This is a genomic window from Luteibacter sp. CQ10 (assembly GCF_040900725.1).
GTDB lineage: Bacteria > Pseudomonadota > Gammaproteobacteria > Xanthomonadales > Rhodanobacteraceae > Luteibacter.
On record NZ_JAEUYM010000001.1, the window covers coordinates 1,355,800 to 1,471,142 of the forward strand.

Genomic DNA, 115,343 nt, shown 5'->3' on the forward strand with positions numbered 1-115,343 from the left:
TGCTCCACCGCGTTCACGCCCACGCCGACCCGCACCGTGACGCCCATGCGTTCGAGCACGCGCCGGGCGGTCTCCGAGGTGCGCGGATCCACGGCGGGCAGCACGCGAGGCGCCATGTCCATCAGGGTGATATCGAGCTTCGAGGCCGAGTCCAGGCCCCCGTAACGGTGCATGTCGTTGAACGCGTGATGCAGCTCCGCGGCGAGTTCGACCCCGGTGGCCCCGGCGCCGACGATGCCGACGCGTATGCGTTTGGACGGATCGCCCGCGGTACGAAGGGCAAGGGCCAGGATGCGCCGGCGCAGCGCGATGGCCTGCGCCGGACTGTCCAGCATGTCGCAGTACTCGAGCACGCCCGGCGTGCCGAAGTCGTTCACCCGGCTGCCGAAGGCCAGCACGAGCGCGTCGTAACGCAACTCGCGTGGCGGGAGGATGGTCTCGTCGTCCTGGGCCAGGCGCACCGCGTCGAGATGAACGGTCTTGCGTTCGGCATCCACGCGCAGCAGGGCGCCAGGCACGAAGCGGTAGCCGTGCGAGTGCCCATGCGCGAGAAAGGGTACGGCTTCTTCGCCGTCGCCCAGCAAGCCTGCGGCAAGCTCGTGCAGGCGCGGCTTCCAGAAATGGCTGGCGTCGCGATCGACGAGCACGACGTCCAGGTCGTCCCGCTTGCCCAACCTCGTCGCCAGTTCGATGCCGGCCGCGCCGCCGCCCACGATGACTACGACAGGATTTGTGCTCATGGAAGGATGTCCTCGTGAGGAGCCATCGAGCCTACGGACGCCCATGTCGCCTGTTCGCGAAGGCGCGTTGCCGCAGCCCTCTGACGATTTCGCCCGTTCCGAAACGTGCTTGATAGCCTGGAAACGCCTTCCACGCATACCGGTCCACGAGGGGCTGACGAAGTCCCCGCCAAAGGAGTTTTCCATGCACAGTTTTCGATCCGCCCTCGCCATCGGCGTACTGGGCCTGCTTCCCGCCGTGTCCATCGCGCAGGACGCGTTCATGCCCTGGATCGTCCATGCGGGCGCGCACGAGGTGAGCCCGCAGTCGAATACGGGCCGGTTGGCCGGCATGCGTTCCAGCACGAGCAGCGACAGCCGGCCCACGATCAGCCTGGAATATCGTTTCACGCCTGCCTGGAGCGTGGAGCTGCTGGCGGCGCTGCCTTTCCGCCACGATGTCCGTCTCGACGGGAGCAGGGCCGTGTCCGTGAAGCAGCTTCCGCCGGTCGCGGGAGTGAACTACCGCTTCATGCCGGATCGGGTCGTGTCGCCGTTCGTCGGTGTCGGCATCAACCGCACCCATTTCTTCAGCGCCCATGGCGAGAATGCCCTGGCGGGCGCCCGCGTGGACGTGGGCGATACGTGGGGCCTCGCCTGGCACGCGGGTATCGATGTCGCCCTGAGCGAGCGCCTCCTGTTCACCGTGGACGCGCGGCGGCTCGACATCGACGCCAAGGTCAAGGTCGATGGCACGAGGGTGGGCACCGCCCATGTCGATCCCTGGGTCTATGGCTTCAGCTTCGGATACCGTTTCTAGCCGTCGTTGTGTTCGGCCACCCGGGGGATGGATACTTCGCCGCCTCTCCCATCCTCCGGGATATTCATGGATGCCTTGACTCGCGTCCTCGAGCTGATGCGCATGCAGGGCGTACTCGATCTGCGTTGCCAGGTCGGCGGCGCCTTCGATATCGATCACGATCCGCTGCCGTCGGGCGAGGCGCCGTTCCATCTGGTGCTATCCGGTGCCGGTCGCATCGAGTTGCCCGGATCGCCGCCGGTGGAGCTGCACGCGGGCGATCTCGTCGTCATGCCGCACGGCGCGAGCCACCGGGTGGTCGATGCGGGAGGCGCCACGTCCGGCAAAACGATGGCGCTGGATACCTCGGGCCTGATGCCGGTGAGACGCAACGGCGAGCACGTGTCGCTCGATATCCTGTGCGGTCGCTTTCTCTTCGCGCCGGAGGTATCCCGTTGGCTCTTCGAGCCGTTGCCACCCGCGCTTCAGGTCAACCTGTCCACGACGCATGGCCTGGATGCGCTGTCGGGGATCGTGGCGGTGTTTCGCGACGAAGTGGCGAGGCAGCCACCCGGCGCGATGGCCGTGGTAACGGCGCTGACCCAGGCGCTGTTCGTGTTCGCCCTGCGCGAACACCTGGAGGACGCACGGGCCCTGCCGTCGTTTCTCGCGCTCCTCGCCGATCCGCGCCTGTCCCGCGCCGTGACCGCCATGATGAAGGAACCCGAGCGCGAGTGGACGGTGTCGTCGCTGGCCGAACACGCGGCGATGTCGCGTGCCACGTTCGCCCGCCATTTCGAAGCCAGGGCGAACATGGCACCGCACGAGACGCTCACGTTGCTGCGCATGCACCTGGCGGGCGAACTCCTGCGCCGTACCAACCTCAGCGCCGGTGCCATCGCCGATCGCGTCGGCTACCGTTCCGAATCGGCGTTCGGCAAGGCATTCGTCCGCGCCATGGGGCAGACGCCCGCGCGTTATCGCAGGCGGTGACATCTCGTTGCATCTCGGCGTATCCATCCCTCGCTTCGCACCGGCGCAGGCCGGTGCCTACCGCGTGAGGTAAGGTTTGCCGCACGGCTGTTCGGCTCTAGAGCTTGTAATTCACCCCGAACATCACCGTTCGCCCGAACGTGTCGTATTCCAGCGGCCGGCCGATCTTCTCGTTGTTCGGCAACGACGAGATCTGCTCCGTCTTCACCGGCGAATTCGTGACGTTGTTCACCTGTAGAAGGATCGACAGCCCCGTCATCGGGCCATGCTCGAAGGCGTAGCCGAGCTGGAAGTCGGTCTGCTTGTCGGCCAGCACCTTGGTGTAGCCGAGCTGGTCGAACAGGGCCACCGCTTCGCCGGTGAACGACGAGCGATAACGCTCGGCCACGCGTACCGACCAGCCGTACTTCTCGTAGTAGAAGGCGAGGTTGGCCACCTTGCGCGACAGGCCGGGCAGGGTGGACGGACTGCCGGGAATGGTCGAGACGGCGCTCACCGGCAGGGTGCTGTTGGTCAGCGAGAAGTTGGCCTGCACGCCGAAGCCATCGAGGGCGCGGGTCAGCAGGCCGCCTTCGAAGGTGCCGGACAGCTCCAGGCCCTGCATGCGGCCGCCGGTGCCGTTCTTGGGCATGGTGAAGGAGCCGTAGGGGCTGGTGGGCACCAGCGTCGGGTTGTCGTTGACGTATTTGGAGAAGTCGTAGTCGAGCGTGGTTTCGTTATAGATGTAGTTCAGCAGGTTCTTGTTGAACACTGCCACCGCCACGTAGCTCGACGTGCCGAAGTATTTCTCCCACGACAGGTCGGTACCGACCGCGATATACGGCTTGAGCCGCGGATTGCCGCCGCTACCCGACCAGAGCACCTGCCCGGCGGCGGGACCGTCCTGTTGGAGCGACACGCCGGCCGAGGTCGCCACCTTTTCGTCGTCGATGCGGCCACGCGCCATCGTCTTGGCGAAGCCGAAGCGCAGGTACTGCTTGTCGCCGATGGTGGCGGCGAGGTTGAGGCTGGGCAGCACCTTGGTGTATTTCACGCCGTCGGAGATGCGGCCCACCAGCGCATCGCCGTTGGTCTGCAATGCCTCGGACGACTGGTCGGTGCGCACCACCTGCACGCCCATGTTGCCGCGCAGCGGGACGTCGCCCAGGGTCGTATCGATGTTGAACTTCACGTAGGCCACCGGCACCTTCTCGCGCACGGTGTAGTTGCGGCTCCAGTCCGACTGGCCGTTGCGCTGGGTGAGGTAGTACTGGCTGTACAGCGATTGCAGCACGTCGTAGTTCACGATCGGGCCGATGCCGCCGTAGCTGAGGTCGGTGATGCCGCGTGGTGAACCGATGGGCGCACCGAAGCCGGGCAGGTAGGTATCGTCCGTGGAGCCGTTGCCGTTGAGCCAGGCGAAGAACACGTCGGCCTGCTTGTTCTTCTTGCGGTCGGAGTAGTTCACGCCCAGGTTGAAGTCGCTGAAGATCCAGCCGACCGGATGGCTGACCTCGAAACGCACGGCCTTGATCGTGTCGCGCTGCTTGTCGAATTCCTCGCGGCCGTCATACCCGTAGTTATTGGGGTCGGTGAACTGGATGATCGATGTATCCGAGAAATCCGTGCCCGGGTAGAAGCGGGGGAATTCGTAATCGCGCCGGGTGAAGAAATCGGTCGACGAGGTCGCCTGGCCCGGAAGGCCGGCGAACAGATAGGCATCGTGCAGGCGCTTCTTCGCCATCGAGTACGACAGGTCGCCCGTGAGCGACCAACCGTTGCCGAAGTCGTACTGGTTGTTCCAGCCCGCCGAAAAAAGCTTGTCGTGTTCGCGCGTGTAATCGTTCTGCAGGACCGACTTCAGGCCGTCGATGTGGCCGCTGGTCGCGATGGGGAACGGCTGGCCAGGCGACACGCCCACGTTGGAGAACGAAATGCCGGGGTCGTACGAACTGCTCGACCATTGCGCGCCATTGAGATAGGTCTTCTGGTCGAACGTGGAATAGTAGAGGTCGAGTGTCGAGTGGTAATGATCGTCGGGAGCCCATTCCAGCACGGTCATCAGGCCGTTGCGAAGCTGGTTCTCGGACTTGGCCCTCAACTGCATGCCCTGTTGGGCAAGCGTATCGTCGGGCATGCCCGGCGTATGCGGTGCGCCCTGGATCTGGTCCGCGCCGTTCGGTCCGTTGTTCACGTTCCACCACCACGCCTGGTACTGCTTTTCCTGCACCGGCGAATCGAGCTGGGCGAAACCCACCGCCAGGCCCAGCGTATGGTCGAGGAACTGGTCGATGTACGAGAAACTGGCGCGGTGGCCCGCGTCGCCCACGCCGCTGCCATGGTTGAGGCTGCCGTTCGAGGTCGTTTCGCCACGAAGGTTGGCGGCGATGGCCGGCTTGGCCAGGTCCAGCGGGCGGATCGTGTGCAGGTCGACGGTGCCGGACAGGCCCTGGCCGATGAGGCTGGCATCCGGGGTCTTGTACACCGCGGCGCCGCTGATCAGCTCTGAAGGATATTGATCGAAGTCCACGCCACGGTTTTCGCCGATGGTCGCCTGCTCGCGGCCGTTGAGCGTGGTGCCGGCGAAGTCGGGCGCGAGGCCACGGATGGAGATCTGGTTGGCGCGGCCGTCCACGCGTTGCGTGGCCAGGCCCGACAAACGCGCCAGGCTTTCCGCGATGCTGCTGTCGGGGAGCTTGCCGATGTCCTCGGCCGAGATGGCCTCGATGATGTTGTCCGAGTTTTCCTTGGCTTTCAGCGAATTCTGGATGCTCGCCTGGATTCCGGTCACCACCACGGCGTCGAGGTTGCTCGCGCTGTCCGGATTGGCCGGCTTCTTTGGCGGGGCGGCTTCCGGCGGTGCTTCCTGCGCATGGATAGCGGTAGCGAGGAGCAGGGCCGCGAGGCTCGCGGCGAGCGGACGCAGGCATGGCACGCGCGCGGAAACCTTCCGCGTCGGATGGCATCGATTCATCAGGTATTCCCCGCAAGTCATTCAAAAGGCGATGCCCTCCGCATCGCGCGGTGAGGATGAGCGGAGTGGCGTCGTCGTGTCATCCTGCGTCGCAGCAGATTCATGCGAACCGTTGAGAGTGGCCGTCGCGATATGCACATATTCGGCATACCTCTGGACCCATGCTGCCGTGCAGCAACGAAAAATGATCGTGCCGGGTGCCGTTGACGGGTTAAAAATCGTGCGGTATACGTTGGTCGGCGCGGCGGCTTTGACGCCGTTTTCGCGCACGTCGTCGGGCATGCGGGGTATGTCCGACTCCATCAGCAGCCGCGATCACGGACAGCACATGAGCCGCCCGAAAGCACATAGCGATATCGCAGGCTGCGCCGGTGCGCGGTTTTCGCTCGTGCACGTGATGGCCGACGGCATGCCCATCCTCGCCCGCGCCAAACTGAGCGCGCTGCGCTCGCGCGGCAAGTGCGTCGCCGGCTATTCGCCGCCGCCTTCCTCCCTCTGAACCGACGATTCAACTGACCGGTACGCCTCCTGGGGCGCGTGCGTGTTCGTCCGGGCTTTGCCCGTACGGTAACCGACGTGTCGTCGTGGCGCCTGACCGGTGACATGACGCACGTGGCATTCGCCGCGGGCGCCTTCGACGACACTTTCGGGGTGGGAGCAAGACGTGGACAAGCGATACGTACTGACGAAGAGGGCGATGGTGGCGGCCGTGTGTGCCGCGCTCGGCATGGGCGGGCTGCATGCGCAGACGACGCCGCAGGACAGCGCGCCCGCGGCGGCGCCGGCCGGGAAGGATCAGAAGCCGACGGCCGACAAGGCCGTGCAGATGAAGGCGATGAGCGTGGTGGCCAATCGCTACGACGCGACGAACCTGCGCATGGATTCGACCAACACGGTCGACGTGCTCTCGGCGTCGGACCTGCAGCGCACGGCCGTCCACAACGTGGCCGAGGCGCTGGGCCTGATGTCGGGCGTCAACGTCACCACGACGGGTACCGGCTATTTCGGCGGCATCGATGGTGCCGCGCGCGGCGAGGGCATGTTCGCCTCGGTGCGAGGCCTGCCGTCGGAATACAACGTCAACCTCATCAACGGCGCCAACGTCGCGCAAGGCATGCCGTATAGCCGAAGCGTGCAACTGAGTCTGTTGCCGCCCTCCGGCTTGCAGACCATCGTGCTGAACAAGACGTCCACCGCTGAGATGGACGGCGACGCCATCGGCGGCACCATCGATTTCAGGACGCCCAGTGCGTTCGACTTCAAGAAGGACTTCAGCGGCAGCGTGACCGCCAGCGGCCGCGTGGAAAGCCGCGCCCGCGACTACGGCGACAGTGGCCTGGGCGGCGGTCTCGCCGCGGAGCTGCAGTCGAAGTTCGGCAGCGAGAAGCAGTTCGGCATCTACGCGAGCGGCTACTACGACTACCGCAATATCGCCAACAGCGAGGTCGGCGCCGCCGAAAGCGCGTCCAACGACGGTTCCTGGGCGTTCGCCCATGCCAACGCGGACGGTTCGAACGCGGCCGGCTACGATCCGGCGCGCAACCTGACCAGCCTCGGCGCCAATGCCGGCATCGCTTCCGGTTTCGAGCGTCGTTACGGCGGTAACGTGTCGCTGGACTGGAACGTCGACCCGACGTTGCATGCCTACGCGAAGATGACCTACGCGTATGCGCTCACCGAGCAGAACACCACGTACAACCAGCTCCTGCCCGCCGACGTGACCTACGTGCCGACGGCCACGCCGGGAGTGTACGCGCCCAACATCGGTCGCATCGCCAACCGCTTCTGGTTCGAGACCAATCCCGAACGGGCCGACCTCGCCACCATCCAGTTCGGCGCGGACAAGACCGCCGGCGGCTGGACGATTTCGCCCAACGTGTTCTGGAGCATCGGCCGCAACGATCGTCCCGAGCACGTGGAGATCGACGGGCGCGAAGACAAGTATTCGCAGGACAACTTCGCCTATAACCAGTCCTCCCTGCTGGGTTACGGCGGCAGCCACTTCCCGTACCCGCAGCTGACCCCGGACCTGGCCAATTCGGTAAATAACATCGCCGGGATGTGGGCAAACGATTACGGCGAAGTCACGCGCATCCGTTCGGGCCAGAAGCGCGGCGGTGCCAAGCTCGACCTGCGCTACGACTTCGAGGACGGCGCGTTGCAGTCGATCAAGTTCGGCGTGAAGTACAGCGACAGCTCGCGCCAGTTCACCAATCGCGACTGGTCCACCGCGGGCATCAACGACGGCGTGACCACACTGGGTGACCTGGGCATCTTCGACGGTGGCTATTCGTCGATCTTCCCGGGCAAATATCCCTGGTATACGCCGAAGGTAAGTCGCGCCGCCGTGGCGAACCTGATCCAGGACCACCTGCTCGATTCGGACCTGGATACCTGCGGCTCGCTGGACTTCAACAACCTCAATTGCAACACCATGCGCGGCACCGAGGCAGTGAGCGCCGCCTATGCCATGGCGACGGTCAACACGGGCGACGTCGAGATCATTCCCGGCGTGCGCTTCGAGCACACGTCCATCCGCAATACGTTCTGGACGACGCCGCACGACGCGGACGGCAACGAGCAGCCGGGCTATTTCGACAACAACCACACGGTGTACAACGAGCCGCTGGGAAGCCTGTTCGTCAACTGGCGTCCCACCTCCAACGCGGTCTACCGCTTCGCGGTGTGGCAGAGCTATACGCGTCCCGCCTTCGTGCAGCTGGGCGGCGGATCGCAGATCAACGTGTCCGACGGCGTCACCACCATCACCCGCGGCAATCCGGACCTGGACCCGATCAAGGCGACCAACGTCGACCTGGCCGCCGAGTGGACGACCAGCCATGGCGGGTTCTTCTCGTTCTCGGGCTTCTACAAGAAGCTCAAGGACTACATCTACGACAGCGGCGGCGGCCAGGCCAATCCCAACACGCAGGGCGCGGGTACCGTGCTGGTGAAGACGCCGACCAACGGCGGCGACGGTACGCTCCATGGCCTGGAAATGACGGCGCGGCAGAAGTTCGAGTTCCTGCCGCAACCGTTCGACGGACTGGGCGTCAGCGTCAATGCCACGCGGCAGAATTCGCGGGTGGATCTGGGCATCCCCGGCTTCTCCAACGAGAGGCTGCAGGCCGCACCGAGAACCATGGCCAACGCCGAGCTGTTCTACGAGAAGTACGGTTTCTCGGTCAACCTGAGCTATCACTACACCGGCTCGTATATTTCCACGTACGACTTCCTCAACCAGGGAGGACCGTGGGACGACCTGTGGATCCGTCCGATCCGCCGCGTCGACCTGCACGCCGGCTATGCGATGGCCAACGGCCTGCAGTTCGACCTGCAGATCTCCAACCTCACCAAGAACTACCAGTACTGGTCGCACATCGGTCGAAACAGCCTGGTCAATTCCGACATCGTCGATGCCGGCATGACCACGCTGTTCACCGTCAAGTACGCGTTCTGACGATGCGACGTCACGATCTGCACGGAGCATGCGCATGAAGGCCTCCGTGGACGCCCGCACGGCGCCTCCACGGGCCATCGGTCTATGGGGCGGACTCTCCGCCAACGTGCTCAACATGATCGGCATCGGGCCGTTCGTGACGATTCCGTTGGCGTTGTCCGCCCTGGCCGGTCCTTCGGTGTTCCTCGGCTGGATCGCGGGGGCGCTCCTATGCCTGTGCGACGGCATGGTGTGGGCGGAGCTGGGATCGACGATTCCGGAATCCGGAGGCCCCTACCACTACCTACGCGAGGCATACGGCCGCGAACGCTTCGGCCGACTCTTCGGTTTCCTGTACCTCTGGCAGACGTTGCTGACGGCCCCGTTGTCGATCGGTTCGGCGGCGGTCGGTTTCGCGCAGTACGCGGGGTATCTCCTGCCTTCGTTGGGGGAAACGGGAAGGGTGCTGGTGGCGGCGGGCCTGTGCCTGTTCAACACGGCGGTGCTTTACCGCAAGGTCGGCGACATCCAGAAGCTGTCGCTGGGCATCAGCCTCATCGTCGCCGTGGCGTGCGTCTGGATCGTCGGTAGCGGCATCGCCCACTTCGACCGCGCGACGGCCGCGCACTTCATGCAGGCGCGCAACGACGATGCCCACGGCTTCTGGCTCGGCCTGGGCGCGGTCGCGCTCATCGCCGTGTACGACTACGGCGGCTACAACAACGTATGCATGCTGGGCGGGGAGGTGAAGAATCCACGTCGCACCATCCCGATGGCCGTGCTGTTGTCGATCCCCCTGGTGGCGGTGCTGTACCTCGGCCTGAACCTGTCCATCCTCGGCGTGCTGCCCTGGGAGAAGGCGGCGTCGTCGAAGTTCGTGGTGGCCGACTTCATGCAGGCCATCCACGGCGGCACGGGCGGCACCCTGGCGGTGCTGCTGATCCTGCTGGCCAGCTGGGGTTCGGCGCTGGTGGTGCTGCTGGGGTATTCGCGCGTGCCGTACGCGGCCGCGGCGCAGGGACAGTTCTTCAAGCCGTTCGCGCGGTTGCACCCGCGCGACGGCTTTCCCACGGTGTCGCTGGTGTTCGTGGGCGTCACCTCGGCGCTGGCCTGTTTTCTTTCGCTGGAAAGCCTCATCGCCCTCCTGATGGTGGTGCAGATCCTGTTCCAGTACATCGCCCAGTGTTTCGCGGTGGTGATCCTGCGCCGCCGGCATCCCGGTGCGGATGTCTTCCGCATGCCGCTGTATCCCTTGCCCATCGTGGTCAGCGTCGTGGGTTGGCTCTACATCGTGGCGACGAGCGGTACGCGCTCGATCGCCGTGGGCGTCGGCGCGGTCGTCGTCGGCACCCTGGTTTTTCTTTGGCAGGCACGGAGTACCCGATCATGGCCATTCCCGAAAGCATGACGTCGTGGGACGTCGCGGTGGTGGGCGAGATCTATGCCGACCACGTCTTCACCGGCTTCGCGCGCTGGCCCGGTCCGGGTGAGGAAGTGCTTGCCGAGCACTACGTGCGTGAACTCGGCGGCGGTTGCGTGAACACCGCCTGCGGTCTTTCCCGGCTCGGGCGGCGCGTGCGCCTCGTGGGCCTCATCGGCGACGCGGATTTCGACTGGTTCGAAAGCCGCCTGGGCGACTTCGGCGTCGGCATGGGAGGCATCCGCCTCGGCGCCGAGGCCACGGGCATCACGGTCAGCGTGTCCACCCGCGACGACCGTTCGTTCTTCACCTGGCCCGGTGCCAACAAGGGGCTGGCCGACCTGCTCGACGACTCCGCCGTGCTCGCCGACCTGCTTGCCGCGAGGCACGTGCATTTCGCCATGCCCTTGCCGCGGCATATCGCCGCCGAACTGCTGCCGAAGCTTCGCAAGGCCGGTCGAACGACCTCGCTCGACGTGGGCTATTCGCCCGAGTGGTTGACCGACCCGCGCCATCTCGAGACCTGCCGCGAGATCGATTACCTGCTGCCCAACCGCAAGGAAGCCGCGCTGCTGTGCGGTGAGGACGACCCGGACGCATATGCCGCGTGGGCGTGGGCCGAAGGCCTTCCGCGCGCGGTGCTCAAGCTCGGTGCCGAGGGCGCGCTGGTGGTCGACGCCGACGGCGTCAGCCGCATCGCCGCGCCACGCGTCGACGCGCTGGACACTACCGGCGCAGGCGATGCCTTCGACGCCGGTCTCATCGATGCCTTGCTCGACGAGGCGCCGTTCGGTCGTTGCGTGGAGCGTGCCTGTGTGTGCGGCGCGCTATGCACGACCGCTGCCGGTGCCTTGCGGGCGCTACCCGATTCCCTTCAATTGAGGACACTGCGTGAACAGACGTATGGACCGTAAGATCGCCCTGGTCGGCGGAGGCGGCGTGCGTTCGCCGCTGGTGGTATTCGGCGTGAACGAGGCGATGCAGGACCTCGGCGCCGCGGAGATGGTGCTTTACGACCCCGACCCGGCACGCCTGCGCATCATGGTCGACCTCGGCAAGGCCATCGTGTCGCGCTTCGGCGGCGAGCTTCGCCTGCGCGGCGCCACTTCGCTGGAAGACACCATCGAGGGTGCCGACTTCGTGCTCAACAGCATCCGCATCGGCGGTATCGCGGGCCGCGCCGCGGATGAACGCGTGGCCATCGAGCACGGCTACCCGGGCCAGGAAACGACCGGGCCCGCCGGTATCGCGATGGGGCTGCGCACGATTCCGGTGGCGATCGAGCAGGCCCGCCTGGTGGAACGGCTGAGCCCCGACGCCTGGCTGGTGAATTTCACCAACCCCGCCGGACTCATCACCCAGGCCGTGAGCGACCACAGCAAGGCGCGCATCGTCGGCATCTGCGACACGCCGACGGAACTGTTCCACAACATCGCCCACGCCCTGGGCGAACCGGCGCACGAGGTGGAGTGCGACTACGTGGGCCTCAACCACCTGGGATGGGTGCGCAGCGTGCGCGTGCGGGGGGAAGAAGTCATCGACCGCCTGCTGGCCAGCGACGGGCTGCTGCGACAGCTCTATCTCGCGCCGCTGTTCGACTTCGACATGATCCGCACCTTGCGGCTCATTCCCACCGAGTATCTGTTCTTTTACTACGAGCGGTCGCGCGCGCTGGAAAACCAGCGTCGCCAGGGCGGAAGCCGCGGCGCCGAGATCCAGCGCCTCAACGACGACCTGCTCGCGGCGCTCACCTCGCGCCTGGATGCCGGCGACGGCAACGGCGCGGTGGACATCTACGCGGCCTACCTCAACCAGCGCTCCGGTTCGTACATGAAGCTGGAAGCCGAAGGCGGCTCGGCCTTCGACCAGGGCGTGAGCCTGCAGGGCGATCCGTTCCGCGTGGCCACGGGTTACCACCGCATCGCCATCGACGTGATGAGCGCACTCACCGGGGCAAAGCCCGCGCGCATCGTGGTGAACACGCGCAATCGCGGCGCCGTGCCCGACCTGCCGCACGACGATATCGTCGAGATTGCCTCGGATATCGGTCTCGACGGCATCGTGCCGCGCCCGGTCGATCCCTTGCCCGACGCGGTGAACGGCCTGGTACGCTCGGTGAAGGCCTACGAGCGCGCCGCCATCGCGTCGGTGCTCGACCGCCGGCGGCTGGGTGCCCGCAAGGCCATGCTCATCCATCCCGCCATCGGCGAGTGGACGCCTTCGGCGGCCTTGCTCGACGGCTTGCTGGGCCACGCCGACGACGACGGCGAGTGCCTTTGCCACGGGCCCTTGCGTCGCTGATCAGGCGTCGCGTCGATAGGCGCGCGACGAGGGAATGCCGATGCGCAGCTCGGTACCCTTGTCCGCGCCGGGATGGATATCCGCTTGGCCGCCGATGCGGCGGGCACGCTCGCGGATGCCGGTGAGGCCCCAATGGCGCGAGCCGTCGTTGCCCATCGTCGATCGGGGGTCGATGCCCTTGCCGTCGTCGCGGATCACCAGCGTGAACAGCCGTGAGGTGAATATCATCTCGATGGTCACGCTGCGTGCGTCGGCATGCCGTTGCACGTTGAGCAGGGCCTCGCGGCCGATGTAGTAGAGCTCGTCTTCCGCGAGCGGATCGAGCGCGCGGGGCGTGCCCCGCGTCTGCGTGACGATCTGCACCCCGAGGTTTTCCAGGTCGTCGCCGTAGCGTCGCAGGCGGTCGGCCAGCGTGCCGGCGTAGGGCATGTGTTCGCGCAGGTCCTGCACGCGATCGCGCCCTTCGACGATCAATCGCTCGGCGCGGTCGATGGCCTGTTCGAGGGAATGTTTCCCGCCGTCGGTGTCCGGCAGCCGGTCGACGATGGCCTGGAAGCGCAGGACGAGCCCTTGTGCCCCCTGCAGCAGGGTATCGTGCAATTCGCGCGCGATGCGCTCGCGCTCTTCGTAGCGTTCGCGAAGCCGGACGCGAAGCTGCCGGGTCAGCCCGCGCACGCGGAGGCGATGGGCCAGCCAGATCGCCAGTGCCACGATCATGCCGCACAGCAGCTTGAACCACGGACCTTCGAAGAACGTGGGCACCACGGTGAGCACGGCTTCGGCGGGCCGGCCCCAGCGGCGACCGTCGTAGGACGCCTCCACCGTCAGGTGGTATTCGCCGGGATGCATCTGCGTATAGCGCAACTCTCGCTGGCGATCGAGCGACGTCCAGATGGTCATGCCCGGGTCCATGCGATAGCGGAAACGCACGCCGCTGGGACGCCCCGGAGCGATCGCCGCGTAGCGCACGATGAAGTCGCGATGCGCGGGGTCGAGGCGTATGTCGTCGAGGGGGAAATTCTGGTTGACCGAGGATACCGATCGGATGACGGTGGCCGGCGGGGAAGGCATGGGCGGCAGACGGCCGGCGTCGAGACGAAGCAGGCTTTCGGCGCGAGCGAACCATAGCGTTCCGTCGCGGGTAGCGGCCAGGGTCGGCAAGGGCCGTACGGTCTGCACGCCGTCGGTGACGCCGTCATCGGCCGTGAGCAGATTCACGTCCACATGCCGGCTGCCGTCGCGGAGTGCGCGCTGGATGTCGGCATGGGCGAGCCATGCGATGCCCGATTCGGCGTTCACCCAGATCGTATCGTCCGAGCGAGTGCCTATACCCGTGGCGCCTTCCAGTACGCCGGCGGGAGAGGTCGTGATGCGCTCGACGCGGTCGCCGTCGATCACGGCAAACCCGTGTTCGCCCGAGGCATAGACGCATCCTTCGACGGAGTCGATCGCGGTGATGGCGCCGATCTCCAGGTTGGGTCCGGGGAGGACTCGGTGAAAGGTGTCGCCCTGTGCACGTATGAGGCTGCCGTCGGCATAGCCGAACCAGGCCATGCCATCGTGATCGACGTGGATCACCATCGGGCTCCCCGGCGGCAGTTCGTCGCCGGCGGAGATCCACGGGCCGCCGGCATCCGCGCGGTACAGTCCCTGGAAGGCCACGCTCAGCCAGAGGCGACCCGTGGCGTCCCTTCCCATGGCCTGTACGACGCCGGGTGCCCCGCTTTTCGCGGCGGGAAACGATGTTTCCTCGATCTTGCCGTCGTTCATGCGCCACAAGCGGCCATGCCCGCCCAACCAGGTGCCTCCCCGCGAATCGGTGTAGGCCATCGTGAGGCCCTCGTCGAATCCTGGCAGGGCCGAAGGCGTGCCGCTGAGGTTCCACAGGTGGTCGGGCGTCGGATTATGGTTGTCGGTACCCGTCCACATCCGCCCCTGGGCATCCTCGAACGGCGAGAAATAGAGCGGAAACGCGGGAAGGTTGATCCGAGTCAGTGCGCCCTCGCGCAGTAGATCGACGCCGCCCTTGGTGCCGAGCCATACGTTGCCTTCGCGATCCTCGAGCGCGGTCATGACCGCCTGCGACGACAGTTCGAGCGCGGGCAGGTCGTTGGCGTCCCTGAACGACTCCGATGGGCGGAAGGCCGATCCATGCAGGCTGAACGCGAGGTCGCGGCACAGGCCCGATTTGCACGCGACCGTCCACAGCGCGCCGGCGCGGTCGATGAAGCGTGTCGCGCTGTTGGCGCGGCGGGCGCGCGCAGGCGGATGCGGCCGTCCCCATTCGCCCGGGAGCGGCGCCGCGCCTTTTTCGTCCAGCATCCACAAACGGCCGGACGGGTCGTCCAGCAGGTACGACTCTTTGTCGAAATGGACGCCCGAAGCCATGAACGCCGCGGCATGCGGGCGCAACACGAACCACTGCGTGCCGGACGACGCCCAGAGGTTACCTTGGCGGTCTTCGATCAGGTCGATCACGTCGGGCGGCGACGAAGGCGCCGGCGACCATGCCTGTCCGTCGTACCGGTACAGCACGCCGCGCGCATTGGCCCATATGCGGCCGTCGGCATCGCCCGCGAAGGCGTCGATCGATATGTTGGCGGGCAGTCCATCGGCCTCGTCATAGCGCTGGAGGGTGCCCTGGCGCAGGCGTACGGCCCCACCGTTGGCCTGGGATACCCAGAGGTCCCCGCCCTTGGCGGCATACAGGGCCCAGGTGGCATCGGTGCGCGGCGAGCCGGGCGGCCGCAGGGTGATCCGCGTGAAGTCGAAGCCGTCGTAGCGGTAGAGGCCGGTGCGGGTGCTGAACCACAGTTGCCCGTCCTCGGTCTGCGCGATGAAGGACACGCCGCTGGGAGCACCGTCCTCGCGACGGTAGGCCGTGTGGAGGAGGGTGGACGAGGGGTGCGCCTCCTCCGTGGCGGATGCCGCCAAAGGCATCGCTAGCCAGAGGGCGATGGCCAGCATGACACGGGCCATGCGCCACGGGTGTCCGCGTGGCGAACCCCTGCGGCCTTGGGACAGTTCGGAACCTTGCATGGGCGGATGGTGGCACAGGCCGCGGCGGGCGTCTTGACCCCATTGCCGCGCGGCCAGGGGAAGGCATGGCGTTTTCGGCGAAAATCCGCTTCGAACGGCGCCGGCCCGATTACCGCGATACGTGTCGAACGAAGACGTGCCCGCGTCCGCTCAATGCCTTCGCCACGTCCTGCAACAGATGCTGCGAGGGAAAGACCCGTCCGTAGCAGAGCAGACCGATCGCGACGACGCCGATGGCCAGGATCCATGGCCGGGATGGCGATACGTCGGGCGAAGCCGGTGCGCCGCCGATGAACCATGCCGCCGAGAGGCCTCCGGTGAATGCGCCGAGCAGCACCTCCGACACGCTGTGCACCTCCAGCGCCAGCCGAGATATCGCCACCCCGATGCCGACGAGGAGCCCCGCGACGATCGCGGCAGGTCGCCAGCGACCGCGAACGAGCAGCGCACCTGTCGACGTCCATACCAGCAGCGAAAGGGCCGTGTGCCCGCTGAATCCGGTGTAGTCGAGCCCGGGTGGGCCGATGCCCCAGCCCATGAACAGCAACTTCGACAGCGCCACGATGCCACCGCAGGCGATCGCGGCCGCCAACCAGCGAAGCGCGTCACGAGTCCGGCGATCGATCCAGGCCAGGTAGATCGCCACCCAGGCAATGAGGGGAAGCAGGAGCGCGCTGTCGCCCAGGGCCGTGACGAGACGCCACATCGTCATGCGGCGGGCCTGGTTATGATGTTCGTCGTGATCATTGGATTCTTCGAAGACTTACCGGGAGTATCGCAGTACCTATGTTCGAACGGATACTGATCGTTTGCGTGGGCAACATCTGCCGCAGTCCCACGGCGGAGTATGTCCTGCGCCACCGCCTCGGCGATCGCGCCCGCATCGGCAGCGCGGGACTGAGCGCGATGGTGGGACATCCGGTCGAACCCACCGCGTTGGCGTTGCTTCGCGAGCACGGTATCGATGGCGAAGCGCATCGCGCACGCCAACTCGATGCCCGCCTGCTTCGCGAGTCCGACCTCGTGCTCGCCATGGAACGGTCGCACGTCGACGCCATTCGCCGGATCGCGCCGGAGTCGAGCGGAAAGGTGTTCATGATGGATCGATGGCTCGGCGGGAAAGGCATTCCCGATCCCTATCGCCAGCAGCGTCCCGCCTTCGAACATGTCTACGAGCTGATCGACGAAAGCGTAAACAGCTGGCTGCCGTATCTCTAGTCGCGTGGCGTGATGCCAGTCAGTTTTCAGTCCGGTTCGATCCTGTAGTGTTCAACAGGACGTGCGGCGACTTTCCGTCGACGCCACGTTCACATCAGTGCAGTCCTTGCACGCCCCGCCCAGGGGCTAGACACCTTACCTACCGGACCGATCACTGATCTTGGCTTGGCCCGACGAAAATCAACGCGCGCACGTCGCGCCATGGCGTTTCTGGCCCGGTGGACTGGCACTGGCGCTGTGCACGCTCGCCGGGTGTTCGCCGGTATCGCGCGGCAGCCTTCAGTCGATCCGTCTCGCCGTGCACGGAGAACGGGTCGATCCGACGGCGGAATCGGTCGCGTCGAGCCCGTATTACCAGCTCCAGGTGAACACGCCGGGCGGCGAGGCCATCCTGATTCTCGCCAAGACGGAGCAGGGAAGGCTCGGTTGGTATGGCACGGGAGACGATATCGTCGTCACGCGCGACGGCCTCATCGTGAAGACCGTGGGCCTGCCGCAGAACCTCGACGATTCCGCCTTTACGCAACGCGATCCATTTCACGAGGGGCTGCAACACGTCACGGCTCCCATCGATTATCCGAGGCGCATGGACTGGTCGCCCGGCTATCGTTACGGCTATGTCCTGCAGGCCCATCTCGTCCCCGGTGCGACGGAAGACATCGATATCCTCGGTACCGTGCGCCGGCTTCGTCGCATCGACGAGCGTCTTTCGGGCCCCGGTGTCGACCTGACCAACCGCTACTGGATCGATCCGGTCGACGGCTTCATCTGGAAGAGCAGGCAGTACGTCGCACCGGGTTATCCCGTCGAAACGATCCAGTTGCGCCCCTATCGGGAGAAGGCCCCGTGACGCGGGCACGTCGCTGGAGCGGCCTGCTGCTCCTGCTGTCGGCGTCGGCCGCCTTCGCGCAGTCCGCGTCGCTGCGCGTCTCGGCCGAAGGGTCCGTGGCTCGTTCCGGTTCGGCCGTCTATCCGTCCGACGCGAGGCTTTCGACGGTGGCCCTGGCCGCGCATGTCGACCTCGACGCTTACCTGCTGGGAGCGGCGTGGCTGAGGCCTGAACTGGAGCGCGACCAGCTTCGCCTGCGTGCGGGCGTCGTCTACGAGCTCGGTGCGATTCGTCGTGCGGCGATGGCCTCGGGCGACGATGCCATGGCCGATGCGGGAGCCGCCTTCCAGCGCTGGTTCGCGGGCCTGCCGGTTACGGGACGCCGCACGGGCGTGACGCTCGATCCTTCCCGTCTCGAGGTCACGCCGGCGGAAGACTGGCCCGTGCACGACGGCGACCGCCTTTTCTATCCCCGACGCCCGACGAACGTCCGCGTAGTCGGCGCCGTCGAAAAACCCTGCCGCTTGCCCCAGGTCGCGACGCGCGACGCGCGGCGTTACCTGGCCGACTGTCCTCGATCGCCAGCGGCCGATCCGGACGCGATCTACGTCGTGCAGCCCGACGGCATGGTGTTCAGGCAGAACGTGGCCTTGTGGAATCGCGACGCCGCCAGGGTTCTGGCACCGGGGGCGTGGATCTACGTTCCCTTCGCCGAGAAAGCCATCGCCGGCGCCACGGACGGCCGGTTCAATCGCGACGTCGCGGGCTTCCTCGCCACCCAGTTGCTCGACGAGGGAGCGCGTTAGTGCGGCGGCGGGTGTGGCGAGGGTGTCGTCGCGCGGGGTGGGTCCTATGGGCCGGCGGATTCGCGATGGCGGCTTCCGCGCAGGAAACCTATACGCAAAGCGATTTCGGCGGCGTGGGCCTGTTGCAGACGCCGACCGCGCGCATGGCCCGGGAGGGCGAGTTCAGTTTCGTGCTCAGCCGGGCCACGCCCTATACCAATTACAATGTTTCGTTGCAGCCGATTCCCTGGCTCGAAGCCTCGTTTCGCTACACGAATGTGAGCAATCGCCTGTACGGCCCGCGTTCGCTCAGCGGCGACCAGACCTACAAAGACAAGTCGATCGACGTCAAGGTCAGGCTCTGGCAGGAAACCCGCTGGTGGCCCGCGGTTTCCGTGGGTACGCGGGACATCGGCGGCACCGGTCTGTTCTCCAGCGAATACATCGTCACGAGCAAGCGCGTGGGGCCGCTGGACTTCAGCCTGGGCCTGGCCTGGGGTTACATCGGCAACCGCGGCGACATCGCCAATCCGCTGAACATCATCAGCGACCGGTTCAGCACGCGACCGAGCAACGGTACGCAGACCGGTGCGCTCAGCATCAACAAGTTCCTGCGCGGCCGCCCCGGCTTCTTCGGCGGCGTGGAATATCGCTCGCCGTGGGACTGGCTCGTGCTAAAGGCCGAACTGGACGGCAACGATTACAAGCACCAGCCGCAGAAAAACAACCAGCCGCAGCGCTGGCCGGTGAATCTCGGCGCCGTGTTTCGCCTCAACCACAACGTGGATCTCACCCTCGGCTACGAGCGAGGCAAGGTCGCCACCGCCGCGTTGAACCTGCACGCCAACCTGGCGACCCACGTCGATCCGCCGAAGTCGTTCGATCCGCCGCCCGAACCGGTCGCCTTCACCTCGACGCCCGTGGAAACACCTACGGACAGGCGTCCCCCGGAGCAGGTCGATTGGCAAGACGTGGCCAGGCGCCTCGGCACCAACGCGGGCATCGACGTGAGCAGCATCCGTCGCCGTGGTTCGGAACTGGTCATCCACGGACAGCAGAACCGGTTCTTCTATACCTCCGAAGGGGTGGGCCGCGCGACGCGCATCGTGGACAACCGCCTCGACGGCAGCGTCGACTGGGTCACCGTTTCGGCCGAGCGCAATGGGCTGAATACGGTGGATACCAGCGTGCACCGGCCGAAGTTCATCGAGTTGCTCGACCACCGCATCGATCTGCCGACCTTCCGGCGCAGCATCGAGCAGGATCCCGTGACCGCCCGCGACGAGGAGATCCTTTACCGGGCCCCGTTGAAGCGACTGACGGGCGGCGTGTCGCTGGGCTACCAGCAGAACGTCGGCGGGCCGGATGCCTTCGTGCTTTACCAGGTCTACGGGGCGGGGTCGGCCACGTTCAACATCACCCGCAACCTGTGGCTCGACGGCGTGCTCGCGGTGAACATCAAGAACAACTACGACCAGTTCAGGTACGACGCGCCGAGCAAGCTGCCGCGCGTACGCACCGACATCCGCAAATACCTCACCAGTTCCGACGTGACGCTCCCCAACGTCCAGCTCACGGGCACGCGCCACCTGGGGCAGGACCTCTATGGCCTGGCCTACGCCGGCCTGCTGGAAGATATGTACGCCGGGGCGGGCGGCGAGGTGCTTTATCGCCCCTTCGGCGAACGCTGGGCCTTCGGAGCCGACGTGAACTGGGTTCGGCAGCGTGGGTTCAAGCAGGATTTCTCGCTACGCCATTACCACGTCATCACGGGGCAGGCGACGGGCTACCTCGACACCGGCTTCCACAACGTGACGGTGGCGGTGAGCGTCGGCCGCTACCTGGCCGGCGATTGGGGCACCACGATCGACGTGTCGCGGCAGTTCGCCAACGGCGCGCGGATGGGAGCGTATGCCACGGTGACCAACAAGTCCGGCGCGGCGGGATATGGCGAAGGCAGTTTCGACAAGGGCATCTACGTGTCGATTCCGTTCGACATGCTGCTGCCCAGTTCGACCCGCAATCGCGCGACCTTGCTATGGCAGCCGCTGCAGCGTGACGGCGGTGCGCGACTGAACAAGCGCTACACGCTCTATACGCTGACCAACGACCTGGACGGTGACTTGTTCGACAAGAACCTGGGCAAGATCACGCAGTAAGGCAACCGGGATTCGCCGATACGATCGGCTCCCACCCCTTCGGTGGGCGAGATTCTCGAAACGGCGTATAGGGCCCGGCCGTGTCCTTGCGGCGCTGATCGCCGATACGATCCTTCGGTAGGCATGTCGTGGGAACCTTGCCTACCGAAGGGGTGGGAGCCGATCGTATCGGCGATCAGCGTTGCAGGGAGCGACCGCGTCCGATGCCGTAGTAGGCGATCCCGGCGTCCTCGACGACCTGCGGATCGTAGAGATTGCGACCGTCGAAGATGGCGGGCTCCTTCAGTGCCGCCTTGATGCGGGCGAAGTCCGGGCTACGAAACGCCTTCCATTCCGTCGCCAGGGCCAGCACGTCGGCCCCTTCGAGCGCTTCATAAGGCGAATCGCACAGTGTCAGGTCAGCCCGCTGCCCATAGATGCGCGAGGTCTCTGCACGCGCCTCCGGATCGTAAGCGCGAACGCGCACCCCGGCATTCCAAAGCGACTCCATCAGCCGCCGGCTCGGCGCCTCGCGCATGTCGTCCGTATTCGGCTTGAACGCCAGCCCCCAAAGAGCCACCGTGCGGCCCTGGAGCGTTCCGTCGAAATGTCGATGGATCTGCTCGAACAGGCGCGTCTTCTGCGAATGGTTGACGGCCTCGACCATGGAGAGCAGTCGCGCATCGTAGTCATGCGAGCGCGCGATACGCTCCAGCGCCTGGACGTCCTTGGGGAAACACGAGCCGCCGTACCCGACGCCCGGATAGATGAAGTGGTAGCCGATCCGCGGATCGGCGCCGATGCCCTGGCGAACGAGTTCCACGTCGGCGCCCACGCGCTCGGCGATGTTGGCGATCTCGTTCATGAAGCTGATCTTCGTCGCCAGCATGGCGTTGGCGGCATACTTGGTCAGCTCGGCCGAGCGTTCGTCCATGACCACCATGCGGTCGTGATTACGGTTGAAGGGGGCGTACAGCTTGCGCAAGCGCGCCACGGCGCGATCGCTCGACGCGCCGACGACGACGCGATCCGGCCTCAGGCAGTCTTCGACTGCGTCGCCTTCCTTCAGGAATTCGGGGTTGGACACCACGTCGAATTCGATTTGCGCCCCACGGGAGGCCAACACCTCGCCGATGGCTCCGCGCACGCGATCGGCCGTGCCTACCGGTACCGTGGACTTGTTGACCACCACCGCGTAGCGATCCAGGTGGGTGCCGATCGTGCGCGCGACGCCGAGCACGTACTTCAGGTCGGCGCTGCCATCCTCATCGGGGGGCGTGCCCACCGCGATGAAGATGAGTTCACCATGCGCGATGGCAGGCGCGGGATCGGTGGTGAATTCCAGTTGTCCCGCGGCATGGTTGCGCTTGACGATGGGTTCCAGGCCGGGTTCGTAGATGGGAATGATGCCGTTGCGCAGGCCTTCCACCTTGGCCTCGTCCACGTCCACGCAGACCACGTGGTTTCCCATTTCCGCAAGACAGGCACCGGTGACGAGTCCCACGTAACCGGTGCCGAAGATCGTTACCTTCATGCGTATCGCCTTCTGAGCGTTGAATCAGAGATTCTGGTCGCGGTCCAGGTTGTATTGCGCGCTGGTCGCGTTGTTGAGCAGCCCCGACGAGGGAAGAAGCTGGCTGATGAAGCGGTTCCAGCGGGTGATACCCGCGGGACCGACGTATATGACATCGCCAGGCTTGACGGAGAACTGCGAGGCCACGGCATAGGCCGAAGGCGATGTATTGTCGAGCTGGTAGATCGATGCCGGCGCCTTTTCCATGTCGTCGACGCCGCGGATCACGTAGACGGACTTGCCCCGGGCGCTGGCCTGGTTCAGGCCGCCCGAACGGCCCAGTGCCTGGGTGAGGCTCAGGTCGCTGGTCTTGAACGGAATGGCTTGTGGACGTCCCACTTCCCCGAGCACGTACACTTCGTGGCGATCGTTGTACGGCAGGTAGATGCTGTCGCCGCCCTTGAGATAGACCTCCTGGCTTCCCGCGGGCGAGTGCGACAGGGCATCGAGGTCGAGATGGTATTCCTGGCCGTCGCGACGCAGCAGCACGTCCGAGAGGTCGGCCAGTTGCGCGTTCACGCCGGCGGCGCCGATGGCCTGCTTCAGCGTGAGGGGATTCACCGTGATGTTCTGTGGATCGGTTCTCACGAAGGCGCCGCCAAGCGTCACCTTCTGGCTGCCGTACGCCACGATGCTGATGTCGACCTGCGGCTTTTCGATGTACTTGGTCAGGCGGTCGGTGATGGCGACGCGAAGCTCTTCCAGGGTGAGCCCGGAGGCCTTCAGCAGGCCCACGTAGGGGTAGAAGAGGGTGCCGTCGGGCCTCACCAGGCGACCGTTGGCGGACGTCTGCTGTTGGGACCCGGCCGGGGAGGTGAGCTCGGGGTGCTCCCAGATGGTGATGTAGAGCGAGTCACCCGGTCCTATGCGATATGGCTCGGGCCGATAGGCCACCAGTCCAGGATCGACACCCGCCGAGACCGCGCTCGCCTTGTCCATGGCGATCAGCTTGGGCGTGATGGGGATCAGCTGGTAGCGGCTCCCCGTCGCGCTCTCCTTGTCGTTCAGCTCGCCGGTTTTCATGTGCTGGCCGGGCGCCAGGACGCACGCGTTCAGGAAAAGGCACCACCCGGCCAGACCGAGAGTCGGCAGAAACTTCATCGTTTGAGGGATCCTTCGGTCGCCTGGCTGCTCGAGGGCGAGCCATCGGCGCACTTGAACTCACATTTCGTTAACGTAACGAGGGCGATGGGGGACATCTAGACGTCCAAACGTCGATTCGGCTTCATCGCGTGCCGGACGTTCCGCCGGTGCCGCCGGTGCCGCCCGTGCCTCCGGTGCCACCCGTACCGCCCGTGCCGTCGTTGCCGGTACCGGACGTATCGTTCGCCGTAGCACCGGTCGCCGCGGCCATGGCGGCCGTGCCGGCACCGACGCGAGCGGGTGCCATGGCGCCTTTCGAGGCCTGTTTCGCCTCGTTCGGCGTAGCGATACGCGGAGCCTGCGACGGCGATGCGTCGTTCGTGGAGGCGCGACGGCTTTGGGCGAACGCGGGAACCGCTATCGCGAGAATCGTGCAGGCAAGCAACAGACGCTTCATCATCGTCTCCTTGAGCGATTGAGGTGGGTGACGCGCACGTCGTGCACATTCATGAACGCGTATCGCGGTACGCGACGCATGGGCCATTCACCGCCAACCATCGCCGACAATCAAGTCAATACGCTGAACGTCGCGTTCGCGAAACTCTTTCTGTGACACGACACGCAAATTTCTGCCTACCGGATTGCTGTGAACTTCGTGGCGATGCAGCATCGGTCACAGCTACTCGCAAGTGAGAACACCTTGCACCACCGAACCCGGCGTTCCTAGGGTCCGGTCTTACCGCGTGTTGTACCGGAGAGCGCCAGAAGGACGGGGTGCGCCGGTTCTACAGGGGGCACGTACCTTCCGGCGACCGTTTACCCGGCGGTCGCAGCGCAGCACAAGGTACTTGTCATGCAACTGACAAAAATCAACGCGTTACTGGACGTCGAGCTGCGCGCGATCGACCCGATGATCGCGGTCGCCGCCGCCCACATGGCCTATTTCATGCGCTTCGACACGGCGCCGATGAACAGCCTGTACACCGTGGCGCTGGTCATCCTCGTGCTTTTGACCCTGACCACCTCGGTGCTGTTCCGGGTCTACGAGCAGTCCGTGGTGGAGCGTCCCATCAGTCAATTTTTGCGCATCGCAGCATCGTGGTCGGTGGCCTTCGCGGGGCTTACGTTGCTCGGCTACCTGTTGAAGGCCAGCGAGCTCTATTCGCGCGGCTGGATGCTTCTCACGTTCGCCTTCGGTATCGCCCTGATGGCGATCTCGCGCATGGTGGCCGTATCCGTCGTGCGGCGACTTCGACGTCGCGGCGAAGGCCTCGCCACGTGCCTTCTCGTGGGTGCCACCGAATCGGGCATCCACATGGCCAACGAAGTCGAATCCAATGCCGCGCTGGGCATGAAGATCACCGCCTACGTGAAGACCCAATACGACTACGGGACGCTCGACGGCGTACCGCTGGCCGGCTCCTTGCTCGAGCTGGACGATATCCTCAAGCGCGGCGAATGGGACCAGGTACTCATCGCCTTGCCCATGACCGCGACGCGCGCGATCGACTATGTGCTGCACCGCATGGACCAGCACGTGATGGCGGTGAAGTTCGTGCCGGACATGCTCGGTCGCCAGCTCATCAACCACCGTACGGAAGACTGTGCCGGCGTGCCCGTGGTGACGCTTCGCGAAAGCCCGCTCAATGGTCGCGCATGGCTGCTCAAGGGCGTCGAAGACCGGATCATTGCCGCGGGCATCCTGTTGTTTATCCTGCCCATGATGCTGATCCTCGCCGTGGGCGTGAAGCTCTCCAGCCCGGGGCCCGTTCTCTATCGGCAGCGCCGCATCGGCCTGGATGGCAAGGAATTCGAGATGCTGAAATTCCGCTCGATGCCGGTCGACATGGAGAAAGGCGGGGCGGTGAAGTGGGGCGGTGCGCAGAACAAGACCACCACGCGCTTCGGCCGCTTCATCCGGCAGACAAGTCTCGACGAATTGCCGCAGTTCATCAACGTGCTGCGCGGTGACATGTCGATCGTCGGACCGCGTCCCGAGCGCCCGATGTTCGTGCAGCAGTTCAAGGGTGAAATCGCCGGGTACATGCACAAGCACCTGGTCAAGGCGGGCATCACCGGGTGGGCGCAGGTCAACGGCTGGCGTGGGGACACCGACCTCAACAAGCGCATCGAACACGACCTGTACTACATCAAGCATTGGTCGGTCGGATTCGATCTCTGGATCATCTTCCTGACGATCTTCAAGGGGTTCGTGCACAGCGAACGCGCCACCTCCGTGCGGACCGGCCTTGCCGCCATGACGATGGCCAATACGGCCGACGAAAAATCACGCTGACCGGGAATCGATCGCTTGAAGCTACTGATCTGTGGCGGCGCCGGCTACGTGGGGTCGCACATGGTGCGTTACCTCGTGGAACGGCGGCATGACGTGGTCGTTTACGACGATCTGTCGACGGGGCACCGGGCGTCCGTTCCGGACGAGGTGACTTTCGTTCACGGCGACATCGGCGACGCCGGAAAGCTCGGCCGGGTCTTCGCCGGGCATCGCTTCGACGCGGTGATGCATTTCTGTGCCCGCTCCCTGGTGGGTGAATCGGTGGTCGACCCTTACGTCTACTACCAGAACAACATCGGCAATACGCTGGTGCTGCTCGCGGCGATGAACCAGGCGGGCGTGGACAAACTGGTGTTTTCCTCGACGGCGGCCGTGTTCGGCCATCCCCATGGGGAAACCATCGACGAGTCGCATCCGACGGAGCCGATCAATCCGTATGGACAAAGCAAGCTGATGGTCGAGAAGGTGCTGGCCGATGCGGCTCGCGCCTATGGCCTGAGATCGGTCGCCCTGCGGTATTTCAACGCGGCGGGTGCCGATCCCTCGGCGACCATAGGCGAGGCGCACGATCCGGAAACGCATCTCATCCCCAACGTACTCAAGGCCGTGTTGGGGCAGGGCGGCGGATTGAAGGTATTCGGTACGGATTACGACACGCGCGACGGCACCTGCGTGCGTGATTACGTCCACGTGAACGACCTGGCGTCCGCCCACCTGTTGGCCATCGAGTACCTGGCGAAGCATGAAGGTGCCTTCCGCTTCAACCTGGGCAACGGCTCGGGATTCAGCGTGAAAGAGGTGATCGCGGCGGCGGAACGCGTGACCGGTCGTCCCGTGCCGCATGAGTTCGCGCCGCGGAGGCCGGGTGACCCCGCGACGCTGGTGGCCTCGAGCCATCAGGCACGTGAGAAGCTCGGCTGGAAACCCGCGGTGGATGTACTCGACGACATCCTGAGCAGCGCATGGCGTTGGCACCTGGAGCCCAGATACTAGGACGGGATGTCGTTCCTGCGCAGGCAGGAACCCAGCGCCTTGCATCGGGTTTTCGCGAGGACGTCAATTCGGCTCTTCGCTCGAACGGGCACCGAGGCCCTGGGCTCCTGCTTGCGCAGGAGCGACGGTGGTTTCTTCGAGTGGCTTATCTCACGTCGTTCCTGCGCAGGCAGGAACCCAGCGCCCTGCATCGGGTTTTCGCGAGGACGTCAATTCGGCTCTTCGCTCGAACGCGCACCGAGGCCCTGGGCTCCTGCTTGCGCAGGAGCGACGTGCGGGTCAGGCAAGCTTCGCGATGAGATCCAACGCATTCGGCACGGCCTTTCCATTGGCGAAGCATGCCTTCACCAACGCGTTCACCTGCGCCAGCGTGGGTCGCTTGTCCTTGAAACGTCCCGGCAACGCGTCCCCCGCGTGGAACTGGTTCTCCCCCAAACGTGTCTTCGTCGCCTTGGCCATGTCCACGCCGGGCGATCGCGGCGAGATCACGATGTTGTCGTGAATGGCGGTGTCGTCGGGCACGCCCTTCCAGCTCGTCGCCCGGAATACCGTCATCTCCGCTCCCGCCAACGGTTTCTCGGGAATGATGATGATGTTGTTGTAGATCTGGCTCCCGTCCACCGGTCCCGAAATGCGCAGCGATGACGTTCCCGTCTTGCGCAAGGCGTCGTTGATGCTCACGTTGTAGCGAACGATGGTGCCCGAGTTGCCGATCGAGCCGGCGCTCCTGCCGTCGTTGCAGACCAGCGCCATGCCGCCCGCGTTATCGTGGCTGTAGTTGTACTGGATGATCGTATGGCGGCAATGGAAGTCGGCGTCGTATGCCTGCCCATCCGCATAGGCCCGATGCCCGCTGACTTCGTTGTACTGGATGGTGGTGTCGTCGCAATCGAAGGGCCAGATGCCTGCCGCGGCCTCGCCCCGGGGCAGCTCGCCGCAGTCGCTTACGGTATTGCGTTCCACCAGCGCGCCGTCGCAGCCCTTGACGAGGATGCAGTCGCCCGGCACGCGACGAATGCGGTTGCCGCGCACTACCACGCCGCTGGCCAGCCCCGTCTTGCGGTTGCCGGCGGCGAGGAAGAGGATGCCGTCGCGTCCCGCGTCGTCGATCGTGTTGTCGACGATGGTCAGGCCGTCATGGCGCGAATTGCCCTTGGCTTCCACCAGAATGGCGCTGCCGCCGCCTGCTTTCTTGACGGGCGATCCGTTGACGTCGCGGACGGTCAGGCCTTGCAGCACGATGCCGTGCACGACGCCGGCGTCCTGGTGGAAGAGGTGCACACCGGTCCGGCGCGGCGCGGGCTGCGAGCCCCGGTTGGATACCGCGAGGTTCCGCACCGTCCAGTATTTGACGTTCTGCAATCGAATCGTCGAGGGGCTGTGGCCATCGGCATGCAGGTGCGGCGGGTCGCCTTGGCCGTAGGCGTCCACCGTGATCGGGGCACCGGCGCGGCCCGAACCCTTTGCCAGCAGGGCACCGGGGTAGTCCCCGCCACGCTTGAACAGGAGCCGGTCTCCCGGGGCGAAGGTCGTCCGGTTCACCCGGTCGAGGCTGCGCCAGGCCTGGGTCGCGCTCTTTCCGTCATGGGCGTCGTTGCCTGCGGTGCCGTCGACGTAATAGGTGGTACCTGCGCCCGTCGCATGCAGCGTGGCGAGGGGCAGGAGGGCCGTGAGTCCGGTGGCCCAGACCGAATGGCGCAGAAACGTCCTGCGATCCATGATCTTCCTCCGTCAGCGTCGTTCGCTGAGCGAATAGCGATAGACCCCGCCGTGTTTGCGCAGCATGTAGGCGAATCCGGCGAGGTGCTTGAGGGTGAGCCGGGAAAACTTGCGCGTGCGTCGCTTGTAGTCGTGCACCACGGAGATCTTCCGGCTGTAGTAATTACGCAGGCCCAGCTTGCGGGTGCGCACGCAGAACTCGGCGTCCTCCGGACCGAAGAAGATGCGATCGTCGTAGCCCATGAGCCGAGCGGCGACGTCCTTGGTGAAGGTCTGGTTCGCACCGAGCACGTAGTCGACTTCCATCGGGTCGGCGCTGTCGTCGAAACGCGTGTCCAGCATCAGGTGACGCTCCAGTTCACGCCGGACGAAGCCGAGCATGCGGCTGGCCGGAATGCGCGCGGCGATGGGCTGGTAGAACCGGGGGAAGCGACGCGTGGAGTCCTGGCGCGTGCGATCGACGTTGAGCAGCTGGAATCCGACCACGCCGGCGTCAGGATGCGTACGAAAGAACTCGTCCACGATCGCGCCGGGGTCGGCCGTAAGGAAGATCGTGTCGTTGTCCAGCGTCATGCAGTACTTGCCGCGGGCGAGGAAGAGCCCGCGATTGCGGGCCGGGCCCACGCCATGGTTGTGCTCGAGGGGAAAATACTGGATACGCGGCAACGTGGCGACGAACTCGGCGCTGCCGTCGCGCGAGCCATTGTCCACGACGATCACTTCGTCGCGTTCGAAATCCACCTTGTCCATCAGCGACAGAAGGCAGCGCTCCAGGTTGTCCCGTTCGTTCCAGGTGATGATGATGATCGACAGGCGCACGTCGGCTTCGCTCATGGCGATGCTCCTAGGGGGGATTGGGCAGGGCTCTGGGCGCGTTCGCGCATCGACGAAGGCGTGATGACCTCGTTGGCCTTCACCACGAAGCCGTCGGGAATGACCACGGGGCCGAAGATGCAGGCACCGGTGCCGATGGTGACGTTGTCGCCGATGACCGGCGTGCCGTCGCCGGGCCAGCGGTTGCCGATGCATACCCGCGCGTAGAGGGTGCAGTTTGCCCCGAGGGTGCTCTTGCCGTTCACGATGATCCCGAACGCGTGGTAGATCACCAGGCCCGGACCAATGGTCGCCGTGGTCGGCAGGTAGCACTTGAAGACGAACTCGGCCACTTTCTCCAGCACCCGGAAGGGCGCATGGAACGGCGTGCCGCGCGCGGTGGCGAGCAGGCGATAGGTGAGGATCACCCAGAACGACTGGTCGAGCATCCACCATGCCATGCCGCGAAAGCCGGGCAAGGACTTCAGTCGCTTCACGTCGGCGCGAAAATCGTCAAGCATGGGCGGTATCCGGACGACCGAGGGGGGAGCGGCTCTTCAACCAAGCGTTGCGCTCGCGCGTACGCGCATCCGTCTCGACCCGCAGGCGGGCGAGGCGCTTGTCGCGCTGGGCGTAGAACATGCCCACGAAGAACCAGAAGTAGGCCTCGTAACCGCTGAACTCGATGAACGCCAGCATCAGGTAGCAGAGCAGGAACGCCTTGACGTTGTCCTGCTGGCCTTCGGTGCGGGAAAAGAGGATGTGCGCGGCCAGCGCCAGGAAGAGGATCAGCGACTGCACGCCGCCCTCGAGGAGGAACTGGAGGTAGATGTCGTGGACGTTGTTCTCGACGAACTCGAGGCCGGAGATCTGCTCCATCACCGGAACGCCGTTGCCCACGCCATAGCCCATCAGGTTATGTTCCAGTGCGGTACCCGCGCTGTTCCACAAGGCGAGGCGGCCGACGTTCTTTTGCTCCAGCTGCGTTTCGGCCTGGAGGTTGAATCGGTCGATCACGGGGATGTCGATCACGGAGGACAGCACCAGGCCCACCACCAGCACCACCGCCGCCACGCCGATGAAGCTGTAGAAGTAATAGTGGCGCGTCTTGCGCATGCGGTAGGCGGCGATGCCGATCGATACGGCGGTGCCCAGCAGACCCGAGCGGGACAGCATCATGCCGCTGGTGAGCAGGGCGATGCCGGCGGCGATGGGGTAGACGCGCGTGCCGATGAGGAGGATCGACAGCATGGCCAGCAGGCTCGCCTCGATGTTGCGGCCGCCCGTGGACATGTAGAGGACGCTGGAGGTGGTCTCGCTTCGCGTATAGATGGCGCCGAGCTGGCCTGCGTATACCGCGTCGCGCAGCAGGATGAAAGCAAGGCAGCATCCGAGTGTCCAGATGAAGATCTTGCGCAGGTCCAGGTCGTCGAGCTTGCGGCCGAAGACCGTGCCGAGGAAGTAGGAAGCCGCCACGAACACGATCAGGGTCGAGCGCAGCCCACCGCCGTACGACGCGGACGCCGCCAGCGAGGTGCCCATCATGGTCGCGATGAAGGCCGTGGCAGGGTTCACCTTGAGATAGCGCATGGCGGGCAGGTAAATCACCGGCATCAGGAGCAGCAGCAGGTGATAGACGTTCACGTGCGACTTGCTCTCGGCACTGTGCGTGAGCGGAATCTGCACGAAGATCATCGCGATCAGCAACACCGCCGCGGCCCGGGTCTTTCGGATGACCATCAGCCCAGCGCCACACCGAAGAACTTGTGGATGAGCACCTTCACGGTCGACTTGTAGCCGCCCAGCGAGACGTTGCGGGCGATGTCGGCCAGGGGAGGGCGCTCGCGGTTCATCACGTACTGGATGTTGCGATGGTTGCGCAGCTGGTCGGCGTTCATCAGGCGCGCGTGCTTGGCGATGAAACGCTCGCTCCCTTCGGCCCGGCGGCTGGAATTGCGGATGCGCGCGCGAGAACGATCGTCGTCGACGAACGACAACAACGCCTTGGAGCGCACGGCGGGACCGTAGCGGTCCATCATCCGGATCCACATGTCGTAGTCCTGCCAGGACGGCATGGCCTCGTCGAAGCCGCCCAGCTCGCGCATGCGCGACAGCTCGGTCAGCACCTGGTTGCCCGCGAGGTTGGCGTAGAGCATCGAACCGAGGTCGATCGGATCGACGCGGTGGAGCTCGGCGTCGCCGAACGCGCGGCCGGCGATGCCGGCGATCTGGTCCATCGACTGGAAATAACGGAAGCGGCTACAGGCGAACGACGGCGAATGCCTGCGATAGAGGTCCACGAGGCATTGCACGCGCTGGGGATGGAACAGGTCGTCGTCGTCCAGGCCCGTGACATAGGTGCCTGTCGCCTGTTCGATGCATCGGTTCCGTGCCCGGCAGGCGCCCTGGGGGGTATGGTTGCGCAGGTAGGTAAAGCGGTCCGGGTGGGTACGGGCGTAGCTTTCGATCAGCTCGGGCGTGTCGTCGGTCGAGGCTTCGTCGCACACCAGGATCTCGATGTGCGGGTACGTCTGCGCGAGCACGGAATCGATCGCGCGCCTGAGCAGCGCGGACCGGTTGCGGGTGGGGATGTATACGCTTACCAGCGCCATGGGTTCGCTCCACATAAGCTCGTCATGTCAGGCTCCCACCGGGTGCGCGTGCCGCGCGAGCAGGGCGTGCCGATGTCGCCAGATCACCCAGCACAGGGGCGGCGTCGCCAACACCAGGCGAAGCGCGCACGCCTTCCAGTCGTTGGCCGGATACAGCGCGACGGCCAGCATGAGAAAGGCATAGGGGACCAGGCTCTCGACCGTCCACGAGCCGAAGAACTCGCGTGGCGTGAGCCGGATGATCTTCGAGGAGAAGAAGTAATAAGACAGCACGGTGGACAATACCTGGCTGATAGCGAGTGCCACCGCCATGATTTCCAGTGAGCGCGACATGGCGCCGAGCACGCTCACGGCCAGGGTGATGCCGCAGATTTTCAGGTTCCAGCCGAACTCGATGTCGGAGCGACCCAGGCTCTGGCTGAGCGCGCCGATCAACGAGCCGAGCGGGCGGAGCATGCCGAACAGCAACATCAGCGGAATCAGCGCCGCGACACCGGCGTAACGCTGTCCGTACAGCAGGGTGACCACCAGCGGCGTGGCCACGGCGAGCATGATGAACACGCAGGCGCTGAAGATCGATACGCCGCGCAGTCCCAGCAGGTAGATGCGGCGAAGCGCTTCCGGGTCGCCCTGCAGGGTCGCCAGGCGCGGAAGCGCAAGCCGCTGGGCCACCGGCATGATCAACTTGGTGGGCTGCAGCACGAGCTCCTTCGCGAGCGAATACACACCCAGCGAAGCCAGGCCGAGGAATTTGCCGAGGATGATCTGGTCGGCCTGGCTGCGCAGCTGGTTGATCACCTGCGAGCCGAGCTGGAAGGCGCCGTAGCGCAATGCTTCGCCGACGATGCCCCGGTCGTAGCGGCGTCCCGGATGCCAATCGCGCTCGGCGGCCATGAGGAAAAGGCCCAGGCGCACGAAGCTGTTCACGATCATCGCGTAGACTGCCGCCTCGATCGATGCGCCGAACACCAGCACCATGAGCAACAGGGTGGCCAGGCCCGACAGCCGGCCTACCACTTCGATACGTGCCAGACGCGGAATGCGAAACGCCTTGATGAGGCTGGCCTGATACTGCGCCGCGAGCCCGAGCAGCACGAAGTTGATCGTGGACAGGCGCAGGAGGCCACCGAGCACGTCGGAACCGTAGAAGGCGGCGACGGCATAGGAGGCGCCGAACAACACCGCCGCCGACAACAGCCCCAGTCCGGCGCTGATCATGAACAGCGAGGTGCGCCCGGCCCGGTCGATGTCCTGGCGATGGATGAGGTAGCTGCTGAGGCCCATGTCCTGCAACAGCGTCGCGATGGCGTTCACCACGTTGACGATGGCCAGGGCGCCCAGCAAATGGGCGTCCACGTGATGCGCGAGCACCGCGATCTGCAACAGCTGGCTCGCCGCGCTCACCACGGTCGACCCGGCGGTCCACAGGGCGTCGCGACGGACGGAGGTCATCGCGTGCGCTCCGGACGGGTCAGCTGCGCCGCGAGCTGGTCGTGCAGCCGGCGCTGGTTGAAACGGGCGTCGACGGTGTCACGGGCACGCCGTGCGATCGCCGCCAGGTCGAAGTCGCCTCGCTGGATCCGCGCGAGCGTCTCGGCCAATGCCACGGCATCGCGCTCGGGCACGAGCCAGCCCGACCGGCCGTCCTCGATGAGTTCGGGGATGCCGCTGTGAAGGGTCGACAGGCACGGCACACCGCTGGCCATGGCTTCCATCAGCGAGACGGGAATGCCTTCCTGGTCGCCGTCGGCGGCGGTCACGCTGGGCAGGGCGAACACGTCCGCTCCGCGCAGCGCGGCCTGGACATAAGCCTTGTCCTTGCGGCCGCTGATGCGGATCCGGCCTTCGAGGCCGCCGGCCGTCACGAACCGTTCGAGCGCACCCTGGAGCGGGCCGTCGCCGATCACCTCGAGTTGGACGGGAACGTGCCGGCGCGCCAGGCGAGCCACCGCCTCGCACAAGTAGATGACGCCTTTCTTCTCCACCAGTCGTGCTACGCAGACCACGCGCAGGACGCGATCGGCCGAGGGCTCCCGTGGGTCGGGCGGCAGGCGGAAACGGAAGCTTTCCAGGTCCACGCCCATGCGATGCACGCGGATCTTCTCCGGCGAACAGCCGAGCGATGCGAGCTTCACGCCCCAGCGGTCGCTGATCGGAAGCATGACGTCGCCGCTGCGGAACAGGCGCCGATAGTCGTCGGCGTGCCTTGCCAGCACGCCATGTTGCGACAGGTCGAAACCATGGAAGACGGTGTACAGCGGTCCCTCGATCAGGCCGAGCGAGCGCAGGTGCGATGCCACCACGCCCGTCGGGCCGAAATGCGCGATGATCGCGCGCGCCTTGAGAGGGGTCGTGAGACGCCTGGCCGCGCCGGCAAGCGCGAGGCTCTTCGCCGCGTGGCCATAGCGGCGGACCGATAGCGCTCGCCGCACGCGCGAGCGGCCCAGGGCGGGAAGCACGTGGCGCAGCCGTGCCAGGGCGATGCGCCATCCGGTCGACGCGCTCGCGGCCTGTTCGAAGACGAAGGTGGCGCGGTCCATCAGGCCGCGCTCGGACACGATGTCGCCAGGCGTGGGGGCCTGGCCACGGCTGACCGCGAGGATGCGCACGTCCATGCCCCGGTCGAGCAACCCGACGATCTGGTCGATTACGAAGGTTTCCGAGTATTTCGGAAATTCGGGCAGCACGAAGAGGACGTCCATGCTCATGCCCCGATGGCGAGGGTCGCCAGTACGGACTCGCGGGCGAAGGCTTTCTCCCTGGCCACGGCGGCCTGGATGCCCGGGCGCAGCGACGCGTCGCCGAGCAGCGTGAGCACCTTGGTGCGCAGGCTTCCGTCGAGCAGCGAACCTACCGGCATGGCGAGATCGTCGACACCCAGTCGCTTCATGATGCCGTCGGTCTTGTGCTCGTAGCTCAGCGCCACCGCCGGCGTGCCGAAGTTCATCGAGATGATGGCGCTATGCAGGCGCGTGGCGATGGTGAGCACGCAGGCACCGAAACGGCGGCCCAGCTCCACGTCGTTGAGTTCGTTCATTTCCACGAAGAGCGAGCCGGGGTGCCGCATGCGCGATCGCACGCGAAGGGCGATCATGCGATCGTCCTTGGGGTAACCGTCGATGGCCGTGCAGGTGGAGAATGCCGTTACCGCATAGCCCGCCTCGACCACCGCGTCGAGCAGTTCGGCGAAGGCGGTTTCGTACTGCGCCTGGGTGATGCCGAGCCGCTTGTCGAAGGGCGCCAGTTCACGGAACGTGACGGCCACCGTCGGCCGTTCCCGATCCACCGCCACCGGCTCGCCCGGATCGACCAGCCAGGCAGTGTCCGACGACCAGCGCACGCGGGTATCGGGGATGCCGCCTTCGGCCATGTGCTTCGCGCTCACTTCCTCACGCAGCGCAAGGGCATTCACGCGGGTCATGACGTCCTGCGACACCTTGCGGAAGAAGGCGTGCTCGAAGGGACCGACGCTGTGGCCGATCATGTAGATGGGCCTCCCGGCGAGCAGGGCGCAGATGGCATGGTCGTACTGCGTCGGGCCATAGAGATCGACGAAGAACGAGCCGCCCACCTGGATGACGAGGTCGTACTCCTGCAACGAAGCGATATGCTGGCGATGGCGTGCCGGCAGCCTCGTCCATCGCGTCCACCAGCGCTTTCGCAAGTGCGCATGCAGCAACCAGGGGACCAGCCGGCGCAGCAGGGTGGCACGCACCATGCCGAAGCGGCGCTTGCCGGCTTCGAGGTAGTAGGCGTTCAGGGTGTCCGGTAGCAGCTCACGCCCCAGCAACCACGCCGAGCTGGTGGGAAAGCGGCTGAGCGTGTCGATGCGGGCATCGGGGAGCCCGCCCTCCAGGCATTGCAGCAGGCCGCGAAGGATCGCACCGTCGCCGCGGTTGCCGCACGTATGGTTGCCGACGATGAGGATACGGGTCATGCCGGGTCCGCCTTGTACTTGTAGTAGGCGTAGGCGGAGTAGCCGGCGGTCCGACGTTCCACGGCGTTGAAGATGGCGCCTTTCAGTTCCACGCCGTTCTGCTCGAACCGCTGCTTGGCGATCGCCAGTTCGCGTGCCTTGTTGAGCCCGAAGCGGGCCACCAGGAGGCTGGTGCCCGCGTGGTGGCCGATGACCGCCGCGTCGGTAACCGCCAGGATGGGGGGCGTGTCGATGATCACCAATTGGTAGCCGACGCCCACCTCATCGATGAAGCGGCTGAAGTTCTCGTGCATCAGCAGTTCGGACGGGTTGGGCGGCACCCGGCCGCGGCTGATGAAATCGACGTTCTCCAGTGGGCCTTTCACCACGACCTCGGCGACGGTCGCGCTGCCGACGAGTACGTCGGACAGGCCCCGCTCGGGCTTGATGCCCAGGTGCTGGTGCAGGGTGCCGCGGCGCATGTCGCCATCGATCAGAAGCACGCGCTGGCCCGCCTGGGCGATGACGGCGGCGAGGTTGGCCGACACGAAGGTCTTGCCCGCGAACGGGCTGGAGCCGGTGATCATCAGGATGTTGTTCTTCGCCTCCAGCCGGGCGAAGTGCAGGCTCGTGCGCAGGCTACGGAAGGCTTCGACGGCAAGGTCGGCCGGGTCGGCGATGGCCAGGAGCGGGCCGCGTCCGCGCTGGCCGTGGCCGCCCTTCGGCGAGCGGGACGTCTGCCCGGGGCTGAGCGGCACCGACGCGTAGACGGGCAGGCCGAGGTCTTCGATCTGCGCGGGATCTTCGATGCCGCGGTTGAGGATCTGCCGCAGGAACACGAAGGCCAGCGCGATGAATCCGCCCAGCACCGTGGCGATCGCGACGATCAGCATCTTGCGCGGCTTCACCGGGTGGGTGGTATCCACGGCCGACGTGTCCACGACCCGCACGTTGCCGACGGTGCCGGCGCGAGCGATGTCCAGCTGCTGGGCCTGGTTGAGCAGGCTGGTGTACGTCGTGGTGCTCACCTGCACGTCGCGGCTGAGCTTGAGCAGTTCCTGCTGGGTATCGGGCAGGTCGCCCACCTGCTTCTGGAAGCTGTCCTTCTGCGCCTGCAACTGGGCCATCTGCTGTTGCAAGGCCTTGTATGCCGGGTGGTCGTGGGTGAAGCGGCGATCGATGTCGGCTTCCTGCATGTGCAGTTGCTGGATGTTGTTTTCGACCGCCACGATCTGGTCGAGCAAGCCCTTCGTCTGCATGCTGATGTCGACGGAGTGCGATTTGCTCTGGAAAACGCTCATCGCCGCCTGCGCGCGATCGAGTGCCTGGCGAACCTTGGGCAGCTGGTCCTTGACGAACTGCAGTTGACTGGCGGCCTCGGCGGAATTGCGTTCGACGTTCTGGCGAACGTAGGCCGTCGATATGTGCGCGAGCACCTCCCGGGCGAGATCGGGATCCTCGTTGTTGTAGGAGAGCCCGATGATGCCCGAGTCGTTGCCCTGTTCCAGGGCGATGATGTCGTTCTGCAGCTTGGTGATGGTGGTCAGGCGCGGCTGTTCGGTCACGTCGAAGCGGGTGCCGGGATTGGCCGCGAGCCGCCTCACCTGGAGGGTGACGCCGTGGCCGCTGGCCACTTCGCCCACGCTGCCGGTGAGCAACGGCTTGCCGTCGTCGTCGTAGAGGGAATAGCGCCCGCCCTCGGCCGCCCGCAACTCGAGCGTGTGGCCGAGCAGGTTATCGGGAAGTTCGAGCTTGAAGATGTCGAGCGCTTCGCCGCCCCATCCGTACCGGCTCAGTCCGAAGCGCGGCGGTGCGGGGTGCCCTGGCGAGTGTCCACGGGACAGGTAGTCGCCGACGAGCGGCATGCGTCGCGGTTCGGCATCGATGTTCAGCCGAAGATCGTCCACGGCCTGGCCGATGACGAGCCGGGAGGTAATGAGGGCGATTTCGGTGGTGGCCTGCGAGCCGGTGGTGCCCAGCGACTGCGTGAGATCGCTCAATCCCGGCAGCGACGGCGTCTTCTGCTCCACCTGAACGATCGCCGTGGCCTGATACACCGGCGTGGCCAGCAGCGTATAGAGCACGCCGACCGCGAAGAAGGTACCCGTGATGGCGACGATCAACCACTTGTGGTCGAGGAGCGTGCCGAATAGCGCATTGAGATCGAGGGTGTCGTCGTCGTGCACCTGATCATTCTTCGTCGTCATGCGTCGGCGGTTTTCCAAAGGTCGAATGGACGTCTATCCGTTTATACCGAAGCCTTGATGAATGACTCACAAAGCATTGTTTAATATCGAATTTCTCGTGTTGATCGAGAGCGCGCAGCCATCCGTGCGCATGCCGTCATGGCAGGCGCATGGCGCATCGGTCCGATGCGCGGTCGCAGCGTTCGCTAGGCGGACACCGGGGCTTCGTGGCGGTGGGAAGACCGCCTCGACCCGTTGCCGTTCGTGTGATCCACGATGTCCTTCGCCGGTGTCGACGGGTAACGTCATGTCGTGACGCACCGCGTCAATGAAGTCAGCTTAGACGCCTCTCCGATGGCGGCAAAGCGACGAAGGTCGTTTTTGCGACCTGTATCAAGTAACCGGCGCGGATGTGTCCGTCTCAAGGCGGAAATGTAAATTCCACGTTACGAAATAGCTGACGCGGCCATGCCTGTTCATACATCCTTTATACGGAGGCCGAACTACGTTACCGCGGCCGTTGCCGTTCCCGTCCACTTCGCACAGGGATCGAAGCCCATGAGTTACCGCATCGAATACCGCCGTTCCGTGGTGGCGCAAGCCGTTTATGGCTTGCTCAACCCCATTCCCTTCGGTTTCTTCGTCGCCGCGCTGGTGTTCGACATCCTCTACGCGAACACGGCGGAGCTGCTGTGGGGCAAGGGGGCCGCCTGGCTCATCACCATCGGCCTGCTTTTCGCGATCGTCCCGCGCGTGGTGAACCTCGTGCAGGTGTGGGTCACGTCGCGGCGTGCCGCGCTGGCGGCCGACCGGATCGACTTCGTGCTCAATCTGCTCGCCATCGTCGCGGCCGTCGTGAATGCCTTCATACACAGTCGCGATGCCTACGGCATCGTGCCAGCCAACGTCTGGCTATCGGCCTGCACGGTGCTCCTGATCTCGCTGGGCCACGTCATCATGGCCGTGCGGCAGGCTACCCCGGGAGAGCGCATCCATGGCTGATTCGTTTCGTCGTCGCGTCCTGGTCCTGGCATGTGTCGGTGTACTGGCCGCATGCAGCGAGAAGGCATCGTTCGAGCCCGCGCAACAGTCGGGCGACCAGCCCAGCCTGCCGGCCCCCCGCCATTTCCTTCTGCCGCCGATGCAGGTACCGGACAAGGCGGGCTGGGCGCCCGGTCAGGCGCCGAAAGTCGCACCGGGACTGAAGATCGAAGCCATCGCCCGTGGGCTGATGCACCCGCGCCAACTGCTGACCCTTCCCAACGGCGACGTCCTCGTCGTGGAATCCAACAGCCCGGGCACCGAGCCGGTGACCACGCCCAAGCAGCTCATCGCCGGCATGGTGAAGAACCAGTCCGGGAAGGGCGGCAAAGGCGGCAACCGGATCACGTTGCTGCGCAGGAGGGGCGACGCTGGCGGCGAGTGGGAGAAGCACGTCTTCATCGAGCATCTGAATTCGCCGTTCGGCGTGCAGTTGATCGGCGATGCGCTGTATGTCGCCAACACCGACGGCATCGTCAAGTTTCCCTACACGGCCGGCCAGACGCACATCGACGCGCCGCCGGCCGACTTCGCCGATCTTCCCAATACGATCAACCATCACTGGACCAAGGCCCTGCTGGCCAGCCCCGATGGCAGCAAGCTCTACGTCGGCGTGGGGTCCAACAGCAACATCACGGAAAACGGCCTGGCCGTCGAGTACCGTCGCGCCGACGTGCTCGAAGTCGACGTTGCCACGGGAGCCAGTCGCATCTATGCGGCGGGTATTCGCAATCCCACGGGGCTGCAATGGGAACCGACCACCGGCAAACTCTGGGCGATCGCGAACGAACGTGACGAGATCGGCGCCGATCTCGTGCCCGATTACATGACCTCGGTCCAGGACGGTGGTTTCTACGGTTGGCCTTACAGCTATTTCGGCCAGCACGTGGACAGCCGTGTCATGCCGCAACGGCCCGACCTGGTGCGGAAGGCGATCAAGCCGGATTACGCCATCGGCTCGCACGTCGCCCCGCTGGGTTTCCTGATGACGCAGGCGAACGGGTTGCCGGAGAAGTATCACGACGGCGCGTTCATCAGTGAGCACGGCAGTTGGGACCGCACGCCCCTGAGCGGTTACGAGGTGGTGTTCGTCGCGTTTCGCGACGGCAAACCCGTGGGTAAACCGGAGACGGTCGTGAGCGGGTTCTATTCCGGCGACGAATCGACGTTGTACGGGGCGCCCGTGGGCATCGTGCAGGACGCGCAGGGCGCGTTGCTGGTGGCCGACGACGTGGGCGACACCGTATGGCGGGTAACGGCTGGAGGGCGTTGACGCGACCATCGGGATGTCACGCGGCGCATCGGCTCATCGGATCGCGACATAACTTCGACATTTGCGCGCGGGCGTTGTCCTAAGCTGAGGCGATGGAAGCCAAGGCATGCCCATGACATCCCCACGCCGTGTGCTCCCGCGCGACGACGACCCTCGGGGCCGTGATGAACGTCGTGGGTGATCGATGTCGCCTGCCGGCGCGGGCCTTTACCTCATGACCGGCCCACGGATCATGCTGGTGGAAGACGAATTCCTGATCGCGCACGTCGTCAGCGAATTGCTCGAGTCGGAGGGCATGACGGTGGTAGGCCCGTACGCCGCGATCCAGCCCGCCATGGCCATGCTCGATGGTGGGGAGCGGCCGGACGGCGCCATACTCGACGTGAACCTGGCCGAGCAACGGGTTTTCTCGCTCGCCGACCGCCTGATCGAATTACGCGTACCCATCGTCTTCACTACGGGATACGACGCATCCATCTTGCCCGAACGCTATGCCGGCATTCCTTGCCTGCAGAAGCCGGTTCGCATCGCCTTGGTGCTCGACGCGCTGGGGCTCACCGTGCCGCGTTCGGACGAGACGCGGCCATCCAGCCCTCGCGAGGGACAGCCATGAACGAGCCGGTTTTCCATCGCGATATCGTAGTCATCGGCGGATCGCTCGGTGCGCCCCAGGCGCTGCAGATACTGTTGGCGAAGCTGCCCGTCATGCCCGAGGCCGCCGTGTTCGTCGTGCTGCACATGCCACCGTACGGCGGCGGCATATCGGCGACGGTACGCATGGCGGCGGCCCATCATTCGGTGGTGGAGGCGCAACACGGCATGGACATCGAGCCGGGCCGCATCTACCTCGCGGTGCCTGACCGCCACTTGATGCTCGAGCGAGGCCGCATCGCCCTGGGTCGAGGTCCGCGCGAGAATCTGTCGAGGCCGTCGATCGATGCCTTGTTCCGGTCCGCCGCGATGCACTATGGGCCGCGGGTCATCGGCGTAGTGCTCTCGGGCATGTTGAACGATGGCAGCGCAGGCCTGCACGCGGTGCGACGTTGCGGTGGGGTGGCCCTCGTGCAGGACCCCGCCGATGCGCTGGCCGGCGACATGCCGACGAACGCCTTGCGGGCCGTCGAGGTCGATGCCTGCGCGCCGGCGTCGCAATTGCCCGAGCTGATCGTGCGGCGGGTCCGCGAGCCGGCGGGGCAGGGGCCGCCGATCCCGGACGACTTGCGCTTCGAGGTGGACGTGGCGATGGGAGGGCGATCCGATCCCGATCGCCTCGCGTCGGCCGCGGTGCCGTCGCCCGTGACCTGCCCGTCCTGTGGCGGCGTCATGTCCGAGATGAAGGGAGACGGCCCATTGCGCTATCGCTGCCAGGTGGGGCATGCGATGACGGCCGACGTGCTTGCCCGCGAGCAGGAAAGCGCCGTGGACGAAGCGTTGCGCGTGGCGCTGCGCATGGTCGAGGAGCGCGCCGAGCTGGTTGCCCGCATGGCGGCCGACGCGCTCCGTCATCAGCGGCTGGCCATCGCCGAAGGCTACCGCAAGCGCTCGGATGAATATCGGCGCCATGCCGAAACCATTCGAAGAGCGGTCCTCGCATCGATGGAGCGCGACGGAGGCGTCGCCTGACGGGAGTGAAACGTCGGCAGCGGTTCAGGCGTTATGCTAACGGGCGTCACCCCAGCATCATGCCAGGTCTTCATGAGCCAAACCCCATCTTCGGACGACGTCGCAAGCCCCGCGCTTCCCCTGGTCCTGGCCCTCGGTACGAGTGGGACCGACGAGGCGCTGCTCGCGAAACTCGTCGCGGCGCTGCCGGCATCGGACGAACTCGTGGTGGTGCTGGTGCCGCGCAACCGCATGGCATTCAACCTGCCGCGTTTCCGGCAATGGCTGGGCGAACGTGCCGACCGGCTCCATCCGATGGCGGACGACGAAGCGTTGCGCGGCGGCCGCTGTTACCTCGTCCCGCCGGACGTCCTCGCGACCCTGGACAACGGCAGGTTCCGTCTCGTGGACACCGGCGGTGTCATGGCGCGTGGAACGATCGATACGTTCTTCGTCTCCATGGCCAAGGAGATGCAGGGCCACGCCATCGGCACCGTGCTGGGCGACACCGGGGGCGAGGGCACGCTGGGCATCGTTGCCCTGAAGGAGGCCGGCGGCCTCACCCTCGCCGTCGTCGGCGATGACGCCGAGGAGGCGGAGCCGGCCCATTCGGGAAGCCCGGCGGCATTGGCCGACGAGATTCTCGATGTCGAGGCTTTTGCTCGACGCGTCGCGTCCTACGTGGCGCAGCGCAAACTGTCTCCCGGCAACGAAGACGATCCCGAGCGCCTGAACCAGGTTGCCGTGATCCTGCGCAACCACACGGGGCACGATTTCCATGGCTACAAGCGTGCCACCTTCGCGCGGCGCGTGGAGCGCCGCATGCAGGTGGTACAGGCGCCTACTGTGGCGGCTTACGTCGACGTGCTGAGGGCCCGGCCGGATGAGGCGCAGCAGCTCTTCAACGACCTGCTCATCGGCGTGACGCAGTTCTTCCGGGATACCCGTGAATTCGAATTCCTCGAGTCGAACGTGATTCCCAGGCTTTTCGAGGGAAAGAACCGCAGCGACACCCTGAGGATCTGGGTGCTCGGCTGCTCCACCGGCGAGGAAGCCTACTCGCTGGCGATCCTCCTGCGCGAATACGCCAGCACGCTCGACACGCCGCCACACGTCCAGATCTTTGCCAGCGACATCGACGGCCGCGGGCTCGCCGTGGCGCGCGTCGGTCGGTATCCCCCGTCGATCGCCGATGACGTGGGGCCCGAGCGCCTCGAGCGCTGGTTCACCAAAGAGGGCGAGACGTACTCGGTATCCAAGGAGCTTCGCGAGATGTGCGTGTTCTCCCAGCACAGCATCGTGAAGGACCCGCCATTCTCTCGACTGGATCTCATTTCCTGCCGTAATTTACTGATTTACCTGGATAACGAGCTGCAGGATCAGGTCATTCCCGTCTTTCATTTCGCCTTGAAGCCGGGCGGCCATCTGTTCCTGGGCAACTCGGAAAACGTATCGCGCCACACCCGCCTCTTCGCTCCCGTGGAGCGGAGCTATCGCATCTTCCATAAGGTGGATGCCGGTACGCGGCTGGCTGGCGAGCTTCGCGTGCCCGAGTCGTCTCCGCCGGCCCCTCCTTCGGTCGAGCTTCCACGCGCCCGTGTACCGAACATGGGTCTCATGCGGCTGGGCGAACGCATCGCCGAGCGCCATGCGCCGGCGTATGCCATCGTCGACATGAACCACGAGGTGCTGCATTTTTCCGCGCAGGCCGGGCGGTACATCCATCCGGGTGGCGGTACGCCCACGTTGAACCTGCTCAACCTCGTGCACCGCGACCTTCGGCTCGACCTGAGGGCGGCGCTCGGCCGCGCGGCCCTGGAAGATCGCACCGTCCGCCTCGACGGCCTCCCGATGACCGAAGGCGGTGAGCCCCAGCTTGTCGATCTCATCGTCGAACCGACATCCGCCACGTCGACGGGTGAGCGCGGCTTCGTGGTGCTGTTCAAGGAGGGCATGCCGGTCGTCGCCCCGACCGGGAACGCGGATTCGGGCGGTGCCCACGAAGAGCGCATCCAGGCGCTGGATGCCGAGCTCCGCATCACGCGCGAGCGCCTCCAGGCGATGATCGAGGAACTGGAAAGCGCCAACGAGGAACTGAAGGCTTCCAACGAGGAATACCAGTCGCTGAACGAGGAGCTGCAGAGTTCGAACGAGGAACTGGAAACCTCCAAGGAAGAGCTCCAGTCGGTGAACGAGGAAGTGACGACCGTCAACGGCGAACTGGCCCATCGCGTGCAGGAACTCGCCCACGCCAACAGCGACCTGAAAAACCTCCTGGAAAGTACCCGCATCGCCACGGTGTTCCTCGACAACGAGTTGCGCATCACCAACTTCACCCCGGCCGTCGCCGAGATCGTTCCGCTGGTGGAAACCGACATCCACCGACCGATCAGCCACATACGCCTCAAAGTGGCCTATGACGAGCTGCTCTACGATGTGCGCAAGGTGATCCGCACCCTGGTGACCGTGGACAGGGAAGTGGAAAACCCCGAAACCCAGGCGCGCTACATCGTTCGCGTTCTGCCGTATCGAAGCGTCGACAACTACATCGGCGGCGCCGTGGTGACGTTCCACGATGTCACTCCGCTGTCCCGTGCCGAACGCGCCCTGCGTGAAAGCGAACAGCGCCTTCGCACGCTCATGGAAGGCATCCCTCAGTTGGTCTGGCGCGCCGTGGACGGCGGGCAATGGACCTGGTCCAGTCCGCAGTGGTCCGCGTTCACCGGGCAGACGGCAGGGGAAAGCGTCGGGATGGGGTGGCTGGATGCGATCCATCCCGACGATCGCGAGGATACGGCACGTGCCTGGCGCGATACGGCTGATGCCGGGTTCATCAACATCGAGCACCGAATCCGTGCGAAGGACGGGGCCTATCGCTGGTTCCATACGCGCAGCCGGCCCGTGCACGACGAACGGCACCGCATCGTCGAGTGGCTCGGCACGTCCACCGACGTGGACGACCTGCGTACGCTGCAGGAAGAACAGCGGGTCATGGTCTCCGAGTTGCAGCACCGCACCCGCAACCTCATCTCGGTGGTGCAGTCGATCGCCTTGCAAACCACCCGGGAGGCCGAATCCGTCGATCTCTTCAGAACGCTGTTCGACGATCGCCTGGGCGCCCTGTCGCGCGTTCAAGGGGTGCTGTCGCAATCGGAAGCCGATCCGATCACCGTGGGTGACCTTATCTTGCTCGAGCTGGATGCATTGGCGAGTGGCGGGGGCCGGGAGCGGATCCGGTTGGAAGGGCCGGACGTACGCCTGCGTAAGTCCGCGGTGCAGACGCTGTCCCTCGCCTTGCACGAACTGGCCACCAATGCACGCAAATACGGCGCACTCGCCGCCGAAGACGGCCAGATTTCGGTGACTTGGCGGAAGACCACGGAAGACGGCGAGCAGCGACTCGTGCTGGAGTGGCTCGAGCGCGGCGTGTCACCGGATGCGTGGTCCGGCAACCTCGGCACCGGTTACGGTCGCACCCTGATCGAACACGCTTTGCCGTACACGCTGGGCGCGCGTACCGAATTTCACCTGGATGCGGACGGCCTGCGTTGCGTGGTCGACCTTCCGCTCGACCGTCGCGATTCGTCACCCGGGTCCTGACGACGAGTCGCGACGGAGTCCTTATCCGGCGCTGGCGGCTCCCCGAGATCGGGCCAGTGTCCTGAGGGGAGCGGGAGCGGCGCCGGCTCCCACGCCTTCGCCGCTCCTACGCCTGTCGTTGCGTCGTCACGGGGCGGCGTTTTCGGCCATTCCCTTGCCCGGCAGCTTCTTCGCCATCTCGAGATGATGCTTCAGCGTGGGCAGCGTTTGCGTCGCGAACGCCTTCAGGTCGCTGTCCTTGCCCTGCGTCGACTCCTTCTCGAACAAAGCCACCGCCTTCTGATGATCGGCGACCATCTTGGCGGCGAACGCTTGGTCGAAATCGGCAGATTTCATTTGCCCCAATCGTTCGATCGCTTTCGAGTCCGCCGCGGACGGGCTGCCGACCGATGCGCCTTTCTTTGCGGCGATGGCCGTGAGCTTCTCGTTCGCGGCGGTGTGATCGGTCACCATCTGGCGGCCGAACGACTGCACATCGCCCGACTTGCCTTGGGTGCTGCCCAACTTGCCCAGCGCAACCTCGGCCGCGCCCGACGCGCCGGCCATCTGGACGAATTGCGCATCGCCCTGAGCGAGCTGGGTGGATGCGGCGGTTTGCGCGCAGGCTGAGCCCGCGAGAAGCATGGCGCCGATACCGGAAAGGATGACTTGGCTCTTCATGGCGACCTCACGAATCATCAAAGGAATCCAGAGGGTGCGGTCGCTCGTGTCGCGGAAAGGTACCGGGCGTGGGACGGTATCTTCACGAGGGTGAAGATCGTTCGCGAGGACCGTAGAATGGTGTTTTTCCCGCAAGCGAAGCCCGTCATGAATCCATCCACGTTCGATCGCATCGGTACGCCCGGCCAACCCTGGGGAGACGCGGAGACGCGGCAATGGCGCTCACGGCAGGTCAAACATCGCGATTTCGCCAATGACGTGATCACGGCGGTCGATGCGCTGCGCGGGAGCTTCGACGTGGAGGAATACGGCGCGGTGTCATACGACGGCGTGCGTTATCCGTTCCTCGCGGTGCGCAGCCGCGCCTGGCGCGACGATCTCCCCGTCATGGTGGTCACCGGCGGCGTGCACGGCTACGAGACGAGCGGCGTACTCGGTGCGCTCCAATTCCTGACGCAACACGGTCACGACGACGACGGGCGCGCCAACCTGCTGGTGGTGCCTTGCGTCAGTCCCTGGGCCTACGAGCGCATCCATCGCTGGAATCCCGACGCCATCGATCCCAACCGTAACTTCCGTCCCGACAGCCCCGCCGCCGAATCGGCGGCACTGGTTCGCCTGCTTTCGCCACTGGCGGATCGCGTGCGGATGCATATCGACCTGCACGAGACCACCGACTCGGACGAAACCGAGTTCCGTCCCTCGCTCGCGGCGCGCGATGGCAAGGCGTACGAGCCGGGTGAAATCCCCGACGGTTTCTATCTCGTCGACGACACCGAGCATCCGCAGCCCGCGTTCCAGCAGGCCGTGATCGACGCGGTGTCCAAGGTCACCCATATCGCGCCGGCCGATGCGAACGGCATGATCATCGGTTCACCGGTGGTGGCCCCCGGTGTCATCCGGTATCCGCTGAAGCAGCTCGGACTCTGCGCGGGTATCACCCCGGCACGCTTCCGTACCACGACCGAGGTGTACCCGGACAGCCCTCGCACGACGCCTCAGGAGTGCAACGATGCGCAAGTGGCCGCCGTGCGAGCTGCCATCGCATACGCCCTGGCGCACCAGGGCGATTGAATCAATCGGCAGTCCGGTGCGCGGCGGCGAACACCTTCGCGGCCAGCGGCGTCCATGAGGTCCATTCGTGGATGCCCGGTCCGGTGACGACGTGCTCGCGCGGCACCGCCGGCGCGAGCAAGGGCATGTTGGGCGCGAACTTGTCGCGGTCGCCGTAGGCCAGCCACACGCGCGGGTCGCCGTCGGGCCGGGATGCCCAGGCCTTCGCCCGTCGCCATATCTGTACTTGCCAGTTGCCGGGACCGGGTGTGGCGGGCGCCGGCGCCGTCCAGCCTGCCAGCCCCCCGGCCGAGCGGATTTGCGCGAGCGTCGCATCCTCGCCGAGGAACGGCGCGAGCAAAACGATGCCGTCGGCCTCGTCGGGCCATGCCGTGTCGTAGAGCAGGGCGCCCATGCCGCCCAGCGAGGCACCGACGAGCCACACGTGGCGGTATCCCTTGCCCCTGGCGGACGACACGATATCGTGGAGCGCGGGAAGCATGCGGCTGTTCTTGTAATAGCCGATGGTCATTTCGACCAGCAGCACGTCGGCGTCGGGCCACGCGTCGTGAACCGCCGTGCCGATCCCTCCGGCCTCGAGCGAGGCGAGGTTGTCGGCAATGCCCGGAAGCACGATCACGAGGGTATGGGCCGGTGCCGTACCCGGCAACATTTTCATGGCCGGTGGCCGCGACGTGTCGCGTATCGGATAGCACCCCGTGAGCATCCCCAGGGCGATCAGCAGCGTCCAGCGAGACAGCGTAGGCATTTTCATCGGATACGTTTTGCGCCTGCGTCGGTGGAGAGTATGTCAGCCACGCGTGCACGCAGCACGGGCAGCAGCGCTTCGTCGAACCAGGGATGGCGCTTGAACCAAGCGAGGTTGCGTGGGCTGGGATGGGGCAGGGCCACCGCCGTGGGCCACGTCTCCTGCCAACGGCTCACGGCTTCGGTCACCGACGTGCCTTGCTCGGGGAGGTGGTAGGCGATCGCGTACTGGCCCAGCACGATCGTCAACTCGACCCGTTTGAGGCGGGCCAGCAACGGCGCCCGCCAGGTCGCCGCACACTCGGGCCGGGGAGGAAGATCCCCCGACGGCCCGGTGCCGGGGAAGCAGAAACCCATGGGCACGATGGCGAACCTGCGTTCGTCGTAGAAGACGTCACGCGAGACACCGAGCCAATCGCGCAGGCGGTTGCCGCTGGCATCGTCGAAGGGCAGGCCCGTCTCGTGCACTTTCCTTCCCGGCGCCTGGCCGACGATGAGGATGCGCGAGGAAGCATGCGCCTGCACGACGGGGCGAGGTCCCAGTGGCAGGTGCGTCGCGCAGATCGTGCAGGCGCGGATGTCTCGGAGCAGTGCCGGCAAGGAGGCCATGGCCGACAGTATAGTCGCGCGACCCTCGTCGAGGTCTGGCGCCACCCGCGCCGACAGCCCGGGTGGCGGCGAGAATCAAGACCCCTTCGACTTGCGCTTCGCCTTGACGTAGGCCCGATACGCCTCGATCCCCGCGTCCTGGCGCAGCAGTTTCGATGCCGGATCGATCGAGTACATCGCGCCGTCGGGCAAGGTGACCTCGCCGTGGCCGTCGGTCATCGGCAGGGTCACCACGTGGTCGCCCACCTGCACGTCCACCGGTAGCGGGAAGGGACCGTCGCCGGGCACTTTCCAAACCAGGTGCAGCAACTGGCCGTCGCGCGTCACCTGCAGGTCGGGCAGCTTGGCCTGGTAAAGGTAAACGTTGAAGAACCAGTCCATGTTCTTGCCGGTGACCTTGTCGACGATGTCGATGAAGTCGCGCGTGGTGGCGTAGCGCGGCGAGAAGTTACCCGGCACCGGGTGTTCGGTGCCGTAGACCAGCAGGCGCACCGAGCGATAGAAGGCATCGTCGCCGATGGTGTTGCGCAGGGTGTGCAGCATGAGCGCACCCTTGTTGTAGATGTCCTGGCCCGGGCCGTCGCGGTCTTCGTTGTAGACGTCTTCCTCGCGGCGCGGCGTGCCCGAGACGATGGGGTGGCGGTTGCCGATCAGCGTACGCAGGCGCATGAGGGTGGCGAAGTACGCCTGCTTGCCGCCGAGCGCGCCCGCATACAGCGGCTGCATGTAGGTGGCGAAGGCCTCATGCAGCCACATGTCGTCCCAGTTGGCATTGGTCATCTGGTTGCCGAACCACTCGTGCGAGAGTTCGTGCTGGAGCAGGTCGTCGTAACCGTAGGGGTTCTTCGCGTAATCGTTGCCGTAGGCGTTGACCGTCTGGTGTTCCATGCCCAGGAACGGCGTCTCGGCCACGCCCATCTTTTCCGCGCCGAACGGATAGGGGCCGATGGTGCCTTCGAGGAAATCGAGCATCGAGGGGAACTCCGCGAACAGGGCCCGGGCCTTGGCTTCGTCATCGACGTACCAGTAGTGCATCGGATAGCGGTTGCCGAAGCGGCTCTTGTACGTCGCCGTGAGTTCGCGATACGGCGCGATGTTCAACGAGATGCCGTAGGTGCTGACGTCGTGCGCGCGCCAGTGGTAGGTGCGCATGCCGTCCTTTTCCTCCATGCCCACGGCCACGCCGTTGCCGACGGCCACCAGCGGCGCCGGCACGGTCACGTGTTCGTCGACGAGCGCCGGACGGCCGGTGGGGTGGTCGATGCATGGCCAGAACAGGTCGCAGCCTTCGCCTTCCACCGCCGTGGCAATCCATGGCTGTCCGCCCGGCGTGGTCGACCAGACCATGCCGCCGTCCCAGGGGGCGTGTACCGCCGTGTGCGGCCGACCGTGATAGATCACGCGGACCTTCGTGCGTGCTCCGGCATCCAGCGGGTGAGGCAGGTCGATCTCGAGGTGCCCGTCGGTGTTGCGATAGGCCGACTGGGCGAGCCGCACGCCATCGGCATCCACCGATTCGATGGGAAGGTTCCGATCCAGGTCGAGCACCACGCGGCGCAGCGGCGACTTCAACAGGAAGGTGAGGGTGGCATCGCCCTGGATGCGGCGTGCTTCCGGGTCCACGCGGAAATGCAGGTCGGCGTGCTCGAAGGCCACGGCCAGCTGTTCCGGCACGCGAGGACCGCCGGAGTTGGCCGTGTAGTCGGTGAGCGGCGGCGGTGCGGGCGGCGCGGAGGGCGAGCAGGCGCAGAGGCCAAAAGCGAGGCAGGCACCTGCCAGGAGGGTACGACGCATGATCGGGCGGTCCTTGGGGACGTGCGGGAGGTCACGGCCTTCGACGCGCGCTTGCTGCGCTGTCGGGCCTGGCTAACCGCCGGACCATAGGGGGACGCCGATGGGCGATGCATGTGCCGATAGTCAGCCCGGGTAGATGCGGAATACGGCAACGCCATGGCGGGGGATGACCGGTGCCAAGGGCTTGCCGGGGTCTACGTCGGCGTGGCGCCAGAGGTCCCGCACTTTCGTCGGCGCCGAGAAGCGCGAGCCGAGTTCGTTCCATGCCAGATGGGCCGCCGCGGACGCTTCGCCTCGGTTGAAGAGTCCGACCACCATCGAACCGTCGCCCATGTCGCGTACCAGGATGTCGATCGAACCCTCCTGCCGCAGGCGCTTCGCGGGACGCCCGGCCGGATCCTGGTCGACCGCGATGAGCTCGCGGTTGAGCAGGATGTCCCGCGTGGCCGCATCCATCGTGCGCAGGTCGTTGCCGGCCAGCAACGGCGCCGGAAGCATCGACCAAAGGCTCATCTGGGTCCGGTATTCGTCGTCGGTCATGCCGCCGTTGCCGATCTCCAGCATGTCGGGATCGTTCCAGTGCCCGGGACCCGACCAAGCGGCCAGATCCAACTGGCGAAAGCCGCGGTCGATCATCGACTCCCAGCGATCGCTGATGTCCGGCGTGGTACGCCACAGGCTGGCCCCCGTTTTCGGTCCCCACGTCCAGATGTCGAACTCGCCCGATTGCGACAGGCTGTAGACGATCGGGCGCCCGGCGTCGCGCAGGGCCGCGCCCATGCGCCTGAACAGGGCTTCCTGGTTCGCCTGGGTCACCGGGTATTGATCCCGCGCGCCGCAATAGTCGTACTTGAGGAAATCCACGCCCCAGGCGGCGTAGGTACGCGCGTCCTGCTTCTCGTGGCCGAAGCTGCCGGCGAAACCGGCGCACGTCTTCGCGCCAGGGGAGGAATAGAGGCCGAATTTCAGGCCCTTGGCATGGACGTAGTCGGCCAGGGCCTTCATGTCACCGAACTTGGTATTGGGCTGGATGTTGCCGTCGGCATCACGCTCCCCTTCCCACGTATCGTCGACGTTGACGTACACGTAGCCCGCCTCGCGCATGCCGTTGGTCGCCATCGCGTCGGCCATGCCACGCACGTCGGCCGCCGTCACCTTTCCCGCGAAATGATTCCAGCTGTTCCAGCCCATCGGCGGAAGCGCGGCGAGGCCGCTGGCCGGAACAGGCTGCTCGAAAGGCACGGAGCGGTCGTCGCCATGCGCGGCGTGGCCGGCGATCGGCAGCGCGAGGCAGGCCAGCAGCGCGAGGCGATGGAAAGATGGCATGGGCGTTCCCTGGGTCGTGACAGACCGAAAACTGTAGCGGAAGCCCTTGCGACGAACCACCTGCTCAACGTGCCCCGGATGTCGCTTGAATCCCTTGCGGAGCACTCAGCGCATCGCGCAGTTCCCGCACGCCGGCGCGATGACGCCGCCCCGTTGGCACGACGAGGTAATACGTTTCCGTGCCCTGGTCGACGCGCACGTCAAAGGGCGCAATGAGCCGCTCCGTGGCCAGTTCGTCGGCAACGAGGATCTCCTGTGCCACGACGATGCCGAGACCCTGTTGAGCCGCCTCATAGGCGAGCGTGGAGCTTTCGAACGTGCGTTTCCTCTCCATGGCGCCGGGATCGAAACCGGCTGAGAGGCACCATGTCGTCCAGTCGTCCGGTCGCGCGGTCACCTCCAGGAGGGTCTGCCCATGGAGCCAGACCTCGTCGATCGGCCGGCTCTTCTGGATGAGCTTGGGCGAGCACACCGCGACCAGCACGTTGGCGACGAGCGGCATGGTCTCGTAGCCGGGCCAGTGGCCCTCGCCCAACCGGATCGTGGCGTCACAGTCGATACCGTCGATCCATTCGGACGACGTGGTCAGGCGCACGTCGATCCGCGGATGGGTGACCTGGAACCGGCTGAGCCGGGGGATGAGCCAGCGGGTGGCGAACGTCGTATACGAATGAAGTCGCACGACCGGACGAAGCTCGTCGCCCTGCATGCTGCGCGTGGCCTGGCGGATGCCCTCGACGTGGGCGCTGATTCGCTGGAAATAGGTGGCGCCTGAGGGCGTAAGCGCGAGGCCTCGTCCGTGTTTCTCGAAGAGGCTCGTCTCGAAGAACTCGTCGAGCGCCTTCAGTTGGCGGCTGATGGCACCGGACGTCACGAACAGCTCCTCGGCCGCCGATGCGACCGATCCCGTCCGGGCAACGGCCTCGAAGGCGATCAGAGCATTCAGGGGCGGGAGCGAGCGCATGACAGTTTCCGAAAGCTCAACGGTTGAGGAAAATTAATCGATAGTCCCGGCGCCGTCCACTGGGGACACTTGTCCCAAGCCGCCGATAGGCGGAACCCGACTGACTCCATAGGACGACGAATATGATCAACGTCTACAACCCGGCCGACGGCAGCGTCGTCGGCGAAGCGCCCGAGATGACCACGGCCGAGGTCCTGGCCGCCATTGATCGCACGTGCGATGCCTTCCCGGCCTGGGCAGGCTTGCTGGCAAAGGAACGCGGCGCCATGTTGCGCCGCTGGTTCGAGCTGGTCAGCGCGGATCGCCGCGACTTCGCGGAGCTGATGGTCAAGGAAAACGGCAAGTGCATGAGCGAGGCACTCGGCGAGGTCGCATATGGCCTGGGCTTCATCGAGTGGTATGCCGAGGAAGCCAAGCGCGTCTACGGCGACACCATTCCGACCCATGCGCCCAACGCCTCGGTGATCGTCACGAAGGAGCCGGTCGGCCCGACGGCCGCCATCACGCCCTGGAACTTCCCTTTCATGATGATCGCGCGGAAGATCGCCACGGCGCTCGCCGCCGGGTGCACGATGATCATCAAGCCGTCGGAAGAGACCCCGCTCACCGCCTATAAGCTCCTCGAATATGCCCGCAAGGCGGGAATTCCGGAGGGCGTCTTCGAGATGGTGACCGGCGATCCGAAGACGATCGGCGAGGCCTTCACCGGCGACGACCGCATCCAGAAGATTTCCTTCACCGGCTCGACCAACGTTGGCAGGATCCTCGCCCGCAACAGCGCCGCCACGCTGAAGAAGATGACGATGGAGCTGGGTGGCAACGCGCCTTTCATCGTCTTCGACGACGTGGACATCGATGAGGCCGTGGCCGGGCTCGTGGCCGCCAAGCTGCGCAACTCCGGCCAGGTGTGCATTTCGCCGAACCGGATCTACGTGCAGGATGCTATCTACGACGCGTTCGCCGAGAAGCTGAAGGTGGCCGTGGAGCGCATCCGCATCGACCAGGGCTTGCAGGAGGAGTTCGTCGTCGGACCGTTGATCAACCAGTCCGCGGTGAACAAGGTCGAGGCGCTCGTGGCGGACGCGGTCGCGCACGGGGCGAAGGTGCTCTCAGGTGGCGAACTGGCCCGGAAGAACTCGCTGTTCTACAAGCCGACCATCCTGGTCGAGGTACCGGACGATGCGCAGATCCGCACGACGGAAATCTTCGGGCCCGTGTTCCCGCTCTACCGCTTCACCACCGAGGAAGAGGTGACCCGGCGGGCCAACGATACGGAGTACGGCCTCGTCGCCTACGCCTTCACCCCGAACCTCGGCACGGCCTTCCGCATGTCGCGCAACATCAAGTCGGGCATGGTGGTGATCAACAGCGGTTCGGTGGGTACCGAATCGGTACCGTTCGGTGGCGTGAAGCAGTCCGGCTACGGTCGCGAGGGAAGCTACTACGGCATCCAGGAATACGTGAGCGTGAAGTACACGCTGATGGCTGGCCTGGACAAATGAGCCGGATAGCCTCGGCTCCCGTGCCGCCGCCGCGGTGACCTGCGGCGGCGGTCGGCGCGTCAGGCCAGGGTCTTCAACTCGATGGGCACGACGGTGTCGCCGCTGATGACCTGGGCATGGCCGTCCTGCACCATGAACTGGATCTGCATCGTGCGCTGGGTGAGTGCCGCCAGCGCCTCGACCGTGGCCGGATCGACGTCGATGACCGAGACGTTCTTCGTGCGCGCCACGGCCGCGGCGGTCTTCTTCCACCAGACCTCGGCGGCGCGACCGCTGTAGGTGTAGATGATCACCCGTTTCGCCCGGCCGGCCGCTCGACGTATGCGTTGTTCGTCGGGCTGACCCAGGTCGATCCACAGGTCGACCTCGCCGGTGAGCTCCTTGCGCCACAGGTCGGGCTCGTCCTCCGAGCTCAGGCCCTTGCCGAAGGTCAACGCATCGTCGGCATTGAGCGCGAAGGCCAGCACACGCACCATCATGCGCTCGTCGGTTTCCGACGGATGCTGGGCGATGGTCAGGGCGTGGCCCTGGTAATAATGCCGGTCCATGTCGCTGACCTGCAGGTCGGCCTTGAAGATGGTCGATTTGAGTGCCATGGGGCTGCTTGCGTGGCGATGTCGGCCGCCAAGCCTACACGACATCGCTTTCATTCGTTGAAGACGTGCGGTCGCACAGGCTCGACGCCACCGACCGGAAAGGCGAGGTAGGCACGATGACGACGACGTTCAAGGTGGGCGACCACGTGCGGTGGAATTCCGAAGCGGGCCATGTCACCGGCACGATCACGAAGATCCACAAGCGTGACTTCGAGTTCATGGGTCGCACCCGTCGGGCGACGACGGACGAGCCCCAGTACGAGGTCAGGAGCGACAAGACCGATCACGTGGCGGCGCACAAGGCCAGCGCGCTGGACCACGTCAGGTAACGTTCTCTCGCACGGTGCGGGGTAGACTGGCCTCGCCATGTCGACCGATCAGCTCACTACGTCCCCCGCGGCCCTGGCGGCCTACATCGGGACCACGGTACTCGCCAGTTCGGACGAGCGGATCTGGCGTGACGCCTTCGTGCAGATATTCGACCAGGCCCACGTGCAGGATGCCGTCATGATTCCAGCGGTGGCGGAGCCAGTCATTTCCTGGACGATTTCCGGCTCCGCCAGGGTGGAGGAGCGCGAGGTCGGTGGCACGTGGAAATCCTACGAGGTGCGGGAAGGGGACTTCTACCTCACCCATTCCGACGCACCCTACGAACTTCGCTGGCGCGCCGACAGCTCAAGGCCTTTTCGCGCCATGCATGTGTACCTGTCGCTTTCGCGCCTGGCCCAGGCGGGTTATGCGGTGCTCGGTAAATCCAATCCCGACATCCGGCTCACCGAAGTCTCGTGCAGCCGCGACGACACGGTATCGGCGCTCCTGGAGCTGGTAAGGCGCGAGCTGCTGGCACCGGCTCCCGGCGGCGCGCTCTGGGTCGATGGCGTGCTGTCCGCACTTGCGGTGCATCTGGTGCGGCATTACGTGCACACGGGCCATGCGCGAATCCACAAGGGGCTGGCGGCCGCCAAGTTGCGCAAGGCGGTGTTGTTCATGGACGAGCACCTCGACGAGGCTTTCGACCTAGCGCGGCTCGCCGACGAGGTGGGGCTGAGCGCCTTCCATTTCAGCCGCCAGTTCACCGCGGCGGCGGGCATGGCGCCGTCCCGCTACTTCATCGCCCGCCGCGTGGACAAGGCGAAGCGGCTCCTCAGGGAATCCGAACTGAGCATCGTCGACGTAGCACTCGCGGTGGGATATTCCAACCCCAGCCACTTCGCCCAGGTCTTCCGTCGCGAGTCCGGCGTGGCGCCCAGCGACTACCGAAACGGCTAGATCGCAAGATCCCGATGGTGGCGGCAAGGCCACGGCGGAAGCGTTTCCGACAGGCGGGTAACGTTCCGTCCATGGCGCTGCCTCCGCGCCGCATCCCATGAAGGACATCCATGTCATCTCCCATATCGGGCAAATGCGCGCTGATTACCGGCGCGTCCAGCGGAATCGGTGAAGCCACGGCGAGGCGTCTCGCGGCGCTCGGCATGCGGGTGGGCGTTGCCGCAAGGCGCATCGATCGACTCACGGCACTCCGAGACGCGATCGTCGCCGACGGCGGGGACGCCTTCGCCATCGAGATGGACGTCACCGACCACGACTCCGTCGCCAAGGGGGTGGAATCGTTCGTCGCGACCTATGGTGCCGTCGATGTGCTGTTCAACAATGCCGGGATCATGCCGGTATCGGACATCGACCGGCTCCATCTCGAGGACTGGCACCGCATGGTCGACGTGAACGTCAAGGGTGTGCTCAACGCCACGGCGATGGTCCTTCCCCACATGATCCGCCAGCACGCCGGTCACATCGTCAACGTGTCTTCCATTGCGGGGCGCCGCGTCTTCGGGCCCGGCTACACGGTGTATTCGGCGACGAAGTTCGCCGTGTGCTCCTTCAGCGAGGGCCTGCGCATGGAGGTCGGGAAGGCACACAACATCCGCGTCACCTGCATCCAGCCCGGCGCGGTTGCCACGGAGCTGCCGGACCAGACCGCGGATGCGGCAAAGCGCGAGGCCATGCTGGCCTATCGCAAGCAGATCCGTTTCCTCGATGCCCCCGACATCGCCGACGCGGTGGCGTATGCCGTCACGGCACCGTCCCACGTGAACGTCGCGGAGCTTTTCGTCCTTCCCACCGAACAGGCTTAGACCTGCTGGAGCACGCACATGACTTCACCAGACGATCGCCGATCCGGCCGCATCTCGCGCCGCGACTTCATCGCCGCCTCCTCGGTGGCGCTGCTCGGGGCGGCCGCTGGCGCCGCCGCGGCGCCCGCTCCCTCGGCCACCACACCCGGCACCCATGTCGGGCCGGTCAAGTTGATCCAGCTGGCCCACCCCCGCGCGGGCATCAGCCGCCAAGCGTTCGATGACCATTGGCGCCATCCCCACGGCACCCTCGTCCATGACATGCGCGGGAACCGGAAATACATCCAGCACCATCGGCTCGATAGCGCGGTATTCAAGGATTCGGATTCGACCTACCTCGCCATCGCCGAGGTGTGGCACGACAGCCTGCCCGCGGCGGACCTGAGCAAGGATCCGCATTTCATCAAGTACGTGCAGCCGGATGAGCCGAACTTCGTCGACCAGTCCAAGCACGTCATCACGATGGCCGCGGAAGACGTGGTGCAGGCCAGCCGCGGCACCATCGCGCCGGATGCGCCGTTCGGCGACCTGTATTGGTCGGACAAGGATTCCAACCTCTACGTCACGCTGACGCAATTCGTCCGCGACCGTTCGGTGGACTGGACCGTCGACGAGTCGCTGGCACTCTCGCGACGCATGCGGACGTTCCGGCAGGTGATCAACCGCAGCGTGGTGCCGGGATCACAGATGGCGATCATCCGCCAGTTCATCTGGCCGACCCAGACGCACTTCGAAGAGGCGGTGGCGGCCGATCGCGACGCCTTCGAATCGCTGCGCAAGACGCCGTCCTCGTTCCTCTATCTGGCCCGTTCCGAACGCGTTTTCTGACCCGCGGTCAATCGTAGATCCCGTTCTGTCGGCGAACCATGTCCGCGAGTTGCGTCAAGCCCGGCGGTGACCGCCGCCGGCTCGGGTAATACATGCAGAATGGATCGCCCATCGACGACCAGTCCGGCATCACCTGCAGGAGCTGGCCGCGTGCCAGCTCTTCCCGGACGCGCATTTCCAGGCAGTACGCCAGGCCCACACCGCGCATGGCCGCCACGATGGTCGCTTCGGTTTCGTTGACGCGCATGACGCCAGGCACGTCGACGCGGGCCATGGATGGACCGTCGCCCAGCTCCCAGGGATAGGTCGAGTTGTCGCCCACGCGCATCTGGATGCACATGTGCTTGTAGAGATCGTCCGGGTGGCGCGGAGGCGTATGCCTGCCGAGGTATTCCGGCGAGCCGACCACGATCCAGCGCAACGGCGGCGTCAGAGGCACCGCCACCATGTCGCGCGGCACGCTGCCCGCATACCGGATGCCCGCATCGAAACCCTCCGCCACGATGTCTATCGGACGATCGTCCACGATCAGGTCGATGTGGATCTGCGGATACCTCCGTACGAAATCCACCACCATCGGCGCGATGAGCAAGCGGGCAGCGTCGCGTGGCGCGTTGATGCGAAGGCTGCCGACGGGAGCGCCGCGATGCGCTTCCAGCGCGTTCAGGCCCTCGGCGATGGCGTCCAGGCCGTGGGAGAGCGCCTCGGCCAGTTCCCGTCCCGCCGCCGTGAGCGATACGGATCGACTGGTGCGATTGAGCAGGCGAACTTCCAGCCTGTCTTCGAGCTTGCGCATGGTGTGGCTGAGCGCCGACGTCGTGAGGCTGAGATCGATGGCCGCGGCGCGAAAGCTGCCGCGTCGAGCGATGGCGAGAAACACGTTGAGGTCGGCCAATTCCGAACGGGACAGCATGGCCTTCGCCTTCGCCGATTATCGGGGCATTGAATGGATTTCAACAAAAACCCATTCCGCTCGCAAGCGCCGGCGCATAGTTTGTATTCCGGCATCACGACGCTGGAGGATTCGATGAAATACCATCCCTTGGGCCAGTCCGGCCTGTATGTTTCCGAATACGTTCTCGGTTCGTTGACGTTCGCCGGAACCAACGGTTTCGAAGCACTGGGTTCCGTCGACGCGGCGCAGGCGCGCCGCATGGTGGAGGCCGCGCTCGACGCGGGCGTGAATGCCGTCGACACCGCCAATCTCTATTCCAAGGGTGACGCGGAGTCGGTGGTGGGCCGAGCGATCGCGGACCGGCGCGACGACCTCCTGCTTTTCAGCAAGGCGGCCAGTCCGATGACCGATGGTCCCAACGGCGCCGGTGCGTCGAGAGCGCATCTTTCACGCCAGATCGACGATTCGCTGCGACGCCTGGGTACCGATCACCTCGACCTGTATTTCGTCCATCGCTGGGACGGCGTGACGCCGGTGGAGGAAACCGTCCAAACGATGGGTGGATTGGTCAAGTCCGGAAAGATCCGTTACTGGGGTATTTCCAATTACTCGGGATGGCAGGTCGCGAAGACCGTCATGCTCGCTCGCCAGATGCATTTGCCGCCGCCGGTGGCCCACCAGGTGTATTACACGCCGGCGGCTCGCGAAGCCGAGTATGAAATCATTCCCGCAGGCGAGGAACTCGGCGTCGCGACGGTCGTGTGGAGTCCATTGGGTCAGGGCCTTCTCACCGGACGGGTCGACCGGAATACGCCGCCACCCGCCGACACGCGCCAGGGCGACGATCATTGGCCCGAGCCCTACGTGGCCGATCGCGACACGTTGTGGAACGTCATCGATGCGCTGAAGCGGATCGCCGCGGCGCGCGACGTCAGCGTGGCACAGGTGACCCTCGCCTGGCTGCGAGGACAGCCGCCGGTTCGTTCCATCGTCCTGGGTGCGCGCAACGAGGCGCAACTTGGCGACAACCTCGACTCGGCTCGCCTGGAGCTCAGTTCCGGCGAGTTGGAGATCATCGAGAGGGCCGGGCGCCCCCCGGCCATCTACCCGTATTGGCATCGCGCGATGTGGGCGCTGGATCGTCCCACGCCTGCCGAGCGCGAGTACCTGCAACGCCACCGCCTCAGCATGGGCCTGAAGCGTACCGACGAGCAATGAACGGCGCTTTCGCCGAGAGGAAAAAGCCATGAACTCCATGATTCGATACCTGGCTACGCGCATCGTGTCCCACGCGCTGGTGCCGGCGGGTGACGGAGTCCATCCCTCGACGAGGAGCGAGCCGTGATCCACGACGGAGGGCGGTCGAGGACCGTCCTCCGTCGCGTGCTGTCGGGCCTGGTTCAATGCTTCACGGGTGGCAGGGCGATCGCGGAGATGGCGTGGTCGTCGTCGAGGCGGGTGTTGACGGCACTTCCCGGCGCGGCCGAGACGTAGTCCATGTTCGCGACCAGGAGGATATCGCCGAGGATGAGCACGGCGCAGGGCTCGTCGAGTTTGCCCGTCGAGCTGCCGGCGTCGCCGTTGCGTTGCAGCGTGGTGACCTTGCCCTGCATGTCGATGGCATGGACGGCGTTGCCGAGGAAATCGGCTACATAGATCCGTCGACGTCGCGCATCGAACGCCATGCCGTCGGCCGATAGCATCGACTTATCCCTCGCGAAGAGCCGCGGCGCCCCGGCGGGGCGCCCGTCGGCACCCATCGCCACCTTGAAGATCGTGCCTTCCTCGTTGATCCCGACGTACAGGTCACCCGCATCGTCGAAGGCGATGCCGTCCGCCCCCGCACCCGTCTTGTTGTTGGACACGAAGGTCGTCAGAAGGTGTGGATCGGGAACCCCCTCTCCGTAAGGACGCAGATGCACGGGTCCGTTCGCGAACTCGTCGAGGTCGAACGCGAACACGCCACTGATGTTGTTCGCCGTTTTCGGAACGACTTCCATGGCGGCGTCGGTGACGTAGAGCCGGCGGCCACGCCAGGCCAGGTCATTGGTGCCGAAGCCGCCTTCGACGACCACTTCCTGGCGCACCGGCTTGCCGCGTTCGATCACGATCCTGGCGATGCGGCTGTACGGGCCCTTTTTATAAGGGGATTGCCGGTCGACATAGTAGAGATTGCCGTCGGGTCCGAAGGCGACGCCCATCGGCGCGACTTTCCCCGTCTCGGGGCTCACGTCGCCGGGGGCGAAGCGATACCAGTCGGTAAGCCTCCTGCTGACCGGATCGAGCAGCGCCAGTCGGGCGGGCGAGGCGGCCGCCGCCCGCCCGGTCTTTTCGAGCGTGAGGTTGTTGTAGTTGGGCACCGCCACGACGATCCTGCCGTCGGGTCCCCGCGCCATGCTGTCCATCGTGTTGTATTCGCGAGGCTGAATGGCGAAAACGGCCGCATTGTCGGTGGCGGGAGAGCCGTTCGGAAACGCCGCGCTCGGCGTGCAGCCGGCCAGCGCGGTGCCCGCTGCCAGGGCGGTGAGGATCAGCTTATGCATGGGGGTAGCCTCTACGGGCCGAACCGGCCTGAGCCGGCACGGCGGCCGACACCGATGGCGATGGCGAAAGCCGTCAGGCCTTCGCCGACGGGATCGGCGCATTCGGTTCGATGAGTCCCTGGCGTTTGAGCTCGGCCCAGAACGCGGGTGGGACGGTCGCCTTCATCGAGCTTGCGTTGGCGAGCGCTTGCGCCTCGGTGTGCGCGCCGACGATGAGCGCGGCGGCCACGTCGGGCGCGGCGGAGAACTGGATGGCGGCGGTGCGCAGGTCCACGCCGAATTGGCTCGCGACCGCACGCAAGCGATCGCGCTTGGCAAGGTGTTCGCGGGAAATATCCCAGGAGCGCTTTCCATAGTTGTAGCGTGGGCTGCCCGAGATAAAGCCTGCATTCAACGACGAGCCGACGACGAATTCGACCCCGTGCTGTCGGGCCACCGGGAAGATGGTGTTCAGCGCGTTCGCGTGGTCGATCAACGAATACTGCGAGGCGAGGAGGCAGACGTCGGGATCGGATTCCTTGATGACGCGGAGGATCGGTTCCGGCGTATTCACGCCGATGCCCCAGCCGCGGATGATTCCCTCGTCGCGCATCCGGGAAAGCTCGGGAAACGCGCCCTTCAGGGCAATGGCGAACTGCTCAGGCCACGGCGTGGGGAGAAGGGCATTGTCCGAGGAGATGTCGTGCACGAAAACGACGTCGATACGGTCGACACCGAGCCTCTGCAGGCTGTCTTCGATGGATCGGCGAACACCGGCCGCGGTGTAATCGAACGTCACGTTGTTCGGCGAATTGCCGTATTCGAAGAGCTCCTTGGCGTTGTTCTTAGGGGAGGCCTTGAGAAGCTTGCCGACTTTGGTCGAAAGGAGGTAAGCGTCGCGCGGCTGGTTGTGCAGAAAGCTGCCGAAACGGCGTTCCGCGAGCCCGAGTCCGTACCAGGGCGAGACGTCGAAATAGCGGGCGCCGGCCTTCCACGTGGCTTCCAGCGTGCGATACGCGTCCTCGTCGGTGACGACTTCGAATTCGTTGCCGATGGGGACGCCTCCCAGGCCGTAGCGGAATTCGGGGCGGTCGAAGATACGCGACGCACGGGTGTTGCGCGTTCCCGGGGCGCTGGCTGGCGTCCTCGCATCCGTGGCGAAAGGCCGGGCGCCCGCGAGGCTCGGCATCGCCAATGCGCCCGATACGGTGGCCGCGAGCGTCAGGAAGTCACGACGATTGAGCGAAGAGTCGAAGGACATGGTGGGCTCCTTGGTTCGGAAGGCCGCGATATACGGCAGATGACGGTCGTCATGAAAGACCGCACGCATGCCATCGTAGCGAGGCCACCGCGTCGGCATGGCGTGAATTCGTTGATGTTCTTTCAATGCCGCCTTGATAGGAGGCACCGATCGCATCGATCGTCACCGGCGTTCATCTTTGTGTGTCGCTTTTTCACGCGACGATCGTTCGATGCACGGCCGCGCGAGTCATGACTGACGGGTTGCCGAAGGCGATATCGCCATCTGGGAGAGCAACGGCAAAGCCAGGCCCCACGTGACGCCCAGCCAAAGCACGGCCGGCACGGAAGACGCGGGCAAGATCACCGCTTGCCAGCCATGCGCGGCGGCCAGATAGGCCATCGGTGCGCCGATCGCTCCCAGCAGCGCCGCGACGAAAGGTCGGCCACGCACGAAGGCCATCGACCGGCTGAGGGTCGTGGCGAAACTGAGCCAGAGCACGAGGATCCACGCCGGCGCGCCGCCCGGCGGTAACGCGGGATAGGGCGACGCGTAGTGCCACCAGCCGAGCATCGACGGCACGCCGTCGACCGCCGTGCCTATGAGCAACGCCATGCCCAACAGCCCGCATTCGCGGACGACGTGGCGGGAAAAGGCCACTTGCGACGCGACGAACAGCGCACCGGCGACCAGGCCCCAGCCGGGGCGTCCATGACCTGCCCCGATGACCACGGTGAACCAGACGACCTGATAGCCGATGAGGTTGAACCATGTCCCGGCGTGGCGGCGGATGACCTTCGGATCCATCAACGCGAGCAACTCGTCACGAGGGGCTGGACCCGGAGCGAGGCGATCTCATCGAGCGAGACGGGCGGCCGGTCGTCGGACGTGGGGAAAACGATGCGGACCTTCTGGGTCTTGCCGTCGTCCGACTTGATGTCGCTCGGGCCTTCGAAACCGATCAGTCGGTGATCGACCTCCGTATAGGCGAGCGATACCGTCGGGGCGAGAGCGCCCAGCCAGCCGTCCAGGGTCATGCGGAAATGCTTGACCGACGGCGATCCGGTCGACGTCGCGTCGGGCCGGATAGCGAGCCGCAGATCGTCGATCCGACTCGGCATGACGAAACGCACCGTCATGCCATTCGGCTTCGAGATGCCCGACCAGTGCGCCCCGACGAAATCGTCGAAGCCCGCATCGATGACGGTATTGGCGTGCAGATCCACGCGTCCCGTGCGCGACGCCTCGGTGCCACGGGACAAGGTCACGGCGACCTCGTCGCCCGCGATCTTCACGCTTTCCCGGTACGCGCTTCGCGCGTCCTCGTAATCGAACTCCGGCGCCCAGGCCGTCCCCGTGTAGCGGACGAGCTTGCGCGCGAACGGACGGCCATCGGGACACCGGTAGAGCACCAAGCGCCGGCGTTCCGCGCCGCCGCCCATCAGCCAGTGTTCTTCCCGATAGCGAACCTGGGACGTTTCCGGGTCGTAGGCCACGCCGGTGTAATGTCCCGTCGTGGTGTCCGCTGCCTGCGCCGCGGAACATTCCGCCATGGCAACGACGAAGCATGCCCAGAGAAAACCGGTGGAACGATTCGACATGCTGGCGGGCCTTCGTGGCGGTCGATCAAGGGAAGACAGCCTCGACGAGCGCTATCCGGCTTATCCAGCTCTTACGGGTTTTTCCGTCGTTTGGATGCGTGGCCCGGTGGCCGATGTGGCGCCGCCCTGGGGACCCAGGACTCCCCGATAACCCCACCACAGCCCCAGCGAGCCGACCGATATGGCGCCCAGGAGGAGGAACGCGCCACGAAACCCGACCGACTGCGCCACCCAACCGCCGAGGGCGGGGCTGAGTGCGGCGCCGATACCCTGCATGGTCATGACGGCGCCCTGGGCGACGTTGACGCGGCCCGTGCCCTGCATGAGCCGCGCCACCATGGCGGGGACGGCCACGCTCTGCAATCCGGCGCCGATGCCGTCCAGTGCCTGGACGGGATAGACGCCCCAGCGACCGACGAAAAACGCCGCCAGCAGCCCGCGGATCGGCAACGCCAGAAAGGTGACGAGGATGACGGTCCAGTAGCCTTGGATTCGTATGAGTCGCATCGCCAGGAGGGACGCGCCGACCATCACGACTTGCGCCACGACGATGGTCAGGGCCGTGAACGCACTGGGGTCGCCTTGTCGCGTGGCGACCACCGCCATGCCATAGAGGGGCAGCATGGCCGCGTTGCCCAGGTGAAACAGGGCCAGCGCCGCCGACAGCACGAGTAGCGGCCGACAGGTCACGAGGATGGAAAACCCCGACGGCGCAGCGGACCCATCGTCCGCCTCGCGACCTTCCAGCCCACGAGCGGCTCGGTGGTCGATGGCCCGTTCCGGGATGAGCAGCGTCGCGATGATGGCGAACACCCCGAACGTCGCGGCCACCAGGAAGATGCCGCCGAAGCCGAAACGCCAGCCGATGTATCCCGAAAGCCCCGCACCGACGACGTTTCCCCCATGGTTGGCCACTTGGTTGCGTCCGAACTGGCGGTCGAAGCCTTCGGCTCGCACCATGCCCAGGGTCATGCCGGCGATCGCTGGACCGAGAAGCGCACCTGCGACGGCGGTGGCCACCTGCGACAGCACCACCATGCCGAAGGAATGCGCGTACCAGACGATGCACGACGCCAGCACCGTGCACGCGCACGAGATCACCACGGCCAGCCGCTTGTGGCGCGTGGCGTCGACGATGGCGCCGGCCGGCGCGGTCACCAGCCATCCCGCGACACCGCCGATCGTCATCACCGTGCCGATCGCGCCGGTCCGCCAGCCGATGGATTGCAGGAACACGCCGAGGAACGGGCCGATGCCCGCCTGGACGTCCGCCACGAAAAAGTTCAGCGCCTCCAGCGGACGCTGCCCGTCGACGACCCGTTTTCCGGCATCGCTCACCACTTTCTCCCGTGCTTGTTGGGCCCCAATTGCGTGCCCAGCAGGCCATGCCCGGGCCACGCTTCGACCGCATGGGCGTCGGTACCGAGGGGGGCGTCGGGCATCGTTCGCGCGCGCCCGTGCGTGCCGAGCCATTCGATGCGGTCCGCATGGCTGTTGCCGCGCGTGTCGGTGGCGGTGACCACCAGCTCCGCGCCGGACTTTGCATGGAATCCGCCAAGCGGCGCCGACCAGACGGTGGCGTTCCATTCGTCCTGATCCATCACTTGCGGCGCCTGGCCGTTGATGGCGAGGGTCACGATAGCGATGTCGCGCCCGAACACCTTGGCCCGTACCTCCGGAACGTGCGTGCATCCGGTATCCAGCCGGCGGTCGGCGGGGGCGGTGATCGTCACGAACGGCCACGGAGAGGCCAGCCTCTTGAAACGCCAGCTCACATGGCATCCGTCCAGGGTGACGATGGAAAACCCCGGCTGTCCGTCGTCCTCTTCGATCTGCGCCAGGGAACGCGTCGATGCATAGATGACCCGGCCGTCGTTGAGCACCTCGTTGTAGTGGGTATGCCCGGTGTCGACCATGGCCACCCCCGCCTGGGCGAAGAGCTGGCCCAACGCCTCGCCCTCGTGCGCGAGGTCACTGGGGTAGGCGTGCATGAAGACGGCCGGGCGATGGGTGTCGGAGCGCGAGGCATCCAGTTCGTCCGCAAGCCATGCGAGTTGCGCCTCACCGAGACGGAAATCCGGCCCACCGCCGCCTGCCGAGACGACGTCCAGGAACAGGCAGCGCCGGCCGTCGGCGTGCACGGCCCGAGGCAATACGCCCGCGCCGGGCATGCGGGCGAATGCATTCAGGTGCCCCGACTCCCGGTCGTGATCGCCGGGAATGGCATGGATCGGGATGTCCAGCCCGTCGAGCGCATCGACGATGCGCGCGTACTGCGCGGGAAGACCGTTGTTGGCGTTGTCGCCCGGCACGAAGACGAAGTCCACGGCGCCGCGTAGCTGTTGCCTTGCTTGCGCCGCCCACTCGGCGAGGCGCGCGGTGCCGAGGTAGTCGTCGTCGGAGGATGCATGCAGATCGCCGATGTGTGCCCAGGTAAGCATCGGATGGCCTCGTCTACGGGGGGATGGGGTGTCAGTGACCGGGCTTCTTCGGCATCGGTGCGACCGCGTCGGCCCGGGGACCGATGGCATCGGCCACCAGCACGGCACCGTGCGGCGTGTCCAACCAGCGACCTTCGGCGGCGACGTGGTTGCCGGTGGCCAGGAGGCGATCCAGCGGATCTGCCGCATGGGGCGGTATCCGGAACACGACACCGTCCTCGAGCAGCACGCCATGCACCGAGCCCTTGGGACCGTGCAGGCGTCGTTCGATCCGGCCCTCGTAGGCCCAGCGTTCGTCGTCCTTCGGCGGCTTATCGTGATGCGCTCCCTCGCGCGGGCCCTCGTCGAGGATGCGCTTTCCTTTCGGCGGATCGATGGCCACGGCGACGATGACATTCGCGCCGCGTACCGCGAGGCCGCGCACCGCGAGCCGGGCGCCGGGCTCGATCGCGCGCGCCAGGGCGGCCGAAAGGTGCGGCGGCGTGTGGATTTCCGTGCCGTCGGTCAGCAGCATCCCGTCGATGGCGCCGTGGCCGTTGGGCACGAAACGCTCGAGCGTGCCGTGCGTGGCGGGAAGATGATCGGGGTCGATCCAATGCATGCGGTGGTTCTCGATGAGGAAGGAAAAGGGGCTCGCGTGCCGCGCGGGCGGCGGCGCACGATCGTTCAGGGCGTGGTGGCCGAGGCGGTGGGAAGGCCCGCCGGCGGAGGCGGCGGAAGCGGACCGGGCTGGGGCGGCACGGCGAGCGGCTGCTCGGTCCCCGGGCGGGTGCCCAGGGCGGTGACCTGGATGGATCGGCCGTAACGCGTTTCCACGCCGAACCCCTTCGCGCTCACGGGCGCATGGGGCGTCGCCCATGTGGGGGCCCGGTCCGATGCCGGCGGCGGCAGATGCAGCATCGTGCCGTCGTCGAGGACCGCGCCGTTGACGTCTCCGCGCGGACCGTAGAGCGGCTGCGCGACCTGGCCATGGGCCTCCATCGGCGAGAGTGCCGGTGGTTCCGGCGGTGCGGTCGGTGGCGTGTCGACCCATCGTGTCCCCGCGGCGTCCACTGCCATGGCTTGCAACAGCGGCAGTTCTCCCACCCGCCATCCTTCGATATGGACGGCATCGCCTTTACGCACGTGCGTCGCCACGGTGTTGCCCAGTCCCGGCGGCATCGCCACCTGCGTGCCGTCGGCAAGCAGGAGGCCGTCCACGTCACCGTTGGGATTGACGAGGACGCGTGCGACCCGGCCGTCCCGCGTATCGCGCGTGGCATTCGCCGGGAAGGGAACGGGGGGCGGTACCGGCGCGGTCGCGCCGGCAACGGGCGGGGGTGGTGCCGGCGGTCGATCTTGCGCCGCCGCGACGCCGATGGCCATGGCCATCGCGCTCATGATCAGGGGAAGACGCTGCATGGGACACTCCTCGGCCGCGGTGAACTCCGCAGGACCGGTATTGCATCCTCCGTGCCAGCGCCCGAAGCCCGTCGTTTCGCCATTCGGCGCGCCGAAGCGCGGCGCGCATGTCCCTTTTGGGGACACCTCGCGTCTTTCAAAAGGACATCACTCCAGGCCGTAATCGACCAGTTTGCGATAGAGCAACTGCCGCCGAATCCCCAGGCGGCGTGCCGCTTCGGCGCGATTGCCGTCGGCGCTCGCCAGCGCTTGCGCGATCATGCGGCGCTCGAGCCCGGCCACCGCATCGGGCAAGGAGAGATCTTCCGATGCCGGGATCGCGGATGGGGCAGGGGGAAGCATGCCCTCGATATCGGACACGTCGACCACGGGCCCGGGAACCAGGACCCGGCAGCGTTCCATCAGGTTGCGCAACTCGCGCACGTTTCCCGGCCAGGGATGCCGCTCCAGGCGCGCGAGCGCGGCGTCGGAGAGGACCTTGCGCCGGGAGGGATCGGCATCGAGAACGTGGCGTGCGATGACGGCGATGTCCTCGATGCGCTCGCGCAAGGGAAGCAGTTCGATGGGCAATACGTTGAGCCGATAGAACAGGTCCATGCGGAATTCGCCGGCCGCGATGCGCTCTTCGATGAAGCGGTGCGTGGCCGCGATGATGCGCACGTCGATGCGCACGGGGCGACTGCTCCCGACAGGCGTGACTTCGCCTTCCTGGAGCACGCGCAGCAGCTTCGCCTGCATGGCCAGCGGCATGTCGCCGATCTCGTCGAGCAGCAGCGTGCCGCGGTCGGCTTCGCGAAAATAGCCCTTTCGATCGGCGATGGCGCCCGAGAACGCGCCTTTCTGATGACCGAACAACTCGCTTTCGAGCAGTTCCGGTGGAATCGCCGCGCAGTTGACCGCGACGAACGCTTGACCGGCACGCTCTCCCGCCCGATGGAGCGCCCGCGCCACCATTTCCTTGCCCGTGCCGGTCTCGCCGGTGATCAGTACCGGTACGTCGGTGGCGGCGGCCAGGCCGATGCGCTTGTGGACCTGCCGCATCGCCGGGCTCGCTCCCAGCATCTCTCCATCCTCGGCGGCGGATGTCGCCTCCGTCGGTGGCAAACCGACGGAGGCGAGGGAACGCTCCACCGCGCTGGCCACTTCCTGGCGGCCGATGGGCTTGATCAGGTGATCGAACGCACCCAGCCGCATCGCATCGATGGTGTTCTGCGCCGACGCGAATGCGGTGAGCATGATGATCGGAACGGGCGACGCGGCGGCGTCGTTTCGACGTGCACGCAGCAACGACAGGCCATCCATGCCCGGCATGCGGTAGTCCAGGAAAGCGAGGTCGATGCCATCCGCGTCCAGTCGGCGCAGGCCCTCGGTGGCGTCCGCCGCCATCGTGACCTGATGGCCGAGCGACTCCAGCGTCGCGGCCAGCGTCGCACGAAAGTCGTGATCGTCGTCGATGATCAGGATGCGTGCCATGGGATATCCATGATGAACCGGTGCATGTCGGCGTCCCGCACGTAACGCGCGGCGCCTCCGTGGGCCAGGGCGATCTCGTTGACGAGGGCCAGGCCGAGTCCGTTGCCGTTCGGCCGACCGCTGACGAACGGTTCGAAGAGCCGATCCCGTATGTCGTCCGGCAACGGTTCGCCGGGGTTCGATACATGGACGTGCAGCATCGCATCCCGTTGTTCAATGCTCAGCACCACCTGCGTCGCATCGTGTTCGAACGCGTTGCGGAGCAGGTTTTCGACGGCCCGATGCATCTGGTCCGCATCGATGCGCCAGTGCAGACCGTTCGGGAACGCGCGGTGTACGGTCAACGTCTCATGGGGCCAGTCGTGCAGCAGGGTGTCGAGCCATGCGCCGAGGTCGGTATCCGCCAACCGCACGCGCATGGGTTGGACCATGCCGAGCAGGCTCTCGACCAGGCCGTCCAGCTTGTTCACCTGGTTCAGCACCATCGCCAGCGAGCCGCCCGCATCGCGGCTCTCCGACGCCTGGGCGAGCGCATTCTCGGCCGCCAACCGCATGGTGGCGATGGGATTGCGAATCTCGTGTGCCACCGTGGCGGTCATGCGGCCCAGGGTCGCCAGCCGATCGTGCCGCCGCAACTCGTTTTCCAGGGCCTCGGCCTGTCGTCGGCTCTCCGCCAGACGGGACGCGTGAGCGACGACGGCGGCAGCCAGGCGATCGACCTCGGGCGAGCCGGTGGGCGGGATCACGGGCACCTCGGAGGCATGCATCAACGCGCCTTCGACCGCCGAAAGCTTCCGTCGCCAGCGTCGCATGATGGCCAGGAGTCCACCGGCCGATACCAGGACCAGGGCCAGCGGGATGCTCAAGCCGATGGTCAGCCACCCCGACCATCGTCCCGGCGCGCGGGGCAGGCGCGTCATCGTCCACACGCTGCGGGTCGCGTCGAGAGGGCAGGCGGTGATCAGTACCGTTTCGCGGTCGCCTTGCCTCGTATAGGTTCGGGCTTGTCCCGTGGCGATGGCCGCCTCGGCGACCGTGGCGATATTCCCTCGTTCGGCAACGGGCACGTCGGTTTTGGCGCCGGAACCCTCATAGGTGGGATACGCATAGGCGGTGAATCCGCGGCCGCGCTCCCATGCCCCACCTTCCATGCCGACGGCGTCCTCCAGGACCAGTTGCAACACCACGTCCAGCAAGCCGTTGGATGACGAAGCCGCCCTGGCGGCCGGCGTCGCCGTTCGATAGCGGTGCACGATGGCGTTGCAGTCGGCGGACAAGGACTGCCGGGCTTCAGCGACCTGGACGGACCCGGTCTGTTGCCAGGCGATGAGCAAGAGGCCCGCCATGCCGAGGGATGCCACGGCCACGAGGGCCCAGATGACCAACAATTGGCGGGAAAGCGCGCTAGGCACGTCTTATCACTCGTGAGGAGACGAAATCCTATGTACGCGGTCGGCAGGAATGCGTGAAGACCGGTCCTGATCTTCCCGGCCGCAGCGACGTTGACGAGCGTCAATCGTCGGCCTGGCCGGTTTGCCTAAAGTGGCTGTATCGCCCTCGGAGATGCGCCCATGTCCACGTTGACCGTCGCCACCATGGATGGCGCCGCCTTGCCCAGCCAGGTGGGGATGCCCGCCGTGGGCGATGTCCTCGTCATCGCCGATCCCGGATGCGTCGCGGCCACCCGCGTGGGCAGCTGGCTCGCCGCGCGGGGGCGCGGTGTCGTGACCGGTTGCGCCATGCCCGAAGCGTTCCATCACGGCAGGATCCATGGCCACGAGCCCACCGTGATGGCACTCCTGCAGAACGCGCCCGAACGGCAACGCGGCGACGACCTCGGCAAGGACCACGCAGGCGATCGTTTCGTTCACGAGGCGCTGATCGCCGGCGCGCACGATCCGCAGTGGGCCGTGCTGGGGGACGATTATCTCCGCGAGCTGAAGGCGCTGTGCAGCTGGCACGACCTCATCGTTGTACAGCGCACGCCGCCGGCGCGGGAAAAGTCGCTGGGCGGCCTGGACGAACTGGCGCTGGCCTGCGGCCTTCCGATGCTCATCCTGCCGACGCCGTGCGCGCCCGGAGCGACCTACGATCGCATCGTGATCGCCTACGATGGCAGCGGCCCGGCCACGCGCGCGCTGCGATCGGCGATGCCTCTCATCGTCGCCGCGCGACACGTCCACCTCCTCGACGGAAGCGCGGGGCGGACGCACCTGCCGCGGTTCGATCCGGTGCGTTTTCTCGCGCGCTTCGGCGTCACGCCCCACCGCAGGCGCGTGGCGGAGCGTTCCATCGACGGTCCCCAGTTGCTGGCGCGGGTCGCGAAGCTCGAGCCCGACCTGCTGGTGATGGGCGCTTACGGACACTCGCCCCTGCGCGAGCGGGTGCTGGGGGGCACGACGCACCACATCCTGGGCTCGGCGACACTTTCGATGTCGATACTCGTCCAGCACTGATCCGATGGCGCGCTCCCGGCCTGAACCGGGAGCGACGCCCGCCGTCAACTGGCATGCCACTGGATGTGCAGGTTATCGTGCACGGCGCGCACGCCCGGCACCGACCACGCGGCGCGTTCGATGGCGCGACGCTCCTCGTAGTCGCCCACGTCGCCTTCCAGGGTGACGTCGCCAGGCGACTTGACGTCGATGCGTATCCGCGACGCTTCGCCCTCGACATGGCGACGAAGCGCGTCCTTGATCTTCTCGCGCACGTTGTCCGACTTCAGCGCCTGCTTGATCTCCACGTTGTTGAAGACGCCATGGATACCGGTCAGCCGACGGACCGCCGCTTCGGCGGCAAAGCGCTGGAAATGCCAGTCCACGGTACCGCTCAGCGTGATCCAGCCGTGGGACACCTTGACGTGGATGGCGTCGGCGGGCACGCCGACGTTCCAGGCGATGATCCTCGCCGCACGCGTGGCGATCTCGTCGTCGTTGACCTTGGCGTGCTCGGGAAGCCGGACTTCCAGCTCCTGCGCGAGCGCCTTGACGCCCTTGATGCGCCACACCGCTTTTTCCGCATCGATCTTCTGCGAGTAGCTGGGCACGTGGCCGTTGAGGGTCACCACGCCGTCCGTGACCGATACGCCGATACCCCTGGCATCGATGCCGGGCTCGAAGTCGAGTTCCTCGACGATGTCCTGACGCAACTGCATGTCGTTCATGGTGCTTCTCCGTGGGAAGGAAACACCTATCTAGCGGGGCCCGGTTCGCCCGGCATTGATCGCGATCAATCGATCGCTCCGTGAAGGCCTAGGTTTCATGCGGTGTGCAGGGCGCGGGTACGTTCGGTGGCCATGGCCGGCTCCTTCCCATGAAGACGAAAAAATCTACGACCCGTCGCACGGTGCGGCTTGATGCAGGTCAAGTTCGTGGCCACGGGCCGGATCCATGCTGTCATCGTCGAACGCCGGAGGCGCTTTCATGAACCGGTTGAAGGGAAAGGTGGCCGTGGTCACGGGCGGATCCATGGGTATCGGCGCCGCCTGCGCCCGGCGCATGGCCCAGGAGGGCGCCGACGTGGTGGTGGCGGACGTGTGCCGTCCTCCGTCGGACGATGCGCCCATGGAAGGCGGGCGGATCGATTTCGTCCACGCGGATGTCGGGCGTGAAACCGAGGTCGCCGGCGCGATGCAGCACGCGCACGCGATGTACGGCCGGCTCGACATCCTCGTCAACAACGCGGGCATCGCGGGGGCCGACAAGCCCACCGACGAGCTGACCGAAGACGAATGGGACCGCGTCCAGCGCATCAACGTGAAAGGTGTCTTCTTCGGCGTGAAGCACGCGGTGGGCCTCATGCGTGCCGGGGGCGGCGGCAGCATCATCAACCTTTCGTCGATCTACGGCCTGGTGGGCGCCGCCGACCTGCCGCCGTACCACGCATCGAAGGGCGCGGTGCGGCTCATGACGAAAACCGATGCACTGCTCTACGCGAAAGACGGCATCCGCGTGAATTCGATCCATCCGGGTTTCATCCGTACCCCCATGGTGGACGGCTTCGTGGCCGGCAAGGAAGGCGACGAAGCCGCGAGATTCCGGGCGCTCGCCGACCTGCATCCCTTGGGAAGGCTGGGCACGCCCGACGAGGTGGCGTGGTGCGCGGTGTTTCTCGCATCCGACGAAGCCTCGTTCATCACGGGCGCCGAATTCGTCGTCGACGGGGGGTATACGGCCCGGTAGGGGGGCAACCCACATGCACAGGAGAACCGACCATGCGTTGTCATCGCCGTCTTATCGTGGTTTCGTCGTGTGTCCTCATGGCCGCCCTGACGGGCTGCCAGGGATACGTCAAGAAGGCCGATTTCGATTCGGCGATCGCCGAGCTGCGGGCAACCGACCAGAAGCAGCAGCAGGAGATCGACGGCCTCGCCGAACAGATGCGCCAACGCTTCGCGGAGTACGACGCGAAGATCGCCCAGATGAAAGGCCGCATCCGGGTGGATACCGCCACCCACTTCGCGTTCAACGATGCCACGCTCCGCGAGGAGGACAAGCCGGTGCTCGACGATTTCGCCAAGGTGGTATCGGGCCAGTTCCCGGAGGCGATCGTCACCGTCGAAGGCTTCGCCGATGCGGCGGGCGGCAAGGCGTTCAACATGCGCCTGGGACAGGCGCGGGCCGAGGCCGTGCGCGACTACCTCACGTCCACCGGCGGCCTTTCGGCGGACAAGGTGCGGGCGGTGAGTTACGGCAAGGCGCGGAATCGCCAGGTACTCAAGGACAAGTGGGGCGACGGCGCCGAACCGAACCGCCGTGTTTCGCTCGTGGTCGACTATGCCGGATCATCCGCCGCGGCCAGTGGCGGATGAGCACCTGATTCGTCGGTGCGTCATTCCCGGCTGGATGCCGAGACCAGTGCAAGCAGCTGGCCGGGCACCAGGTCGAGGAGGCTGCCACAGGGGATCGTCGACGCCGTCGCGGAGGCGATCCCTGCGTCGTCGCTATCGAGGACGATCCGCCAGGCGCGCGTCCCCGGTGGCGCGGGCAAGCGGAACGCGAGCGTCGCGTCGCCGGGGTTCATCGCGAGGAACAGGCGCTCGAGGGCTCCTGCCTCGTTCGGCGGATCGGTGAACAGGACGCCGAGGCCCCGCTGGGAGACGTCGTTCCAGGCACTCGCGTCGAGTTCGCGGCCATCGGGCTCGAACCAGCGAACGTCGGCATCCGTCGCGGCGCCGGCGGGCGGGACGCCGGAGAAGAACGCGTCGACGCGGAAAAAACGCAAGCTGCGACGCAGGCGCAACGCGGCGGCGACGCATGCGCGCAGGTCGAGCAGCGGATCGCCGAGCGCCTGCCAGTGGATCCAGCTCAGGTCGTTGTCCTGGCAGAACGCATTGTTGTTGCCGCGCTGCGTGCGCGACAGCTCGTCACCCGCGAGCAGCATCGGTACGCCGCGTGACAAGGCCAGCGTGCACAGCATGGCCAGACGTCGGCGTCGCCGCTCCGCGCGCACCGCGGCATCGTCGGTCTCGCCCTCGTGGCCGCCGTTGGCGCTCAGGTTGTCGTCGCTCCCATCCTTGCCGCCGTAGGGATTGGCCTCGTTGTGCTTGACCGCGTAGGCGGTGAGGTCCGCGAGGGTGAAGCCATCGTGGCAGGTGACGAAATTCACGCCCATGCCGGGAGTGCGGCCGCCGTGACCGAACACGTCGCTCGAGCCGGCGAGGCGGGTGGCCAAGGCGCCACGACTGCATGCATCGCCGCGCCAGAAGCGCCGGACGTCGTCACGGAAGCGGCCGTTCCATTCGCGGATCGGCGCCGGGAACGCGCCGAGGGCGGTACCGTGCGGTGAAGCGTCCCAGGGTTCGGCGATGAGTTTCAGGTCGCACAGGTCGGGATCGGCCGCGATCGTTCGCCACAGCGGCGCGTTGGCGTCGAAACGGCCGGTTTCCCAGCGGCCGAGCAGCGTGGCGAGGTCGAAGCGAAAGCCATCCACGCCGATCTCGCAGGCCCAGTACCTGAGCGCGGCATGGAAGAGGGCGATCACGGCCGGCTGTCCCGGATCGAGCGTATTGCCGCATCCGGAGTGGTCGACGTAGCGAGCCTTGTCGCCTTCGTGCAGCTGGTAATAACTGGCGTTGTCCAACCCGCGAAGGCTGAGCGTGGGGCCGTCGGCCCCGGTTTCCGCCGTGTGGTTCAGCACCACGTCGAGGACCACCTCGAGTCCGGCGGCGTGCAGGCGGTCGACGGTGTCCACCATTTCCCGCGCATGGCCCGTGGAAAGGTACGGCGCATGGATGGCCAGCGGGGCGATGGGGTTGTAGCCCCAATAGTCGGTCAGCCCATGTCGCGCCAGGTCCTGCTCGTCGATGAAGCTGGCGACCGGCATCCATTCGATCGTGGTGATGCCCAGGTCGCGCCAGTAGGCGATGAGGTCCGCGTGCGCGAGAGCGGCCAGCGTGCCTCGCTGGTGTTCCGGTATCGACGGGTGACGCATGCTGTAACCCTTCACGTGCATCTCGTAGACCACCGTGTCCGTCCACGGAATGCGCGGGCGGGGAGGGCGCGGCAGGGACGATGCGACGATCGGCGCGGCGACCACGCTGCGGGGAACGTACGGCGCGCTGTCGCGCGTATCGGGCGTCGCGACGACGGACGACTCCCCGATCGTGTGGCCGAACACGGCATCGTTCCACCGAAACGCACCGCGCAACTCCCTCGCGTAGGGGTCGATGAGCAACTTGTGCGGATTGAATCGATGGCCCTCGCCGGGCGCGTACGGCCCATGCACGCGGAGGCCATAGACCAGGCCGGGCGCGGCGCCTTCGAGATACCCGTGCCAGAAATCGCCGTCGCGCGCGGGCAACGGCAGGCGTGCGATCTCGTTCTGTCCCGAGGCATCGAACAGGCACCACTCCACGCGTTCTGCGTGCCGCGAGAACACGGAGAGGTTGACGCCGCGGCCGTCCCAGGAGGCGCCCGGGGGCTGCGGTGTGCCGGCGGTGAGAACGAGGGATACCACGCTGCGCGCTGCCGTGGCGGAGAATCGTGGAGGCATGGAAACACCCGGCAGGCGGCGGATGCTTGACGAGGATCAAGGGCGCGGTCCGGCGATCGGCCGATCATCGCCGACACCGCCGTCCGGATGGAATGCCGCCGTATGCACCGGGTATCGCCGCGCACCCTCCCTCCTGGCCTGGAAGCCCTGACCGGGCTGGCGCTCGACTTGCGCTGGACCTGGAACCATGCCGTGGACGGGCTGTGGCAACGCGTCGACGCGGAACTCTGGAACGCCACGCACAACCCGTGGGTGGTGCTTCAGAACGTGCCGCAGGCCCGACTCGAACAGCTGCGTTCGGACGAGGCCTTTCTGGCGAGCCTGGCGACGGCGACGGATGAGCGTGCCGCGTACCTGCGTACAGCGGGTCTGTGCGCGTCCCGATGGCCGGTCGATGTGCCGTCCGGCGTCGCGTTCTTCAGCATGGAATTCGGCCTGAGTGAAGCATTGCCCCTGTACGCGGGAGGCCTGGGCGTGCTTGCGGGCGACTACCTGAAGACGGCCAGCGACCTGGGCGTTCCCATGACGGGCATCGGCCTGCTCTACCAGGAGGGGTACGTCAGGCAGACGATCGACGCTTCGGGAAACCAGCGCGAAACGTTCCCGTACAACGATCCCGTCAGCCTGCCCATACAGCCGGCACTGGGCACGGACGGCTCATGGCTGGAAGTGACGGTTCCGTTGCCGGGCAGGGTGCTGCGGTTGCGTGTCTGGCAAGCGCAGGTGGGGCGCGCGGCACTTTACCTGCTCGACAGTAACCACGTGCTCAACGGTGCCGTCGACCGCGGCATCACCGCCAAGCTGTATGGCGGAAGCGTCGAAACGCGTCTCCTGCAGGAAGTGGTGCTCGGCGTCGGCGGCTGGAGCCTGCTGGCACTGCTGGGAAAGGACGATGCGGTGGCGCACCTGAACGAGGGTCATGCGGCGCTGGCGGCGCTCGAACGCGCCCGACGGTACATGCATGCGAGAGGGGTACCGTTCGACGAGGCCTGGTGGGCCACGCGTGCCGGTAACGTGTTCACCACGCATACGCCGGTCGCCTCGGGCTTCGATGCCTTTTCGCCATCGCTGGTCGACAAGTATGCGCAGCGTCTCCTCGCCGACTGCCGGCTTTCCCTTCAGGATCTTCTCGCGCTCGGCCGCGCGGATCCCGCGGACGACGACGAACCGTTCAACATGACCTACCTGGCCCTGCGGGGCTGCGCGCAGGCGAGCGCGGTGAGCCGTCTCCACGGCGAGGTAAGCCGTCGGCTCTTCGCCCGGTTGTACCCGCGATGGCCACTGGCCGAGGTGCCCGTGCGTCACGTGACCAACGGCGTCCACGTGCCGTCGTGGGATTCGGCGCAGGCGGACGCCTTGTGGACCGCGGCCTGCGGCAAGGGCCGATGGCGCGGCGACCTCCGTTGCCTCGAAGCCGCCGTGGCGGCCACCGACGACGCCGCCTTGTGGAACCTTGCGGCGAGGCAGCGGGCCGAACTGGTGCGCTACGCACGCGAGCGCGCGGAGCTTCAGGCGGGCCTCCGCGGCGAATCGACGGGACAGGCGGCCGGCGCGCAAGGGGGGCTGGATCCGAACGTGTTGACCCTGGGCATGGCGCGGCGCTTTACCGGATACAAGCGCATGAACCTGTTGCTCCAGGATCCCCCGCGACTGATCCGCCTGCTGACGAACCCGTCGCGCCCATTGCAGCTGATCGTCGCGGGCAAGGCGCATCCGGAGGATGTCGAAGGCAAGCGGCAGGTACAGGCATGGGTGACGTTCACGCGGCGTCCCGAGGTGCTCGGGCGCGCCGTTTTCCTGGAGGACTACGACCTCGCGCTCGCCCAGCGCCTCGTCCAGGGCGTGGACTTGTGGCTCAATACGCCGAGAAGGCCTTGGGAGGCATGCGGAACCAGCGGCATGAAGACGCTGGCGAACGGCGGCCTGAACGTTTCCACGCTCGACGGCTGGTGGGCGGAAGCCTATGACGCGGCCTGCGGATGGGCGATTCCCGCCGCGGGTGACGATGCGCAGGACGCCGCGACGCTTTATCGCCTGCTGGAGGATGAGGTGGTTCCGTGCTTCTACGAGCGCAATGCGCATGGGCTTCCCCCGCGTTGGGTCCAGCGCATGCGCGCGAGCATGTCCCGGCTTGCGCCGCGCTTCAGCAGCAACCGGATGCTGCTCGGCTACCTGGAGGATTTCTACCTCCCCGCGGCGCGCGCGCTACGCCGCCGGTCGGAACACGAGAGCCTGGCGGCCTGGGCGCGGGACATTTCCTCGCATTGGCACGAGGTTCGGCTGGACGACGTGGACGTGGTGCTCGACGGTGATGCCTGGCGATTCCGGGCGCACGTGTACCTGGGTGGCATGCGACGGGAATGGGTAAGGGCCGAACTCTATGCCGACGAGCGGCATGGCATGCCCCGGCAATGCGTGCCGATGCAGATCGGTTCCCCGATCGGCGGCTCCATCGGCGGTTACGAGTTCGTCACCACGCTTCCCGCCATCCGCCCGGCGGACGACTACACCGTCCGCGTGCGGCCCTGGCACGACGACGCCTTTCTTCCCGCGGAACTGCCATGGATCGCCTGGCAGCGTTGAACGCCAGGCCACGGCGGTTGACGACGATCAAGAGCCGGTGCATCGCGCTGGCATATACCTCGGTCACACGTACTCCCCGTGGCCGACATGCGTCCAATCCGATGTCCCTATCACGCTCCACGATCCAGAGAGATAGCATCCATGACCCACGCCACGTCCACTCCCACGTCGTCGCACAGTCCCTTTCCCCCGGTGGCCGGCGAACATGCCGTCACGACCTTGAACGACGGCACCCCGGTGCTCATCCGGCCGCTGCGCCCGGAAGACCGCGAGCGCGAGCAGGCTTTCATTCGGAGACTGTCCCCGGAATCGCGTCGATGCCGGTTCCTCGGAGAGATGCGCGAGGCATCGTCACCGTTGCTCGATAGCCTCATGGACACCGACGGGGTGACCCGGGTCGCCTATGTCGCCCTCGCGCACGATAACGGCGAGTTGCGCGAAGTCGGCATAAGCCGCTACGCCTCCGCGTCGGACCGTACGCGCTGCGAATGCGCGGTGACGGTGGCGGACGACTGGCGGCACCGGGGGCTCGCGGTCGCCCTGATGCACCACCTGATCGACACGGCGCGGCGTAACGGTTTCCAGACGATGTATTCGATCGATCTGGCGGAAAACCACGACATGGAGGAACTCGCTCGGCACCTCGGGTTCACCCGTGTTCCGGATTCCAGTGACGCCACCCTGGTCATGCATACGCTGCAACTCTCCACCACGCATTGAGGACCGGCCATGACGACCTCCGTTGCCCAGCCCATGCCATCCACGAAGCCACCGGCGCAGCAGGCCTACCCCGACATCGCGGTAGCGCTGACCGAAACGGCGAGCGATCGCGCCGCCGTGGACGCCGCCATCCTACTGGCGAGCGCCTTCGGTTCACGCGTCGACCTGCTGCAACTGCTCCTGATGCCGACACCGCTGGTGGACAGCTGGTCGCTGGTGCCCGATTCGGCATTCATCGAGGCCTACGACACCATTCGTGACGAAGCCAAGACCCAGGCCGCGGCTTGGCGCGAACACCTCAAGCGCGCGCACGTGCCGGGCGAGGTGCATGCGCTGGAATCGCTGTACATCGAACCGTCGTCGCTGGCGGCGCAGGCGGCGCGCTGCCGAGACATGGTCGTGATCGGCGGCCCCGATCCCCACGACGGCGACGCGGCCTCGTCCCGCCGCTATTTCAGCGGGTTGCTGTTCGAAACCGGGCTTCCCGTACTGGTCGTTCCGCACGGATCGGAGCCGGTGCTGCCTCCTCGCCGCGCGACGGTGGCCTGGGCGGATACCCGCGAATGCGTTCGTGCGATCCACGACGCGCTGCCGCTGCTGAAAGGCTGCGAGGCGGTATCGGTGGCTTCGGTGAAGGACGCCTACGCGTCGGATCCCGCCGAACCGGTCGCGCTCCTGGCGCGCCATGGCGTGGCCGCCGAACCCATTTTCCTCAAGCTGTCCGGCGACGAAAGCACCGCGGCGCGCATCATGGAACATGCCAGCGCCTCGCATTCCCACCTGATCGTCGCGGGAGGCTATGGGCATACCCGGCTGCGCGAGTGGGCCATCGGGGGTGTCACCCGCGAGTTGCTCTCGTACTCCCGCATTCCGGTGCTTTTTTCGCACTAGGAAGCACGATGGTGCGCATCGAGGCCACGCCGTCCCTGAGGATCTATCCGGGTCTGTCGGCGACCGGCGAGATGGTCCATGCATGGCCTGGACCAGGGGATCCCCGGCAGGCCGGTAGCCTGTGCACCGGCGTGGCCGGCGATACCATGCTGGCCATGGTGCAGGAGCGGGCGGGCGAGCCGTTGGTTCCACGTCGCTTCGCCATGCCGTCACCCTTGCCCGGCGAGCTGCTCCTGCGCGTGGAAGCCTGCGGCGTATGCCGAACCGACCTGCACGTGGTGGATGACGAGCTGCCCCACATCGCAAGGCCGGTCATTCCGGGCCATGAATGCGTCGGCACGGTGATCGCCGTGGGTGCGGGCGTCGACGACGTGCACGAAGGCGAACGGATGGGCGTGCCCTGGCTGGCCGGTACGTGCCAACGATGCGCGTACTGCCTCGATGGCCGCGAAAACCTCTGCGACCATGCGACCTTCACGGGATACACCCGTCCCGGGGGCTTCGCCACCCATGTGATCGTGAACGCGGCCTACGGCGTCCGGCTCGCGGCGGACGCCGATCCCGTCGCCACCGCGCCGTTGCTGTGCGCCGGCTTGATCGGCTGGCGTGCGTTGGAGAAAACGGATCGCGCCATGCGGGTAGGGCTGTACGGGTTTGGCGCGTCGGCCCATATCGTTGCCCAGGTGGCCGTGGCACAGCGGCGGACGGTGTTCGCATTCACGCGCCCCGGGGACACGGCGACACAGGCGTTCGCGCGACGCCTGGGAGCCACCTGGGCCGGCGGATCGGACAGGATGCCTCCCGAACCGCTGGATGCCGCCCTGCTGTTCGCGCCGGACGGATCGCTCGTGCCCACCGCATTGCGTGCGGTGGGCAAGGGCGGAAAGGTCGTCTGCGCAGGCATCCACATGAGCGATATTCCGTCGTTTCCCTATCGGTGGCTGTGGGAGGAACGGGAGATTTCGTCGGTGGCCAACCTCACCCGGGACGATGCACGTCGCTTCTTCTCTTCGTCGGTCTGTCGGGGCGTTCGCACGACGACCCGGACCTACCCGTTGTCCGCGGCCAACCAGGCGCTGGCCGACCTGCGCAACGGCGCGTTGGAGGGGGCCGCGGTCCTTGTTCCCTAGGGCTTGCGTGATGGCCTCGCCGCCTCGTCGCACACGGCGCTTCCCCTCATGCGTAGGGGCGGTCGGTCAGCGCATCCGGTGCCAGGGCACGGGCAAGGCGTGCCAGGAGCTCGGCTACCGCCGCTGTAACGTCCGTGGCGGAAACGATCCCGACCAGGGATCGGCCGGCGTCCACCAGGGGCAAGTGGGCGATGGAACCGCTCTCCATGGCCTGGACGATCTCGGCGAGCGATGCGTCGAGATGACAGACCACGGCAGGCTTCGACATGATGTCGGTCGCCCGAACGTCCGCATGGGCGCGCCAGGGATGCACGACGAGGTCCCGCTCGCAGATGACGCCCACCGGAACGTTCTCGGCGTCGACGATCGCGACGCAGGACACCTGATGCGCGACCATCAGGTGGGCGATGTCACCGACCGGCGTCTCGGGCAGCGCGGTGATGACATGCGTGCGTCCGATGTCGATGGCGCGCATGGCGACCTCCCGTGGAGCGATGGCGCGATTGCCGGCTTCCAAACACATGTTCCACGGCACCGGTACGGGCGCGTTGACGCCGGTCAAGTGCGAGGACTTCGGCGCGTAGCACGTCGCCTAGCGCGACGACCGTGCCTTCGACGACGGCGTGAGTGCCTCGCGAACCGCCTGGACCATGTCTTCCACGGTATCCCGCGTGAAGTCGCAGGCTTCCAGCGGTACGTTGACGTCGAAATCGTCCTCGATCTCGAACGTCATCTCGATGCCGTGGAAAGACGCCACCCCCAGCGTTTGCAGGGTGGCGGTCGGCACGATGGCCGCGGCATCGATGCCCGCGCGGCGGGCGATGATGCGGATCACGCGGTCTTCGATCGGATCGGTCATCGGTGATGGGTTCCACGTGATGGCATCGGACGGCGAGGTCCGAACGGCAAGAGCGCGACGATCGTAGCCGCGTGGGCTTACCGGCAGCTTTCGGATTGTCGAACGAGGCCCAGCCGGGCTTTCCCCTTGACCTGGCATTCGGCGATACGGTTGCGTATCTGGGCTCCGACGGCGTCGGGTATATCGGCGCAGCTGCCGCTGATTTCCATCCACACGAGAGCGCCGCGCCATATGAGCGCATGCCACTCCAGATGCGCCACGATGCGTTCGACCGTCACCATCGCCACGATGTCTTCGCCGGCCTCGCGACCGACGGGAATCGACAGGCTGCTGCGCCGGTCCCGGGCGAACCGCTCGTCCGGGGACACGAAATAGGTATTGCGAGCCCTCATGACACACCTCGCGCGTGGTGCGAAAGACCCGGCAGGGCCTTCGCGAGCGCCCCGTCGACCAGCGACGGGAAGATACCGTTGAGCCGTGCGAAAAAGCTCTCGGGGAAACCCAGATAGGCCTCACTTCGCTCCTTCTCGATCGCACGCACCACGTGCGACGCGACCCAGGAGGGTTCGTCCATGCGCATGAGCTTCCGTTCCGCCATGAGGTGGACGGCGGGAGGATTGAACGCGGTGCGGACGGCCCGGGGCGCGACATAGGTCACCCCCACGCCGGTGCGGTAAAGCTCCCGTCGCAGTGCTTGGGAGAAGCCGCGCAGCGCGAACTTGCTCGCCGAATACGCGGCGAACCCGGGGTAACCGATGCTGCCGAAGGTGGACCCCACGTTGACGATGCGTCCCGATCCGCGTCCGAGCATTTCCGGCAATACCTCCCGCGCCATTTGCATGGGAGCCTCGACGTTGACCTGCATCGTCCGCGTAACCGCGCTGGCGTCCGCCTGGTCGAAGAAGCGGAAGTCGAGGACCCCGGCCAGGTTGATCAGGATGTCGATGCCGCCGAACCCCTTGGCCATGCGTGCCACCGCGGCGTGACGGGCCGTGGCGTCCGTGAGGTCGGCCTGGAGGACGATCGCATCCATCCGGCGGGTGGCCACGAGATGTTCGAGGCTGGCTACCGAGGCGTCGGTACGTCCCAGCAGGCCCAAACGCGCGCCCTTGGCACCCAGCGCCGCCGCCAGTTCGCGGCCGATGCCTCCCGCCGCGCCGGTGAGAAGAATGCGTTGTCCACGTAGGTCGAGTGTCATGGTCATTTGTCCGCGGAGAGGGTGTCGATGAGCTTCTGCACCTGGGCGCGCCGACCCTTGTCGGCGAGCGGCTGATCGCCTCGCGGCGGCGCGGCCAGTGCCTTCCGGAGATGCGTCATGGCGCCGGCCTTGTCGCCGGTCCTGTAGAGGAAATCGGCGTAGAAATAATTCGGATCGATCCCATCCGGATCGATCTGCAACGCTTTCTCCAGCAGGGATCGGGCCTTGTCCTTGTCGCCGAAGCCGAGCGGCCATCCGGGCACCTGGTAGTAGAGACTGCCCAGCGTCGTATAGATCGAGCCGTTCAACACGTCGGGCTGGATCTTCTGCGCCTCTTGCAGGAGATCGCGAGCGCGCTTGGCCATGCCGAGGGCGCCCAGACCGCCATGCTCGCCGGCGTGCGTGGAAAGAATAATGGCCTGCCACACGCGCGGCTCGGCACGCCGCGGGTATTGCGCGATCAGTGCCGATCCCTGCGTTTCGAGCGCGGTGTACGCGTCGTCCTGCTGCGCCTTGGGCACTTCGTACGTCACGTGCGACCAATCCCGCGCCAGGGTCTTGATCGCCATATCGACATCGTCCGCATGCGAAAGGGCGGGTAGGGCGGCAAGGCATGCCGACACCAGGATGGCGGTGAACGAACGGGGCATCGTCATGGCAGCTTTCCCTCGGAAGTGGCGGCGTGGATCTCGCGGAAGATGTCTCCGTAAAGCTCGTAGAAGCGGTTTGCCGCATGGATCAGCACGTGCCGGTCTTCGTCTTCCTCCAGGCGATCGACGAGCTGCTGGTAAAAGCCGACGTGATCGACATCGAGCGCGCCGTGCGAGGTCAGGTAGCGGAATGCGGACTTGGGCAGGCCGAGCGCGGCCTGCAGCGCCCCGGCCGCCCGCGTGGCAAGCGCCACGCTGACGCCCTCCAGCACGAACACCATGCCCAGGAACGACACGGGGTTACCGCGCGCGATGCCGTCGTGGGCGTACGCGATCATCAGCTCCGTGGCGCGCATGGGCGGCGCTTGCCGGATCCGCTCCGGGTCTTCGCCACAGGCGTGCAGGTCGTCGAGGATCCACTGGTCGTGGCCGATCTCCTCCTCGATGTACTCCGCGACGGCAGGCAGCATCCAGCGGAGCCGTTCGGGGAGGTGGTACCCCATGCCCATCATGAGCGGGACGGTCTGCCTCACGTGCTGATAGGCCTGGCCCAGGAAGGCGACGTATTCGCGTGGCGACACGTTGCCGCGCAGCGCCCTCTGGATGATGGGAATCGACAGGAACGCCTGGCGATGGGCCTCCGTCTCGCGCACGAGACGGTCATGGTTGGACATGCTGCTCTCCTCTCTCGTAGAGGGTTTCGATGGGTAGGGCGTAACGCGCGGCGATCGCCGCGCGGTTCAAGGCGCCGCCGGACCGCGCGAGGCCGTTGGCGGCGCCGAACGGCGCGTCGGCCTGTAACCATTCGCGCACGCGCGCGTAGTCGGGCAAGCGCGCGTTGGTCGCGTCGATGGCGGCCTGGATGTGAGCGGGCTGGGCGCCGGGCATCGGAACGACGACCGCGACGTTGAACTCGCGCCCCTCGCCAAACACGGCGGCCTGCTGGATGGCTCGCGTCGCGATGAGTTCGCTCTCCACCCACTCCGGCGATACGTTGCGCCCGAAGGCCGTGGCGAACGCGGTCTTCTTCCTGCCGCTGACGTAGAGGAAGCCGTCCGCGTCGAGCCATCCGATGTCTCCGGTGTGCCAAGTCTTCGGAGGCGCCTCGTACTGTCCCAGGTATCCTGCGAAGAGCGCGCCGGACACCACGATTTCACCGTCGTCGGCTACGTGGACCCCGGCGTGCGGCAAGGGCATGCCGACACTTCCGGGGCGTTCGCTGCCGGGACGGTTCATGCTAACGACCGACGTGGCCTCGGAAAGGCCGTAGCCCTCGTAAGCGGGGATACCGAGCGTCCGTGCGCGATCGAGCAGCGGCGCGGAGCAGGGCGCGCCACCCACGGCGACGAACCGCAGGGAGGGAGGGAGCGGCGCTCCGGCCTGGGCGCACTCCACGGCAAGCTTCAGCAACTGCGGAACGAGGATCGTCGCGGTGGGAAGCCACCGGTGAAACGCGCTGACGAACATGCCGGGATCGACCGCGCTCGACCCGGTGAATCCGCACTGCGCCAGGGCGGGCAGCACGGCGGTCGCGCCACGAACGATCGGTACGTAGATCCCGCCGATGTTCGCGAGCAGGGTCGAGAGCGGAAGGACCGTCAGGCTTCGATCCTCGACGCGCGCCGCCGCCGCGCTCGCCAGCGCTTCGGTCACCTCGCCGATGGCCGTTCGCGTGACGCAGACGCCCTTGGGCTGTCCGGTCGTGCCCGACGTATAGGTGATCTTGGCGGTATCGGAGGGCAGGGTGCGCCGGCTTGCCGGCTGAAGCGTGTAGAAGTGGAGTTCGGCGTGCGCCACGACGACCGTCTGGTGACGCAGGACGCGCGACAGCGGCACACCGTAGTCGGGGCGATCGGTGATGAGGAGGTCCGGCGCCGCATCGGTCAGCAGATGCGCGACCTGCTCGTCGCTGAAGAAAGGCGGCACCGGGATCGCCACGGCACCGCACTGAGCGATGGTCAGGTCGACGACCGCCCATGGCACGCCGTTGCCTACCATCACGGCAACGCGCTCGGCGGCGATATGCGCGCCGACCTCCGCCACCGCCCGGAAGAGTTGCCGGTAGGCCATCGCGCAAGCGGCATCTTCCAGCGCCACTTTCTCCGGCTGTTCGAACGCATGTCGTGCAAGTTGTTTCAGGACGTTCAGCATGAGGCGCCTCCGCACGACGAGGCGCGCAGGGACCCGCCCGGAGCGGCACTTTCCCGGGCATCGCGAAGCAGCGCGCGTAGCCTGGGCTGCGACTCGCCGACGTGACGGTGCAGCTTCCCCTGGCCCGATTCGATGTTGCCCACGCAGACGACGGGATGGGCGTGGTAGTAATCGCCCCAGTGCCGACCGCCGTCGTCCAGGCGCGAGGCCCGCGCGTCGGTGAGCACGATGGGATGCAGCCCGAGGCGATGGAACGCGTTGAAGAGCATGCGCGTCGCCGTGAAGAGCACCCAACGGTAGCCGCGCGCATGCAGGTGCTGGGTGGTGGCCGAGATCAACCAGCGGGTATCGCCTGGCCTGTCGAGGGCGAGGTGTCCCACCTCGACGAGTCCATGGCGACCGATCTGCACGCCCAGCCGATCGGCGATGATCTGCTGGGCCGGGTCGGACAGGTACTGCTCCGAGAACAGCGCGCCTTCGAGACCACCGCGAAATCCGACGACGGCACGGTACTGCGTCGCGTCGCGGAAACCGAGCAGGGTGGGATGGAACGTGGTGACGTCGGCACCGTAGCGCCGCTTGAAGACGCGATGGACGAAGGCCTCGGCGTGTTTTCGGTCGGGATGCCCTTCATCGAGGACATCCACGCACACCGGGCTTTGCAGCTCGTCGAGCAAGGGCTCCACGGTATCGAGCACGCAAGGGTCGGACGGGCGCGGCAGCGGGGTCAGGGACATGGGGCATCGTTCGCCGGGGTGGGTAGCCCCTACGAAGCGATATTCATGCCATCGTACGTATCTGCATGAATAGCCTGATGAAAAGCGAAATTTTTACGCGCGGAAAGGCCCTTCGTTTCTTGCAGTGCGCACGGATTGTCTGCAAAAAACGTAGGACTCAGGGAGCGCCGGTGCGATTCGGACACAGGCCCGCGTCGTTGATCGCCGGCGGCAAGGGAAGCAGCATCACGACACGAACGCTTCCGTCGGCGTGGCACGACGCCACATAGCCCACGGCACCGGGCGTGGATGCCACGAAACGAACGACCGCTTCATCCGACGCCAGCACGTAAGGCGGGCTCACTCCCTGGAAGTACTGCCTGTCCCAGTAATCCTGCATCGGCCGTTCCGCCATGTGCAGGACGACTCTCGTGAACGCTTCGCGCAGGGGAGAGTCGGCCGGGAGATTGACCGGTCTCAGCCGGGTGCCGTCGTCGTCGACGAAGATGCGCTTGAGATAGACGTTGCGAAGCGTATCCCGGTCGAATGACAGGTGAGGGGCGGTCGGCGCCGTGATGATGGCGACCTGTACCTGCGCCGCTCCGGCGGCCTGGCCCGCGAGAGCCAGGCCGCCGAGCAGGACGCGTGCGGCGTTACGCGGCGTGAGCATGGCTCAGAACAACACCGAGATCGACGCCAGCCAGCCGGACGGGACAATGTCGCCGCCCTTGGTGTTGCGATGCTCCAGCTTCAGCACCAACCCGGGAATGGGGCGATAGTTGAGCGCTTCGGTTCGGACGAGGGTCGTCGTTTCCGGCACGGACGTGTGATAACGCTCGACCCGGCCGATCAGGTACAGGTGGGACGCAATGGGAAAGCCCGCCTCGACGAAGCCGCCGCGCTCACTGGAAAGCGGCGACGCGCCGCTTCGGTAGATCGCCTCGCCGGTGAGTTCCACGTACCGCGTGGTCCACGTGAAATCGATGCCGGTCAGCTTGTAGTCGTGCCGCGGTTCCTCCAGCTGGTAGGCGACGTAGGACGCGCCCACCGCAAGGCTGTCGCCCGCCAGGTGGTACAACACGCGGCCGCCCACTGCATGGCGGAAGTTGTTTCGAGGGCTCCGGTCGCCGGTGTAATCGGTAAAGGCGTCGTCCGCATCCTGGCCCACGCCCAGGTTCTTGCTGTCGTCCGCGAACACCCAGTAGTCGAGGTCCCGCCCCTTGACCGCGACCGTACCGAAGGCCATGGCGCCCGCCGCATGGCGGGCGAACGCGGCGGAGGTGGCAAGAGGGCGCGAGACGGTCCAGGTCAGCGGATCGGCGTGGACGAGGTTCCACTCGCCGATGGGCGTGAGGAACTTGCCGACGCGGAGCGTGATGGCGGGCGTCGCGTGGAAGTCGGCGTAGACCCGTTCCACGTCGATTTTCGCCTCGCCGCCGTCATTCTCGGCGCCGGTCACGTTCACGGTGCGGGACGTCGCCAGTTCGGTGAAGAACTGCCAGCGGTCGCCCAGGTCCTTGGTGACGAACAGGCTGACGTCGCGCAGACTCGAATTGGCGCGCGAGCCGTCGAGATCGAACACATGCACATCGGCGTATCCGCCGAGGCGCAGTCCCAGGCCCGGGAAATACAGTCCCTGGCCGAGCGAATAGGGGGCCGCCTGCCATGCGCCGCCTTCCGTCGTGTCGGCCGCGCGGGCACCGTTCGCGATAAAGAAGACCGACCCCAGGACGATCACGCCCAGGACCAGGGGACGAAGCGGATGCCGGCTCATGAAATACCTTCGGGGCGAAACGTCGACGAACGGAGGATGGCATAAGCTACGCCCGATTCTGCGACACTGTCGCAGGCATTCCCTAAGCTGACCCGCCTTGACGACACGATCGGCACTCTTCCGGCTCCTGTTCTGGACCATGCTCGGCACGATGACCGTGGTCGGCGCGTTGTCGTTCTTCCAGTTCCGCAACGCCTTGCAATGGGAGATCGCCGGAAACCTCCGTTTCGGCGCGACCGCGATGATGCAGCGCATCGACACCTTCCTGTTTTCGCATGTCGAGAACATGCGCGTCTGGCGAGGTATCGAAGTCATGCAGGACATCCGCGTGAAGGACGTCGACAAGCGGCTATCCCGTTTCCTCTCCAACCTGCGCGCCGGTCAGGACAAGGTCTACGACGCGCTGCTCTGCACCGACATGCAGGGGCGGGTGGTCGCCGCCAGCGACGCATCCTACATCGGCGGCCAAGCGCCCGGCTTATCGGATTGGCGGGCGGTTCCCGGACAGGGCCTGGATACCATTTCGGTGGCGCTGTCGTCCGATGGCGGGGGCACGAAAGCCATCGTATTGCGCACGGCCATTCCCAATGCGTTCGGCGACGGCTCGATCGGCTATCTCTACGCCTTCCTCGACTGGCGGGCCGTGCAGGATCTGCTCGACGGCGCCGTGAACCGCGGCTCGCGAGGGCTGCTCCTGGTCGACCGCGACGGCGAGGTGCTCGGTGCATCGTCGGCCCTTCGTGCTAAGCCGGAACTAAGGCAGCTTCACTTGAAACACTGGGAGCTTCCCGCCGCCGGGTCGACATCGTACGTGCATGACGGAAGCGGGCTCGGGTATGGAGAGCTTCTGGTCGGTGCGGCCACGTCGGGTGGGTCGCCGCCGTTCGAGGGTCTGGGGTGGCATACCCTCATGCTCGAACCGACGACGGTGTCGTACGGTCCGATCTGGGCACTTCTCTGGGCGATGGTCGGCGTGCTCCTGGCCACCTTGCTCGCAGGGTTATGGATCTCGTCACGGCTTGCCGACCGCATCGTCGCCCCGATCGTGGCCCTGACCGATTTCACCCGCGGCTTTCGCCAGGGGCAGACCTCGCTTCCGGCGAAGCCGTCCCGCGCCACGTCCGAAGTGGACGAGCTTCATCGGGCCTATACCGAGATGATCCAGGCGCTCGAACAGTCGCGTGAACAGGTCGTTCGCGCGGGCAAGCTCGCCGTGGTCGGCGAGATGGCGGCGATCATGGCGCATGAGGTCCGGACGCCGATGGGGATCCTGCGCAGCTCGGCGCAGCTTCTTCAAAGGGAGCCGGACCTCGACGAAAGGCAGCGCGAGCTGATCGGCTTCATCTTCAGCGAAACCGAGCGGCTGAATCGGCTGGTGACGCTCCTGCTCGAATGCGCGCGTCCCCAACCGCCGCAATTCATGTCGCACGACGTGATCGAGATCGTAGACAGCGTGATCGTCCTGCTCGAATCCCGTGTCGAACGCGCCGGCGTGACCCTGTCGAGGCAGTCCGACGGCGACGTCGTGCTCAGCTGCGACCGGGAGCAGTTCATGCAGGTGTTCCTCAACCTGATCCTCAACGCGCTGTCTTTCGTCGGCGAGGGCGGGCGCGTGCGGGTCAGCACCCATCGCGACGAGGACGCGCTGTGGATCAGCGTCGCCGACGACGGGCCAGGCGTTCCGCCGGAATTCCGGCAGCACGTCTTCGACCCGTTCTTCAGCCGAAGGGAAGGCGGTATCGGCCTCGGCCTCACCATCGTGCAGCAGATCGTGCAGGCTCACGGCGGCACCCTGTCCGTCGGCGAAAGCTCGTGGGGCGGTGCGTCCTTCAACCTTTGTTTCAAACAGCAGACGCCCGGCACATGACGACGAAACGGATCCTGGTGGTGGACGACGAGGCGAAGATGCGACGCATCCTCGAGCTTGCCCTCAAGTCCATGGGACACGAGGTGGAGCAGGCCGGAGACGGCGAGGAAGCCCTCGCGAAGATCGAGTCCGGATCGTTCGATCTCGTGTTGACCGACCTGCGCATGCCCCGCCTGGACGGCATCGGTCTGCTGACGGCTTTGCGTGACGCCGGCAGCGATCTTCCCGTGATCGTCATGACGGCCTACGGAACGATCGAGACGGCCGTCGCCGCGATGAAGGTGGGTGCCGCCGACTACGTCATACGGCCTTTCGAGATGGAAACCATCGAGATGGCGGTTACCCGCGCCCTGACGATGCAAGTCGTCCAGCGCGAAAACCGCTTTCTCAAAGACGAGGTATCGCGCGGCTGGGGAGACTTCGTCGGCACCAGCCAGGCCATGCAGGCGCTTTACGCGCTGCTGCGACAGGTGGCGCCCGCGCGTAGTAGCGTCTTCGTCGTGGGCGAGACCGGCACCGGCAAGGAATTGGTGGCCCGTGCACTCCATGTCGCCTCCGGCCGCAGCGGCCTTTTCGTGCCGATCAACTGTGCCGCCATTCCGGCGGACCTGCTGGAAAGCGAATTGTTCGGGCACGTCAAAGGCGCGTTCACGGGCGCGGCGCGCGACCGCATCGGCAAATGCGAGCTCGCCAGCGGCGGCACGCTCTTTCTCGACGAGATCACGGAGATGCCGATCGGCCTCCAGGCGAAGCTGTTGCGCGTCCTGCAGGAGTCGGTCATCGAGAAGGTGGGCAGCAACGTGGCCACGCCGGTCGACCTGCGTGTCGTCGCGGCGACCAACCGCGAACCGCAGCACTCGGTGGATGCGGGCATGCTCCGGCGCGATCTCTATTTCCGGCTCAACGTGGTGCGCGTCGACGTGCCGCTGCTCCGCGACCGGCGAGACGACATTCCTCTGCTCGTCGACTACTTCATCCAGAAGTATTCCGTCGAACTCAGCAGGGCACCGCCGAGGATGTCACCGGAAGCCCTGGGCATCCTGGAGACGTACGCGTGGCCGGGCAACGTTCGGGAACTGGAAAACCTCATCGAGCGGGCCATGGTGCTGTGCCGCGGCGACACCATCACCGTGGCGCACCTTCCTGCCGAGCTGGCCAGCACGACGGTTTCCGAACCGGTGGCGACGGCGGGTTCCCCAGCCGGGGCGTCGCTCGGGCCGTCATTGGCATTGCGGCCGCACGTGGACGAACTGGAACGACGGCTGATCGAGTCGGCACTCGAAGCGGCAAGCAACAACAAGGCCGCTGCCGCGCGGCTGCTCGAGATCAGCGAGCGGGCGCTTTGGTACAAGATCAAGCGTTACGGGCTTAGCTGAGCCGGAAAGCGCTAGAGCGACGGCGCCCTTTAAGTACTGCAAGCGCGGTCGGGCCGCCATGGCCGAGGCGACCGCCGCATCGGTTCCACCCCCTCCTGGTGCGTCTCGTGCGCTGAGACCTTGTGCCCGGGAAACGATGTCGGTAGGATTTATATATCGAACGATACATAACTACCTTGCACGAGAATGGCCATGAACCCTTCCTCTCTTCCCCTGGCCGGCAGGCGAGCCCTCGTTACGGGCGCCGCGCGCGGCATCGGCGCCGCCATCGCGCTGAAACTGGCCGAAGACGGTGCCGATGTCGCCATCACCTATGAGAAGTCGGCCGAGAAGGCCGAGGCGCTCGCCGCCGAGATTCGCGCCTTGGGACGCAAGGCCATCGCCGTCCAGGCGGATGCGGCCAGCCCCGACGCCTCGATCGCGGCGGTCGAACGTACCGTCGCCGAACTGGGCGGCCTGGATATCCTGATCAACAACGCGGGCGTTCTTGTCGCCGGACCCTTCTCGGACCTAACGCTGGAAGAGATGGACCTGCAGTTGAACGTCAACGTGCGCGGGGTATTCGTGACCACCCAGGCGGCGCTGAAGCACATCCCGGACGGCGGACGTATCGTCACGATCGGCAGCAACGCGGGGCTGGCCGTTCCGTTCCCCGGCATCGCGGTGTACGCGGCCACGAAGTCCGCGATGGAGAGCTTCACCCGCGGTCTCGCCCGTGAACTGGGGCCCCGCGCGATTACCGTCAATCTGGTCCGTCCGGGCCCGATCGACACCGACATGAACCCCGCCGACGGTCCCCTCGCGCCTTCCATTCTCCCGAGCCTGTCCATTGCCCGATACGGAAAAACGCGTGAGGTCGCCGACGCGGTTGCTTTCCTCGCCGGACCCGGCGCCGCCTATGTCACCGGTTCGGGCATCCTCGTCGATGGCGGGATAAGCGCGTAACCCCGCGGGTGACCCCTTCAGCACAGCGAATCGCAAAAGAAGAAAACATGACGAAGATGATGGTGGTTTGCACGGGTGACGCGGGCGTGCGATTCGATCGGGACTACTACGCGAACCAGCACTTCAGGCTGGCCAAGGCGTGCTGGGAAGAGCATGGACTCCAATCGGCGGAAGCGTTCTTCCCGTATGCGGAGACCGGCCAGTGGATATCCATCGGCGTCTACACCTTCGCCTCGGAGCAGGGGGTACACGACGCGTTGGCGAGCCCGAAAACGCAGCAGGTGATGGAGGACGTGAAGAACTTCACCGATGCGACCGTGGTGCTCCGCAGCCTGTTCCAGCCATTCTGAGCGAGACGGGTTCGACACCTGAGGCACGATGGACCGTGGATCATGCCGCACGTCGCCTCTTCGGCGTCGGCGCATAAAGCGTACATACCCCCGCCATCAGCAGGCTGATCCCGCCGATCCCGAGTGCCCAGATCGGCTGATTGTGAAAACACAAACGCAGCAACATTCCAAGGATGCTGGCGGCCAGTACCTGCGGGATCACGATGAAGACGTTGAAGATCCCCATGTACACGCCCATCTTCGCCGTCGGCACATCGTCGGAAAGCAACGCGTAAGGCAGCGACAGGATCGAAGCCCAGGCAAAACCGACGCCGACCATCGAAGCAAGCAACCAACGCGGGTCGCGGACATAAAGGAACGAGAGCAGGCCTACGCCGCCGAGGCACAGGTTCACGGCATGGCTCATGCGCAAGCCCCAGCGGCGGACCATGAGGGGAATCACCACCGCGGCCAGCGCGCCGAACCCGTTGTACGCGGCGAACAGCACGCCGACCCAGTTGGCTCCCTCGTTGTACACCGCCGAACCCGTATCCGACGTGCCGTAAATCGTCTGGGTGACGCCGGCCGTGGCGTAGATCCACATCGCAAACAGCGCGAACCAGGAGAAAAGCTGTACGCCCGCCAGCCGCCGCATGGACTCGGGCATGCCGTACAGGTCGCCGGCTATCTCGCGGAGCATCCCCCGGCTCGCCGTGCGGCTGAGCCAGACAAGCAGCAGGCCAAACGCGATCAGGCCGCCGGCCAGCAAGTAAACCTCCTTCTCCAACGAGAAATGTCGAATCGCAACCACCACCGCGGCACCGGCCAGCATGAGCAGCCATCCAGGCTTGCCTGCGCTCGACACGTCGACCCGTGGTCGCTCGGGCACCGCGTCGGCGAACGATCGCAACTGCGCGGGCGAGTACTCGCGGGTGGTCCGCATCGTCCATAGCACGGCCCCGAGGAGAACGCCGCCGCCCATGTAGAAGGCGTATTTGACCGTGTCCGGAATGCCGCCGTCGGCCGCCACGTTGGCGACGCCGAGCCTCGCGAGGCCCCAGGGCAACAGGGACGCGACCACCGCACCCGCACCGATGAAGAAGCTTTGCATCGCAAAGCCGGCCGGGCTCTGCCGTGCGGGCAGCTGGTCGCCGACGAGGGCGCGGAAGGGCTCCATCGAGACGTTGATGGACGCATCCAGAATCCACAGCAACCCGGCGGCCATCCACAGCGCGGGCGTATTCGGCATCCATAACAGGGCCAGCGAGGCGAACAGGGCACCCGCGAGGAAGTACGGCCGGCGCCGACCGAGCCGGTTCCAGGTGCGATCGGAATAGTGGCCGACGATCGGCTGCACGATCAGCCCGGTCAACGGCGCGGCGATCCACAAGGCGGGGATGTCGTTCACGTCCGCGCCCAGGGTCTGGAAGATCCGGCTGACGTTCGCATTCTGCAGCGCGAGGCCGAACTGGAGGCCGAGGAAGCCGAAGCACATGTTCCATATTTGCCAGAACGAGAGCGTGGACCGCCTGGTGATCGGAACCTGCGCCTGTTCCGCGCCTTTCTCCGCGGGATAGCTACCCGCGTCGGAGACACGCTCAGCACGCACGTGGCCGGCCCGTGCAAGGGTTGTTGCAGCTCATGGATACTCCCTCCCTGCACAGTTATGGCACGGCCGGGAGTATCCCGCATGTTGCAATCGCAGCATCGACGGCTCGGGCCGCCCTTGAAAAGCGGCCGATCCTGACGGCATAGTCGATCGACAGCGTGACGACAACGGAGAATCCATGCGGGTACGCCTCGAAGATGTGGCACGTAAGGCGGGCGTATCGCCCAAGACGGTGTCACGCGTACTCAACGACGAGGCCAACGTCACCGATGCCACGCGTGAACGCGTGCGGGCCGCCATGGAAGCGATGGACTACCGCCCGAACCCGTCGGCGCGCAGCCTGGCGGGCCATCGCTCGTTCGTCATCGCGATGCTTTACGACAACAACGACAACCCGGCATCGACCTACCTGGCGGAGATCCAGGACGGCGTGCTCGAAGCCTGCGATGCCCATCGCTACAGCATGATGCTGCGCCCCCTGCGGATGCGGGACAGCGACTTCATCCGGCGCGTCGATGCCCTGATTTCCGACCACCATCCCGATGGCGTCGTGCTGACGCCTCCCATCACCGACTACGCGCCCCTGCTGAAGCGCCTGCGCGAACTCGGCGTTCCCTATGCCAGCGTGTCGCCCTTGCGGCGCGGCAAGGCCCTGGGCGTCACGATGGACGAGCAGCTCGCCGCGCGTGCGATGGTCGAACACCTCATCGGCCTGGGACACCGGCGAATCGCCCACGTCATCGGCATCGCGAACCACGGTGCGAGCCGTTGGCGCCTCGCGGGTTATCGCGAGGCGATGGCCGCCGCGGGCCTGACCGAGGATCCGGCGTTGGTGGTGCAGGGCGCGTTTACCTTCGCCTCTGGCGTGGAAGCGGCGCGAAAGCTGTTCTCCTTGCGAAAGCGGCCGACCGCGGTGTTCGCCGCCAACGACGACATGGCCACCGGCGTCATGTGGGCGGCGGGGGAGTATGGCCTGAAGGTGCCCCAGGACGTGTCGGTCTGCGGTTTCGACGACACGCCGCTGTCACGTCAGCTCTGGCCGGCACTGACCACCGTCCAGCAGCCCAGTCGCGAGATGGGCAAGATTGCCGCCGAGCAGCTTCTGGCCGATCTGCGCGGGCAGGGTGCCGGGCGGCTCGTACAGATTCCGTTCTCCCTGCAGGTTCGCGGCTCGACCGCCGCCGCTCCCTGAAGCGCGTCGCCGGCCGGGGAGCGGCGATGGCCATGCTGCATAGCAAATTGACAGCGCTGTCATACCTGACATCATCCGCTCCGAAAAGCGTGCCGTCGGTGCGCGCGCAGGGAGCCCCGTCGTGCCATTGCCGCCGTTTTCGAGAAGCATTCCCGTGGCGCTGTCTATTGCCGGTGCCTTGCTGATGACCTTTCCCGCCATGGCAGACGATATGGCCACCGCCCACCCGGACTTCTGGCCAAAAGCGGCATCGCCGTTGCCGCGCGATCCCGCCATCGAATCGCGGATCCGGGACGTGCTGGCGAAGATGTCCATCGAAGACAAGGTCGGCCAGATGATCCAGGCCGACATCAAGGACGTGACGCCCGACGACGTGCGCCAGTACCGGTTAGGCTCGGTGCTGGCCGGCGGGAACTCCAAGCCCCCCGGGCATCCCTTCCCGGACGCGTCGGATTGGAAGGCATTGTCGGATGCGTTCTACCGCGCATCCATGGATGCCTCCCACGGGAGGCTCGCCATCCCGGTGCTGTTCGGTATCGACGCCGTGCATGGCCACAACAACCTCGTCGGGAGCACGCTGTTCCCCCAGAATTCGGCGCTCGGCGCCGCGCGCGATCCTGAGTTGATCCGTGAGATCGGCGAGGTCACCGCGCGTGAGCTGCGTGCGAGCGGCATCAGCTGGACGTTCGCGCCCACGCTCACCGTGCCGCAGGACGTGCGCTGGGGACGCGCCTACGAGGGCTATTCGCAAGACCCGGCATGGGTCGCGCAGTACGCCGCCGCGGTGATCGAAGGCCTGGAAGGCAAGCCGGGTACGCCGCAGTTCCTTGACGCGGGACACGTCATCGCCACCGCCAAGCATTTCCTCGGCGACGGAGGCACCCACGATGGCAAGGACCAGGGTGACGCGAAGGTCAGCGAAGCGGTACTGCGTGACGTACACGGTGCGGGTTATCCGCCCGCGATCAACGCGGGCGTGCAGGTCGTCATGGTCTCGTTCTCGAGCTGGAACGGGGTCAAGATGGCGGGCAACCGGTCGTTGATCACTGGGGTGCTGAAGGAGCGCATGGGCTTCGACGGCATCGTGCTGGGGGACTGGAACGCCCATGGCCAGGTCCCGGGCTGCACCAACGAGAGTTGCGCCCCGGCGTACAACGCGGGTCTGGACATGCTCGAGGCGCCGGATTCGTGGAAAGGCCTGTACAAGAACACCTTGGCCCAGGCAAAAGCCGGCGTAATCCCGATGAGCCGCATCGACGATGCGGTGACGCGTATCCTGCGCGTCAAGTTGCGCCTGGGCATGTTCGACGCCGGGCTTCCGTCGTCCCATCCCCTGGCGATGGCCTCGGCGGAGGTCGTCGGCAGTCCCGCCCACCGCGCGGTTGCCCGCCGAGCCGTGCGTGAATCGCTGGTGTTGCTGAAGAACAATGGCGGTGTCCTCCCGATCGATCCGCGCAAGCGCATCCTCGTGACCGGCGACGGCGCCGACAACATCTCAAAACAGAACGGCGGATGGACCCTGGGCTGGCAGGGGACGGGCCTGACCAATGCCAATTTCCCGGGCGCCACCTCCATTTGGGCCGGGCTGCGGACGCAGATCGAAGCCGCCGGCGGCCACGCCGAGCTCTCCGTGGATGGGGTTTACGCGCAGAAGCCCGACGTCGCCATCGTCGTGTTCGGCGAGGATCCCTATGCCGAGTTCCAGGGTGACCTGCCGAACCTCGCCTACCGTCCCGGCAACGATCGCGACCTGGCGCTGCTCCGCAAACTGCGCGGGCAGGGTGTGCCCGTCGTGGCGGTGTTCCTGACGGGGCGGCCGCTGTGGATGAATCGCGAGATCAATGCCGCCGACGCGTTCGTCGTGGCGTGGCTCCCGGGCAGTGAAGGGGAGGGCATCGCGGACGTGTTGCTGCGCAACCGCGATGGCCGCGTCGACCACGACTTCCACGGCAAGCTGGCCTATGTCTGGCCACGCAACGCGCTCCAGGTCACCGGCGCGATCGCGAAGGACGATCGTCCACAGTTTCCGCTGGGCTTCGGCCTGACCTATGCCGACCGCAAGTCGATGGGACCGCTGCCCGAGGATCCCGGCGTCGAACTGAGTTCCGCGCAGGCGGGTGTCTACTTCACCCGCGGCAAGCCAGCGCGTGATTTCGTGCTGAACCTGACCGGTGCCGATGGCATGGCGACGCATGTGAGCGCCACGCCGGCCGCTACGGCAGACGGCAGCCTTCGCATCGGTGCCCTCGACTACAAAGCCCAGGAGGACGCGCGCAGTTTCCACTGGAGCGCCAAGGGCGGCGGCGCATCGAACGTGGCCCTGGTGGCTCCCGCACCGCTCGATATGGACCGTGAGACCAACGGCGACGTGCTCCTGGTCACGACGTTGAAGGTGGATGCTCTGGCACCGGATGACACGTCGACCATCGGCGTCGGCTGCGGTGCCGGGTGTGGCGGAGACGTACCCATCGGGCGGCAACTCGCCGCCTTGCCGCGCGGCGAATGGCTGCGCGTGGGCATCCCGTTGAAGTGTTTTCGCGACGCCGGCGCGGACATGAGCAAGGTCGACCAGCCCTTTGAATGGTCCAGCCGTTCCGCCGGGCAGATCGCGATTACCGATGTGTCACTGGGTACGGTCACGGATCGCACGTTGACGTGCCCCGCTCACGGGAGCAAGCCGTAACGACGTCCCACGGAGTCATGGCCGCGCGGTCACGTGCCATGGCTTGCGCACTCGGACGTCCATTTGCTTTTGCACCATTATCCAGGTCGGGAAGAGATCGGAAGGCGCTGCGAGGCTTTTTTTATAGAGTTTGGTAAGTGCGGAACGCTTGTTGCCCTGCGGCAAGCTTTCCCGGCAGCAGCGTTCTATGATTCGATAATGACAGCGCTGTCATTCTTGGGGGCGGCGCTTGGGGAATGGGGAAATGGTGTCATGGCCGTCGCACGCGACGGACCGCACAGAACCAAGCCATCAAGGGAGAACCAGATGAATCTGCGTCACAAGTTGATGTACGTCGCCATGTCACTTGCCTTCGCTCCCGGCACGCTGCTCGCAGCGGACCAGGACACGACGGCGCCCAAACCGTCACCCGACCGTCAGGACGCCGCCGACAAGGCGGAGAAGAAAGTCCAGAACCTGGACGCCATTTCGGTATCCGCCACCAAGCGCGATACGCCGCTGCAGAAGACGCCGGTGGCGGTGACGGCGATTGCCGTCGATACGCTCGACCGTGAGCGGGTCATGACGGTACAGGACCTGACCAAACTGGTTCCTGGCCTCCAGGGCACGTCGCAGGGCGACCATGGCGTCGTGACGCTCACGCTGCGCGGCATCGGTAACGACAGCGCCAAGACCGAATACGCCGATCCCGAGGTCGCCACGTTCGTCGACGGCATCTACGCGCCTCGCGCCGAGGCCGCATCGGGCTTGCTGTTGGACATGGACGGCGTCGAAGTGCTGCGTGGTCCGCAGGGTACGTTGTGGGGGCGCAACTCCACCGCGGGTGCGATCAGCTTCCAGACCGCCAAGCCGGAGATTGGCGGCGGCTTCTATGGCAATGCGCAAGTAGGAGCGGGCAACTACCATCAGTTCGGCTCGCGCGCCGCCTTCAACCTGCCCATCAGCGATACCTTCGCCATGCGCGTCGCCGTGGTGCATGAGCAGCACGATGGCTACGTCGATTACCAGAAGCCGTCGGGACAACTTCCCAGCCTCGCCGATCAGCAGGCGGCCTATCTCGCTTCACCGGCGTCGGGTGGCACGCTGGCCGGGTTCAAGCCGATCGATCCGGGCCAGTACGTGCAGGGCGGCGACAAGTACAACTCGCAGGATCAATCCGCCGCGCGTGTCAGCGCGCTGTGGCAGCCCAGCGATGCGTTCAAGTGGAACCTGTCGTACGAGTACTTCATCGATCGCGGCACGCCCAGCATGAGCCTCATGCAGACGCCGCGCGAGGGACAGAAATTCTGGTCCGCACTGATCGACACCGCGCCCTACCTGCACCGCACCTCGAGCACGGTGCGCAGCCGGATGGACTGGAACATCACCGACGGCGTGCAGCTCAGCTATATCGCGGGTTACAACCATTACTCCGGCCAGAGCGACTTCGACCAGGACGTGGGCGTCAGCGTACCGACCAGTTTCACCACCAACGGCGTATACCAGGACGACCGTACCAACAGCTCGACGTACACGAACTGGAGCCAGGAAATCAACCTGAAGTCCACCGGACCGCAGACCGTGGACTGGATCCTCGGCGCGTACTACGGCTACGAAGACAACAGCATCCGGTTCGACATTCCCATCATGAACGGTACGCGCTACGGCACGGTGAACTGGCAGGGATCGTTCATCCAGCCCAAGGAAACGGTGGAATCGTATGCCCTTTTCGGCCAGGCCACCTGGCACCTCAGCGACCATTGGCGACTCACCGGCGGCGCACGCTGGTCGCACGACGACAAGGAAAACAAGGGCGGCATCAACTGGGGTTGGGCGTATGATCCCACCGTGCCACAGGTGCCGATCTCCCCGGATGTATATCCGGACCCGTCGAACGGCTTCAGCATCTCGCAGCGGAACACCGCCAAATACAGCAAGGGCAAGCCCACCTGGCTGCTCCGCCTGGATACCGACGTCAGCGAGAACGGCCTGGTGTATGCCAGCGTCTCCACCGGCTACAAGTCGGGCGGCACGCAGGACGCCGGCACGTTGTACAAGCCCGAGACGTTGACCAACTACGAAGTCGGCAGCAAGTTCGCCTTCCTCGACGGGCACCTGACATGGAACTCGGCGGTCTACTACGAAAACTTCAAGAACTTCCAGCTTTCCGCACCGATCGTCTATCCCGATGGCAACCACGGGCTGGGCTTCTCCAACGTGGGCGGCAGCACCAAGGTATTCGGTATCGAATCGGAACTGGCGTACCAGCGGCAGGGCGATCGTTTCAACCTGATCTTCTCGGCCATTCCGAAGAAGGAACTCGGCAAGCTGGTCTACGCCGGTTCGAACGACTACCAGGGCCTGCCGGCATGCCCGCCGGAATCCAACCTCGCCAATTGCGCGAACGTCACCGGTAACGACCTGCCGCATGCGCCGAATTTCTCGCTCACGGCCATCTTCGAGCACGATTTCCAGCTCGGCAATGGCGGCCGCCTGACGCCACGGCTCAGTGCGCAGTACCAGAGCGCGCAGTGGCTGAGCTATTTCAACCTGGGCGAGGGCGACCGGCAGAAGGCTTACACGCGCGGCGACGTGGCGTTGCGTTATAGCGAGCCGGGCGACAAATGGTGGGTCAATGCCTATGTGCAGAACGTATCGAACGGGAAGATCCGAACCAGTGCCGGGCGCTTCCTGATGTCCGACGGCTCGCTGCAGTACGTGTCGCAGTACCTCGCGCCACGCACCTACGGCATCCAGCTCGGCGTCTGGCTCTGAGGTAGCGCGGTCTGGTCCTCATGGGCGTATCGGCCGCGCGAGGTTTGCCGTTCCGCCGGCGGCGCTCCTCCGGGCGCCGCCATCCCTCCCCGTGAACGGCGCTTTTGCCGGGTGCGCATCGCGTCGCCCGGCATTTCTTTTAGTGGAACGACACCATGGCGCGTCTGAAGAAGGTACTGGTGGTGGGCGGCGGCACCGCGGGATGGCTGGTGGCGTGCTACCTGGCCAAGGCGGTCAACGCGGTCGATCCACGCAGCGTGCAGGTGCACCTGGTGGAGTCTCCGGATATCGGCCTGCTCGGAGTAGGGGAGGCCACGTTCCCCTCCATTCGCGGCACGCTGGCCGCGATCGGACTCGACGAACGCCGCTTCCTCGTCGGCGCCACCGCGACGTACAAGCAGGGCATTCTCTATCGCCATTGGGTCCGGCCATCGGGCTCGCCGGGGGCCGATCACTTCTTCCATCCGTTCAACGCCCCCAGCCAGCGCCCAGGCGGACCCGACTTGCTTCCTTATTGGCTGCTCGGCGCCGCGCCACCGGGGATGCTGTTCGCCGATGCGGTATCGATGCAGAGCACGGTGGTCGATCACTTTCGTGCCCCGAAGCGCCGGAAAGACGGTGACTACCAGGGACCGATGAACCACGCCTTCCACTTCGATGCCGCGTGCTTCGCCCGCGTGCTGGCCGAGCACGGCCAGGAGGTGCTTGGGGTGGTGCGACATGTCGCGACGGTGGAACGGGCGGAACGGGACGAGCGCGGTGGCATCGCACGGGTGGTCACGAAGGAAGAGGGCGAGCTGACCGCCGATCTCTACGTGGATTGCACCGGGCTTCGCGGGTTGCTGCTGGGCAACGTGATGCAGTCACCCTTCCGCAGCCGCGCGGACGTGCTCTTCGCCGATCGCGCGGTCGCCATGCAGGTGCCGTACGACACACCCGATGCGCCGATCCCCTCGTACACGATCTCGACCGCCCAGGAAGCGGGCTGGATCTGGGATATCGGCCTGCAGCGGCGGCGTGGCGTCGGCTACGTATACTCCTCGCGGCACACCACCGACGACAACGCCGAAGCGGTCTTCCGGCGGTACCTCGGCAAGGCCGGGGAGGGCGGCAAGGCCATGCACATCCGGTTCGAAACGGGCTACCGCCCTGAACACTGGCGCCAGAACTGCGTGGCGGTAGGACTGGCCGGTGGCTTCGTCGAACCGCTGGAGTCCACCGGCATCGCGTTGATCGAACTGGCGAGCTACCTGCTGACGCACCTGCTGCCGGGCGACACCGACGACATGGCAGGCGCCGCACGTCACTTCAACGAGATGATGGCGGCGCGTTATGACCGCATCATCGACTTCATCAAGATGCATTACTGCCTGAGCCAGCGGCGCGACTCCGCGTTCTGGGTCGACAACCGCGACATCGCCGGTATTCCGTCAACACTGCAGGACAAGCTCACGAAGTGGAAGCACCGGCCGCCGCACCGGCTGGACTTCGTCACCGACCTGGAGATGTTCATGCCGTGCAGTTGGCAATACATCCTCTACGGGATGGAGTTCCGGACCGATCTCGCACCGATGCGCAGTGCTTACCCGCATATGGATGCGGCGCGGGACGAGTTCGCGATGATTCAGCGGGCGGCGGGCAGGGCGCTGGGAGATCTGCCGGATCATCGGATGCTCGTCGAACAGCTGTGTAGCGAATACGCCGCAAGTAGCCGGGGCAGGGCCAGCGCGGCGCACCGCTAAACGGAATCGCCTCCGCGAAACTTCACGGATGTTTGGGGCTGTCGCCGTCTTGCAGCTTCTTCAGGTGCTCGGCGCCGTGGGTATTGGACGGATTGAGTGCCAGCGACTTGCGGTAATTCGCGATGGCGTTCGGTTTATCGCCCAGCGTCTCATAGCCTTCGGCCAGGCTGTCGAAGGCGTTCCAGCTGGTCGGCCATTGCTCCGCGTTGTAGCGGAACAGCCCGAGCGCCTGGGAGCCCTTGCCTTCGCGCAACAGGCCGTAGGCCCAGGTGTTGACGAAATCCTCCGAGAGATGCAGTTCCGGATGCGTGCGCTTTACGTCGGCAATCACACGCGATGCATGGGCGTAACGATCCTCCTGCAGTGCGCTTTCGAGCGCCACCAGCGCCGGCGGCCGTCCCCAGATCTCTTCCAGTGCCTGGTTGGCCAGGCCCTGAAGATCGTTCTGCGCTTCGCCCGGCCGGTTGGCCAGGAGGATGATTCCGTAGCCGAGCGCTGGATACATTTCGATGTAACTGGCGCAGCCGAAGGTGCTGCCCGACATGCGCAGACGCGGCTTGTTCTCGACCGTTCTGCTCAGAACCCAATTGAGGCCCATCGCGGAATCGCCTGGATCGCCCCAGGCCGGCTTCTGGGTCAACCGAATGGACGGGTCCGTGGCTTTCAATTCCGCGGCCAGGAACTTCGCCATGTCGCGCGTGCTATATCGTAGGCCGCCCGCCATCAGGAACGCGTCTTCATACATGCGCGGCATGGCGACGTGGCGCTTGTTGTATCCGTCGACCTCCAGGGATTCCCGGCTTTTTCCGAACCCCGTCTGCATGCCCAGCGGCTTCTCGATATAGCGCGCCACCAGGCTTTGGTACGGTTCGCCGTAGACCTTCTCGAGAATGCGGCCCATGAGCACTGGCGCGAGGTTGGAGTGTTGCGTCTGGGTGCCTGGCTTGCGGCTGAGCTTGGCTTGCTTGAGTTCGTCGTAGACCTGATTCGGTGTGATGCGTTTCATCGCGTCTATCGCGATGAAGGGCGCCTTGTCCGGATCGACGCCGACGGGAAACGGATTGGGCAGGTTGTCTGGCAGCGCCGAGGTGGTCGTGACGAGGTCGACGATGCGCACCGGCGTGCCTTCCCATGCCAGGTTCGGGTAGTCGCCGGGCAGGTAGCGGCGGATGTCGTCCTGGAGGTTGATCTTCCCCTCCAGCACGGCGTGCGCAAGGATCAACGCATTGAACACCTTGCTGACCGAGCCGATCTCGTAGACCGAGTCTGCGGTGGGCGGCTTGTCCTTGCCGCGCGTGGTCGTACCGAAGTCGTAAAAATGCGGCTGGCCGTTCCTGACCACCGCGATCGATACGCCGTCGGCGCGGCCGTCCGTGATGAACTGGGCTCCTAGCCGCTGGAAGACGCGGTCCATCCGCGCTTGCTCGGACTCGGGGGCATCCTGCGCCAGGACGATGGAGACAGGCATCGGGGCGAGGCAAATCAGCAAGAGGAAGAGCTTGCGAAACGGCATCGTGTCTTTCCTGTGAGCCATGGGGCGCGCAACGCCGACCACGGCCGGATGGCCGAGTGCGAGCGCGTCGGTAGGAGGGATGCACGATGGCGGAAAAAGGTTGCAACCTACTGCATCGACGGGTGACCCCCTGCCACGTAGGCCCGCCATGCCGGTACCCCGTAGCCGCGGTTGTGACCAGGAAGGGAGATCAGGGGTAGGGTAGACGTCGCAGGGGACAGCAAGCGCGATCAAATGACACCGCCGCGGGTGGGCTAGCATGGCGCTTCGCTCGGGGGATCAGGTATGGCGGCGGTGCAGCGCGCACTTTGGTACATCGAAAGTCATTCGGGACAGGCGCTTGCGCTGACGGACGTGGCGCGTGCCGCGGGCGTGTCCACGTTCCACCTCTCACGTCTGTTCCAGACGGCCACGGGGTGGTCGGTGGTCAGATACCTGCGCATGCGTCGGCTCAGCCAGGCCGCGGCCGCCCTGGCGGCCGGCGCAAAGGACATCCTCGATGTCGCCTTGTCGGCGGGTTACGGAAAGCACGAGGCGTTCACGCGTGCCTTCGGTGATGCCTTCGGAAAAACGCCGGAAGAGGTTCGGAAACAGGCGTCTCTGGATGGCGTGGACACGGTTTCGCCCCTTCGCGTGATCGAGGAACCCGCACCCGCACTGGCGGCGTTGCGTGTCGAGACCATTGGCCCGCTGTTGCTGTCGGGTATCAGCCATGCGTATCGGGCAAGCGATACGGCAGGCATTCCCGCGCAGTGGCAACGTCTGTTCGATCAGTATGCCGATCGCGTTCCGGCCGCGCCGGCTTACGGCGTGTTTGTGGCAGGCGACGACGACGGCTGCGTGGAGTACCTCGCCGGCCACGCCCTATCGCGCCTTGCGGAGGCGCTGCCTGGCCACGACACGCTACGGTTGGCGCAGCGACGCTATGCGGTCGTGAGGCACAACGCGCATATCGGATCCATTCCACTGACGTGGCGAGCCATGATGGACGACTGGTTGCCCGCGTCAGGCCTGCGTGCCGTCGATGCCCCCGATTTCGAACGTTACGGCGCCTCGTTCGAGACCGCGACCGGCGAAGGCGGCGTGGATATCTGCGTCCCCATTGAATGACGTGCCGAAGGACCTCCGATGAATCGACTCACCCGCATTTTCGTCTTCACTGCTGCCTGCCTGGTCACCGCTGCGGCTGACGCCGCCGTCGGCGAGATGCACCGGTCCACGACCACGCCGACCGCCGCGCTTCGTGACGCGTCGGGTTCGCCACGTGTCGCCATCACCGTCTGGTATCCCGCCACCGACGGCGCCATCGAAAAGCCGTTGCTGATCGGTCCACCGAACCGGCCGCTTTTCGATAGCGGCCAGGCGGCGCCGGACGCGCCCGTGGCAAACGGTCGCCATCCGGTGGTGCTGCTCTCGCACGGCTTTGGCGGCACCGCCAGGGTCATGGCCTGGTTCGGCACGCGGTTGGCCGACGCCGGGTTCATCGTCATCGCCGTGGATCACCCGGGCAGCAATGGCCTGACGCCCATCACCCGTACCGGCGCGACATGGTGGTGGGAGCGCGCGGAAGACCTCAAGGCCGCGTGGACGGCTATACGTCAGGACGACGTCATCGGGCCGCACCTGGATACATCGCGCCTAGGGGTTGCGGGTTTCTCTGCAGGAGGTTTCGCGGCGCTGGTCGCGGCCGGCGCGCGCGTCGACGTCGACCATTTCGTGACGTTCTGTAAGGGGCATCCCGACGACGGGGTATGTGCGCCACAGCTCGAGGCGCCGGCACTGTCGGCCCGCGATGCCGACACGGCCATGGCCGATCCGAAGGTTCGAGCCGGCCTTGCCGACGCATCCGCGGACCATGCCGTCCCAGGTGTGCGCGCCGCCTTTGCCATGGCACCGGCGCTGGTCCAGGCGCTGGATCCCGCGTCGCTGCCGCGTATGAAGGTGCCCGTGTCTATCGTGGTGGGCGACGCGGACACGGTCGCCCCCGCCGCGACTAATGCCAGTGTCGCCGCTCAGGCCATTCCGGGCGCCCGCGAAGAGGTGCTGCCCCTCGTGACGCATTACGACTTCCTGGCCACGTGCCAGCCCGCAGCGCGGCAGGTGGTGCCCCAGTGTGCGCAGGCCAACCGCCAGGGGGCGGCGCACGATGCCGCCATTCGGCAGGCGTTGCGGGTGTTCAAGGGCATGACGCCGCAGGGGGTGGGGAAGGGTACGCCAGTACCACCGGTGCGCTAGGATCGTGCCCTCGACGGGCCGACAGGACGTAGAACGTCGCGCAAAGTAAGCTTCTGAATGAACCTATCCGGCCGAAAGTTCCGCAGGGAGGACAATAGGCTCATGTTATCGAGGGTCAAAGCACGGCTGTCGCCCCACGCTGAGTTGTAATAGGCGGTGCCAGACAGGCTAGTGACCTTCCGACTGTCCGCCTCTGGGACATAAAGCTGGGCGATTAGGGCTGGTTATCGGGGGTAGGAAGGCAGCCTCTAGGATGCGTCGACTGAGCAGCCCGGCTAGACGTCGAAACGACAGGATCTTCTGCAATATTGCTGAAAAGTTACCCGCACAATCCTTTTCTACATCTTACGTTACAAAAATCGAGAAGACCCGAGGCGGGTTATTCCGACGACAATGTCACCAATCGCCGCCCAGATCGAGCGATCGGACCCCTGCGTTTGTTGTTGAGAGGCGAAGTCAATGCCAAAGGTGGGGAACAATCGCTATTGACAAAGCCCCCCCGAATCCCGGAGCTTGCGTGACGGGCTACAGGGGACGATCGTGTGTCGAAAGTTTTGATCAAGGAGGTCGTGGCGGATCTGCCCTTCTTGGGAAGGCAACACCTGCCGTTCGCACCAGCCAAGACGGATACATCGTCTGTCACCATTCTCATCGGGCGGAACGGAAGCGGAAAATCCACCATCCTTCGCGACCTGACGGTCACCATGCGCGATTTCTTTTCCGGACGCCGTCGTGCTCGTCATAGTGGTAGTCGGGTGGTTCGCTTAGATATCGAGAGCGATGGTCATCTTGATGTGCTCGAACAGAGCGGGCTCGATGGAAGGCCGTTCAACGAGCGAAGCCTGATCAAGGGTAGGGGGGGCGGCCCGAGTAAGATCATCGCACTCTCATTTACGCCCTTTGACAAGTTCCCCATCGGCGAGAACATTGCTCGAAGAGGTCGTCCGGACGAAGCCGTGGCGCGATATGTGTATCTCGGCTTCAAAGGCATGCGAGCCTCTCCGCGAGCCTTGCTACGCCAGTCTATCGATCAGCTAGCCTTCGCGGCCTCCAGCCCTGTTTCGGACCACCGCGTTGTCGATGTGTTGGCCGCGATCGGATATCGGCCGGTGCTGACGATCGATTACCAGATGAATCGCCTGGACAACGTACTCTCATCCGAACACATCGATCGTCAGCGGATCGAGGCGCTCATGGCGAACATCGAGCCACTGCTGAAGCCTGTTCCTGGCAAGATCGGCCGAAGCCTCTCGTATCGCTTCGATTTTGATCAGGGCACGGCGAGCAATTTCGCATCGAACAGGATCGATTACGACACCCTTCGCCAGTTGGTCCGCGCCAACGTGTTGCATATGACCTCGGCAACTCTCGAGCGTCCTGACGGTGACGAGGTGCAGCTTCTCGACCTTTCATCGGGCGAGCTGAGCTTACTTTGCGGATTTCTGGGGTTGGCGGCGCATCTTGAAGAGGGGTGTGTCGTCCTCGTTGATGAGCCGGAAAACAGCCTCCACCCCGAGTGGCAGCTGAGTTATGTGGAAATGTTGGATGCCGTGCTGCAAAGTCGCAGTGGCTGCCACTACGTGATAGCGACCCATTCGCCCCTTATAGTCAGCGGATTCGCAAGCCGGGGATGTGCCATCTTGCGGCTCGACCAACAGCCTGTGCGGATTGGCGATGACGCCGTGGCGAATGCCTCGCCAGATGCGACGTTGATGAGCGCATTCAATGTCCTCACGCCAGAAAACAACTTCCTGAAACAGCTGGTGCTGGAAGCGCTGACGCTCATTGAGCAGGGGCGACATGGTGAGGCGCGTGCCCAGCGTATCGCTGGATTCCTGGCTGGCTTCCACGATGACATCCCCGATGACGAGCCACTTCGCGACCTCGTTCGGAACATTTGCCTGGCCACTCTAGAGAAATGAACGCCAAGTTTCTGCCGAGCGAACAGGCCGCGATCAATGCGGTGCGTAAGTCCTGCGAGCAGGACGACCTCAACGCATGGTTCGATCAGTCCCAGGTAAAGGCACGCTTCAAAAAAGCCAGCATGCAGACCCAGGGGTTGAGGTGTTGTTACTGCCAGAAATATAACGACTCGACGAACAACAATCACTGGGACTTGGAGCATATCCTCAGCGAGGACAGCTATCCGCAGTTCTTCGCGGTGGACGACAATCTCGTTGTTGCCTGCAAACGGTGCAATGGCGCCAAGGGGAATCAGGATGTCCTCCTACCCAAGCCAACGCTGGGGCATCAGCTATCTGTCCTACCAATGGATTCGGAAAGCTATGCCATTCCCCATCCGCGAATCGACAGCTGGGCGGATTGTCTTTCTCATGTTAACTATCAGATCTATAAAGCAAAGAACGGAAAGGGCCTTGAGTTGGTCCAGGTTTGCAAGTTAAACGAACCAGCCATCAAGCGGGCGGGTCTCACCTATGAGAGCATAGTCGCCGCCGCGAGGAGGAACTTCTTCGACGTGCTGTGCGTCCAGATTCCCTGGACCTTGCCCGACGAAGACGTGTTGGAGCACATGGCGAGGTTGACTGAAAGTGCGGAGAACGAGCGGCGAGACATGTTACTCACGCCATTATCGAAGAGGCTAGACTCACTGAATAAAAAAGCGGAGAGGATCCTTCCCAAACAAGCCGTTAAGGAGGCCAAGCAACTTGCTTTGAAGCAAAAAAAAGGGAAGGTCACAGCCAAGAAGATAAGAGCTAAGGTCGGCACGATGCAGATAAATTATGCGGACTTGGCTGAGGTGCTGCTGCTGACAGCGGTAAGGGATGGCAGCGGACCCAAGAAGCCGCTTATGCTGGAACACAAGTCCGAGGAAGGGAAACCGGACTACGAGTAATCACAGTTCGGAAGGAGCTGTCGTCAGGTAACACCCGGACGTCTCGATTGATTCTCAAGCCCAATAGCCGGAGGGGGATGATTCGCCGGTGTTATCGAGGGTAGGGCTTCTCTATGATTCCGACCCGAAGCGGACCCTACGGTCCAGCCTGTTCATTTGACTATACGCTTGGTAATTAGCCGGATGCGGCGAAGATAAGCTTTGTTCAGAACTAAGCGGTGGCGGTATTTCTCGGCACGCCGCATACGAATAAACGGGCATCGGGTCCACCTATTCAGTAGCTAGGCCTTAGGGGAGAAACGCCGAATGGTCAAAGTCATCTTAAAGCGCTTTGCAGAGCTCTCTGACCAGCTGTCGGATCTCGCGAATACCATGCAGGTCAAGCACAGCGAGTATTCGGGGCGCTACGAACAGGTCGATGTCGAGCAGTTTCTCAACTGGTGCGTTAAGGCGCGCAGCCTAATTGGCAATGCATGCGGTCGGGAGTCTGAGCACTACAAGTCGTTCATTGCGGCAGAAGAACCAAGCCCTTTCTCCGGAAACTACGAAAACCTCAAGAGCCTCCGAGCCGTATTCACTGCAGCGCGTGAAGATTTTGAGGGTGGCTATCTCGTCTCAGTTCGCAACCTCGTTCAGGCCGAAATTGCAGACTCTGAGCTAGATCAAGCCAGAGAGCTTCACAAGTCAGGTTACATATCCGCAGCCGCCGTGGTCGCAGGCGTGGTTTTGGAGACAACGTTGCGCACGTTGTGTGACTTGCACGGCATTGCACACGGCAAGCTAGACAAAATGAACGCCGATCTGGCTAAGACAGGTCAGTACAACATCCTCATGCAAAAGCGAATTACTGCGCTGGCGGCCATTAGGAACAGCGCGGCTCATGGGAGCACCGGTGAGTTCACAGCCGCCGACGTGTCCTCCATGATTTCCGACGTTGAGCGATTTGCCAAGGATTCCCTTCCGTGAGTTTGGACACAGTGCGGATCGCCGGCTGCTTGCAGGGATTCGGCAGCTGCTTGAGCCGGTGGGGGCGGTGGACAGCACGGCGACTCGGTGGCGCACGGTGGCCGGGGTCCACGGACCCAATTTGGCCTTGAGCCCGGCGGCCACCAGGGCCTGGTCGACCGCCGGCGGCAGCTCCCAGGCGAGCTCCCCCTCGGCCGAGCGCCAAACCACTCGCTGGTGGGAGGCCGCTCTGTCGGCCTCGCGGAGCCATATAGAGAGTGAAATGACATCGGAACGAGCCGCTATTGCGAGCGCCTAGGCCGCACTGGCGGACGATGCCGAGGCTCTCCAATCACGCCTTGTCGATGGACTCGCCTCTGCGTCCCAGGCGGACCAAGCGCGTCTTCTCGCCGAGCAGCGTTTGGAGGATCTGAAGGGTATCGCCGCTGAACTGCGCTTGCAGCTGACTCGAGCCACGACCTTACTTGACGCTGCCGAGGCGCGCGCTAACAGGCTGCAAGACGAGCTCACGGCCCACGTTCAGCAACTGCAGATACGGGAAATCGACTTTTTCGAGGAGCGACGCCTTCAAGCGGAGCATTTGCGAGGGGTCGAGAATCGCGAGCATACGGAAATTGATCGAGCACGCCAGGAGTCCCGAGAACGTAAGAAGCTTGTCGACGCCGCCATCGCCCATACGTCCTGGGGCGAGCCGTGGCTATGACGCCATAAAGCTCGTGGTCAAAATTAAGCCACTGAGGACAAAGTTAAGCGGGTCTCGTCGACACCGACCATGATCTGGACCGTCTTTCGGAGCCAACGTCGAATTCGCGCATAATGTATATTATGTCTAGTTACATCGGACCGAATGGCGGTACGCCGCTCCGGGCATGCTGTTGCATCTGAGCCGCTTGGTAGCGTAGCTAGCCAGCTGGCTATACCGACCCCGCAGCCTGGTTAGGTGCCGCGTGACCGGAAGCCGATAGCCTTCGTGACCGGCTTAGCTGCTAGCTGCGACGACAATGTTGGGGCCAGTGGCGGTGTAACGCCATGTGGGCACCTGGCGAGTTTCTACGTCTAACGTGAGCTCCATGAGCGGCCGGTGACGTGCGCCTGCAACCTCATGGTCATATGAAGTGATATCCCGGCGTCACTCGCGGGTCATCCGTATGCGTGACCGTCCACATTGGGGTGAGGTCACTATCATGGAGTTATTTCGATGTTCAATCGCATCTTGAGGCTTGTGGGCGTGGTCGCCTTGTTGCTAGCCACATCCGTGCATGCCGCTGCCCCCGAGACACTCGATTCGAAACTCCAGTTGCTGAGGCAAGCCTACTGCGCCGCCCAAGGCGGAGAAGACATATCTGCAAGCGGCGCTTTCACCAAAGGACCTGGTGTAGGCGAAGTTGTCGCTTGCCGCCTCACCGGCGCCCGCAGTGATTCGGCCCATCCCAATAAGGAAGATTCGTTCATTACCCTCCCCCCCTTCACCTTCGTCGGCGCAGCTCTTTATCCGCCTTCCGGCAGCGTCACTGTGGCGGCGGCCAACCCGATCTTCAATACCAGTTGCGCCGCGGATATTTTCATCAAAGCTGCAAACGGATTTCCCGCCGTCAGTCACGGCACGGCCACGATCAATTGCAGGGGCTATAACAGTCATGGCAAGGTCAACGGTTGTAGCATCGACTGGTCAGGCCCGGTCAATGTCACTGTCGGTCAGGAACCATACGGTGGCCATGTGTCACTAGCCTTCGGCTGCATTGTCGTTGCTCCAGGCAGCATCGCGTCCGCTATGAATCTGAAGTACGTTGATCCGATCTATGCATCGATCTCGTACTCTCACCCGGACGAAACGTCCAACATCGGAATCGTCGTTCAATGAAGTCAGTGTCGGCAATCCGGATCGCGTGCTTTGCCGTCGTCCCGATGATGTTTTGTGCCTGCACCGGAACGGTCACTCCTCGCGCACCGGCGACCAACGGTCGTCCGGTGACCGTCAGTTGCAGCACGACTCAGCGCGAAGCTGAGCCGTGCATCAACCAGGCGCGCGCGGCTTGTCCATCACCGGTGGTCTCGACCATTCACCTTGATGCCTCCACGCCGTACACGACGGGCGTCGATGGCACTCAGCGCCAACTCTACCAGTACGAAGCGACGTATCTATGTACACCGTAGCCTCTGCTTTTCACAGGTGCTGGTAGCGAGGCCAACGCACCCCTTGTTTGGACGGTCTGACAAAGGGTGCGTTGGCTTTTCGTCCTCGCCCTTCCCTATCCGATGATGAAGGCACATCGATTGCGCGGACTAAGGACGGTTGCTGGCCCGCCACGTCTCAGGGCCCGGGCTCGTACCTGAGCAACGGCGTGCCGGGGAAATAATTCCCGTAGTACTCCTCTGCCCGGCACTCCGGGTGCGCTTCGAAGTCGATATACGGTGCCGAGCAGTAAGGGCAACGGAACGGATTGGTATATCGGAACCGCGTCCCATCGGGCGCGAGCGGCAGCGCAGCCTCCAACGCGGCCAGCTCGGCGGGGTTCGGCGTGGACAACGCCGCCGGACAACCGGGCACGCGGTCACTCACCGTCAGCGTGTGCTTTCCCGAGCCCGAGTAGAAGTAGCCCACCTGGCTGAACCCGGCATGGAAAGAGCGTACGTGGAACGACCTGTGGCAGTCGTCGCACTCGCATGAGAGTACGATATCGCCGCTGGTCACGTGGCCGGTGAAATGCAACCCTCTTGCAAAGAGTCCCTTGCCGCGGAACTCCGAGTTGCTCACCTTCGCGCCCGGAAGAAAGAAGGGCTGGAAGCGGATTCCCGTCGCTTCCCCTCGCGCGAAGGCTTGCGGATCGAAATCGGGTGAGCTGGTCACCACGCAGTCCGCCTGGCACCCCAAGCCACCATGGACCCGCACCGAGAAGTGATACCACCCAGCGACTGGACCCAACGGGTGCTCGTGAACCCCGCCCTGGCGGTCGATGAATTGAACGATCCCGCCGGCTCCCACCTGCACCGAAGGGTTCTTTTCGCAAGGCAGCTCAGTCTCCTCAACCCTGGTGACTTCCCTACCCTGCACTCGAACCGATAGGAGTGGTACGTGCTTCTTCTTGAGGAATGAAAACATGGCTTTCCTTAGCAGAGAAGCATGCAAAAAGACCTGCCCTTTTTACCGCATCAGACAGGACTCTTCACGACATTTTGTTGATCGACCTTGCGCCCACCTGTGGAGTCGATTAGCGCCCGAGCACCATCGTATCATCAGGAGCAATCAGCGCCCGCTGCGCGGAGCTAGAAGTGGCGGAGTGTCCACATGCCCCGCCTGCGCTAAGCTCGCGAACCTACATCGAATGGATTTGAAATCGTGCGCCAAGGCAAATCCGGCATTCCTTTCCTGACATGCCTACTCATCGTCATGGCCTGCGGCCAAGGCTGCAGCAGCGAGCATCGTTCCGCCGATACACCGCCCGAGGCGGAACATGTACCCATGGCGCGGTTCTCGCACGGCCCGGCCCATCTCGGGCTGATCGCCGGCGACGGCGTGGCCGGCTTTCGCGAAAGCGCCCCGGCGAGGTTTTCCGATCCCTGGGGCATCGCCGTGGGCACCGATGGCCGGATCTACGTCGCCGACGCGGGCGATAACGACACGATTCGCCTTATCGACGCCACCGGAAGAAGCGGCGTCTTCGCGGGTTCGACCTCCGGCTTCGTCGACGGACCGGCGGGTAAGGCGCGCTTCGATACGCCCTCGGGCATGGCCATCGATACCACCGGTACGCTCTACGTGGCGGACACCGGCAATGACGCGATCCGGCGCGTGGACGCCCGGGGCACGGTAACGACCGTGGCCGGCGGGAATGGACCGGGATACCTCGACGGCCGAGGACGCGATGCGCGCTTCAACGGCCCCGTCGGCGTGGCGGTGGGCGAACACGGCGACATCTATGTGGCCGACACCTATAACCACCGCATCCGCCGCATCGCCCCCGACGGTACCGTGACCACCGTCGCGGGAAGCGGTGCGCCGGGATTGCAGGACGGCCCCGGCTTGAACGCCCGCTTCGATACGCCGTGCGCGCTGGCTGTCGGCGTCGACGGTTCCCTGTGGGTCGCCGACACCGGCAATCGTGCGATCAGGCGTATCGCACCGGATGGCACCGTGAGTACGCTGGCGTACTCCACGTCCGAGGATCACGAGGCCTTGCTACGACGTCCGCTCGGCATCGCCGCCGACGCGGACGCCGTCTATGTCACCGAGGCCGCACGCGGACGCGTCCTGCGCTACGGCAACGATGGGACGATACGGGTGATGACGGGTGAGGACGCCGGTCAGGCCATGCAGCAGCCGGCCGCGCTGGCCTTCGACGGTCGCGGGCTCGTGGTGACCGACGCCGCCTCGGCGCGTATCTACCGGGTCGATGACGCGGCGACGACCGACGCGCCCGCGCCGGTCGGACCGGCCCCGGACGCCGCACTTCCCGTGACGAGTGGTCGC

General features: G+C 65.5%; 98 protein-coding genes and 1 pseudogene (2 of these 99 only partly in view). 48 read left to right on the plus strand and 51 right to left on the minus strand.

Features of this window, described 5'->3' with window-relative positions:
• Positions 1–740 carry the 5' portion of an NAD(P)/FAD-dependent oxidoreductase gene (locus JNG39_RS05890; RefSeq protein ID WP_368310225.1) on the minus strand. The gene continues 550 nt to the left of window position 1, outside the view, so only the first 740 of its 1,290 coding nucleotides appear in the window; it begins with the start codon at positions 738–740; the stop codon falls past the left edge of the window.
• A 184-nt stretch (positions 741–924) separates the two neighbouring features.
• On the opposite strand from JNG39_RS05890, the gene JNG39_RS05895 reads away from it, so the two are divergent.
• A complete protein-coding gene (locus tag JNG39_RS05895) occupies positions 925–1,539 on the plus strand; it encodes an OmpW family protein (RefSeq protein WP_368310226.1) in 615 nt (204 codons plus the stop codon).
• A gap of 66 nt (positions 1,540–1,605) precedes the next feature.
• Positions 1,606–2,511, plus strand: a complete 906-nt coding sequence (locus tag JNG39_RS05900; protein WP_368310227.1) for a cupin domain-containing protein — start codon at positions 1,606–1,608, stop codon at positions 2,509–2,511.
• Between the two features lie 97 nt (positions 2,512–2,608).
• Here JNG39_RS05900 and JNG39_RS05905 read toward each other — a convergent pair whose 3' ends face one another.
• Both JNG39_RS05905 and JNG39_RS05910 read right to left on the minus strand, forming a co-directional pair.
• Positions 2,609–5,464 (minus strand): TonB-dependent receptor, encoded by a 2,856-nt coding sequence (locus tag JNG39_RS05905; protein WP_368310228.1) that lies wholly within the window; start codon positions 5,462–5,464, stop codon positions 2,609–2,611.
• 21 nt (positions 5,465–5,485) lie between these two features.
• The gene (locus JNG39_RS05910) at positions 5,486–5,746 is read right to left on the minus strand and encodes a hypothetical protein (RefSeq protein ID WP_368310229.1); all 261 of its coding nucleotides are present in this window, start codon (positions 5,744–5,746) and stop codon (positions 5,486–5,488) included.
• A gap of 46 nt (positions 5,747–5,792) precedes the next feature.
• Here JNG39_RS05910 and JNG39_RS05915 point away from each other — a divergent pair, with 46 nt between their 5' ends.
• From JNG39_RS05915 to JNG39_RS05935, 5 genes are all read left to right on the plus strand, one after another.
• Positions 5,793–5,963 carry a hypothetical protein gene (locus tag JNG39_RS05915; RefSeq protein WP_368310230.1) on the plus strand — a complete coding sequence of 57 codons (171 nt, stop codon included), beginning with the start codon at positions 5,793–5,795 and terminating at the stop codon, positions 5,961–5,963.
• A gap of 165 nt (positions 5,964–6,128) precedes the next feature.
• Positions 6,129–8,924, plus strand: a complete 2,796-nt coding sequence (locus tag JNG39_RS05920; RefSeq protein ID WP_368310231.1) for a TonB-dependent receptor — start codon at positions 6,129–6,131, stop codon at positions 8,922–8,924.
• Between the two features lie 34 nt (positions 8,925–8,958).
• Positions 8,959–10,311, plus strand: a complete 1,353-nt coding sequence (locus JNG39_RS05925) for an APC family permease (RefSeq protein WP_368310232.1) — start codon at positions 8,959–8,961, stop codon at positions 10,309–10,311.
• Positions 10,290–11,237 carry a carbohydrate kinase family protein gene (locus JNG39_RS05930; protein WP_368310233.1) on the plus strand — a complete coding sequence of 316 codons (948 nt, stop codon included), beginning with the start codon at positions 10,290–10,292 and terminating at the stop codon, positions 11,235–11,237. The genes JNG39_RS05925 and JNG39_RS05930 overlap by 22 nt, the downstream gene beginning before the upstream one ends.
• Positions 11,215–12,624, plus strand: a complete 1,410-nt coding sequence (locus tag JNG39_RS05935) for a 6-phospho-beta-glucosidase (RefSeq protein ID WP_368310234.1) — start codon at positions 11,215–11,217, stop codon at positions 12,622–12,624. The genes JNG39_RS05930 and JNG39_RS05935 overlap by 23 nt, the downstream gene beginning before the upstream one ends.
• Here the strand turns inward: JNG39_RS05935 and JNG39_RS05940 are convergent, their stop codons facing one another.
• The gene (locus tag JNG39_RS05940; protein ID WP_368310235.1) at positions 12,625–15,603 is read right to left on the minus strand and encodes a two-component regulator propeller domain-containing protein; all 2,979 of its coding nucleotides are present in this window, start codon (positions 15,601–15,603) and stop codon (positions 12,625–12,627) included.
• A 169-nt stretch (positions 15,604–15,772) separates the two neighbouring features.
• Positions 15,773–16,375 (minus strand): phosphatase PAP2 family protein, encoded by a 603-nt coding sequence (locus JNG39_RS05945; RefSeq protein ID WP_368310236.1) that lies wholly within the window; start codon positions 16,373–16,375, stop codon positions 15,773–15,775.
• Between the two features lie 74 nt (positions 16,376–16,449).
• Between JNG39_RS05945 and JNG39_RS05950 the strand changes: the two genes are divergently transcribed.
• From JNG39_RS05950 to JNG39_RS05965, 4 genes are all read left to right on the plus strand, one after another.
• Positions 16,450–16,881 carry a low molecular weight protein-tyrosine-phosphatase gene (locus JNG39_RS05950; RefSeq protein WP_368310237.1) on the plus strand — a complete coding sequence of 144 codons (432 nt, stop codon included), beginning with the start codon at positions 16,450–16,452 and terminating at the stop codon, positions 16,879–16,881.
• Positions 16,882–17,041: 160 nt separating this feature from the next.
• Positions 17,042–17,731: a YjbF family lipoprotein gene (locus tag JNG39_RS05955; RefSeq protein ID WP_368310238.1), complete on the plus strand. Its 690-nt coding sequence runs from the start codon at positions 17,042–17,044 to the stop codon at positions 17,729–17,731.
• Positions 17,728–18,516 carry a capsule biosynthesis GfcC family protein gene (locus JNG39_RS05960; protein WP_368310239.1) on the plus strand — a complete coding sequence of 263 codons (789 nt, stop codon included), beginning with the start codon at positions 17,728–17,730 and terminating at the stop codon, positions 18,514–18,516. Before JNG39_RS05955 ends, JNG39_RS05960 begins: the two co-directional genes overlap by 4 nt.
• Before the next feature lie 65 nt (positions 18,517–18,581).
• Entirely contained in the window at positions 18,582–20,654 is a 2,073-nt protein-coding gene (locus tag JNG39_RS05965; protein WP_368310240.1) for a YjbH domain-containing protein, read from the plus strand.
• A 175-nt stretch (positions 20,655–20,829) separates the two neighbouring features.
• Here the strand turns inward: JNG39_RS05965 and JNG39_RS05970 are convergent, their stop codons facing one another.
• The 3 genes from JNG39_RS05970 to JNG39_RS05980 form a co-directional block, all read right to left on the minus strand.
• On the minus strand, positions 20,830–22,167 hold the full coding sequence (locus JNG39_RS05970; protein ID WP_368310241.1) for a UDP-glucose/GDP-mannose dehydrogenase family protein: 1,338 nt from the start codon (positions 22,165–22,167) through the stop codon (positions 20,830–20,832).
• 24 nt (positions 22,168–22,191) lie between these two features.
• Positions 22,192–23,307 (minus strand): polysaccharide biosynthesis/export family protein, encoded by a 1,116-nt coding sequence (locus tag JNG39_RS05975; protein WP_368310242.1) that lies wholly within the window; start codon positions 23,305–23,307, stop codon positions 22,192–22,194.
• 124 nt (positions 23,308–23,431) lie between these two features.
• The gene (locus JNG39_RS05980; protein ID WP_368310243.1) at positions 23,432–23,746 is read right to left on the minus strand and encodes a hypothetical protein; all 315 of its coding nucleotides are present in this window, start codon (positions 23,744–23,746) and stop codon (positions 23,432–23,434) included.
• A 396-nt stretch (positions 23,747–24,142) separates the two neighbouring features.
• Here JNG39_RS05980 and JNG39_RS05985 point away from each other — a divergent pair, with 396 nt between their 5' ends.
• The gene (locus tag JNG39_RS05985; RefSeq protein ID WP_368310244.1) at positions 24,143–25,585 is read left to right on the plus strand and encodes an undecaprenyl-phosphate glucose phosphotransferase; all 1,443 of its coding nucleotides are present in this window, start codon (positions 24,143–24,145) and stop codon (positions 25,583–25,585) included.
• A gap of 15 nt (positions 25,586–25,600) precedes the next feature.
• Entirely contained in the window at positions 25,601–26,578 is a 978-nt protein-coding gene (gene galE, locus JNG39_RS05990; RefSeq protein ID WP_368310245.1) for a UDP-glucose 4-epimerase GalE, read from the plus strand.
• 279 nt (positions 26,579–26,857) lie between these two features.
• Here the strand turns inward: galE and JNG39_RS05995 are convergent, their stop codons facing one another.
• The 9 genes from JNG39_RS05995 to JNG39_RS06035 are packed head-to-tail and all read right to left on the minus strand — an operon-like array spanning position 26,858 to position 37,845.
• Positions 26,858–28,297 carry a right-handed parallel beta-helix repeat-containing protein gene (locus tag JNG39_RS05995; RefSeq protein WP_368310246.1) on the minus strand — a complete coding sequence of 480 codons (1,440 nt, stop codon included), beginning with the start codon at positions 28,295–28,297 and terminating at the stop codon, positions 26,858–26,860.
• 12 nt (positions 28,298–28,309) lie between these two features.
• Entirely contained in the window at positions 28,310–29,131 is an 822-nt protein-coding gene (locus tag JNG39_RS06000; protein ID WP_368310247.1) for a glycosyltransferase family 2 protein, read from the minus strand.
• Entirely contained in the window at positions 29,128–29,631 is a 504-nt protein-coding gene (locus JNG39_RS06005; RefSeq protein ID WP_247375034.1) for a serine O-acetyltransferase, read from the minus strand. Before JNG39_RS06005 ends, JNG39_RS06000 begins: the two co-directional genes overlap by 4 nt.
• Entirely contained in the window at positions 29,624–30,850 is a 1,227-nt protein-coding gene (locus tag JNG39_RS06010) for an O-antigen ligase family protein (protein WP_368310248.1), read from the minus strand. The genes JNG39_RS06005 and JNG39_RS06010 overlap by 8 nt, the downstream gene beginning before the upstream one ends.
• Positions 30,850–31,722, minus strand: coding sequence for a glycosyltransferase family 2 protein (locus JNG39_RS06015; RefSeq protein WP_368310249.1), 873 nt, complete (start codon positions 31,720–31,722; stop codon positions 30,850–30,852). The genes JNG39_RS06010 and JNG39_RS06015 overlap by 1 nt, the downstream gene beginning before the upstream one ends.
• A 27-nt stretch (positions 31,723–31,749) precedes the next feature.
• Positions 31,750–33,174: a lipopolysaccharide biosynthesis protein gene (locus JNG39_RS06020; RefSeq protein ID WP_368310250.1), complete on the minus strand. Its 1,425-nt coding sequence runs from the start codon at positions 33,172–33,174 to the stop codon at positions 31,750–31,752.
• Positions 33,171–34,424, minus strand: a complete 1,254-nt coding sequence (locus JNG39_RS06025) for a glycosyltransferase (protein ID WP_368310251.1) — start codon at positions 34,422–34,424, stop codon at positions 33,171–33,173. The genes JNG39_RS06020 and JNG39_RS06025 overlap by 4 nt, the downstream gene beginning before the upstream one ends.
• Positions 34,425–34,426: 2 nt before the next feature.
• Complete coding sequence (gene wcaK, locus JNG39_RS06030; RefSeq protein ID WP_368310252.1) at positions 34,427–35,659, minus strand: colanic acid biosynthesis pyruvyl transferase WcaK; 1,233 nt, start codon at positions 35,657–35,659, stop codon at positions 34,427–34,429.
• Positions 35,656–37,845: a polysaccharide biosynthesis tyrosine autokinase gene (locus JNG39_RS06035; RefSeq protein WP_368310253.1), complete on the minus strand. Its 2,190-nt coding sequence runs from the start codon at positions 37,843–37,845 to the stop codon at positions 35,656–35,658. Before JNG39_RS06035 ends, wcaK begins: the two co-directional genes overlap by 4 nt.
• 537 nt (positions 37,846–38,382) lie before the next feature.
• Between JNG39_RS06035 and JNG39_RS06040 the strand changes: the two genes are divergently transcribed.
• The 5 genes from JNG39_RS06040 to JNG39_RS06060 all read left to right on the plus strand — a co-directional run bounded on the left by JNG39_RS06040 (position 38,383) and on the right by JNG39_RS06060 (position 45,340).
• Positions 38,383–38,826, plus strand: a complete 444-nt coding sequence (locus tag JNG39_RS06040; RefSeq protein WP_368310254.1) for a DUF2231 domain-containing protein — start codon at positions 38,383–38,385, stop codon at positions 38,824–38,826.
• Complete coding sequence (locus tag JNG39_RS06045) at positions 38,819–40,138, plus strand: sorbosone dehydrogenase family protein (RefSeq protein ID WP_368310255.1); 1,320 nt, start codon at positions 38,819–38,821, stop codon at positions 40,136–40,138. Before JNG39_RS06040 ends, JNG39_RS06045 begins: the two co-directional genes overlap by 8 nt.
• A gap of 184 nt (positions 40,139–40,322) precedes the next feature.
• A complete protein-coding gene (locus JNG39_RS06050) occupies positions 40,323–40,751 on the plus strand; it encodes a response regulator (protein WP_368310256.1) in 429 nt (142 codons plus the stop codon).
• Positions 40,748–41,761, plus strand: coding sequence for a chemotaxis protein CheB (locus tag JNG39_RS06055; RefSeq protein ID WP_368310257.1), 1,014 nt, complete (start codon positions 40,748–40,750; stop codon positions 41,759–41,761). The genes JNG39_RS06050 and JNG39_RS06055 overlap by 4 nt, the downstream gene beginning before the upstream one ends.
• Positions 41,762–41,833: 72 nt before the next feature.
• On the plus strand, positions 41,834–45,340 hold the full coding sequence (locus JNG39_RS06060; protein WP_368310258.1) for a CheR family methyltransferase: 3,507 nt from the start codon (positions 41,834–41,836) through the stop codon (positions 45,338–45,340).
• 126 nt (positions 45,341–45,466) lie between these two features.
• Here the strand turns inward: JNG39_RS06060 and JNG39_RS06065 are convergent, their stop codons facing one another.
• The gene (locus JNG39_RS06065) at positions 45,467–46,018 is read right to left on the minus strand and encodes a DUF4142 domain-containing protein (RefSeq protein WP_368310259.1); all 552 of its coding nucleotides are present in this window, start codon (positions 46,016–46,018) and stop codon (positions 45,467–45,469) included.
• Between the two features lie 129 nt (positions 46,019–46,147).
• Here JNG39_RS06065 and JNG39_RS06070 point away from each other — a divergent pair, with 129 nt between their 5' ends.
• Positions 46,148–47,074, plus strand: a complete 927-nt coding sequence (locus JNG39_RS06070; RefSeq protein WP_368310260.1) for a M14 family metallocarboxypeptidase — start codon at positions 46,148–46,150, stop codon at positions 47,072–47,074.
• 1 nt (position 47,075) lies between these two features.
• On the opposite strand, the gene JNG39_RS06075 is transcribed toward JNG39_RS06070, so the two are convergent.
• The 5 genes from JNG39_RS06075 to JNG39_RS06095 form a co-directional block, all read right to left on the minus strand.
• Positions 47,076–47,822 carry an alpha/beta hydrolase-fold protein gene (locus JNG39_RS06075; protein WP_368310261.1) on the minus strand — a complete coding sequence of 249 codons (747 nt, stop codon included), beginning with the start codon at positions 47,820–47,822 and terminating at the stop codon, positions 47,076–47,078.
• A gap of 2 nt (positions 47,823–47,824) precedes the next feature.
• Positions 47,825–48,430: a uracil-DNA glycosylase family protein gene (locus JNG39_RS06080; RefSeq protein ID WP_368310262.1), complete on the minus strand. Its 606-nt coding sequence runs from the start codon at positions 48,428–48,430 to the stop codon at positions 47,825–47,827.
• 75 nt (positions 48,431–48,505) lie between these two features.
• On the minus strand, positions 48,506–50,224 hold the full coding sequence (locus JNG39_RS06085) for a M1 family metallopeptidase (RefSeq protein WP_368310263.1): 1,719 nt from the start codon (positions 50,222–50,224) through the stop codon (positions 48,506–48,508).
• 123 nt (positions 50,225–50,347) lie between these two features.
• Positions 50,348–51,550 carry a glycoside hydrolase family 27 protein gene (locus JNG39_RS06090; RefSeq protein WP_368310264.1) on the minus strand — a complete coding sequence of 401 codons (1,203 nt, stop codon included), beginning with the start codon at positions 51,548–51,550 and terminating at the stop codon, positions 50,348–50,350.
• 64 nt (positions 51,551–51,614) lie between these two features.
• On the minus strand, positions 51,615–52,514 hold the full coding sequence (locus JNG39_RS06095) for a LysR substrate-binding domain-containing protein (protein WP_368310265.1): 900 nt from the start codon (positions 52,512–52,514) through the stop codon (positions 51,615–51,617).
• Between the two features lie 122 nt (positions 52,515–52,636).
• On the opposite strand from JNG39_RS06095, the gene JNG39_RS06100 reads away from it, so the two are divergent.
• A complete protein-coding gene (locus JNG39_RS06100; RefSeq protein ID WP_368310266.1) occupies positions 52,637–54,016 on the plus strand; it encodes an NAD-dependent succinate-semialdehyde dehydrogenase in 1,380 nt (459 codons plus the stop codon).
• Positions 54,017–54,075: 59 nt separating this feature from the next.
• Here the strand turns inward: JNG39_RS06100 and JNG39_RS06105 are convergent, their stop codons facing one another.
• Positions 54,076–54,612 (minus strand): YaeQ family protein, encoded by a 537-nt coding sequence (locus JNG39_RS06105; RefSeq protein ID WP_368310267.1) that lies wholly within the window; start codon positions 54,610–54,612, stop codon positions 54,076–54,078.
• Positions 54,613–54,728: 116 nt separating this feature from the next.
• On the opposite strand from JNG39_RS06105, the gene JNG39_RS06110 reads away from it, so the two are divergent.
• The 4 genes from JNG39_RS06110 (at position 54,729) to JNG39_RS06125 (ending at position 57,572) form a co-directional block, all read left to right on the plus strand.
• Positions 54,729–54,941 (plus strand): DUF2945 domain-containing protein, encoded by a 213-nt coding sequence (locus JNG39_RS06110; RefSeq protein WP_368310268.1) that lies wholly within the window; start codon positions 54,729–54,731, stop codon positions 54,939–54,941.
• Positions 54,942–54,978: 37 nt separating this feature from the next.
• A complete protein-coding gene (locus tag JNG39_RS06115) occupies positions 54,979–55,881 on the plus strand; it encodes a helix-turn-helix domain-containing protein (protein ID WP_368310269.1) in 903 nt (300 codons plus the stop codon).
• A gap of 110 nt (positions 55,882–55,991) precedes the next feature.
• A complete protein-coding gene (locus tag JNG39_RS06120; protein WP_368310270.1) occupies positions 55,992–56,744 on the plus strand; it encodes an SDR family oxidoreductase in 753 nt (250 codons plus the stop codon).
• Between the two features lie 18 nt (positions 56,745–56,762).
• Positions 56,763–57,572: an EthD domain-containing protein gene (locus tag JNG39_RS06125; RefSeq protein ID WP_368310271.1), complete on the plus strand. Its 810-nt coding sequence runs from the start codon at positions 56,763–56,765 to the stop codon at positions 57,570–57,572.
• 7 nt (positions 57,573–57,579) lie between these two features.
• Here JNG39_RS06125 and JNG39_RS06130 read toward each other — a convergent pair whose 3' ends face one another.
• Positions 57,580–58,485, minus strand: coding sequence for a LysR family transcriptional regulator (locus JNG39_RS06130; protein ID WP_368310272.1), 906 nt, complete (start codon positions 58,483–58,485; stop codon positions 57,580–57,582).
• Positions 58,486–58,599: 114 nt separating this feature from the next.
• Here JNG39_RS06130 and JNG39_RS06135 point away from each other — a divergent pair, with 114 nt between their 5' ends.
• Positions 58,600–59,685: an aldo/keto reductase gene (locus JNG39_RS06135; protein ID WP_368310273.1), complete on the plus strand. Its 1,086-nt coding sequence runs from the start codon at positions 58,600–58,602 to the stop codon at positions 59,683–59,685.
• A gap of 182 nt (positions 59,686–59,867) precedes the next feature.
• Here the strand turns inward: JNG39_RS06135 and JNG39_RS06140 are convergent, their stop codons facing one another.
• The 10 genes from JNG39_RS06140 to JNG39_RS06185 all read right to left on the minus strand — a co-directional run bounded on the left by JNG39_RS06140 (position 59,868) and on the right by JNG39_RS06185 (position 70,557).
• Positions 59,868–61,010, minus strand: coding sequence for an SMP-30/gluconolactonase/LRE family protein (locus JNG39_RS06140; RefSeq protein WP_368310274.1), 1,143 nt, complete (start codon positions 61,008–61,010; stop codon positions 59,868–59,870).
• A gap of 73 nt (positions 61,011–61,083) precedes the next feature.
• Positions 61,084–62,250, minus strand: a complete 1,167-nt coding sequence (locus JNG39_RS06145; RefSeq protein WP_368310275.1) for an aldo/keto reductase — start codon at positions 62,248–62,250, stop codon at positions 61,084–61,086.
• A 228-nt stretch (positions 62,251–62,478) separates the two neighbouring features.
• The gene (locus tag JNG39_RS06150; RefSeq protein ID WP_368310276.1) at positions 62,479–63,036 is read right to left on the minus strand and encodes a DUF2878 domain-containing protein; all 558 of its coding nucleotides are present in this window, start codon (positions 63,034–63,036) and stop codon (positions 62,479–62,481) included.
• Positions 63,036–63,830 carry a hypothetical protein gene (locus JNG39_RS06155; protein WP_368310277.1) on the minus strand — a complete coding sequence of 265 codons (795 nt, stop codon included), beginning with the start codon at positions 63,828–63,830 and terminating at the stop codon, positions 63,036–63,038. Before JNG39_RS06155 ends, JNG39_RS06150 begins: the two co-directional genes overlap by 1 nt.
• Positions 63,831–63,890: 60 nt before the next feature.
• Positions 63,891–65,168: an MFS transporter gene (locus JNG39_RS06160; protein WP_368310278.1), complete on the minus strand. Its 1,278-nt coding sequence runs from the start codon at positions 65,166–65,168 to the stop codon at positions 63,891–63,893.
• Positions 65,165–66,271 carry a metallophosphoesterase gene (locus JNG39_RS06165; protein WP_368310279.1) on the minus strand — a complete coding sequence of 369 codons (1,107 nt, stop codon included), beginning with the start codon at positions 66,269–66,271 and terminating at the stop codon, positions 65,165–65,167. The genes JNG39_RS06160 and JNG39_RS06165 overlap by 4 nt, the downstream gene beginning before the upstream one ends.
• A 31-nt stretch (positions 66,272–66,302) precedes the next feature.
• Complete coding sequence (locus tag JNG39_RS06170; protein WP_368310280.1) at positions 66,303–66,872, minus strand: hypothetical protein; 570 nt, start codon at positions 66,870–66,872, stop codon at positions 66,303–66,305.
• A gap of 65 nt (positions 66,873–66,937) precedes the next feature.
• A complete protein-coding gene (locus JNG39_RS06175; protein WP_368310281.1) occupies positions 66,938–67,672 on the minus strand; it encodes a hypothetical protein in 735 nt (244 codons plus the stop codon).
• 147 nt (positions 67,673–67,819) lie between these two features.
• Entirely contained in the window at positions 67,820–69,145 is a 1,326-nt protein-coding gene (locus JNG39_RS06180) for a sigma-54-dependent transcriptional regulator (RefSeq protein WP_368310282.1), read from the minus strand.
• The gene (locus tag JNG39_RS06185; RefSeq protein ID WP_368310283.1) at positions 69,130–70,557 is read right to left on the minus strand and encodes an ATP-binding protein; all 1,428 of its coding nucleotides are present in this window, start codon (positions 70,555–70,557) and stop codon (positions 69,130–69,132) included. The genes JNG39_RS06180 and JNG39_RS06185 overlap by 16 nt, the downstream gene beginning before the upstream one ends.
• A gap of 159 nt (positions 70,558–70,716) precedes the next feature.
• Between JNG39_RS06185 and JNG39_RS06190 the strand changes: the two genes are divergently transcribed.
• Positions 70,717–71,601: a universal stress protein gene (locus JNG39_RS06190; RefSeq protein WP_368310284.1), complete on the plus strand. Its 885-nt coding sequence runs from the start codon at positions 70,717–70,719 to the stop codon at positions 71,599–71,601.
• Between the two features lie 44 nt (positions 71,602–71,645).
• On the opposite strand, the gene JNG39_RS06195 is transcribed toward JNG39_RS06190, so the two are convergent.
• Positions 71,646–72,308 (minus strand): BON domain-containing protein, encoded by a 663-nt coding sequence (locus tag JNG39_RS06195; RefSeq protein WP_368310285.1) that lies wholly within the window; start codon positions 72,306–72,308, stop codon positions 71,646–71,648.
• A 259-nt stretch (positions 72,309–72,567) separates the two neighbouring features.
• On the opposite strand from JNG39_RS06195, the gene JNG39_RS06200 reads away from it, so the two are divergent.
• A complete protein-coding gene (locus JNG39_RS06200) occupies positions 72,568–73,326 on the plus strand; it encodes an SDR family NAD(P)-dependent oxidoreductase (RefSeq protein ID WP_368310286.1) in 759 nt (252 codons plus the stop codon).
• A gap of 77 nt (positions 73,327–73,403) precedes the next feature.
• On the plus strand, positions 73,404–73,955 hold the full coding sequence (locus JNG39_RS06205) for an OmpA family protein (RefSeq protein WP_368310287.1): 552 nt from the start codon (positions 73,404–73,406) through the stop codon (positions 73,953–73,955).
• Positions 73,956–73,975: 20 nt separating this feature from the next.
• Here JNG39_RS06205 and glgX read toward each other — a convergent pair whose 3' ends face one another.
• On the minus strand, positions 73,976–76,138 hold the full coding sequence (gene glgX, locus JNG39_RS06210; protein ID WP_368310288.1) for a glycogen debranching protein GlgX: 2,163 nt from the start codon (positions 76,136–76,138) through the stop codon (positions 73,976–73,978).
• Positions 76,139–76,240: 102 nt separating this feature from the next.
• Here glgX and glgP point away from each other — a divergent pair, with 102 nt between their 5' ends.
• The 4 genes from glgP to JNG39_RS06230 all read left to right on the plus strand — a co-directional run bounded on the left by glgP (position 76,241) and on the right by JNG39_RS06230 (position 81,462).
• Positions 76,241–78,721 (plus strand): alpha-glucan family phosphorylase, encoded by a 2,481-nt coding sequence (glgP, locus tag JNG39_RS06215; RefSeq protein ID WP_368310289.1) that lies wholly within the window; start codon positions 76,241–76,243, stop codon positions 78,719–78,721.
• Between the two features lie 141 nt (positions 78,722–78,862).
• A complete protein-coding gene (locus JNG39_RS06220) occupies positions 78,863–79,441 on the plus strand; it encodes an N-acetyltransferase family protein (RefSeq protein WP_368310290.1) in 579 nt (192 codons plus the stop codon).
• Between the two features lie 9 nt (positions 79,442–79,450).
• Positions 79,451–80,332, plus strand: coding sequence for a hypothetical protein (locus JNG39_RS06225; RefSeq protein WP_368310291.1), 882 nt, complete (start codon positions 79,451–79,453; stop codon positions 80,330–80,332).
• Between the two features lie 8 nt (positions 80,333–80,340).
• A complete protein-coding gene (locus tag JNG39_RS06230; RefSeq protein ID WP_368310292.1) occupies positions 80,341–81,462 on the plus strand; it encodes a zinc-dependent alcohol dehydrogenase family protein in 1,122 nt (373 codons plus the stop codon).
• A 46-nt stretch (positions 81,463–81,508) separates the two neighbouring features.
• Here JNG39_RS06230 and JNG39_RS06235 read toward each other — a convergent pair whose 3' ends face one another.
• From JNG39_RS06235 to JNG39_RS06280, 10 genes are all read right to left on the minus strand, one after another.
• On the minus strand, positions 81,509–81,937 hold the full coding sequence (locus tag JNG39_RS06235; protein ID WP_368310293.1) for a CBS domain-containing protein: 429 nt from the start codon (positions 81,935–81,937) through the stop codon (positions 81,509–81,511).
• Positions 81,938–82,054: 117 nt separating this feature from the next.
• On the minus strand, positions 82,055–82,321 hold the full coding sequence (locus tag JNG39_RS06240; RefSeq protein ID WP_368310294.1) for an acyl carrier protein: 267 nt from the start codon (positions 82,319–82,321) through the stop codon (positions 82,055–82,057).
• A gap of 77 nt (positions 82,322–82,398) precedes the next feature.
• Positions 82,399–82,713: a hypothetical protein gene (locus JNG39_RS06245; RefSeq protein ID WP_368310295.1), complete on the minus strand. Its 315-nt coding sequence runs from the start codon at positions 82,711–82,713 to the stop codon at positions 82,399–82,401.
• Complete coding sequence (locus JNG39_RS06250) at positions 82,710–83,519, minus strand: SDR family oxidoreductase (protein ID WP_368310296.1); 810 nt, start codon at positions 83,517–83,519, stop codon at positions 82,710–82,712. Before JNG39_RS06250 ends, JNG39_RS06245 begins: the two co-directional genes overlap by 4 nt.
• 2 nt (positions 83,520–83,521) lie before the next feature.
• A complete protein-coding gene (locus tag JNG39_RS06255; RefSeq protein ID WP_368310297.1) occupies positions 83,522–84,175 on the minus strand; it encodes a tetratricopeptide repeat protein in 654 nt (217 codons plus the stop codon).
• Entirely contained in the window at positions 84,172–84,843 is a 672-nt protein-coding gene (locus JNG39_RS06260; RefSeq protein ID WP_368310298.1) for a TenA family transcriptional regulator, read from the minus strand. Before JNG39_RS06260 ends, JNG39_RS06255 begins: the two co-directional genes overlap by 4 nt.
• Positions 84,830–86,320 (minus strand): AMP-binding protein, encoded by a 1,491-nt coding sequence (locus JNG39_RS06265; RefSeq protein WP_368310299.1) that lies wholly within the window; start codon positions 86,318–86,320, stop codon positions 84,830–84,832. The genes JNG39_RS06260 and JNG39_RS06265 overlap by 14 nt, the downstream gene beginning before the upstream one ends.
• Positions 86,314–87,057: a thermostable hemolysin gene (locus tag JNG39_RS06270; protein ID WP_368310300.1), complete on the minus strand. Its 744-nt coding sequence runs from the start codon at positions 87,055–87,057 to the stop codon at positions 86,314–86,316. The genes JNG39_RS06265 and JNG39_RS06270 overlap by 7 nt, the downstream gene beginning before the upstream one ends.
• A 157-nt stretch (positions 87,058–87,214) precedes the next feature.
• Complete coding sequence (locus tag JNG39_RS06275; RefSeq protein WP_368310301.1) at positions 87,215–87,706, minus strand: hypothetical protein; 492 nt, start codon at positions 87,704–87,706, stop codon at positions 87,215–87,217.
• Positions 87,707–87,709: 3 nt separating this feature from the next.
• Entirely contained in the window at positions 87,710–88,810 is a 1,101-nt protein-coding gene (locus JNG39_RS06280; RefSeq protein ID WP_368310302.1) for a porin, read from the minus strand.
• 97 nt (positions 88,811–88,907) lie between these two features.
• Between JNG39_RS06280 and JNG39_RS06285 the strand changes: the two genes are divergently transcribed.
• The 4 genes from JNG39_RS06285 to JNG39_RS06300 all read left to right on the plus strand — a co-directional run bounded on the left by JNG39_RS06285 (position 88,908) and on the right by JNG39_RS06300 (position 93,348).
• Positions 88,908–90,677, plus strand: a complete 1,770-nt coding sequence (locus tag JNG39_RS06285) for an ATP-binding protein (RefSeq protein WP_368310303.1) — start codon at positions 88,908–88,910, stop codon at positions 90,675–90,677.
• Positions 90,674–92,053, plus strand: coding sequence for a sigma-54-dependent transcriptional regulator (locus tag JNG39_RS06290; RefSeq protein ID WP_368310304.1), 1,380 nt, complete (start codon positions 90,674–90,676; stop codon positions 92,051–92,053). Before JNG39_RS06285 ends, JNG39_RS06290 begins: the two co-directional genes overlap by 4 nt.
• 192 nt (positions 92,054–92,245) lie before the next feature.
• On the plus strand, positions 92,246–92,998 hold the full coding sequence (locus JNG39_RS06295; protein ID WP_368310305.1) for an SDR family oxidoreductase: 753 nt from the start codon (positions 92,246–92,248) through the stop codon (positions 92,996–92,998).
• A 47-nt stretch (positions 92,999–93,045) separates the two neighbouring features.
• Complete coding sequence (locus tag JNG39_RS06300) at positions 93,046–93,348, plus strand: EthD family reductase (protein ID WP_368310306.1); 303 nt, start codon at positions 93,046–93,048, stop codon at positions 93,346–93,348.
• Positions 93,349–93,388: 40 nt separating this feature from the next.
• Here JNG39_RS06300 and JNG39_RS06305 read toward each other — a convergent pair whose 3' ends face one another.
• Positions 93,389–94,822, minus strand: a complete 1,434-nt coding sequence (locus JNG39_RS06305; RefSeq protein WP_368310307.1) for an MFS transporter — start codon at positions 94,820–94,822, stop codon at positions 93,389–93,391.
• Positions 94,823–95,114: 292 nt separating this feature from the next.
• Here JNG39_RS06305 and JNG39_RS06310 point away from each other — a divergent pair, with 292 nt between their 5' ends.
• The 4 genes from JNG39_RS06310 to JNG39_RS06325 all read left to right on the plus strand — a co-directional run bounded on the left by JNG39_RS06310 (position 95,115) and on the right by JNG39_RS06325 (position 103,307).
• On the plus strand, positions 95,115–96,128 hold the full coding sequence (locus JNG39_RS06310) for a LacI family DNA-binding transcriptional regulator (protein WP_368310308.1): 1,014 nt from the start codon (positions 95,115–95,117) through the stop codon (positions 96,126–96,128).
• A gap of 184 nt (positions 96,129–96,312) precedes the next feature.
• A complete protein-coding gene (locus JNG39_RS06315; protein ID WP_368310813.1) occupies positions 96,313–98,811 on the plus strand; it encodes a glycoside hydrolase family 3 N-terminal domain-containing protein in 2,499 nt (832 codons plus the stop codon).
• A gap of 306 nt (positions 98,812–99,117) precedes the next feature.
• Complete coding sequence (locus JNG39_RS06320) at positions 99,118–101,565, plus strand: TonB-dependent receptor (protein ID WP_368310309.1); 2,448 nt, start codon at positions 99,118–99,120, stop codon at positions 101,563–101,565.
• Between the two features lie 155 nt (positions 101,566–101,720).
• Positions 101,721–103,307 (plus strand): tryptophan halogenase family protein, encoded by a 1,587-nt coding sequence (locus JNG39_RS06325; protein ID WP_368310310.1) that lies wholly within the window; start codon positions 101,721–101,723, stop codon positions 103,305–103,307.
• 22 nt (positions 103,308–103,329) lie between these two features.
• Here JNG39_RS06325 and JNG39_RS06330 read toward each other — a convergent pair whose 3' ends face one another.
• The gene (locus JNG39_RS06330) at positions 103,330–104,820 is read right to left on the minus strand and encodes a serine hydrolase (protein WP_368310311.1); all 1,491 of its coding nucleotides are present in this window, start codon (positions 104,818–104,820) and stop codon (positions 103,330–103,332) included.
• Between the two features lie 285 nt (positions 104,821–105,105).
• On the opposite strand from JNG39_RS06330, the gene JNG39_RS06335 reads away from it, so the two are divergent.
• The 5 genes from JNG39_RS06335 to JNG39_RS06355 all read left to right on the plus strand — a co-directional run bounded on the left by JNG39_RS06335 (position 105,106) and on the right by JNG39_RS06355 (position 110,875).
• Positions 105,106–105,930, plus strand: coding sequence for a helix-turn-helix domain-containing protein (locus tag JNG39_RS06335; RefSeq protein ID WP_368310312.1), 825 nt, complete (start codon positions 105,106–105,108; stop codon positions 105,928–105,930).
• Between the two features lie 18 nt (positions 105,931–105,948).
• Positions 105,949–107,055 carry an alpha/beta hydrolase family protein gene (locus JNG39_RS06340; RefSeq protein ID WP_368310313.1) on the plus strand — a complete coding sequence of 369 codons (1,107 nt, stop codon included), beginning with the start codon at positions 105,949–105,951 and terminating at the stop codon, positions 107,053–107,055.
• Positions 107,056–107,624: 569 nt separating this feature from the next.
• Positions 107,625–108,977 (plus strand): ATP-binding protein, encoded by a 1,353-nt coding sequence (locus JNG39_RS06345; protein WP_368310314.1) that lies wholly within the window; start codon positions 107,625–107,627, stop codon positions 108,975–108,977.
• Positions 108,974–109,909 carry a hypothetical protein gene (locus JNG39_RS06350; RefSeq protein WP_368310315.1) on the plus strand — a complete coding sequence of 312 codons (936 nt, stop codon included), beginning with the start codon at positions 108,974–108,976 and terminating at the stop codon, positions 109,907–109,909. Before JNG39_RS06345 ends, JNG39_RS06350 begins: the two co-directional genes overlap by 4 nt.
• Positions 109,910–110,215: 306 nt before the next feature.
• A complete protein-coding gene (locus JNG39_RS06355) occupies positions 110,216–110,875 on the plus strand; it encodes a hypothetical protein (protein ID WP_368310316.1) in 660 nt (219 codons plus the stop codon).
• 7 nt (positions 110,876–110,882) lie between these two features.
• On the opposite strand, the pseudogene JNG39_RS06360 reads toward JNG39_RS06355, so the two are convergent.
• Positions 110,883–111,076, minus strand: a pseudogene (locus tag JNG39_RS06360) (integrase); the annotation flags it as partial.
• A gap of 199 nt (positions 111,077–111,275) precedes the next feature.
• On the opposite strand from JNG39_RS06360, the gene JNG39_RS06365 reads away from it, so the two are divergent.
• Both JNG39_RS06365 and JNG39_RS06370 read left to right on the plus strand, forming a co-directional pair.
• Positions 111,276–111,578, plus strand: a complete 303-nt coding sequence (locus JNG39_RS06365) for a hypothetical protein (RefSeq protein ID WP_368310317.1) — start codon at positions 111,276–111,278, stop codon at positions 111,576–111,578.
• A 495-nt stretch (positions 111,579–112,073) separates the two neighbouring features.
• Entirely contained in the window at positions 112,074–112,736 is a 663-nt protein-coding gene (locus tag JNG39_RS06370) for a hypothetical protein (RefSeq protein ID WP_368310318.1), read from the plus strand.
• A gap of 450 nt (positions 112,737–113,186) precedes the next feature.
• Here JNG39_RS06370 and JNG39_RS06375 read toward each other — a convergent pair whose 3' ends face one another.
• Positions 113,187–113,975 (minus strand): hypothetical protein, encoded by a 789-nt coding sequence (locus JNG39_RS06375; RefSeq protein WP_368310319.1) that lies wholly within the window; start codon positions 113,973–113,975, stop codon positions 113,187–113,189.
• Positions 113,976–114,335: 360 nt separating this feature from the next.
• Between JNG39_RS06375 and JNG39_RS06380 the strand changes: the two genes are divergently transcribed.
• Positions 114,336–115,343, plus strand: partial view of a gluconolaconase gene (locus JNG39_RS06380; protein ID WP_368310320.1) — the 5' portion only. The gene runs 966 nt beyond the window's last position; the window shows 1,008 of its 1,974 coding nt (coding positions 1–1,008); its start codon is at positions 114,336–114,338; the stop codon falls past the right edge of the window.

Bases quoted from the DNA above. Each gene is read 5' to 3' on its own strand.
- JNG39_RS05895 (WP_368310226.1), top strand. From the start codon at position 925: ATGCACAGTTTTCGATCCGCCCTCGCCATCGGCGTACTGGGCCTGCTT.
- JNG39_RS05900 (WP_368310227.1), top strand. From the start codon at position 1,606: ATGGATGCCTTGACTCGCGTCCTCGAGCTGATGCGCATGCAGGGCGTA.
- JNG39_RS05905 (WP_368310228.1), bottom strand. From the start codon at position 5,464: ATGAATCGATGCCATCCGACGCGGAAGGTTTCCGCGCGCGTGCCATGC.
- JNG39_RS05910 (WP_368310229.1), bottom strand. From the start codon at position 5,746: ATGCCCGACGACGTGCGCGAAAACGGCGTCAAAGCCGCCGCGCCGACC.
- JNG39_RS05915 (WP_368310230.1), top strand. From the start codon at position 5,793: ATGAGCCGCCCGAAAGCACATAGCGATATCGCAGGCTGCGCCGGTGCG.
- JNG39_RS05925 (WP_368310232.1), top strand. From the start codon at position 8,959: ATGAAGGCCTCCGTGGACGCCCGCACGGCGCCTCCACGGGCCATCGGT.
- JNG39_RS05930 (WP_368310233.1), top strand. From the start codon at position 10,290: ATGGCCATTCCCGAAAGCATGACGTCGTGGGACGTCGCGGTGGTGGGC.
- JNG39_RS05940 (WP_368310235.1), bottom strand. From the start codon at position 15,603: ATGGCCCGTGTCATGCTGGCCATCGCCCTCTGGCTAGCGATGCCTTTG.
- JNG39_RS05945 (WP_368310236.1), bottom strand. From the start codon at position 16,375: ATGACGATGTGGCGTCTCGTCACGGCCCTGGGCGACAGCGCGCTCCTG.
- JNG39_RS05950 (WP_368310237.1), top strand. From the start codon at position 16,450: ATGTTCGAACGGATACTGATCGTTTGCGTGGGCAACATCTGCCGCAGT.
- JNG39_RS05965 (WP_368310240.1), top strand. From the start codon at position 18,582: ATGGCGGCTTCCGCGCAGGAAACCTATACGCAAAGCGATTTCGGCGGC.
- JNG39_RS05970 (WP_368310241.1), bottom strand. From the start codon at position 22,167: ATGAAGGTAACGATCTTCGGCACCGGTTACGTGGGACTCGTCACCGGT.
- JNG39_RS05975 (WP_368310242.1), bottom strand. From the start codon at position 23,307: ATGAAGTTTCTGCCGACTCTCGGTCTGGCCGGGTGGTGCCTTTTCCTG.
- JNG39_RS05980 (WP_368310243.1), bottom strand. From the start codon at position 23,746: ATGAAGCGTCTGTTGCTTGCCTGCACGATTCTCGCGATAGCGGTTCCC.
- JNG39_RS05985 (WP_368310244.1), top strand. From the start codon at position 24,143: ATGCAACTGACAAAAATCAACGCGTTACTGGACGTCGAGCTGCGCGCG.
- JNG39_RS05995 (WP_368310246.1), bottom strand. From the start codon at position 28,297: ATGGATCGCAGGACGTTTCTGCGCCATTCGGTCTGGGCCACCGGACTC.
- JNG39_RS06000 (WP_368310247.1), bottom strand. From the start codon at position 29,131: ATGAGCGAAGCCGACGTGCGCCTGTCGATCATCATCATCACCTGGAAC.
- JNG39_RS06005 (WP_247375034.1), bottom strand. From the start codon at position 29,631: ATGCTTGACGATTTTCGCGCCGACGTGAAGCGACTGAAGTCCTTGCCC.
- JNG39_RS06010 (WP_368310248.1), bottom strand. From the start codon at position 30,850: ATGGTCATCCGAAAGACCCGGGCCGCGGCGGTGTTGCTGATCGCGATG.
- JNG39_RS06015 (WP_368310249.1), bottom strand. From the start codon at position 31,722: ATGGCGCTGGTAAGCGTATACATCCCCACCCGCAACCGGTCCGCGCTG.
- JNG39_RS06020 (WP_368310250.1), bottom strand. From the start codon at position 33,174: ATGACCTCCGTCCGTCGCGACGCCCTGTGGACCGCCGGGTCGACCGTG.
- JNG39_RS06025 (WP_368310251.1), bottom strand. From the start codon at position 34,424: ATGGACGTCCTCTTCGTGCTGCCCGAATTTCCGAAATACTCGGAAACC.
- wcaK (WP_368310252.1), bottom strand. From the start codon at position 35,659: ATGACCCGTATCCTCATCGTCGGCAACCATACGTGCGGCAACCGCGGC.
- JNG39_RS06035 (WP_368310253.1), bottom strand. From the start codon at position 37,845: ATGACGACGAAGAATGATCAGGTGCACGACGACGACACCCTCGATCTC.
- JNG39_RS06040 (WP_368310254.1), top strand. From the start codon at position 38,383: ATGAGTTACCGCATCGAATACCGCCGTTCCGTGGTGGCGCAAGCCGTT.
- JNG39_RS06045 (WP_368310255.1), top strand. From the start codon at position 38,819: ATGGCTGATTCGTTTCGTCGTCGCGTCCTGGTCCTGGCATGTGTCGGT.
- JNG39_RS06050 (WP_368310256.1), top strand. From the start codon at position 40,323: ATGTCGCCTGCCGGCGCGGGCCTTTACCTCATGACCGGCCCACGGATC.
- JNG39_RS06055 (WP_368310257.1), top strand. From the start codon at position 40,748: ATGAACGAGCCGGTTTTCCATCGCGATATCGTAGTCATCGGCGGATCG.
- JNG39_RS06060 (WP_368310258.1), top strand. From the start codon at position 41,834: ATGAGCCAAACCCCATCTTCGGACGACGTCGCAAGCCCCGCGCTTCCC.
- JNG39_RS06065 (WP_368310259.1), bottom strand. From the start codon at position 46,018: ATGATTCGTGAGGTCGCCATGAAGAGCCAAGTCATCCTTTCCGGTATC.
- JNG39_RS06070 (WP_368310260.1), top strand. From the start codon at position 46,148: ATGAATCCATCCACGTTCGATCGCATCGGTACGCCCGGCCAACCCTGG.
- JNG39_RS06075 (WP_368310261.1), bottom strand. From the start codon at position 47,822: ATGCCTACGCTGTCTCGCTGGACGCTGCTGATCGCCCTGGGGATGCTC.
- JNG39_RS06080 (WP_368310262.1), bottom strand. From the start codon at position 48,430: ATGGCCTCCTTGCCGGCACTGCTCCGAGACATCCGCGCCTGCACGATC.
- JNG39_RS06085 (WP_368310263.1), bottom strand. From the start codon at position 50,224: ATGCGTCGTACCCTCCTGGCAGGTGCCTGCCTCGCTTTTGGCCTCTGC.
- JNG39_RS06090 (WP_368310264.1), bottom strand. From the start codon at position 51,550: ATGCCATCTTTCCATCGCCTCGCGCTGCTGGCCTGCCTCGCGCTGCCG.
- JNG39_RS06095 (WP_368310265.1), bottom strand. From the start codon at position 52,514: ATGCGCTCGCTCCCGCCCCTGAATGCTCTGATCGCCTTCGAGGCCGTT.
- JNG39_RS06100 (WP_368310266.1), top strand. From the start codon at position 52,637: ATGATCAACGTCTACAACCCGGCCGACGGCAGCGTCGTCGGCGAAGCG.
- JNG39_RS06105 (WP_368310267.1), bottom strand. From the start codon at position 54,612: ATGGCACTCAAATCGACCATCTTCAAGGCCGACCTGCAGGTCAGCGAC.
- JNG39_RS06110 (WP_368310268.1), top strand. From the start codon at position 54,729: ATGACGACGACGTTCAAGGTGGGCGACCACGTGCGGTGGAATTCCGAA.
- JNG39_RS06115 (WP_368310269.1), top strand. From the start codon at position 54,979: ATGTCGACCGATCAGCTCACTACGTCCCCCGCGGCCCTGGCGGCCTAC.
- JNG39_RS06120 (WP_368310270.1), top strand. From the start codon at position 55,992: ATGTCATCTCCCATATCGGGCAAATGCGCGCTGATTACCGGCGCGTCC.
- JNG39_RS06125 (WP_368310271.1), top strand. From the start codon at position 56,763: ATGACTTCACCAGACGATCGCCGATCCGGCCGCATCTCGCGCCGCGAC.
- JNG39_RS06130 (WP_368310272.1), bottom strand. From the start codon at position 58,485: ATGCTGTCCCGTTCGGAATTGGCCGACCTCAACGTGTTTCTCGCCATC.
- JNG39_RS06135 (WP_368310273.1), top strand. From the start codon at position 58,600: ATGAAATACCATCCCTTGGGCCAGTCCGGCCTGTATGTTTCCGAATAC.
- JNG39_RS06140 (WP_368310274.1), bottom strand. From the start codon at position 61,010: ATGCATAAGCTGATCCTCACCGCCCTGGCAGCGGGCACCGCGCTGGCC.
- JNG39_RS06145 (WP_368310275.1), bottom strand. From the start codon at position 62,250: ATGTCCTTCGACTCTTCGCTCAATCGTCGTGACTTCCTGACGCTCGCG.
- JNG39_RS06150 (WP_368310276.1), bottom strand. From the start codon at position 63,036: ATGGATCCGAAGGTCATCCGCCGCCACGCCGGGACATGGTTCAACCTC.
- JNG39_RS06155 (WP_368310277.1), bottom strand. From the start codon at position 63,830: ATGTCGAATCGTTCCACCGGTTTTCTCTGGGCATGCTTCGTCGTTGCC.
- JNG39_RS06165 (WP_368310279.1), bottom strand. From the start codon at position 66,271: ATGCTTACCTGGGCACACATCGGCGATCTGCATGCATCCTCCGACGAC.
- JNG39_RS06170 (WP_368310280.1), bottom strand. From the start codon at position 66,872: ATGCATTGGATCGACCCCGATCATCTTCCCGCCACGCACGGCACGCTC.
- JNG39_RS06175 (WP_368310281.1), bottom strand. From the start codon at position 67,672: ATGCAGCGTCTTCCCCTGATCATGAGCGCGATGGCCATGGCCATCGGC.
- JNG39_RS06180 (WP_368310282.1), bottom strand. From the start codon at position 69,145: ATGGCACGCATCCTGATCATCGACGACGATCACGACTTTCGTGCGACG.
- JNG39_RS06190 (WP_368310284.1), top strand. From the start codon at position 70,717: ATGTCCACGTTGACCGTCGCCACCATGGATGGCGCCGCCTTGCCCAGC.
- JNG39_RS06195 (WP_368310285.1), bottom strand. From the start codon at position 72,308: ATGAACGACATGCAGTTGCGTCAGGACATCGTCGAGGAACTCGACTTC.
- JNG39_RS06200 (WP_368310286.1), top strand. From the start codon at position 72,568: ATGAACCGGTTGAAGGGAAAGGTGGCCGTGGTCACGGGCGGATCCATG.
- JNG39_RS06205 (WP_368310287.1), top strand. From the start codon at position 73,404: ATGGCCGCCCTGACGGGCTGCCAGGGATACGTCAAGAAGGCCGATTTC.
- glgX (WP_368310288.1), bottom strand. From the start codon at position 76,138: ATGCCTCCACGATTCTCCGCCACGGCAGCGCGCAGCGTGGTATCCCTC.
- glgP (WP_368310289.1), top strand. From the start codon at position 76,241: ATGCACCGGGTATCGCCGCGCACCCTCCCTCCTGGCCTGGAAGCCCTG.
- JNG39_RS06220 (WP_368310290.1), top strand. From the start codon at position 78,863: ATGACCCACGCCACGTCCACTCCCACGTCGTCGCACAGTCCCTTTCCC.
- JNG39_RS06225 (WP_368310291.1), top strand. From the start codon at position 79,451: ATGACGACCTCCGTTGCCCAGCCCATGCCATCCACGAAGCCACCGGCG.
- JNG39_RS06230 (WP_368310292.1), top strand. From the start codon at position 80,341: ATGGTGCGCATCGAGGCCACGCCGTCCCTGAGGATCTATCCGGGTCTG.
- JNG39_RS06235 (WP_368310293.1), bottom strand. From the start codon at position 81,937: ATGCGCGCCATCGACATCGGACGCACGCATGTCATCACCGCGCTGCCC.
- JNG39_RS06240 (WP_368310294.1), bottom strand. From the start codon at position 82,321: ATGACCGATCCGATCGAAGACCGCGTGATCCGCATCATCGCCCGCCGC.
- JNG39_RS06245 (WP_368310295.1), bottom strand. From the start codon at position 82,713: ATGAGGGCTCGCAATACCTATTTCGTGTCCCCGGACGAGCGGTTCGCC.
- JNG39_RS06250 (WP_368310296.1), bottom strand. From the start codon at position 83,519: ATGACACTCGACCTACGTGGACAACGCATTCTTCTCACCGGCGCGGCG.
- JNG39_RS06255 (WP_368310297.1), bottom strand. From the start codon at position 84,175: ATGACGATGCCCCGTTCGTTCACCGCCATCCTGGTGTCGGCATGCCTT.
- JNG39_RS06260 (WP_368310298.1), bottom strand. From the start codon at position 84,843: ATGTCCAACCATGACCGTCTCGTGCGCGAGACGGAGGCCCATCGCCAG.
- JNG39_RS06265 (WP_368310299.1), bottom strand. From the start codon at position 86,320: ATGCTGAACGTCCTGAAACAACTTGCACGACATGCGTTCGAACAGCCG.
- JNG39_RS06270 (WP_368310300.1), bottom strand. From the start codon at position 87,057: ATGTCCCTGACCCCGCTGCCGCGCCCGTCCGACCCTTGCGTGCTCGAT.
- JNG39_RS06275 (WP_368310301.1), bottom strand. From the start codon at position 87,706: ATGCTCACGCCGCGTAACGCCGCACGCGTCCTGCTCGGCGGCCTGGCT.
- JNG39_RS06280 (WP_368310302.1), bottom strand. From the start codon at position 88,810: ATGAGCCGGCATCCGCTTCGTCCCCTGGTCCTGGGCGTGATCGTCCTG.
- JNG39_RS06290 (WP_368310304.1), top strand. From the start codon at position 90,674: ATGACGACGAAACGGATCCTGGTGGTGGACGACGAGGCGAAGATGCGA.
- JNG39_RS06295 (WP_368310305.1), top strand. From the start codon at position 92,246: ATGAACCCTTCCTCTCTTCCCCTGGCCGGCAGGCGAGCCCTCGTTACG.
- JNG39_RS06300 (WP_368310306.1), top strand. From the start codon at position 93,046: ATGACGAAGATGATGGTGGTTTGCACGGGTGACGCGGGCGTGCGATTC.
- JNG39_RS06305 (WP_368310307.1), bottom strand. From the start codon at position 94,822: ATGTGCTTCGGCTTCCTCGGCCTCCAGTTCGGCCTCGCGCTGCAGAAT.
- JNG39_RS06310 (WP_368310308.1), top strand. From the start codon at position 95,115: ATGCGGGTACGCCTCGAAGATGTGGCACGTAAGGCGGGCGTATCGCCC.
- JNG39_RS06315 (WP_368310813.1), top strand. From the start codon at position 96,313: ATGACCTTTCCCGCCATGGCAGACGATATGGCCACCGCCCACCCGGAC.
- JNG39_RS06320 (WP_368310309.1), top strand. From the start codon at position 99,118: ATGAATCTGCGTCACAAGTTGATGTACGTCGCCATGTCACTTGCCTTC.
- JNG39_RS06325 (WP_368310310.1), top strand. From the start codon at position 101,721: ATGGCGCGTCTGAAGAAGGTACTGGTGGTGGGCGGCGGCACCGCGGGA.
- JNG39_RS06330 (WP_368310311.1), bottom strand. From the start codon at position 104,820: ATGCCGTTTCGCAAGCTCTTCCTCTTGCTGATTTGCCTCGCCCCGATG.
- JNG39_RS06335 (WP_368310312.1), top strand. From the start codon at position 105,106: ATGGCGGCGGTGCAGCGCGCACTTTGGTACATCGAAAGTCATTCGGGA.
- JNG39_RS06340 (WP_368310313.1), top strand. From the start codon at position 105,949: ATGAATCGACTCACCCGCATTTTCGTCTTCACTGCTGCCTGCCTGGTC.
- JNG39_RS06350 (WP_368310315.1), top strand. From the start codon at position 108,974: ATGAACGCCAAGTTTCTGCCGAGCGAACAGGCCGCGATCAATGCGGTG.
- JNG39_RS06355 (WP_368310316.1), top strand. From the start codon at position 110,216: ATGGTCAAAGTCATCTTAAAGCGCTTTGCAGAGCTCTCTGACCAGCTG.
- JNG39_RS06370 (WP_368310318.1), top strand. From the start codon at position 112,074: ATGTTCAATCGCATCTTGAGGCTTGTGGGCGTGGTCGCCTTGTTGCTA.
- JNG39_RS06375 (WP_368310319.1), bottom strand. From the start codon at position 113,975: ATGTTTTCATTCCTCAAGAAGAAGCACGTACCACTCCTATCGGTTCGA.